Origin of the sequence: Streptomyces sp. NPDC060184, assembly GCF_042728795.1 — a bacterium.
Lineage (GTDB): Bacteria > Actinomycetota > Actinomycetes > Streptomycetales > Streptomycetaceae > Streptomyces.
Map to the genome: position 1 here is coordinate 1 of NZ_JBHWYX010000034.1, position 91,148 is coordinate 91,148.

Annotated in this window: 68 protein-coding genes, 1 pseudogene and 1 riboswitch; of the genes and pseudogenes, 26 read left to right on the top strand and 43 right to left on the bottom strand. The window is 70.7% G+C overall.

Going from position 1 to position 91,148, the window contains the following annotated elements; all coding sequences use genetic code 11:
* Positions 1–73: 73 nt before the first annotated feature.
* The 3 genes from ACFWEE_RS22145 (at position 74) to dhaL (ending at position 2,636) form a co-directional block, all read left to right on the top strand.
* Positions 74–721 (top strand): endonuclease, encoded by a 648-nt coding sequence (locus tag ACFWEE_RS22145; RefSeq protein ID WP_386891429.1) that lies wholly within the window; start codon positions 74–76, stop codon positions 719–721.
* A 173-nt stretch (positions 722–894) separates the two neighbouring features.
* The gene (locus ACFWEE_RS22150) at positions 895–1,893 is read left to right on the top strand and encodes a dihydroxyacetone kinase subunit DhaK (RefSeq protein WP_386891430.1); all 999 of its coding nucleotides are present in this window, start codon (positions 895–897) and stop codon (positions 1,891–1,893) included.
* A 68-nt stretch (positions 1,894–1,961) separates the two neighbouring features.
* Positions 1,962–2,636 carry a dihydroxyacetone kinase subunit DhaL gene (gene dhaL, locus ACFWEE_RS22155; protein ID WP_386891432.1) on the top strand — a complete coding sequence of 225 codons (675 nt, stop codon included), beginning with the start codon at positions 1,962–1,964 and terminating at the stop codon, positions 2,634–2,636.
* Between the two features lie 135 nt (positions 2,637–2,771).
* Here the strand turns inward: dhaL and ACFWEE_RS22160 are convergent, their stop codons facing one another.
* Positions 2,772–3,458, bottom strand: a complete 687-nt coding sequence (locus ACFWEE_RS22160) for an HAD family hydrolase (protein ID WP_386891433.1) — start codon at positions 3,456–3,458, stop codon at positions 2,772–2,774.
* A 571-nt stretch (positions 3,459–4,029) separates the two neighbouring features.
* On the opposite strand from ACFWEE_RS22160, the gene ACFWEE_RS22165 reads away from it, so the two are divergent.
* Complete coding sequence (locus ACFWEE_RS22165) at positions 4,030–4,716, top strand: ScbR family autoregulator-binding transcription factor (RefSeq protein ID WP_386891435.1); 687 nt, start codon at positions 4,030–4,032, stop codon at positions 4,714–4,716.
* A 22-nt stretch (positions 4,717–4,738) separates the two neighbouring features.
* On the opposite strand, the gene ACFWEE_RS22170 is transcribed toward ACFWEE_RS22165, so the two are convergent.
* Positions 4,739–5,365, bottom strand: a complete 627-nt coding sequence (locus tag ACFWEE_RS22170; protein ID WP_386891437.1) for a class I SAM-dependent methyltransferase — start codon at positions 5,363–5,365, stop codon at positions 4,739–4,741.
* Positions 5,366–5,868: 503 nt separating this feature from the next.
* The gene (locus tag ACFWEE_RS22175) at positions 5,869–6,651 is read right to left on the bottom strand and encodes an IclR family transcriptional regulator (RefSeq protein WP_386891439.1); all 783 of its coding nucleotides are present in this window, start codon (positions 6,649–6,651) and stop codon (positions 5,869–5,871) included.
* Between the two features lie 252 nt (positions 6,652–6,903).
* On the opposite strand from ACFWEE_RS22175, the gene ACFWEE_RS22180 reads away from it, so the two are divergent.
* On the top strand, positions 6,904–8,571 hold the full coding sequence (locus ACFWEE_RS22180) for an OPT/YSL family transporter (RefSeq protein WP_386891441.1): 1,668 nt from the start codon (positions 6,904–6,906) through the stop codon (positions 8,569–8,571).
* A gap of 56 nt (positions 8,572–8,627) precedes the next feature.
* Entirely contained in the window at positions 8,628–9,692 is a 1,065-nt protein-coding gene (locus ACFWEE_RS22185; RefSeq protein WP_386891442.1) for a DUF917 family protein, read from the top strand.
* 102 nt (positions 9,693–9,794) lie between these two features.
* On the opposite strand, the gene ACFWEE_RS22190 is transcribed toward ACFWEE_RS22185, so the two are convergent.
* Positions 9,795–12,584 (bottom strand): M4 family metallopeptidase, encoded by a 2,790-nt coding sequence (locus ACFWEE_RS22190; protein WP_386891443.1) that lies wholly within the window; start codon positions 12,582–12,584, stop codon positions 9,795–9,797.
* A 480-nt stretch (positions 12,585–13,064) separates the two neighbouring features.
* On the opposite strand from ACFWEE_RS22190, the gene ACFWEE_RS22195 reads away from it, so the two are divergent.
* Entirely contained in the window at positions 13,065–14,072 is a 1,008-nt protein-coding gene (locus ACFWEE_RS22195; RefSeq protein ID WP_386891445.1) for a LuxR family transcriptional regulator, read from the top strand.
* A 100-nt stretch (positions 14,073–14,172) separates the two neighbouring features.
* On the opposite strand, the gene ACFWEE_RS22200 is transcribed toward ACFWEE_RS22195, so the two are convergent.
* Positions 14,173–15,657: an MFS transporter gene (locus ACFWEE_RS22200; protein ID WP_386891447.1), complete on the bottom strand. Its 1,485-nt coding sequence runs from the start codon at positions 15,655–15,657 to the stop codon at positions 14,173–14,175.
* Positions 15,650–16,096 (bottom strand): MarR family winged helix-turn-helix transcriptional regulator, encoded by a 447-nt coding sequence (locus tag ACFWEE_RS22205; RefSeq protein WP_386891448.1) that lies wholly within the window; start codon positions 16,094–16,096, stop codon positions 15,650–15,652. Before ACFWEE_RS22205 ends, ACFWEE_RS22200 begins: the two co-directional genes overlap by 8 nt.
* Before the next feature lie 276 nt (positions 16,097–16,372).
* On the opposite strand from ACFWEE_RS22205, the gene ACFWEE_RS22210 reads away from it, so the two are divergent.
* Entirely contained in the window at positions 16,373–17,113 is a 741-nt protein-coding gene (locus ACFWEE_RS22210; RefSeq protein ID WP_386891450.1) for an esterase/lipase family protein, read from the top strand.
* Between the two features lie 113 nt (positions 17,114–17,226).
* Here ACFWEE_RS22210 and ACFWEE_RS22215 read toward each other — a convergent pair whose 3' ends face one another.
* From ACFWEE_RS22215 to ACFWEE_RS22235, 5 genes are read right to left on the bottom strand one after another with little or no spacing between them, the layout of a single operon-like run.
* Entirely contained in the window at positions 17,227–17,688 is a 462-nt protein-coding gene (locus ACFWEE_RS22215; protein ID WP_386891452.1) for a hypothetical protein, read from the bottom strand.
* A 19-nt stretch (positions 17,689–17,707) separates the two neighbouring features.
* Positions 17,708–18,775, bottom strand: coding sequence for a hypothetical protein (locus ACFWEE_RS22220; protein WP_386891454.1), 1,068 nt, complete (start codon positions 18,773–18,775; stop codon positions 17,708–17,710).
* 23 nt (positions 18,776–18,798) lie between these two features.
* Positions 18,799–20,766: a hypothetical protein gene (locus ACFWEE_RS22225; protein ID WP_386891456.1), complete on the bottom strand. Its 1,968-nt coding sequence runs from the start codon at positions 20,764–20,766 to the stop codon at positions 18,799–18,801.
* Positions 20,763–21,518: a toll/interleukin-1 receptor domain-containing protein gene (locus ACFWEE_RS22230; RefSeq protein ID WP_386891457.1), complete on the bottom strand. Its 756-nt coding sequence runs from the start codon at positions 21,516–21,518 to the stop codon at positions 20,763–20,765. The genes ACFWEE_RS22225 and ACFWEE_RS22230 overlap by 4 nt, the downstream gene beginning before the upstream one ends.
* Before the next feature lie 17 nt (positions 21,519–21,535).
* A complete protein-coding gene (locus tag ACFWEE_RS22235) occupies positions 21,536–22,828 on the bottom strand; it encodes a helix-turn-helix domain-containing protein (protein ID WP_386891459.1) in 1,293 nt (430 codons plus the stop codon).
* A gap of 475 nt (positions 22,829–23,303) precedes the next feature.
* On the opposite strand from ACFWEE_RS22235, the gene ACFWEE_RS22240 reads away from it, so the two are divergent.
* The 5 genes from ACFWEE_RS22240 to ACFWEE_RS22260 all read left to right on the top strand — a co-directional run bounded on the left by ACFWEE_RS22240 (position 23,304) and on the right by ACFWEE_RS22260 (position 28,627).
* Complete coding sequence (locus tag ACFWEE_RS22240) at positions 23,304–24,899, top strand: alkaline phosphatase D family protein (protein WP_386891461.1); 1,596 nt, start codon at positions 23,304–23,306, stop codon at positions 24,897–24,899.
* 10 nt (positions 24,900–24,909) lie between these two features.
* Entirely contained in the window at positions 24,910–25,842 is a 933-nt protein-coding gene (locus ACFWEE_RS22245) for a discoidin domain-containing protein (RefSeq protein WP_386891462.1), read from the top strand.
* 465 nt (positions 25,843–26,307) lie between these two features.
* A complete protein-coding gene (locus tag ACFWEE_RS22250; protein ID WP_386891463.1) occupies positions 26,308–26,934 on the top strand; it encodes a sporulation delaying protein family toxin in 627 nt (208 codons plus the stop codon).
* Positions 26,935–27,047: 113 nt separating this feature from the next.
* The gene (locus ACFWEE_RS22255) at positions 27,048–27,641 is read left to right on the top strand and encodes an SdpA family antimicrobial peptide system protein (RefSeq protein ID WP_386891465.1); all 594 of its coding nucleotides are present in this window, start codon (positions 27,048–27,050) and stop codon (positions 27,639–27,641) included.
* Positions 27,635–28,627: a sporulation-delaying protein SdpB family protein gene (locus tag ACFWEE_RS22260; protein ID WP_386891466.1), complete on the top strand. Its 993-nt coding sequence runs from the start codon at positions 27,635–27,637 to the stop codon at positions 28,625–28,627. Before ACFWEE_RS22255 ends, ACFWEE_RS22260 begins: the two co-directional genes overlap by 7 nt.
* Positions 28,628–28,687: 60 nt before the next feature.
* Here ACFWEE_RS22260 and ACFWEE_RS22265 read toward each other — a convergent pair whose 3' ends face one another.
* A complete protein-coding gene (locus tag ACFWEE_RS22265; protein WP_386891467.1) occupies positions 28,688–29,923 on the bottom strand; it encodes an MFS transporter in 1,236 nt (411 codons plus the stop codon).
* Between the two features lie 433 nt (positions 29,924–30,356).
* On the opposite strand from ACFWEE_RS22265, the gene ACFWEE_RS22270 reads away from it, so the two are divergent.
* Positions 30,357–31,862 (top strand): aldehyde dehydrogenase family protein, encoded by a 1,506-nt coding sequence (locus ACFWEE_RS22270; protein ID WP_386891468.1) that lies wholly within the window; start codon positions 30,357–30,359, stop codon positions 31,860–31,862.
* 57 nt (positions 31,863–31,919) lie between these two features.
* Here ACFWEE_RS22270 and ACFWEE_RS22275 read toward each other — a convergent pair whose 3' ends face one another.
* Entirely contained in the window at positions 31,920–32,546 is a 627-nt protein-coding gene (locus ACFWEE_RS22275; protein WP_386891469.1) for a TetR/AcrR family transcriptional regulator, read from the bottom strand.
* A gap of 87 nt (positions 32,547–32,633) precedes the next feature.
* Between ACFWEE_RS22275 and ACFWEE_RS22280 the strand changes: the two genes are divergently transcribed.
* Positions 32,634–33,773, top strand: coding sequence for an acyl-CoA dehydrogenase family protein (locus ACFWEE_RS22280; RefSeq protein WP_386891470.1), 1,140 nt, complete (start codon positions 32,634–32,636; stop codon positions 33,771–33,773).
* An 84-nt stretch (positions 33,774–33,857) separates the two neighbouring features.
* Here ACFWEE_RS22280 and ACFWEE_RS22285 read toward each other — a convergent pair whose 3' ends face one another.
* The 6 genes from ACFWEE_RS22285 to ACFWEE_RS22310 form a co-directional block, all read right to left on the bottom strand.
* Positions 33,858–35,690: an AMP-dependent synthetase/ligase gene (locus ACFWEE_RS22285; protein WP_386891472.1), complete on the bottom strand. Its 1,833-nt coding sequence runs from the start codon at positions 35,688–35,690 to the stop codon at positions 33,858–33,860.
* Positions 35,691–35,802: 112 nt separating this feature from the next.
* Positions 35,803–37,977: a 3-hydroxyacyl-CoA dehydrogenase NAD-binding domain-containing protein gene (locus ACFWEE_RS22290; RefSeq protein ID WP_386891474.1), complete on the bottom strand. Its 2,175-nt coding sequence runs from the start codon at positions 37,975–37,977 to the stop codon at positions 35,803–35,805.
* A 45-nt stretch (positions 37,978–38,022) separates the two neighbouring features.
* Entirely contained in the window at positions 38,023–39,237 is a 1,215-nt protein-coding gene (locus ACFWEE_RS22295) for an acetyl-CoA C-acetyltransferase (RefSeq protein WP_386891475.1), read from the bottom strand.
* A gap of 75 nt (positions 39,238–39,312) precedes the next feature.
* Complete coding sequence (locus ACFWEE_RS22300; RefSeq protein WP_386891477.1) at positions 39,313–40,461, bottom strand: acyl-CoA dehydrogenase family protein; 1,149 nt, start codon at positions 40,459–40,461, stop codon at positions 39,313–39,315.
* Positions 40,458–41,483, bottom strand: coding sequence for an LLM class F420-dependent oxidoreductase (locus ACFWEE_RS22305; protein WP_386891479.1), 1,026 nt, complete (start codon positions 41,481–41,483; stop codon positions 40,458–40,460). The genes ACFWEE_RS22300 and ACFWEE_RS22305 overlap by 4 nt, the downstream gene beginning before the upstream one ends.
* Positions 41,483–42,637, bottom strand: a complete 1,155-nt coding sequence (locus tag ACFWEE_RS22310) for a CaiB/BaiF CoA transferase family protein (protein ID WP_386891480.1) — start codon at positions 42,635–42,637, stop codon at positions 41,483–41,485. The genes ACFWEE_RS22305 and ACFWEE_RS22310 overlap by 1 nt, the downstream gene beginning before the upstream one ends.
* Positions 42,638–43,033: 396 nt before the next feature.
* On the opposite strand from ACFWEE_RS22310, the gene ACFWEE_RS22315 reads away from it, so the two are divergent.
* The 4 genes and pseudogenes from ACFWEE_RS22315 (at position 43,034) to ACFWEE_RS22330 (ending at position 46,903) form a co-directional block, all read left to right on the top strand.
* Positions 43,034–43,768: a TetR/AcrR family transcriptional regulator gene (locus ACFWEE_RS22315; RefSeq protein ID WP_386891482.1), complete on the top strand. Its 735-nt coding sequence runs from the start codon at positions 43,034–43,036 to the stop codon at positions 43,766–43,768.
* A gap of 72 nt (positions 43,769–43,840) precedes the next feature.
* Positions 43,841–44,305: pseudogene (locus tag ACFWEE_RS22320) on the top strand (DUF4334 domain-containing protein); the annotation flags it as partial.
* Between the two features lie 173 nt (positions 44,306–44,478).
* Complete coding sequence (locus tag ACFWEE_RS22325) at positions 44,479–45,570, top strand: NAD(P)-dependent alcohol dehydrogenase (RefSeq protein ID WP_386891483.1); 1,092 nt, start codon at positions 44,479–44,481, stop codon at positions 45,568–45,570.
* Between the two features lie 133 nt (positions 45,571–45,703).
* Positions 45,704–46,903 (top strand): TetR/AcrR family transcriptional regulator, encoded by a 1,200-nt coding sequence (locus tag ACFWEE_RS22330; RefSeq protein WP_386891484.1) that lies wholly within the window; start codon positions 45,704–45,706, stop codon positions 46,901–46,903.
* A gap of 129 nt (positions 46,904–47,032) precedes the next feature.
* On the opposite strand, the gene ACFWEE_RS22335 is transcribed toward ACFWEE_RS22330, so the two are convergent.
* Positions 47,033–48,250, bottom strand: coding sequence for an oxygenase MpaB family protein (locus tag ACFWEE_RS22335; RefSeq protein WP_386891486.1), 1,218 nt, complete (start codon positions 48,248–48,250; stop codon positions 47,033–47,035).
* 600 nt (positions 48,251–48,850) lie between these two features.
* Here ACFWEE_RS22335 and ACFWEE_RS22340 point away from each other — a divergent pair.
* Both ACFWEE_RS22340 and ACFWEE_RS22345 read left to right on the top strand, forming a co-directional pair.
* Positions 48,851–49,072 carry a hypothetical protein gene (locus ACFWEE_RS22340; protein WP_386891488.1) on the top strand — a complete coding sequence of 74 codons (222 nt, stop codon included), beginning with the start codon at positions 48,851–48,853 and terminating at the stop codon, positions 49,070–49,072.
* On the top strand, positions 49,065–50,144 hold the full coding sequence (locus ACFWEE_RS22345; protein WP_386891489.1) for a two-component system response regulator: 1,080 nt from the start codon (positions 49,065–49,067) through the stop codon (positions 50,142–50,144). Before ACFWEE_RS22340 ends, ACFWEE_RS22345 begins: the two co-directional genes overlap by 8 nt.
* A 135-nt stretch (positions 50,145–50,279) precedes the next feature.
* Here ACFWEE_RS22345 and mmsB read toward each other — a convergent pair whose 3' ends face one another.
* The 13 genes from mmsB to ACFWEE_RS22410 all read right to left on the bottom strand — a co-directional run bounded on the left by mmsB (position 50,280) and on the right by ACFWEE_RS22410 (position 72,228).
* Positions 50,280–51,524 (bottom strand): multiple monosaccharide ABC transporter permease, encoded by a 1,245-nt coding sequence (gene mmsB / locus ACFWEE_RS22350; protein ID WP_386891490.1) that lies wholly within the window; start codon positions 51,522–51,524, stop codon positions 50,280–50,282.
* Entirely contained in the window at positions 51,521–53,092 is a 1,572-nt protein-coding gene (mmsA, locus tag ACFWEE_RS22355; RefSeq protein WP_386891536.1) for a multiple monosaccharide ABC transporter ATP-binding protein, read from the bottom strand. The genes mmsB and mmsA overlap by 4 nt, the downstream gene beginning before the upstream one ends.
* 68 nt (positions 53,093–53,160) lie before the next feature.
* Positions 53,161–54,270 carry a multiple monosaccharide ABC transporter substrate-binding protein gene (gene chvE, locus ACFWEE_RS22360; protein ID WP_386891492.1) on the bottom strand — a complete coding sequence of 370 codons (1,110 nt, stop codon included), beginning with the start codon at positions 54,268–54,270 and terminating at the stop codon, positions 53,161–53,163.
* Between the two features lie 696 nt (positions 54,271–54,966).
* On the bottom strand, positions 54,967–55,140 hold the full coding sequence (locus tag ACFWEE_RS22365) for a hypothetical protein (protein WP_386891494.1): 174 nt from the start codon (positions 55,138–55,140) through the stop codon (positions 54,967–54,969).
* A 305-nt stretch (positions 55,141–55,445) separates the two neighbouring features.
* The gene (locus tag ACFWEE_RS22370; protein ID WP_386891496.1) at positions 55,446–57,617 is read right to left on the bottom strand and encodes a hypothetical protein; all 2,172 of its coding nucleotides are present in this window, start codon (positions 57,615–57,617) and stop codon (positions 55,446–55,448) included.
* A gap of 169 nt (positions 57,618–57,786) precedes the next feature.
* Positions 57,787–58,359 carry an SUKH-4 family immunity protein gene (locus ACFWEE_RS22375; RefSeq protein WP_386891497.1) on the bottom strand — a complete coding sequence of 191 codons (573 nt, stop codon included), beginning with the start codon at positions 58,357–58,359 and terminating at the stop codon, positions 57,787–57,789.
* 97 nt (positions 58,360–58,456) lie between these two features.
* Entirely contained in the window at positions 58,457–60,184 is a 1,728-nt protein-coding gene (locus ACFWEE_RS22380) for a nucleic acid/nucleotide deaminase domain-containing protein (protein WP_386891498.1), read from the bottom strand.
* A 274-nt stretch (positions 60,185–60,458) separates the two neighbouring features.
* On the bottom strand, positions 60,459–62,192 hold the full coding sequence (locus ACFWEE_RS22385) for a hypothetical protein (protein WP_386891499.1): 1,734 nt from the start codon (positions 62,190–62,192) through the stop codon (positions 60,459–60,461).
* Positions 62,189–63,061 carry a nucleic acid/nucleotide deaminase domain-containing protein gene (locus ACFWEE_RS22390; protein WP_386891501.1) on the bottom strand — a complete coding sequence of 291 codons (873 nt, stop codon included), beginning with the start codon at positions 63,059–63,061 and terminating at the stop codon, positions 62,189–62,191. The genes ACFWEE_RS22385 and ACFWEE_RS22390 overlap by 4 nt, the downstream gene beginning before the upstream one ends.
* 158 nt (positions 63,062–63,219) lie before the next feature.
* Positions 63,220–66,774, bottom strand: coding sequence for a hypothetical protein (locus tag ACFWEE_RS22395; protein ID WP_386891503.1), 3,555 nt, complete (start codon positions 66,772–66,774; stop codon positions 63,220–63,222).
* Positions 66,771–70,994 (bottom strand): hypothetical protein, encoded by a 4,224-nt coding sequence (locus tag ACFWEE_RS22400; protein ID WP_386891505.1) that lies wholly within the window; start codon positions 70,992–70,994, stop codon positions 66,771–66,773. Before ACFWEE_RS22400 ends, ACFWEE_RS22395 begins: the two co-directional genes overlap by 4 nt.
* A 185-nt stretch (positions 70,995–71,179) precedes the next feature.
* The gene (locus ACFWEE_RS22405; protein ID WP_386891507.1) at positions 71,180–71,629 is read right to left on the bottom strand and encodes a hypothetical protein; all 450 of its coding nucleotides are present in this window, start codon (positions 71,627–71,629) and stop codon (positions 71,180–71,182) included.
* 203 nt (positions 71,630–71,832) lie between these two features.
* Complete coding sequence (locus ACFWEE_RS22410; RefSeq protein WP_386891509.1) at positions 71,833–72,228, bottom strand: hypothetical protein; 396 nt, start codon at positions 72,226–72,228, stop codon at positions 71,833–71,835.
* A gap of 336 nt (positions 72,229–72,564) precedes the next feature.
* Here ACFWEE_RS22410 and ACFWEE_RS22415 point away from each other — a divergent pair, with 336 nt between their 5' ends.
* On the top strand, positions 72,565–72,927 hold the full coding sequence (locus ACFWEE_RS22415; RefSeq protein WP_386891510.1) for a hypothetical protein: 363 nt from the start codon (positions 72,565–72,567) through the stop codon (positions 72,925–72,927).
* Positions 72,928–72,934: 7 nt separating this feature from the next.
* Here ACFWEE_RS22415 and ACFWEE_RS22420 read toward each other — a convergent pair whose 3' ends face one another.
* From ACFWEE_RS22420 to ACFWEE_RS22450, 7 genes are all read right to left on the bottom strand, one after another.
* Positions 72,935–74,716, bottom strand: a complete 1,782-nt coding sequence (locus ACFWEE_RS22420) for a hypothetical protein (protein WP_386891512.1) — start codon at positions 74,714–74,716, stop codon at positions 72,935–72,937.
* A gap of 241 nt (positions 74,717–74,957) precedes the next feature.
* Positions 74,958–75,632 (bottom strand): type I-E CRISPR-associated protein Cas6/Cse3/CasE, encoded by a 675-nt coding sequence (cas6e, locus tag ACFWEE_RS22425; protein WP_386891513.1) that lies wholly within the window; start codon positions 75,630–75,632, stop codon positions 74,958–74,960.
* Entirely contained in the window at positions 75,629–76,453 is an 825-nt protein-coding gene (gene cas5e, locus ACFWEE_RS22430; RefSeq protein ID WP_386891514.1) for a type I-E CRISPR-associated protein Cas5/CasD, read from the bottom strand. Before cas5e ends, cas6e begins: the two co-directional genes overlap by 4 nt.
* On the bottom strand, positions 76,450–77,625 hold the full coding sequence (gene cas7e / locus ACFWEE_RS22435; protein WP_386891515.1) for a type I-E CRISPR-associated protein Cas7/Cse4/CasC: 1,176 nt from the start codon (positions 77,623–77,625) through the stop codon (positions 76,450–76,452). The genes cas5e and cas7e overlap by 4 nt, the downstream gene beginning before the upstream one ends.
* A 28-nt stretch (positions 77,626–77,653) precedes the next feature.
* Entirely contained in the window at positions 77,654–78,328 is a 675-nt protein-coding gene (gene casB / locus ACFWEE_RS22440; protein WP_386891517.1) for a type I-E CRISPR-associated protein Cse2/CasB, read from the bottom strand.
* Positions 78,329–78,355: 27 nt separating this feature from the next.
* Entirely contained in the window at positions 78,356–79,951 is a 1,596-nt protein-coding gene (casA, locus tag ACFWEE_RS22445; protein WP_386891518.1) for a type I-E CRISPR-associated protein Cse1/CasA, read from the bottom strand.
* A gap of 76 nt (positions 79,952–80,027) precedes the next feature.
* Positions 80,028–82,757, bottom strand: a complete 2,730-nt coding sequence (locus ACFWEE_RS22450) for a CRISPR-associated endonuclease Cas3'' (RefSeq protein WP_386891519.1) — start codon at positions 82,755–82,757, stop codon at positions 80,028–80,030.
* 764 nt (positions 82,758–83,521) lie between these two features.
* On the opposite strand from ACFWEE_RS22450, the gene ACFWEE_RS22455 reads away from it, so the two are divergent.
* Complete coding sequence (locus ACFWEE_RS22455; protein ID WP_386891520.1) at positions 83,522–84,931, top strand: hypothetical protein; 1,410 nt, start codon at positions 83,522–83,524, stop codon at positions 84,929–84,931.
* Between the two features lie 326 nt (positions 84,932–85,257).
* On the opposite strand, the gene ACFWEE_RS22460 is transcribed toward ACFWEE_RS22455, so the two are convergent.
* Positions 85,258–86,223, bottom strand: a complete 966-nt coding sequence (locus ACFWEE_RS22460; protein WP_386891521.1) for a pirin family protein — start codon at positions 86,221–86,223, stop codon at positions 85,258–85,260.
* A 158-nt stretch (positions 86,224–86,381) separates the two neighbouring features.
* Between ACFWEE_RS22460 and ACFWEE_RS22465 the strand changes: the two genes are divergently transcribed.
* A complete protein-coding gene (locus ACFWEE_RS22465) occupies positions 86,382–86,729 on the top strand; it encodes a tetratricopeptide repeat protein (protein ID WP_386891522.1) in 348 nt (115 codons plus the stop codon).
* Positions 86,730–86,863: 134 nt separating this feature from the next.
* On the opposite strand, the gene ACFWEE_RS22470 is transcribed toward ACFWEE_RS22465, so the two are convergent.
* Together ACFWEE_RS22470 and ACFWEE_RS22475 are read right to left on the bottom strand one after the other, a co-directional pair.
* Entirely contained in the window at positions 86,864–87,637 is a 774-nt protein-coding gene (locus ACFWEE_RS22470; RefSeq protein ID WP_386891523.1) for a CbtA family protein, read from the bottom strand.
* Between the two features lie 22 nt (positions 87,638–87,659).
* Entirely contained in the window at positions 87,660–87,875 is a 216-nt protein-coding gene (locus ACFWEE_RS22475) for a CbtB-domain containing protein (RefSeq protein WP_386891525.1), read from the bottom strand.
* Between the two features lie 3 nt (positions 87,876–87,878).
* A riboswitch (adenosylcobalamin (AdoCbl) riboswitch) is annotated at positions 87,879–88,025 on the bottom strand.
* 757 nt (positions 88,026–88,782) lie between these two features.
* Between ACFWEE_RS22475 and ACFWEE_RS22480 the strand changes: the two genes are divergently transcribed.
* The gene (locus tag ACFWEE_RS22480; protein WP_386891527.1) at positions 88,783–89,736 is read left to right on the top strand and encodes a 5-dehydro-4-deoxyglucarate dehydratase; all 954 of its coding nucleotides are present in this window, start codon (positions 88,783–88,785) and stop codon (positions 89,734–89,736) included.
* Entirely contained in the window at positions 89,736–91,010 is a 1,275-nt protein-coding gene (locus ACFWEE_RS22485; protein ID WP_386891529.1) for a glucarate dehydratase family protein, read from the top strand. Before ACFWEE_RS22480 ends, ACFWEE_RS22485 begins: the two co-directional genes overlap by 1 nt.
* The last annotated feature ends 138 nt before the right edge of the window (positions 91,011–91,148 follow it).

The window sequence follows — 91,148 nt, forward strand, 5'->3', positions numbered from 1 at the left end:
GGCACGGAGTTCCGGCCACCGGAACTCCGTGCCCGCGCGTGCGTGCCCGTACGGAGAGGAGGACCGTGGACCCATGGGCGATCGGAAAACCCTGGGCCTCCTCCTCGACACGTACGGGCGGACGTACACCGACGAGGCCGGCATCCGCCTGCGGGACACCCCTCAGCCGCTGTACCAGCTCCTGGTCCTGAGCCTGCTGCTCAGCGCGCGCATCCGGGCCTCCGTCGCGGTGGCGGCGGCGAAGGCGCTGTTCGCGGACGGCTTGCGCACCCCCCGCCGGATGGCGGACGCCACCTGGCAGCAACGCGTCGACGCGCTGGGCGAGGGCGGCTACCGGCGGTACGACGAGCGGACCGCGACGCAGCTCGGCGAGGGTGCCCTGCTGCTCCTCGACGGGTACGCCGGTGACCTGCGGCGACTGCGCCGGGAGGCGGACGGCGACACGGAGGCGCTGCGCGCCGGACTGCGGCGCCTGCCCGGGATGGGCCCGGCCGGGGCCGACATCTTCGTACGCGAAGTGCAGGCCGTCTGGCCGGAGACCCGTCCGTACGTCGACGCCAAGGCGTTGCGGGGCGCGGAGCGCCTGGGCCTGCCCGCCTCCGCCGACGCTCTGCTGCGCCTCGCCCGCAGCACCTCACCGGCGGAACTCGCCGCGGCGCTGGTACGCGCGGCACTGGACAAGCACGCCGCCGAGTCGATCGGGCTGTCCGCCGGGGCGTGATCCGGCGCACGGCGCACGGGAATGATCGGTCGTGCTGCTGTGCGCCGTCACGTAATGGGCTGAGTTCGTCTCTGCGAGTTGCCACATCGGGCACCTCCCTTCAGCATGAAGTGACCTGTCTGGAGGTCGTCTCACCCGGCCGCGTACGGCCCCGGGACGAAAGGGCGCCACGTATGGCCGCGTACTTCGAGAACAGCACTGACGACCTGGTTCCGAACGCGCTGGCCGGCTTCGCCCGGGCCCATGCGGATCTCGTCGTCCACGACGTGGAGAACGGCTACCTCGCCGCCCGCCACACCGCACCGTCCCGCCGGGTCGGACTGCTCTCCGGCGGGGGGTCGGGACACGAACCGATGCACGCCGGGTTCGTGGGAGCGGGCATGCTGGACGCCGCCTGCCCGGGGCGGGTGTTCGCGTCGCCCCACAACCGGCAGGTCTACCAGGCCTCGCTGGCGGTCGCCCGCGAGGAGGGCGTCCTGCACATCGTGAAGAACTACACCGGCGACCGGATCAACTTCGGCATCGCCGCGGAGCGCCTCGCCCACAAGGACGTCCCCTGCGCACGCGTCCTCGTCGACGACGACCTCGCGTCCGACTCCGAGGACATCGCCGCCGGACGCCGGGGCACGGGCGGCACGGTCCTGGTGGAGAAGATTCTCGGCGGCGCCGCCGACACGGGCCTCGGCCTGGACGAACTGGCCGCGCTCGGGGCGGCGCTGGCCGGCCGCTGCCGGACGCTGTCCGTCGCGTCCACCGCGCACACCGCGCCCACCACCGGCCGCCCGGCGTTCGAGCTGGCCGCCGGAGAGCTGGAGTACGGCGTCGGCATCCACGGCGAGCGCGCCGACCGCACCAGGAAGGAGGGCCCGGTCTCCGCGCTGGTGACGGAGATGACCGACACCCTGCTGGCCGCGCTCCGCCCGGGCCCGGAGGAACCGGTCGTGGCGCTGGTCAACGGTCTGGGCGCGGTCACTCCACTGGAGTTGTACGGCATCTTCGGCGAGCTGGGCCGGGTGCTGGACGAACGGGGCGTCCGCCTCGCCCGCCACCTCGTCGGCGACTACGTCACGGCCCTGGACATGCGGGGGTTCTCCCTCACTCTGCTGGTGGCCGATACCCGGACGCTGGGCTACTACGACGCACCGGTACGGACCGCGGCCCTGAACTGGTGAGCGGTGACCGGGCTGATCGGTGACCGGCGACCTGCGACCGGGGCGCGTGGAACTGTGAGGAGAACGCCATGGCGACAGCTTTCGACAGCACCTTCACGAGCGGCTGGATGGACCGGTTCGCGGCTTCGGCCCATGCCACCGAGACCGAGCTGACCACACTCGACCAGCAGGTCGGCGACGGCGACTTCGGCGTGAACCTCAGCGCCGGGGTGCGCGCCGCGCAGCGCCTGCGGAGCGAGGGCGGCAAGGCCGAGGAGGGCGATCCCTCGGCTCCCCTGGGGAGCACGGCCAACGCCTTCCTGGACGAGATCGGAGGCACCAGCGGTCCGCTGTTCGGACTGCTGTTCCAGGCGCTCGGCGCGGCCGTCGCGGCGGGGGGCCCCGCCCTCACCACGGCCGGTCTCGCCGCGGGAACGGAGAACGGCCTCGCCGCGATACGCCGGGTGGGTGACGCGAAGCCCGGTGACAAGACGCTGGTGGACGCGCTGACGCCGGCCGCCGAAGCGCTGCGGGCCGCCCCGGAAGGCACCCCGCCGGACCGTGCGCTCGCCCTCGCCGCCGAGGCCGCCTGGCAGGGCGTGCGGGACACGGCCGCGCTCCGGGCGCGGATGGGCCGCGCCAGCTACGTCGGCGAACGCGCGTCCGGCATACCCGATCCGGGAGCCGTGGGCGTCGCCCTGCTCTTCGCCTCGGCGGCCGACACCATACGCTCACTGGGGCCCCACCTGCGCATCACCGGGTGAGGAAGGCCTTGAGGCGTAGGTGCCGCCCCGTTCTGCCGGGGCGGCACCCGCGCGGTGGGCCCGGGGCGGACGGGCCCTCCGCCCGCCCGCTCGGCCCGCTCGTCCGTCCGTCCGTCCGTCCGTCCCGGGAGGGTGTCAGTCCTCCCCGGCGATGCGTGTCTGCGCCCAGGTCACCAGGTCCGGATCGGCGAGGTTGGCGACCCAGGAGTCGGCGTGCTCCGCACCCGGCCCGTCGGGGAACGGTCCGGTGCCGAGGACCCGGAGGCCCGCCTTCCGGGCGGAGACGATGCCGGTGACGGAGTCCTCCACGGCGAGAGCCTCCTGCGGGGGGACCCCGCAGAGTCCGGCGGCGACCGTGTAGACGTCCGGATACGGTTTGGGCCGTACGCCGTCGCCCGCGACGACCACATGGTCGAAGTGGTCGAGCAGGCCGGCCCGGTCGAGGCTCGACTCCACCATGTCCAGGGGGCAGTTGCTCGCCACCGCCAGCGGCAGGTGCCGGGCGGCCAGCCGTACGAGCGCGGTCGCACCCGGCATGGTGACCGGGTCGTCGGCGACCAGTGCCGTGAAGTGTCTGAGCAGGCTGTCCGTCATGTCGTCGACGAAGTCGGGTTTTCCGCACTCCTCGGCCATGAGGGCGCCGCACTCGGTGTAGTGGACGCCCTTGGCTCGTTCGGCGAAACCGGCCGGGGGGCGGAGGCCGAACTCGCTGAAGACCCGCTGACGGGCGTCCTGCCAGTGGCTTTCGGTGTCCATGAGGGTTCCGTCGCAATCGAAGACGATGGCCGACGGGGACCAGGAGAAAATGCGATGAGCTGTCATTTCTCTGCCGTTCTCAAAGAGCGCGCCGACCCCGCCCGCTCGGCGGGCGCAGTGACACAAGGCTGCGGGAAAGGCGCACTCGACTGCTGAGATCGCGATGGCGCAACGATCTCGGTGAACACACGCGGAGGCGAATGAATTCGCCTCCCGGGCGCACCACGGCGGACGGATTTCCGCCCTTCCGAGGTGATCCCAAAAACATCGTAGGGACTACGTTAATTTTCGGGCCGCGCGTCACGCAATCACTACTTCGAGTGTTTGACAGCCGACCAGAGACGGTGCGAGCCCCCGGAAGCACACCGCGCCGAGCCATCCGCGGGGCGGCGATTCGAACGCCAACCGCTCTTTGCAGCAGCCGAGTTGAGCGATCCTGAAGCGCGCGGACGGAGTGGGTCGCGGGACCACGTCCACCGCCCCGGCTGCGAACCGGTTTACGAATTCATCAATGCCGCCCACGCGCAGGCACAGTCGAAGAATAATAAAATCTCCGCGCGTCGAATCCTCCGACACCGGGGCCCGGCGCAGCTCTGCACCGTACATAATCAGACAGACGAACGAGAACGGAACACCCGTGCAAGACCGAGCGCAAGCAACCAGGAAAGTGCTCCTGGAATCCGCAGCACACCTCTTTGTCGAACAGGGATACGCGGGAACCAGCATCAACGAGGTCGGTGACCGTTCCGGCCGGACCAGCGGAGCGATCTACTTCCACTACTCCAGCAAGGAGAAGCTGGCGCTCGCGGTCGTCCGCGCGCAGTTCGCCAGCTGGCCACAGCTGCACGCCCGGTACACCGCTCCGGGCATCCCTCCGCTGGAGAAGCTGGTCGCCCTCAGCTTCGATGTCGCCCACACCCTGCGCGAGGACGTCATAGCCCGCGCCGGCGCCCGCCTGTGGAACGAGCGCCGCAGCATCGACGCGGCCGTGCCCGCACCGTTCGCCGGCTGGACCGCCGCAGTGACGCGGCTGCTCGCCGAGGCGCGGGCGAGAGGCGAACTCGCCGGGGGAATCGACCCGTCGGGCACGGCCACCACCCTCGTGTGCTCCTTCTTCGGGCTCTACACCCTGACGGACGAGGTGGCGGGCGAGCGGGAGCTGGGAGCCCGGCTGAACCAGTGGTGGCTGCTGGTCCTGGGCGCGTTGCAGGCCCGGCCCGATCCGGCCGCCCTGCTCGCCCGGGTGCGCTCGCGCCTCGCCGTGAGCGGCGTCCGGATGCCCGCGAGATCGCGCCGACGGGAACCCTCGGAGACCGCCCCGTGACCCGGTCACCCGAACGGCGGCCTCACACGGCGGGGAGGGAGTGCACGCTGACGGCGTATCCGCAGCCCGGGACATAGGCGTCGCCGCTCCACGTGGCAGAACGCCGCCGCAGGACCAGGCCGGCCTCGGCACACCAGTGGTCGAACTCCTCCAGGGTCACCGGCGGTTCCGGCAGTGGCAGGTGCGCCGCGTCCAGCCCCATCCCCGTCACCAGCAGGCCGCCGGGGCGCAGCGCGGCGGCCAACTGCCGGACGACGGCCTGTTCGGTTCCCGGGGCCAGCAGGGGGATGACGTTTCCGGCGGCGAGCACCAGGTCGAAGCCAGGAGTCAGCCCGAGGGTGTCCAGACGGGCCAGGTCGCCGAGGAGCCACTCCTGCGCAGGGGCGTCGCGGCGGGCGACGGCGAGCATCGAGGGATCGACATCCACACCGGTGCAGTGATGGCCCAGCTCGGCGAGCCGGACCGCGATCCGGCCGGTGCCGCAGCCCGCGTCGAGCACGCGGGCCGCGGGCTTCAGCAGCGCGTCACAGAAGGCGGCCTCGCCGTGGACGTCGTGGCCCGATGCGGCGAGTCGTGCGAACCGCCGGGCGTACTCCTCCCCGGCCTGTCCGCCGGTCAGTTCCGCCCAGCGGTCTTGTTGCCCAGTCATGTCCGGGTGTGCCTTCCGGTCAGCCCGTCCAGCGGATCGCGGACGGCGTCATCGTGCATTCTCTCAAGTCCCCGACGAGCGCCGCGGACGTCCGACGCCCGACGAGGGGACGCGTCCCGGATCCGGCCGACCTGACGCCCGGCGCGAACGGGCCCCTCGCGGCGACCGGCGGGGAAACGGTCCCCTCCCTATCGCGTCTGCCGCACACCGACGACGATCAGCTCTACCGCACACAGTCGTGCGCGGCTGACGCTTTCCGGAACTCATGTCCATTATCCGGAACTCCCACAGAAAGGAGGCATCGTGCGTACCTTGACGTTTCTGACCGTCGGTCAGGCGCCTCGCCCGGACCTGTCCGGCGCCGTCGAGGAGCATCTGCCGCCGGCGACGCGCCGTCACCACCGGGCGCTCCGCGGGGCCGGAGTCACCGTGCCGGTCCGCACACCGGGTGCGGTGGCGGGCAAGGCCCCCGGACCGCTGCCGAGCCGAACGGCGCGCCCGCCTCAGCGGGCGGCACCGCTCTCCGCGTAGCGCAGCCAGTACGGGTCGCCGATGCGCTTGCCGACCCGCAGGGCGGCGTCCCGTACGGCCCGGCCGAAGCGCGCCTCGTTCTCGTCGCGCAGTTCGGGGGCGGGCAGCGCGATCCCTATGCCGAAGACCTGGCCCGTGTCGCCGTCGAGGACGGCGGCAGAGATCCCGGCGACGTTGGGCACGTACTCGCCGCGTGAGGACTCCCAGCCGTCGGCGCGCACCCGGGCCAGGCAGGAGACCAGCTCACCCGGGGTGCGGGGGGCCGTGCCCGTGCTCTGTTCGAGACGGGGGTCCACGAGCCGCAGCACCTGCGCGTCGTCGAGGCGCGAGAGCAGAGCGCGCCCCATGGAGCTGGCGTAGGCGGGTGCCCTGGTACCCGCAGGCGTGTACGCCTGGAGGGCGCCGACCGTTCCGATCCGCATGTGGAGTACGAGCGACTCGGCGCCGTCGAGGACGTCGACGTATCCGGTGTATCCGATGTCGGTGACCAGCCTGGCCAGCTCCTCCTCCAGGAGGGAGGCCGTGCTGCGTGAGACACGGAAGTGGTACGAGGCCTCCATGACGAGTTCACCGGGGCGGTAGGCGCGGCTCATCGGATCACGGTCGAGGAAGCCGTACTCGGCCATCATGCTCAGCGTCCGCGACACCGAGCTCTTGGGCAGGTCCAGCGCCCCTGCGACATCCGTCACGGTCAGGTCGCGCTGCAGGCGCGCCATCAGGCGCAGGACGTCGCGCGCGTTGGCGAGTGTGCTCACCGGTTTTTCCCCTCCCCCGAGCTCACCCCGAGTCGTGTCGTCCGATCGTAAGGGGCGCCGGACCTCATGCGTGACCGCCCCTCGTCCACGGCATGAGGACTGCCCGCATGCCGAGACATCCGGCCGCTCCCTTGACGGCCGGGTGCGCCGTATGGATGATCCAGATATCTATATATTAAGACCTGGTTCTAGATTATGGAACCTTTCGGTGGTCGAAACAGTCCGCCGCCCGATCAGGAGCACGGGAGAACCATGAGTACCGACGCCGCTCCCCAGGCCGTCACGGACACCTCGCACACCCCGGGTGATGCGCACAGCGCCGGCGAGGGACGACGCCACCCCCGCGCCCTGGCGCCCGGCAATCTGATCCTCACCGTGGTGCTCAGCGTGTTCGGCGCCGTCGTGGGCGTGCAGCTGCTCGCCACGCTCGGCGTCACCCCCAGCACCTCGCTGATCGGGGCACTGGCCGCGATGACGCTCGCCCGGGTGCCACTCGTGTGGTTCCGGGGTTTCCGCTCGGTGCACGCCCAGAACCTGGCACAGACCAGCATTTCCTCGGCCACCTTCGGCGCCGCGAACAGCCTCTTCCTGCCGATCGGGATCCCGTTCCTCTTCGGGATGGACGACATGATCGTCCCGATGCTGATCGGGGTCTCCGCCGCGATGCTGGTCGACGCCTGGCTGCTCTACCGCATGTACGACACCCCCGCCTTCCCCGCCAAGAACCCCTGGCCGCCCGGGCTCGCTGCCGCCGAGGCCATCAAGGCGGGTGACGAGGGCGGCCGTCGCGCCAAGGTGCTCGGCCTCGGGCTGCTCACCGGCATGGCCGGTGCCGCGTTCGCGCTGCCGATGTCGGCCTTCGGCGTGGCGCTCATCGGCGGGTTCGGCGCCATGGCCGCCTTCGGTGTCGGACTGCTGTTCACCCAGTACGCCGACCCGCTGTTCGGCCTCGACCTCAACGCGATGTACCTGCCGCACGGGATGATGATCGGCGCCGGTCTGGTCGCCCTGGTCCAGGTCTGCCGCACCATCGTCAAGACCCGGCAAAGCGCGGCGGGCGAGTCCCGGACCGCCCGCGCGGCCGACGCTCCGCAGGACACCGCGGACGGCGCGAAGCGTCTGGGCCGCTCGATGCGCCTGGGCTTCGGCGCCTACCTGGTGATCTCCGTCCTGCTGGCGTTCGGCACCGGTGCCGCCACGCACATGAGCCCGGGCATGCTGATCGGCTTCCTCTTCTACGCCACGGTCGCGGCGTTCCTGCACGAACTGCTCGTCGGAATCGCCTCCATGCACTCCGGCTGGTTCCCCGCCTTCGCGATCGCCCTGATCACGCTGCTGCTGGGCATCCTCATCGGCTTCCCGCCCGAGGCGCTCGTCGTTCTGTCCGGCTTCACCGCCGCGACCGGTCCGGCCTTCGCCGACATGGGGTACGACCTCAAGGCGGGCCACCTGCTGCGCGGGGAGAACGCCGACCCGGCCTTCGAGCTGGAGGGCCGCCGCCAGCAGCTGATCGCCGCGATGATCGGCTTCGGCGTCGCCATCGTGGTCGTCGTCGTCTCCTACCGGATGTTCTTCGACAACGGACAGACCGCCCCGATCGACGCCGCGTACGTCGCGGCGATCAAGGCGGGCCCGTCGGTGGAGACCGCCCGGCACCTCGCCCTGTGGGCGATCCCCGGCGCGCTCGTACAGCTCGTCGGCGGTTCCAAGCGCCAGCTCGGCATTCTGCTCGCGACGGGCCTTTTGATCACCACGCCGATGGCCGGCTGGATGGTCGCCGCGGGCATCGCGGTCCGGATCCTCGCCCCGCGCGTACTCGGTCCGAAGGCCAAGGAGGACCTCGACGTCTTCGCCGGCGGAGCCATCGCCGGTGACGCCCTCTACTCGTTCGGCAACGGCCTGTTCAAGGCCACCACGTAACCGGACACCCGCTCGTCCTTTCCTGCGTACCGCACAGAACCACCCTGGGAGACCCCGTGAAGCGACAGCTGACCCACGACGACATCCGCGCGGCGGTGTACGGCGGTGCCGTACTGGGCGGAGGCGGCGGCGGGTTCGTCGAGCGGGGCCTGCGCACCGCCGAACTGGCCCTCCAGGTGGGCACGCCCGAGCTGTGGTCCGCCGACGAGTTCCAGCCCGAGGACCTGACCGCGACCGTCGCCCTCGTCGGCGCCCCCGCCGCCCCCGACCCGCAGGTGCTGCCGACCCACCTGCTGCGCGCGCTGGAGCTTCTCCGCCGCGACCTGCCGGGCGAGCTCGTCGCGATCCACACCAACGAGAACGGCGCCGAAACCACGATCAACGGCTGGTTCCACTCGGCGATGACCGGCCTGCCCGTCATCGACCTGGCCTGCAACGGCCGTGCCCACCCGTCGAGCGTGATGGGCGCGATGGGCATGCACCTGCTGGACGACTACCGCTCCAGCCAGGGCTACGCGGGCGGAAGGCCGTACGCCTATGTCGAGGGCGCGGTCTCCGGACATCTGGAGGCCACCTCGAACGTGGTCCGGCGGGCCTCCGTCGAGGCCGGCGGCTGGGTGGGCGTCGCGCGCAACCCGGTCGCCATCGGCTACGCGGTGAAGAACGGCGCCCCCGGCGCCATCGGCTTCGCCATCGAGCTCGGGCACCGGTTCCTGGCGGACGGCCCGGTCGGCGCCGCACAGCACCTCGGCGGCGAGATCGTCGCGACGGGCCGTGTGCGCGAGTACCGCTGCGAGCAGCGGGAGGGCCTGGACGTCGGGGTCGCCGTCCTCGACGACGCCGACGGCACCACGCTGCACTTCGTCAACGAGTACATGGCGCTCGACCTGGCCGGAGGCCGCCGGGCCTCCTTCCCCGACCTGATCACGACGTTCGACGAGGCGGGGCAGCCGCTCGCCTCCGCCGACGTCGCGGTCGGCGAGCAGGTCAGCGTTCTGGTGGCTCCTGCCGCGAACCTGCTCCTCTCCACGACGATGTACATGCCCGACGTGTACGCACCGGTGGAGTCCTTGCTCGGCGTCGCGTTCGCGCCGAAGGCGCGGGTCCTCGCCGACGCCTGAGCCGAGCAGCCGCACAGGATCTCTCCTGCGCGGCTCCCCCGGCAGGTACACGACGGCCGGCCCCCTCGGGTCCGGCCGTCGTGCGGTCTCAGGTGGTGCGGATCAGCAGGATCCCGCCGGACGGTCCCGCTTCACGAGGTTCGTGTAGCCGGTGGTGCCGTCCAGCCACAGGACCCGCTGCCCCTCGTCGGCGGTCGCGTAGACCTGGTCGCCGCGGTTGCAGGAGACGCGCTGCACGCCGCCCTTGCCGTCGGGTGCCGTCTGGTAGAGCTTCGGCAGCGTGTCGTTCGCCCACGACTTGGCCGGCGGCAGCGAGGTGACGGTGACCGCGTCGTCCGAGGCGGTCAGCGTGTACGCGTACAGGGAATCGTCGCCGTCCTCAGGGGTGACGGTGACGGGGTCGGAGCCGTTGAGGTCCGCGCGGCGGACGGCTGCCCGGCCGGTGTCCGTGGCGTCGTCGTCCTCGATCCAGTAGACGCCGTCGTCGGTGATCGCCGTCTGGCCGATGCTCACCGTGTTGGCGCTGTCGACGACGGGCATCTCCGTCTTGGCACCGGTCGCCGTGTCGAGGACCTCGACGCCGAGCGTGTAGTCGCCGTTCGCACCCGGGGCCAGCCTGGCGTAGGCGATCTTGCCGTTCTTGACGGAGGGCAGACCCGAGACGTTGTAGGGACGGCCGCCGTCGACCAGGGCGGTCGCACCGGTCCTCATGTCGACGTACCGGACGTTGGTGACGCCGTACTGCGGGTTGAACGCGGTGTAGGCGACGTGGTCGCCGTCCACCACGAGCCCGGAGACGTCACTGCCGATGGCGTCGACCACCTTCGCGACGCCGCCCTTGACCGGCCGCGCCATGATCTTGATGCCCGTGCTGCTGTAGTCGGCCCAGACCACCGTCTTGCCGTCGGTGTCCGCGTAGACGTTGTAGTCCCCGTTGTTGGCGCTCATCAGCTGCGGCGCGCCCTGGCCGGAGGTGTTGCCCAGCCACACCGAGTACGGCTCACTGCCGTCCTCGTCGGAGCGGGAGACGACGTACTTGCCGCCGCCCGCGCCGACTCCGGTGTTGTAGACGTTGACCTTGGACAGGATCGTGTCGGTGTCGACGCCGAGCGCCTTCTCCCAGCCCGGCACGATGCCGTGCGCGTCGAAGGACCGCTTGACGATCTTCAGCTGGGCCTTGGTGGCACCCAGTTCCTGTGCGGCGGCGACCACCGCGGCGCGGCCCTCGGTGAAGCCGTCGAGCGGCGTCATGTACGCGGACAGGGCACGGTAGACGATCTTGTCGGCGAGGTCGCCGCCGAGGTCCTGGCGCATGTCCCACAGGGCGCCGGAGAAGATCGTGGAGTTGAGGTGCACGCCGCCGTTGTCACCGCGGTAGGTGACGCCGACGAAGTCCTTCGACGTGGTGGCGCCGTCGTCGAGGTCGCGCAGGGCGCACTCGCGGGGGCCGAGCGTGGTGCAGAGGTTCTCGCCGAGCAGCCCCGCGTCCGGGTCGTCCATGGAGATGTCGTTCGCCTCCAGGTCGATGGCGTTGCCGAAGTAGTCGGCGAGGGCCTCGTTCATGGCGCCGGACTGGCCCGCGTAGACGAGGTTCGCGGTGTTCTCGACGACGCCGTGGGTCATCTCGTGGCCGACGACATCGGTGTCCGCGGAGAAGGTGCGGTAGTCGCCGCCGCCCTGGCCGTACACCATCTTGGTGCCGTCCCAGAAGGCGTTGTTGTACGGCTGGCCGTTCGCCACGACGCCGACCAGGGAGTAGATGTAGCCGTCCTTGCCGTCGAGGCTGTCCCGGCCGAAGTGGTTCTTGTAGTAGTCGTAGACCTTGCCTGCCGCCCAGTGGGCGTCCACCGCACCGGCGTCGGTGAAGTCCTCGCCGAGCTCCGGGGTCGTCGACCGGAACGTCTTGATGCCCGTGGGCCACGTGCCGGAGGCGGAGGCGACCTCACGGCCGCGGGCGTCGTAGGTCGCCAGCATGGGGCCCACGTACGGGGAGTCGGCGGCCCGCTTGCTGTAGTCGATCATCTGGTAGGTACCCGTGATGTCCTTGTACAGGTTCACCTCGGTCTTCTCGCCGTCGTAACGGACGGCGGAGCCCTTGACGACGAGCTCGTCGGCCGCGGCCGTGGACGTCTCGGGTGCCTCGCCGGTCGCCCCCGTGGCGGCGGTGCCGGTACCCGTGGCGTCGAACGTCTTGATGCCGCTGTACTGCAGCAGCGGGAAGCCGGAGCGCGCGTCGACGTACACCTCCTGCTTGACGGGCTGCCCGTCGACCGGGCCGGCGCCGGTGACGGTGACGTGCCGGGTCAGCACGCCGGTGCCCTGCGGGAGGATCGTCAGGCCGTCGGTGGTGCCGCTCAGTTCTGCCTTGACGGACGCCTCCCCCGCCGCGGGGCGCTTCAGCGGCGCCTGGCCCAGCTGCGAGACGACGGCGCCGACGGCACGGTCGATCGCGGTCTGCTCCGAGACCTCGGGGGCGACGGTGCCGAGCTTCAGACCGGTGAAGTACTTGCCGGAGGTGCCGGTGACGGCGCGCTTGCCGCCCTTCTTCTCCATGCGGACGACGTACTCACCGCCCAGGACCGGGACGCCCTGGTACTTCTGCTGGAGACGTACGGTCTCCCGGCCGCCCTCGCTCTGGGTGCTGACGGTCGACAGGTCCTTCGGGGAGGTGTCCGCGATGTGGTAGCGGCTCCGCTTCCCCTTGAGGTGGGTGCGCGCGGCGTCGGCGGCGGTGCCGGTGGCCGGGACCTCCTCGTGCAGGCCGGCGACCAGGGCGGGGGTGTCGGTGTCGGAGCCCGAGCTCACCACGCTCGCTGCGGCCGGGACGTCGGCGGTGGCGGCGGCTGCGGCCGGTATGCCGGTCGCCAGCAGCCCGGCAGCGGCGAGAAGCACCGCCGTGCCCCGGCCGACCCCTGTGCCGCCGGGCGTTCTCGTCGGCTTGACCGCTCTCCTGTGTACTGAGCTCCGCACGGTGTTTCCCTCCAGTGGCACGAGTGTGTGAACCGCTTTCCGGTGCGGCCATGGAAGTACCGGCACGGAGGATGAACAATGCGTTCCCTGTACACACTTGTGTGCGTGCCCACATGTGTGGCCGGAGCTGCCCGACGAACTGACGCACACCCAACCGGCTTTCCGTGAAGCCACGTTGGCGTGTAATGCCCGAGTAACGGCAACGCTCTAGCGTCCGGAGTCCGTCGCCCTTCCCGGGGAGCGACCAGGACGTGTGTCGGCCCGGATCGTCGTGCCGGGCTCTCCTGGCGGGCCGGCCCTACGGTGCCGGTCCACGCGGCGGAGCCGTCGGCCCACGCCCGACGGCACGAGCGGTACGCGGCCCGATCGTACGCGGCCGGACAAGTCAGGAGTTGTCGAGGCATGGAGAAGACACGTGACCTGTGGCGGTCCCTCGGCCTGGGAGACGATGAACTCGCCGTCTACGAGGCGCTGCTGGGAAGCACGCAGCCCGAGGGCCGGGTGGAGCTCGCTCGGACCCTCGACCTGACGTTGCGTCGACTCGACATGTCTCTGGCCCAGTTGAAGCTCCACGGTTTCCTCCGCTCCAGTCCTGCCGGCGGCTCGCTGCCCACAGCGGTCAACCCCGCCACCGCCATCCGCAACCAGATTCATCTGCGCCGTGCACAACTCCTCGACGCCTCCTCGGAACTGGAGGTGCTCACCGCTTCGGTCGACCGCCTGGCCGCCGAGGTGCTGGGCCGGGCGGCGCCGTCCCGGGGACCGGGCATCGAGACGGTGCGCGGTCAAGCGGCCATATCCGAAAGGGTGACCGCCCTTCTCGCGTCCGCACGGGCCGAGGTCAGCCTGCTCGACCGGCCGCCCTACGCCACGAGCGCACCGGACGGCGTGCCGGCCCCGCTGGCGGTCGCCGATCTCGTCCGACGAGGCGTACGGGTGCGTGCGGTGGTGGACCGCGGGGGCCTGGAATTTCCCGGACGCGCTCGCGGGCTGGGCCAACTGGCGGAGCAGGGGGTGGAGATACGTGTGGCGACGGATCTGCCGACGAAGCTCATCACCGTGGACCGCCAGGTCACCCTGCTCCCCCCGAACGACGTCGCCGACCCCGCCCAGGCGGCCGTGGTGGCCAGTGACTCGCTGCTGAGCAATGCTCTGGTGCCGCTGTTCGAGGAGATCTGGGAGCGCGCGCTGCCGATCGGTGTCGGCAAAACGGACGTGGTCACCGACGAGGACGCGGAGCTGCTGACCATGCTGGCCGCCGGGCTGAAGGACGAGGCCATCGCCAGACGCCTGGACCTGCATGTGCACACGATCCGTCGCAGGATCAGCCGGCTGATGGCGGGTCTGAGCGCGGAGACCCGTTTCCAGGCGGGCATCCAAGCGGCGCGCAGGGGCCGTCTGAGCTCGTGATCCGCGCAGGGGCCGCGGTGGCCCCCGTGAAGACCTCCGCAGCAGGCCCCCGGCGAGCGGAAGGGAGCGTCCGCTCGCCGGGGGCCGCGGCGCGCCGGGGCTACTTCCCGGCCCGGGTGGCGTCCGTGACTGCCGCCGCGGCACGTCCGAGGGTGCGGTCGAAGACGGTCAGCAGGAGATAGAGGACTCCGGCGGCGAGCATCACCCAGGCGAGCTGGTGCATGCCGCCGGTGTCGGCGTGGTCACCGAAGGACGCGGCGGTCGCGGAGGAGGCGACCATCGAGCCGATGTAGGCGAAGGTGCGCAGCAGGCCGGCCGAGGAGGCGGTGCGCTCGGGATCGGCCTGGAAGTAGACGGAGTTCTGCAGGGCCAGGTTGTTCAGCCCCTGCGGGACGCCGAAGATCAGGGCGACCAGGAGCAGCAGCCACAACGGGCTGGTTCCGGAGAGGGTGAGGATCACCAGGCAGGCGACGATCTGCCCGGCCGCGCCGACGAGCAGTTTGCCGCGCACGCTCTTGCGTCGCCCGGTGACCACGGAGACGCCGATCGCCATCAGGAACATGGGGATCTGCACCAGCCCGGCGTGGAAGGGCGACAGCCCGTAGCCCTCCTCGGTCCACTGGCTGAAGCCGTAGAGGAAGGCGTACGCGACGACGTACGCGACGAGCGCGCGCCCGTAGGTGGTCAGCAGCGGCGTGTTGCCGCCGAGGACCCGCAGGTCGATGAAGGGGGTGGCGGTACGCAGCTCGCGCACGGCGAAGGCGGCTCCGGCGGCGGCGACGATCAGCAGCAGGTACCAGTTGCGCAGGTGCAGGTTCATCAGGAAGAGCAGCAGCGAGGTGAGCGTCGCGGCGAACAGTCCCATGCCGGGCAGGTCGATCCGGGCGGCGATGCTCCCCCGCTGCGGGGGCTCGCCGGTGGCGGCCGGATCGTCCGGGGAGGCGGCCGTCCTGTCCGTGACGGTCGCCCTGTCCGTGACGGCCGCCTTGGGCAGGCGCCAGAGCCCCAGGAGTACGGCGGCGACGGCCAGCGGGATGTTCAGCGCGAAGGTCGCGCGCCAGCCGCCCACACCGATGAGCAGTCCGCCGAGCAGCGGTCCGACGACCGCGACGGTCTGGTTGGCGACGGCGAGGGCGGTCAGTACCCCGCCGGGGTTGTCCTGCCCGGTGCGCTTGCCCTCGCTGCGCAGCAGCGCCATGGCGGCGGGGTATCCGGCGCAGGTGCCGAACCCGAGCAGGACCCGGGAGGCGATCAGTACCCCGAGGTTAGGCGCCAGGGTGCCGACGACGCCGGCGACGCCGACGAGGCTCGTGCTGACGAGGAAGAGCCTGCGCGGCCCGAAGATGTCGATGAGCCGGCCCACGACGGGCTGCCCGAGTGCGGTGGCCAGGTAGAGGGCGGAAACGAGCCACGCCGTCTGCGAGGCCGGGGCGCCCAGGGCCTTGGCGATGGGAACGAGCGCGACGGAGATGATCGTCGAGTTGATCGGGTTCAGGACGGAGCCGAGCATCATCGGCGGCAGCAGCCGCCGGTCGAACACCGGCTTGTCCGTCCCGGCTATGGATTCCGTCTTCGCGTCAGTCATGGGTCAACCGCTCCAGTACGGCCAGGGCGGCGATCACGGCCTGCCGTTCCTCTTCCGTGCACCTGTCCTGCAACCGTTCGGCCAGCCACTCCGTACGGACCTGCCGGCCTTCCTCGACCCGGCGCCTGCCCTCGGGGGTCAGCGCGATCAGCAGGCGCCGGCCGTCCGCCGGATCGGGGCGCCGCACCACGAGTCCGCGTGCGGCGAGCGCCGCGACCATGGCCGTCATCGACTGGTGGCGCACCCCTTCCGCGGCGGCGAGCCAGGTCGCGGTGACGCCTTCCTCCCCGGCCAGCCGGGCCAGGACCGACGACTGTCCGAGGGTGAGGTCCTCGACGGCGGAGGCGTTCAGGATGCGACGCCGCAGCCGGCTGATGACCGCGCGGATCTCGTGCGAAGCCTGGAGCGCCGACGATGACGGGTACGGGTTCTCGCTCATGTTTCCACGGTAGCTTCTACAGTTTGGACTGTACAGTTTTGCCTGTACGATCCGCCACGGCATCACCCACCGCTACCGCTGGGACACGGCGAGGCGCACACCGACGGCGCGTCCCACCGACGCGGACGGCACTTTGTCGACACACCCCGGCCACCCGCCCGCCGGCCCACCGGCCCCCGCGAACGCTGGCGATTTCACCGATGGCGGTCGGCTCCCGCTCCGAGACTCTGGTCGGGCCAGACACCGAGCCACCCGCATTCTTGTCAGGAGCATTTCATGCCTCGTTCGCCGCGCCGTCTTCTCGGCGTCCTCGCGGCAGCCGCCGCCGCGATCACCCTGTTCTCCTCGGCGTCGACCGCCGGTGCGGCCGACGCCGCTACCGCCCCGGCCGCCTCCGCGAGCCGGTCGGCCTCCGCCCAGGCGCTGTCGACCAGCACCCCGGTGGTCTTCGTCCACGGGTACACCGGCAGCGCTTCCAACTGGGTGACCGCCAAGAGCGTCTTCCAGCTCAACGGCTGGTCGAGCTCGAACCTGTTCGCCTACGAGTACAACTCGTACGGCAACAACATCACCAACGCGCAGGGCCTGGCCACCTTCGTCGACAACGTGAAGGCGCAGACCGGCGCGAGCAAGGTCGCCATCGTCAACCACTCGATGGGCGGCCTGGTCAGCCAGTACTACCTGAAGGTGCTGGGCGGCAACACCAGCGTCAGCCACCTCGCCTCGATCGCGGGCGCGAACCACGGGACCACGTACGCGGGCGCCTGCCTGATCTACACGACCTGCCAGCAGATGTACCCGGGTTCCTCGTTCATCTCGCAGATCACCTCGGGCGACGAGACCCCCGGCACCACCAAGTACGCCACCTGGTACTCGGCGTGCGACGGCGTCATCCTCCCGTACACCAGCACCAAGCTGGACGGCGCGACCAACAACAACGTGGCCTGCCAGACCCACATCGGGTACCTGACGGACACGGTCGTGCTCGGCCAGATCGCCAGGTTCGTCGCCTCCTGACGAGCGGCGGGCCGCCCGCTCCACGTCGATCGCGCTCGGCTCCCCGGCATCTTGTCGCCGGGGAGCCGAGCGCGATCGGTCCGGCTCAGCCCCTCAGACGACTCCCGCCCGTCTCACCGCGGGGACGCAGAATCGGAGGGTCCGACGGCAGGAGCCTGGCCCCAAGTGTGGAGGGTGAGTCCCGACACACGGCCGGCCTGGATCACCGGCCCGTGCTGGACTCCACCACTGATGTCGTTGTGCACGACATCAGGGCGGGGAGCGGAGACGTCGAGCTGCCGCAGCAAGGCCAGTACGGCGCGCAGGTCTTCGCGGGTCACGGAACCGGTCCGCAGGAGGTGGTGCAGGTGTTCGTGCCACTCTGCGGTGGCCTCCCGCCTCGTCCGCGCGCTGGTATCCGCGTCGGCAGCGAGCACCCTGTCACGGGTACCGTCCAGGTCGGCGCCCACGGCGGGTGCCGTGGGCGAGAGAAGCCCCACAAAGAGTTCACGCACCCGTGCCCACGAGTCGGTGACCATGAGCGAGACCAGCGTGGTCGCCCCGGACGCCGCGAGAGTGGCGAGTTCGGTGTCCATCGAATTTCCTTACGTTCGGTCAGAACCGGTCCAGATCTGTCTCTCCGCCGGTCTGTCCTGGCGGAGCCGTGCGGTTCGGGGCGAACGTAGTAGGTGGGGCAAAGCGGCGGAGGAGGTCGTCTGCCGCTTCGTGCTGCTCCTGGGTTCGAATGATCTTCGCCAGTTGCTCGGCCAGCATGCTCCGCCGAACGTCTCCCGGCGGGAAGTCCATGGCGTCCAGGGCCTCTGCGAAGTGTTCCGCGACGGTGGGCGCTTCTTCTCGGAGGTCATGCTCACCGAGCACATCACGCTCTTCGCGCTGCTCCGGAATGAGGTCACGCAGCAGTTCGGGGACAGCGGTGTCGTTGGCAGCGGAGGTGAGTTGTGCGAGAAGACCGAGATCTGCGACCGTCTTCTCCACGTGGTCGTCGTTCTTGGCGAGCCACCACACCACGGCGCTGCCGGTGTCCTTGAGCACGTCCTCACCCAGATACTTGCGCTTGCTCTGCTCGTACGTGCGCTGGTGCTCCCAAACCGCCCTGTCTTTGCGGACACCGGCGAGGCTGTCCAGACGCTCCTGATCGTGCTGGTGGAGGGTGAGCGTCACGTTCTCGGCCATCGCTCGGAGGTGGCCGCTGCCGTCCGGGAGCATGTGGCCGAGACAGCCGTTCAGTTCATGCTGGACGAAGGAAGCGCGTGTGGGCTCCCGTTGTTCGGTGACGGCGCGAGCGCGGGAGAGTACGGCTTCGACCGCGAGGCCGCCGGGGTTGAGCACGGGGTGGCGGTCGGAAGTGTCGAGGAGGTGCCATCGGACGGTCGCGGAGATCAGAAAGTCGTAGTCGGCCCAGAGGCTCGGCAGGGAAACATGTCTGACTTGCTGTTCCTGGCGTTCGATGGGGGCTGCCGTGAGCTGTTCCTCGAAGTGGACCGGCGTGTGGCCCCTGCGTCGCCGGGCTGCTCCGAAGACTACTGCCGGGCTCAGGACGACCGACGTCGCGAGAACCGGCCAAGCCCAAGCGGGCCATTGCTGCGTGACTCCGAAGATGGTCACGAACAGCCCGGAAAGAATGGTGACAAAGATGGTGGTGGTCTTGCATCCGGTCGTCACTGCGTGTGCTCCCTGACTGTTTCTTACGGTGACGGTGAGGTGAGTGGGCCGATGCCCTGGGCAACGCTGATCTTCTGGAGGAGCCGGTCGGAGGTCTCTGCGGCACGCGAGGGCCCGGCAGGACAGGTGCGCTCGGCATCGCGTGCACTCGCGTACAGCGAGGCGAAGGTGGCGCCGCTTCCGTCGCACCTGCCGGCCGCCGCCACCAGAAGGTCGAGCAGGATGTCGCCTCGGCGCTCGCAATGGGTCGCGTGATGGATCCAGTCCGCCACGAACGGCTGCCAGGTCTCGCGGGGGAGTTCGTTCAGCACGGCGTTCCAGCACGTGGTCAGGGAGTCCTGAATTCCGGGCTCGTCCACCAGCGCGCGGGTGTGGCCGTCCGGATCGATCAGCGGTTCCGGGTCGCAGACGCGCAGGAATATGCCAAGCTCGGCCGGTGTGTGCCCCTGACGTGCGAGTCGGTCGAGCAGTCTCCTCCGCAGCCGGTGGCTGGTCGCCACAAGGTCGCACAGTGCTTCGCGGGCAGGGCTGGTTCCCTGCTCACGGCGTGCCAGGTAGTACAGCCGCAGCATGGCCTGATCGGGGTGACTGACCGCGATGACATCGGCACAGACCCGAATGAGGACTCTGGTGAACTCCTCGTCGGGCTGCTTCTGGACACACCACTGATAGACCTTCTCGCGAAAGGCCCGTCCGTGTCCGGGAGCCACCAGTCCGCAGGTGAGCGCCTGGACGGCGGCCTCCTGTCTGGCCCGGCTGGCGCCCTTGGAGCTCCAGCTCTCCGCGAGGGACGCGAGTCCGGCCCGGTGGCCGGTCCGCAGGTACTCCCACGCCAGTCGCGCCACCAGCCTGTCGCGGAGCTCCTTCGAGAGGCGGGGGTCACCTGCGTCCACCGTGAGCGCGGTCCAGGTATCCACATACTGCCGCAGGTCGGGCAAATGGTCCCAGACATGGGCGCGGACCGCGGTGTCGTAGTTGAGTTCGGTGAACCGGACGTGGCCTTCCGGGCCGGCCACGGCGGAGACCTCCGCCAAGCGCTCGGCAAGGTCCTTGTGCTGGAGAGGCGGAAGGTTGTCGAGAGGGGAACCCGCGGTACTCAGCAACAGCCGGGTCGCGCGGTGGATGACGTCGGCGTGAGCGCCGTGCAGCATCGAAACGCTGATCAAGAGCGCCCTCTGAGGGCCTTCTCGCAATCGGGCGAAGAGTGCGATGACGTCCTTGCGCCGGTCCGATTGCGCTTTCCGGGCCGTGGCGCACCATTGCGTGTATTCGTCGTCGGGGTGGGCGGTCTCACGGGCTCGTCGCACCAAGTCGGCGAAGTCGGCGATCTCCCTCATCGTCCCCTGTTCCAGGAGACCGGTGAGGGTGGGATCGGAACGCCTGTACTGCTCGTAAGGCACACGGTGCGTGCGCAGGTGTCGACGCAGGACCCTGCTGCCTGGTGGGCGACCGATCTCCACCCGGTAATGCTGGAGATCGGCGTCCAGAGCGCCTCCGTGCAGCATCACGACGACGAGGTGCGCATTCTGTTCGTGCACGGCTTTGCGGAGAGCCGGAAGATCGGCCTGAGCCGCCGCCCATCGGACGGTATCGGCTGCGGACAGGTCCAGCAGAAGCCGGTCACCGGCTCCGACCAGATCCGGGTCCCGCAGGCAGAGTTCGTCGTCTTCGCCGGGCAGAAGTTCGTGCAGGACTCCGGCGTCCTGATGATATTCCCGCAGAAGCACACGGGCCACGGAGGTCCGGCCGCTCCCCGGGGCGCCGTCCAGAATGACGGTACCGGTGTCGGCGAGCCGGGAGCGGGCCTTCCCCATGCCGCCCGGCGCAACCAGGACCCGCCTCAGCCAGGCGAGCTGGTCGTCGGCGATGCGCCGAAACGACGGCCCGTCGGCCTCCCGGGGGTCGGGAGCCGCGTGGAAATGGATGTCACCGCTGCCGGAGTGCATCGGGCCCTGCGCGTTGTCGACCCGGGTACTGCTGTGAACACTCACCGGTTGTCGTCCTCGCGCCTGCCCGATTCACCGAACCGGTGCTGGACGCCACCGTGGTTGCTGCCCTCGAAGTACGTCATTCCGTCACCGGAGAAGTGTCTGCCGCCCGATACATGGGAGGAGTTCTGGTAGATGTCGCCGCCGCCCGTGTGAACCGGGCCGAGAGCGCCCTTGATGACGGTGCCGCCGACGTCACCCGTGAAGTCGCGGCTCTGGACGGCTGTGCCGCTCACGTCTCCGACGGAGTTGGCCACGGAGTTCGGTGCAACCGGCGAGACCGCGTCCCGGTCCAGGTCGCGCAGTCCCGGGACCATGTCGACGACGACGTCACCGAGGCGCTTCAGACCTGTTTCGGTATCGTGCGTCCCGAAGGGAATGGACTGGAGATCGGCGAGCTGTGCCAGATCGTCCGGCAGATCAGCTCTGTTCAGCCGATCCGTCTTCCGGCCGTCCAGTACGGGAACGATGGGGATTTCGCGCGAGAACGCCTCCAGGATCTCCCTGCGCACCCAGTCCTCCGGGTCACGCAGCCGGGCCTGGAAGTTCGTCCAGTCCGGTCCGATCACAGCCAGCACCACGGCGCTGCCGCGCAGACCGGCCAGAAGGGCGTTGGGGTACGCCTGCCCGGGTAAGACGGACTTCGAGGCTCGGAAGATTCGATCCCTGCCGAATCGACGCGAGAGTTCCTGGTCGATCAGTGCGGCAGTCCTCTCGCCGTCCCCGGTGCGGTAGTTGATGAATACGTCGGTCATGAGGGGTTCCTCTTCTCTCAGGAGATTCGAATGCGTGACAACGTGCCCAGCCGCGGACCCAGCCGGCGCACGAGCGGATGATCCGGATAGCGGGCCAGGACACGAGTGAGACGCCGCAGATCGATCGTCACAGTCGCCGATCGCACCGCCTCCACCGCGTCGAGCAGCGGTTCCGTCAGCGCACAGGCCCGGTCGATCTGCCCGTCCGCCGCGCAGGCGAGCGCACGGCGCACGCCGTACCGCACCCTCGTCCGTAGCGCCTCGTCGGACACCTGAGCGAGCTGACGGTCCAACTCCTCGACAGCCTCGCCCGGCCGCCCGAGGTCGACCAGGCACCAGCCGGTGATCATGCCCACCGAGTCCGGCAGGTGCATGCTGCCGATGACGAGCGTGCCGGGGCTGTCTTCCTGGCGCGCAAAGAACCCACGCGCACGGTCCAGAGCGCGCAGACACGCGTCCCGATCACCCGCGAGCGCGTGTCCCTGCGCCTCACGCTGTGCGGCCAGACCACGGATCCGAGGGGGCAGCGCACCGTTCTGCGCCTTCTGGGCCAGGGCTACCGTCTGTTCCGCGTCGTCCTGGTAGAGCGTGACCAGAGCCCTGCGAACCAGTGCGTAGCCACCCAGATCCCGGTCGCCACTGGCCTCGGCGAGATCGACCGCACGCTGCGTCCACCACAGTGCCGCTCTGTCGTCGCCCGACTCCTGCACCAGCCAGCCGACGTATTCCGCATACCGCGAGCCCAGCGCCAGCAGTTCCTGACGTGTGTCCTTGTCGGTGTGCGCGGAAAGCGCCCGCAGAGTGTGCGTCTGCGCAATCAGACCGGGCAGAAGAAAGCCTGGCTCGACGGTCTGCCCCATCCGCCGGTACTGGGTGAACAGAGAACGGGAGGCTTCCAGCATCCCTGCCCCCGCGGTGGGACCGACGGGGCTCTCTCCCCCCATCCGCACGCTCAGCAGCGAGGCAGCGCCGGCGCTCACGATCTGCCGCCGTCCGACAGGCTGAAACCAGCTCGGGCCATCCGGTGACAGTTGCATCATCCATTCCTCCTCTTCACTCGCAGCCGGCACCGGACCGCCCGGCTGTTGTCCGGTACTTGTCGCCCCGCAGGCAATCAACGCCCCATCGGCCCGGAGCGCGGCATCACACAGACGAACGAGATCGCGACTGGGCACCTTGATTCCCCGCTCGACCTTGCTCAGCTGCGCTTTGCTGTAGTGCACAGCTGCGGACAGTGCCGTGAGACTGAGTCCAGCGTCCAAGCGACGCCTCCTCAGTTCCTCACCGAACGCGGTGGACACCAGGGTCATGAGAAACCTCCCTAGCCGTCCATCCAGGCGAAGGCCCGCACGAAACTCTGCGCCAGCACCTGCTGGATGGACAAGGCGATCGATACTGTTTCCCGTTTCCTACTCCTTCGACGAGGTCCGCTAAGGCCCGATCCCGCAAAAAGGATCAGGGCCAACGGGATCCGAACATGCACCGAATGACACCGGGCGGCCCTCTTTCGGACTCGCTGCCCGAAAGACGACTACAAAGCATCTGGTTCCGGACGGGGCGCACGGATGCGTTCGCTGCGCGAAGGGTGCGCGTTCATGAGCCCGAAATCGACACGCGTTCATATAGTTCACAAGGGCCAACGACCCGTTACCGCCACTTTCCGGCCACCCTCGTGACACCACCCGTCAGACTGTCGGGTCCCTGACAATAAGGAGTCGGCTCATCGCCCGTCGACGGACTCCCCGCGGACGCCCCGTGTTCACGGCGCTCCGTTGTGGTGAAGAGGTGACTTCCAGACTCGCTCCACCTCCGGCGCTCACGGCAGCCACACGCCGACGGTTCGTCACCGTCACCGCCGCCGCTGCCGCCCTCGCCCTGTCCGGTGCCCTCCCCAGCGCGGGTGAGGCCGCCGCCGCGCCCGCCGCCCGGCTCAAGGACGATCCCTTCAAACTGGGTGTCGCCTCCGGCGATCCCCTGCCCGACGGGGTCGTCCTGTGGACCCGGCTGGCTCCCGATCCCCTCGCCCCGTTCAGCGGAATGGACCGGCAGACCCACCCGGTGCAGTGGGAGGTCGCGGCCGACGAGCGGTTCCGCAGGATCGTACGGCGCGGAACCGCCCTGCTGACCCCCGAGTTCAACCACACCGCCCATGTCGACGTCCGCGGCCTGGAGCCGTGGCGCGAGTACTTCTACCGGTTCCGCTGCGGCGGGTTCATCAGTCCGGTGGGGCGCACGAAGACCGCGCCCGCCGCCCATCAGCTCGTGCCGCGCCTCTCCCTGGCCTTCGCCTCCTGCCAGGCGATCTGGGAGGGCTGGTTCACCGCCCACCGCGATCTCGCGGCCCGCCGCCACGACGTGGTGCTGTTCCTCGGGGACTACATCTACGAGTTCGGCATCGACCGGGGCGTCCGCCCGGGCGACGGCGACGAGCACAACACCCGCCAGGCGGTGACCCTGGACGACTACCGGCAGCGGTACGCCTATTACAAGCTCGATCCCGACCTCCAGGCCGCCCATCACTCCGCCCCGTGGATCGTGGTCTTCGACGACCACGAGGTCGTCAACAACTGGGCGAACCTCGCCGCCGACGGCTCCACGCCGGACGACCTGCTGATCCGCCGGGCCAACGGGTTCCGGGCGTACTGGGAGAACATGCCGCTGCGCGCGCCGCAGTTCCCGCAGGGCCCGGACATGCAGTTGTACCGGCGGCTCGGGTACGGGCGCCTCGCCGAGTTCTCGATGCTCGACACCCGTCAGTACCGCGACGACCAGGCGAACGGGGACGGGACCAAGGCCCCGAACGCGGCGACCGCCGACCCGGCCCGTTCCCTTCTCGGCTTCCCGCAGGAGCGCTGGCTGCTCGACGGGCTCAGCGGCTCACGGGCGCGCTGGAACGTCCTCGGCCACCAGACCGCCATCACCCTGCTCGACACGGCGTACGGACCGGACGTCGCCGTCCCGATGGACACCTGGGACGGGTACAGCGCCTCCCGCGACCGGCTGCTCGGCGGCATCGCGGACCGGGGTGTGCGCAACGTCGTCAGCCTCGCCGGCGACCTGCACCGCAGCGTCGCGAGCGATCTGGCGCTCGACTTCCACGACCCGGATTCCCGTGTGGTGGCGACCGAGTTCGTGGGCACGTCGATCGCCTCCGGCCTCGACGGTCAGGACCTCGATGCCACGGGAGCGGCGCTCCTCTCCGAGAACCCGCACATGAAGTTCGGCAACTTCCAGCGTGGTTACGTCAGTTGTGAGATCACCCCGGACCTCTGGCTGGCCGACCACCGCGTGTGCGACCGGGTCACCGTGCCGGACGGCACGGTGAGCAGCCGGACCGTCCTCGCCGTCGAGAACGGCGTCCCCGCCGTCCAGCAGGCCTGAGGAGCACGCCATGAAGACAGCCGTGAAGAGCGTCCGTACGGTCACCGCCATCGCTTTCGTCGCCATCACCGCGTCCACCCTCGCCACCGGCGGCTCGGCCCACCAGGCCAACGCCGCCGCGCCTCCGCGGGCGGGGGCGCCGACCGCCGAGCGGTCCTCAGCCACGTCGTCCGCCGGGCCCGTGGTGCTCTCGGCCTCACCGGAGAGCCTCACCGGGTCCGAACTCCCCTGCATGCCAACGAAGTTCAACGTCTCCATGACCAACACCGGTACGACGGCGCTGTTCGCCGACGCGACGCTGACCGCCGAGGCGCCGATCACCCTCTCGGACCAGGTGTTCTCGACCTACTTGCCGGCCGCCGACCCCGACCGGCCGGTGACCCGTTCGGTGGGCGTACGGGTGCCGCCGGGGACGGCGCCCGGCACCTACGACCTGACCGCGGTCTCGGGCAAGCAGCGCGTCGTGGTCCCCCTCACGGTCCAGGCCCCGCCCACGCCGGGTCCGGGCGTCGACCTGGCCTACGGCAGGGCGGTGACCGCCTCCTCGACCCATGGGAACTTCACCACCTGCGCCGCCGTGGACGGGGACAGCGACTACCTGCACTGGGGCTCCGGGTACGGCTGGAACGACGCCGACAAGGGCGTCTTCCCCGACTGGCTCGCGGTCGAGTGGCCCCAACCGGTCGAGCTGGGCCGGATCGAGACCGTCACCTACGGCACCCCGGCGCGCCCGGCGGCCCTTCAGGGCATCAAGGACTTCGACGTCCAGGTGCGGTCCGGGGGCGAGTGGCTGACCGTCGGGTCCTACCGGGGCAACACCCTCGACCGGATCGTCACCACTTTCGAACCGGTCTCCACGGACGCGGTCCGGGTGTTCGTCCACGCCTCCAACAGCGCCGACTACTCGCGGATCCTCGAAGTGGAGGCGTACGCGCCGGAGTAGGGGCTGCACCGCGTGCACCTTCGCATCGGTCCGCAGCGGGCGGGAAAGCACCGGACCGGTGCCGACTCTCCGCCGGCGACGGCCGCCGCAGTGATCACCGTCAGGTGTCCGGCGGAATTCCGTACCGGATGCGAGCCGGTGCGCGGGGGCCTGTCGGAGCGGTTCCGGCCGTGGGAGACGGTCCAGGGCCGGATGCACCAGGCGTCCGTACGGGATGCCGGTCCGCACCGGCGCCCGGCCAGGACGGTGAGGGATGCCGCCCTGCCCGAGCCGCCCGACGCACGCCCCGTCGGCCACCCCCGCCCGCGTCCACGGAGCCCAAGCGCAATGTGGCTGGATCATGTCGCTTCCGACTGAGAACGGTCTTGTAGCAGGGCGCGTTGGCCACCAGGATTGCGCCAACTCGCACAGGGCCTGCACGACTTCCTCCGAAGGGAACGATCTGTGAAGCATTACGGGCGAATAGTGAGCATCGCCGCGGCTGTCGTCGTCACCGGAGCCGCCGCCTTCACCACCATCGGCAGCGCCAGCGCAGCCTCGGCGCAGCCGGACGCCAAGGCGACGAGTGCCAGTTCAACGGCGCCGAAGAAGGCGAAGCTCTCGGCCACGGAGGACGGCCACCAGCTCTTCGCGGGCATCTTCTTCGCCCAGGGGCCCGTGGCAGCGAAGCTCGCGGCCGACAGCCGCCTCAACGGGTTCGAGCCGGGCACGAACGACAGTCCCGAGGCAGTCCGTGCCGTGGCCGAACTGGCCAAGAAGATCGAGCGGCAGTCCCCCGGCATCTTCGCCGACTTTTCGGCCAAGACCCGCAGCGGCGACCCCAGGCTCGTGGACGCGGCGATGACCTCCGTCTCCCAGGCGCTGGCCGCCGCCTCCGACTCGGACCTGTCGGCCGCGAGCGACTCGGCGGACTGCGTGACCTTCGTCGTGGCCGTGGCCGTGGCGGCAGTGGTCATCGGTGTCGCGACCGGAGCCTTCGTCGTCAATGCCGCCGCCTACATCAACGTGGTGGTGGAGGACACCGAACCCGTGGAGAACCTGACGAGGGACGAGCTCGTGGCGGTGCTGACCACCGATCTGCGCGCCGCCTGACCGGGCGCACCTCCGCCGGCCCGTTCCGGCTCCGGGTTCCGCCGCTCCTCGGGGCGGGCCCGGAACCGGTGCGCACGTCCCGGACCCCGGGGCCCCATGGAAAGACGAACAGTATGTGGTGGCAGAACTCTCCGCTCAGGGCGGACGACCGCATCACCGTGACCGCCCGGCAGACGGTCGAGATACCCAGGGCCTGGATCACCGGGACCGCGGTCCTGTGTGCCGTCGTCGGCCTGTACGTGGCACAGACGCAGGTACCGAAGAATGTCGTGCACCTGCCCGGGCAGAAGGCCGTCAAGCCCGTCGCGGTCGCCGTCGCACCGCAGGGCTGGGCCTTCTTCACGAAGTCGGCGCGCGGCTCCGAATTCGAGCCCTTCCGCTGGGACGGCTCGACCTGGGCGAGTGCCTCTCTCGGCCGTCACTCCGAGCACGGATTCAACCGGGTCTCGCGCTCGCAGGGCATCGAGACCGCGCTGCTCCTCCACGAAGCGGGCAGGACCACCCCCACACCCTGCGCACTGGCGACCGTCCAGGAGTGCCTGAAGAAGGCCCGAGGAGCCACCACGGTCGTCAACAGGACTCCGGACCCCACCCTCTGCGGGCGGATCGCCGTGGTCGAGCAGAAACCCACCCCCTGGGCGTGGCGCGACCTTCTGCCCACCGCGCACACCCCCGAGAACGCCGTCCTGCTGGAGGTCTCGTGCTGACGCGGGTCCCCGTGCCCTGGACCAACGTGTACGGTCTCGCTCGCACCCTCCTCGCACTCGGCACGCTCGGCACACTGGCCTTCAGCAGCACGTCGACGCTGTTCCGCCCCGTGGCGACGCAGGGCTACTACCCCATCTGCAAGGCCACCATGAGAGCAGGCGTCTTCTGCCTGGCTCCCGGGAACGGCCTCACCGCGGCTCGTTGGCTGTGTGTGGCCGTGCTTCTCGTCGTGGCCTCCGGGTGGCGCCCCCGGTGGACCGCGCTCCCGCACGCCTGGGTGTCCTTCAGCGTCTTCACCGAGATCGCCATCCCTGACGGCGGTGACCAGATCACCGCGGTCCTCTCGGCGCTGCTCGCCCTCACCGCGCTCGGCGATCCCCGCCGCTGGCACTGGCAGCGGCTCCCGGAGGGGGCCGCCGCGCCGCGTCGCCGCGCCGTCCTCCTGGGGGCGACGGGCCTCGTGCTCGCGCGCGTCCAGATGTCGTTCCTCTACTTCCAGTCCTGCGTCGCCAAACTGCCTCACGCGGAATGGGCCGACGGCACCGCGATGTGGTACTGGGGGCACAGCCTCATGTTCGGCGCGCCCGGCCCGCTCCGGCCCCTGGTCGACCCGGTACTCGCGTCCACCGCGGGCGTCGCACTGCTGACCTGGATCCCACTGGCGATAGAGATCAGCCTCGCCGCAAGCCTGTTGCTCGCTCAGCGTTGGCGCTGGCGCGTGTTCGCCGCAGGTGTGCTCTTCCACCTCTCCATCGCCGTGATGATGGGTCTGTGGAGCTTCGCCCTGGCCATGATCGGCGGACTGGTGATCCTCTGCTTCCCGCTCGGCTCCCACCTCGACGTCACCCCTCCGCGGGCCGTCCGCAGAATGCTCCGCAGGAACACCGACGCCCATCCGGATCTCCCGGCCCCGGCGGCCGACGGCCGGGAGAGGCGCCCCTCTCCGGCGGGATCGGCCCCCACGCTCCACAGGACGTCTTCCTGATGAGCCGTCGCCGAGCGGAGGGGCACCCGGCCGAGGCGGCCCGCGAGCGGGTTGCGGCCGTCAGTCTCCTCCCGCCCGGCCACGGGTGTCCCGGCCGTCACGCAGGACCGCGAGGAGGGTCCACGCCGCGAGCAGGGCGACGGCCACGCCGAAGGCGATGCCCGCGGTGCGCAGCCCGAACAGGTCGGCGGCGAGGCCCACTCCGACGACCGGCAGTGCGAGGGCCACGTACAGCACGGTGAAGTAGACGGAGGCCAGGTCGCCCCTGCGGTCGGTGGGGGCGACCGCGTTGATGTCGGCGAGGCCCGCGCGGAAGCTCATGCCCTGGCCCGCACCGGCGGTGAGTCCGCCGGTGACCAGGAGGCCGAACGACGCGGTGGCGAAGCCCGCGGTGAGCAGGAGCATGCCGAGGACGAGACCGGCACATCCCACGGGGAGGGCGCGCGGACCGAACGCCGGTACCAGGGCCACCTGCCCGACCGCCGAGGCGCAGAAGATCGCGCAGATCACCACTCCGGCCACGGTCAGGCCGGGTACGTCGAGCAGTTCCCGCAGGAACGAGGGGACCACGGCGGTGAACAGGCCGAGCACCGCGAACCCGGCGAAGCCCGCGATGGACGCCCGCAGGAAGACGCCGCGCATGTGTGGGGGGACCTGAGGCCGGGCCAGTCGCAGACGCGGGCGGCGTGCGGTGACGGTGACGGGTTCGGGCATGAACCACACGGCGGCGAACGCGAGGACGAGAAGCCCGAGGTCGAGGGCGAAGGGCAGTCGCAGCGGGGCGGGGGCGTACTCCGCCAGCAGGCTGCCGATCAGCGGCCCGCTTCCGAGGCCGCCCATCTGGGTGACCGTGGCCACCAGCGTCGCCCGTCCGGGGCTCCGGGCACCCGCCAGGTCGACGATCGCGGCAGTCGCCGTTCCCGTGAAGAGACCGGCGGACAGCCCGGACAGCAGACGGGCCGGGAAGAGCAGGGCCAGTTCCGAGGCGGCGAGGAAGATCACCGAACTGGCCATCGAGAGTGCCAGCCCCGGCAGGAGCGTCCGGCGCCGTCCGATCTCGTCCGAGACGTGGCCGCAGCAGAGCAGCGCCACCACCACGCCGACCGCGTAGGTCGCGAAGATGACGGTGATCATCAGCGTGGAGAAGCCGAACTCCTCCTGGTAGAGGACGTACAGCGGGGTGGGCAGCGTCGTGCCCGCCATCGTCACGGCGAAGGCCGCCGCCACCAGCCAGATGCCGAGCGATTCCGGGGCGGTGCGGCGCGGCTTCGGACCCGGCCCGGGAGGAGGGGACATAGCCTCCATGATGGATGAATCGCCCTGAATGCCCCGGTACGACATCCGACCGCCCGCACTCGCCCGGCCACGCGGACGGCTCGGCACGGTTCACCGGTGAGGGCGCTTCGGACGCTCGATCGATCCGTCATCCGCCTTTCGGTGCAGCCTGGTTGACCGTCCTGGCGTTTCCCGCCGACGCCTCTTTGCCCCGCCGCGTCCGGAGTATTGACGCGCGATGAAACAACTCAATAGTTTGAGTATCTTCGACTCATGGGGAGCCGCCCGGAGCTTCCGGACCGCCGACCGGAAGCGGTTCGACCGCACGCCTCCGACCGCCGACCGCCGACCGCCGACCGCGCACACGACACGCCGGGACGCTCTCCGTTTCGGAACGGCCGTCCACCCCGGCACTCCCCGCGCACGTCCCCGTACTCCCCCTGAGGAGACCCCGATGACCCACAGCTCCCCGGCCGCCGCACCGCGCGCTGCGACCTTCACGACGTACTCCCCCGCGACCGGCGAGCCGCTCGCCGAACACCCGGCGGCCGGGCCGGAAGAGGTCTCCCGCGCGACCGCCCGTGCCCGGACCGCGCAGGCGGGGTGGGCCGCGCTGCCGGCCTCCCGGCGCCGCGACCATCTGCTGCGCTGGAAGAAGGCGCTCGCCACCGACCTGGAGACCATGGCGCGCACCATCGCCGAGGAGACCGGCAAACCGGCGGGCGACGCGGCACTGGAGGTCGTCCTCACGCTGGAGCACCTGGGCTGGGCCGCCCGCAACGCGGAACGCGTGCTGCGCCGGCGGAAGGTGGGCACCGGGCTGTTCACCCTCCACCAGCGGGCCTCGCTGGTGCACCGGCCGCTCGGCGTGGTGGGGGTGATCGGCCCCTGGAACTACCCGCTGTACACCCCGATGGGCTCCATCGGTTACGCCCTGGCCGCGGGGAACGCCGTGGTGTTCAAGCCGTCCGAACTGACCCCCGCCACCGGCGTCCTGCTGGCCGGGCTCTTCGACACGGCCGTGCCCGCGCACGCCGGTCTGCTCACCACCGTCACCGGCGCGGCGGCCACCGGGGACGCGCTGGCCAGGTCGGGGGTCGACAAGCTCGCGTTCACCGGTTCGCCGGGGACGGCCCGCAAGGTGATGGCGGTGTGCGCCGAGACGCTGACGCCGTTCCTCGCCGAGTGCGGCGGGAAGGACGCCGTCATCGTCACCGCCGACGCCGACCTGTCCGCCGCCGCCGACGCCGTCGTGTGGGGCGCGCTGAGCAACTCGGGGCAGACCTGCGCGGGCGTGGAGCGGGTCTACGCGGTGCGGGAGATCCACGAGGAGCTGTGCCGACGGGTGGTCGAGAAGGCCGGGGCGCTGCGTACGGGCGCCGCGGCGGACGCCGCCTACGGCCCGATGACGCTGCCCGGCCAGGTCGCGATCGTCGAACGGCACGTGACCGGTGCCGTCTCGGCGGGTGCGCGGCCCCTGCTGGGCGGACCCGAGTCGGTCCGCGCCCCGTACGTCGCACCGGTCGTGCTGACCGGCGTCCCGGAGGACGCGGCGGCAATGACGGAGGAGACCTTCGGACCGGTCGTGGCGATCAACCCGGTGGCCGACGTGGACGAGGCGGTGGAGCGGGCCAACGCCTCGCGTTACGCCCTGGGGGCCGCGGTGTTCTGCCGGGGCGGGCGCGAGGGCGCGGCGATCGCGGCCCGGCTGCGCGCGGGGGCGGTGTCGGTGAACTCGGTGCTGGGCTTCGCCGCGGTTCCGGCGCTGCCGTTCGGCGGTTCGCAGGATTCCGGCTTCGGGCGGATCCACGGCGAGGAGGGGCTGCGCGGCTTCACCTCCGTGCAGTCGACGACGGTGCAGCGGTTCACTCCGCCGATCGCCCTGACCTCCTTCGACGTTCCGGCCGCCACCAGGGAGCGCGCGGTGCGCCTCGCCCGGGCGCTGCACCGGCGCCGCTGACCGGCGGGGCGCGGCCGGGCGGGTACGGCGTACGGGGTACGCCGGTCCGCTCGGCGGTCAGGCGTCCAGCAGTGGGGCCAGGTAGCGGCGCGCGAAGGCCCGCGCCTGGTCCTCGTCGTCCATCTCGATACAGCTGGCGGGGTTGAGCAGGAAGGACACGGCGACCCGCACCATGAGTTCGGCGACCGGCTGCGGGTCCTCGTCGGGGCGCCCCTCCGCCTGCTGGGCGCGGCGCAGATGGGCCGTCAGGTAGGTGACGGTGGCGGAGAGCGTGAAGGCGCCCTGCACGGTCAAGTAGGGCAGTACGAGCTCGGGTTCGAGGCGGAGCAGCCCGCCGAAGAGCGGATGGGCGCGGGTGTGGCGCAGGGCGACGACGAAGCCCTCGACGACCCGCTCCTCCATGGTCGGCAGCGCCGCGACCGCCGAGTCCAGCCGCTGGAAGAACCGGCCGAGTTCGCGCAGCAGGGTGGCCTCGACCAGTTTGTCCTTGGTCTGGAATCGCCGGAAGACGGTGACGCGGGAGACTCCGGCCCGCTTGGCGACATCGTCGACGGAGGAGCGGCGCAGGCCAAGGAGGGTGAACTGCTCCAGCGCGCCGTCGAGGATCCGCCGCGCGGTGGGGTCCTCGGGCTCCGGCTGCGCGGTGACCCGGGCGAGTTCCGGGTCGTTCGTGTCGGTTCTCATGGCGTTCACGATACCGGCGAACCCCTCCCGTGGAGACGATGAGACGGCTATCGTCTCTGAGTAACATCACGAACTCCGGAGGACCTGATGGGCAGTCGCCTCACCGAAGAACAGGCCGATTTCGTCGCGGCCATCCGTGATTTCGCCAAACGGGAGTGCGGAACCCGCGAGCAGCGCTCCGCACTGACCTCCGGCGGCCACGAAGCCCACAACCCCGAGCTGTACGGCAGGCTCGCCGACCTGGGCTGGCTCGGGGTGTGCCTGCCCGAGGAGTACGGCGGTTCCGGCGGCGGACTGGCCGACGCCTGCCTCGTCCTGGAGGAGACCTCGTACGGCATGGTCCCGGCCGGGGGCTTCGTCACCACCGTCATCGCCGCCAAGGCGTACGAGAAGTTCGGCACCGAGCGGCAGCGCCGGGAGGTGCTCTCCGGCGTGGTGCGCGGTGACGTGCTCTCGATCGCCATGTCGGAGCCGGGGGCCGGGTCGGACGTCGGCGCGCTGCGCTGCCGGGCCCGGCGGCAGACGGACGGCACCTGGGTGATCGACGGCCAGAAGACCTGGATCTCCAACGCGCACTGCGCCAAGCACATCCTGCTGGTGGCCCGTACCGGCGAGGACAAGCACGGCGGCCTGACCATGTTCCATCTGCCCGCCGGCACCGCGGGCGTGGAGGTGCGGCGCATCGACACCATGGGCGGCCGGGAGGTCAACGACGTCTTCCTCACCGGTGTGCGGCTGCCCGCCGACGCGGTCGTGGGCCAGGTGGACGGCGGCTGGCGGCAGTTGATGGCCGGGCTCAACCACGAGCGGCTGTTCCTGGCCGCGAACATGCTGGGACTGGCGCGCCGCGCCTTCGACGACACGGTCGCGTACGTCCGCGAACGCGAGCAGTTCGGCCGGCCGGTCGGATCCTTCCAGGCGCTGCGGCACCGGATCGCCGACCTCGCCACCGAGATCGAGTGCGCCCGGCTGCTGGTGCGCGAAACGGCCCTGGACTGCGACGCGCAGCCGGAGAAGCTGTTCCCGCGCGAGGCGTCGATGGCCAAGCTGAAGGCGACCGAACTCGCCAAGCGGGCCGCGCTGGAGGGCATGCAGATGATGGGCGGCTACGGCTACACCACGGAGTTCGACATGGAGCGCCATCTGCGGGCCGCGGTGGTCTCCACGGTCTACGGCGGGACCAGCGAGATCCAGCGGGACGTCATCGGCAAGACCTACGGCCTCTGACCGGGCCGGTACGCGAGAGGGCCGGCCCCACCACCCGGGTGGGACCGGCCCCTCTCACGTGCGCCGAGCGCGGGGGTGAAGGGCTCAGACCTCGTAGAGCCCGGAGAGCGAGTCGGCGTACTTGTCCCGGATGACCCGGCGCCGCATCTTCAGGGACGGGGTCAGCTCCCCGGTGCCCGGGCCCCACTCCTCGGCCAGCAGCTCGTACCGCTTGACCTGTTCGCTGCGGTTGAGCCGGGAGTTGGCGGCGTCCACCGCCCGGTCCACCTCCGCCCGGACGGCGGGGTGCGCGGCCAGAGCGGTCAGACCACCCGCCGTCCCGACGCCGTGGGCCGCCGCCCAGGCGGGGGCGGCCTCCGCGTCGAGTACCAGCAGGGCGACGAGGTAGGAGCGGTTGTCGCCGTGCACCATCGCCTGGCCGATCAAGGGGTGTTCCTTGAGCGCGTTCTCCACCAGCGCGGGCGAGACGTTCTTTCCGGTGGAGGTGACGATCATTTCCTTCTTCCGGTCGGTGAGCCAGAGGTAGCCGTCCTCGTCCGTCCGGCCGATGTCGCCGGTGGCCAGCCAGCCGTCGGGGTCCAGGGCGGACCGCACCGATCCGTCCGGCTGGAGGTAGCCGGAGAAGACGGAGGCGCCCCGCACCAGGATCTCGCCGTCCTCGGCGAGGCGGATCTCCACGGACTCCACCGGGCGCCCCACCGAGCCGAGCCGGAAACCGGCCCGGGGGCTGTTGCTGGTGGCCACGCCGGTGGTCTCGGTCAGCCCCCAGGCGTCCATGATGACGATGCCGAAACCGGCCCAGAACCTCACCACGTCGACCGGCATCGGCGCCGAGGCGCTGGCCGCCCAGGTCACCCGGTCCAGACCGCCGGCGGCCAGCATCGGCAGCAGTACGTCCCGGCGGACGCGACCGTACCGCTCCTCGAGCTCGGCGGGCGGCGTCTCGCCCCGCTCGCGGTACCCGACGTGCGCCCGAGCGACCTCGAACGCCGCCTCGATCACGGCCAGTTGCTCGGGCGGCATCAGCGAGAGGAGGCCCCGCACGGTGGCGGAGAGCTTCTCCCAGATCCTCGGCACGCCGAAGAACTGCGCGGGGCGCACCTCACGCACCACGGCGGCGACGCCCGACGGATCGGCGCAGAGGTAGACGTGCGAGGCCCGGTGGCAGGGCAGGTAGATGCCCAGCATCCGTTCGGCGATGTGCGCGAAGGGCAGGTAGCAGATGTGCTCCACGTGCGGAGGAAGCTCCACCACCGCGTCCAACGCCAGCGCGTTGGACATGATGTGACGATGCGTCAGCACCACGCCCTTGGGTTCGCCGCTGGTGCCGGAGGTGTACACGACGGTCAGCGGATCGTCGGGCCGCGCGGTGTCCAGCCCTTCGGCGAACCGCTCCGGCACGGGTTCGCGGAGCAGGGCCGCGTACGGGAAGTGGCTGCCCTCCGCGCCCTCCTCGGCCACCACCAAGCGCTCCAGCGGGGTGTCCTGGTCGGTCAGCAACGTTTCCCACAGCACCACTTGGGCCGCGCCCTCCACCACGGCGAGGCGGGCCCGGCAGTTGCGGGCGATGTGGGTGATCTGCTCGGGGGCCGCGGTGCCGTAGACGCTGACCGGGACCGCGCCGAGGCGGACCAGCGCCAGATCGGACAGCCAGTGTTCGGGCCGGTTGGCCATCATCAGCAGGACGCGGTCGCCCCGGCGGACGCCGAGCGCCCCGTAGCCGGCGGCGAGGCTCCGGGTGTGCTCCTCGATCTTTGCCCAGCCGAACGTCGTCCAGGCGCCGTCCTTCCCCGTCGGCTGCCAGGAGACGCCCGGCAGGTCGGGGTACTCGCGCGCGTTGCGGGCCAGCAGTTGCGGCAGGGTCCGGTCGGCCGGTGCGTCGGGCAGGTCGCCGGTGGTGCGGGGTGCTGATGTCATCGGGGCCTCCGCGGGTCGGAAGGAAAGGGGAGGGAGAGTCCGGGGTGGGCGGGGCGCGGGAATCGTCGCCGGACGTTCCGGGCGGGGCGCGCCCCACCCCGCCCGGAACGGTTCAGGAGTCGGTGAAGGTCTCGCCCCGTTCGGCCTTGCGCAGCAGCAGTCCGGGCGGGGCGAAGCGCTCGCCGTGCTGCTCGGCCAGCTCGCGTGCCCGGGCCACGAAGCCGGGCAGGCCGCCCTGGTAGCCGTTGATGTACTGGAGCACACCCCCGGTCCACGCCGGGAAGCCGATGCCGAGCAGGGAGCCGATGTTGGCGTCCGCGACCGAGACCAGCACACCCTCCTCCAGACAGCGCACCGCGTCCAGCGCCTCGACGAAGAGCATCCGCTCCTTCAACCCGGTCAGGTCGGCGGGCTGTTTCGCGGGATCGGTGAAGTGCTCGCGCAACCCCGGCCAGAGCCCGGTGCGCCTGCCGTCCGCGTAGTCGTAGAAGCCCGCGCCGCCGGACCGGCCGGGGCGGCCGAACTCGTCGATCATGCGGTCCACCACCGAGTCCGCCGGATGCGGCTGCCGGCTGCCGCCCGACGCCTCGATCGCCAGGCGGGTCTCCTCGCGGATCCTGCGCGGGAGGGTGAGGGTGAGTTCGTCCATCAGGTTGAGGACCTTCGCGGGATAGCCGGCCTGGGCGGCGGCCTGCTCGACGGAGGCCGGGTCGATGCCCTCGCCGACCATCGCGACGCCCTCGTCGATGAAGTGGCCGATGACCCGGGAGGTGAAGAAGCCGCGCGAGTCGTTGACCACGATCGGGGTCTTCCCGATCCGGCGCACCAGGTCGAAGGCGCGCGCCAGGGCCTCGTCCCCCGTCTTCCCGCCCTTGATGATCTCGACCAGGGGCATCCTGTCGACCGGCGAGAAGAAGTGCAGGCCGATGAAGTCGTGGGATCGCTCCACCCCCTCGGCGAGGGCGGTGATGGGCAGGGTGGAGGTGTTGGAGCAGAGCAGCGCGTCGGGGGCGACGACGTCCTGGATCTCCTGGAACACCTGGTGCTTGAGGGAGGTGTCCTCGAAGACGGCTTCGATCACCACGTCGCAGCCGGCCAGGTCCTGGACGTCGGCGGTCGGGGTGATGCGGGCCAGCAGGGCTTCCGCCTTCCGCGGCGTGGAGGTGGAGCGCGCGACGGCCTTGGCGCAGAGCTTCTCGGAGTAGCTCTTCCCCTGCGCCGCCGCTTGCGCCGAGACGTCCTTGAGGACGACGTCGATGCCCGCCGCGGCGCAGGAGTAGGCGATGCCCGCGCCCATCATGCCCGCGCCGAGCACCGCCACCCTGGTCACCTCGCGCGGCTCGACGTTCTTGGGGCGGCCGGCGCCGTGGTTGACCGCCCGCAGGTCGAAGTAGAAGGCCTGGATCATGTTCTTGGTGATCTGACCGGTGACCAGTTCGGTCAGGTACCGGGCTTCCACCACGAAGGAGGTGTCCACGTCCACCTGGGAGCTCTCCACGGCCGCGGCGAGGATGTTGCGCGGGGCCGGGCAGGGGGCGCCGTTCGTCCTGCTCTTCAGAGCTGCGGTGAACGCGGGGAGTTGGGCGGCGAAGGCCGGGTCCGCGGGGGTGCCGCCGGGGATGCGGTATCCGGGGGCGTCCCAGGGCTGCGCGGAGGTGGGGTGGTTGTCGATGAACGCCCGTGCCCTGCTGAGGAGTTCGCTGGTGTCGGCGGCGATCTCGTCGACCAGTCCGGCCTCCAGGGCGCGTGCCGGTCCGTACCGGGTGCCCTCCAGGAGGACCTTCCGCAGGGCGTCGGCCACTCCGAACATGCGGACCGTGCGGGTCACTCCGCCGCCGCCCGGCAGCAGGCCCAGGGTGACTTCGGGAAGCCCGACGCGGGCGGCGGGCACGTCCAGCACGACGCGGTGGTGACAGGCGAGGGCGATCTCGTAACCTCCGCCCAGGGCAGCCCCGTTGATCGCGGCGACGACCGGCTTGCCCAGGGTCTCCAGGATCCGCAGCGAGCGCTTGACGCGCATTCCCGCCTCGAAGGAGGCGCCGGCGGTCTCCGGGGTGACGGACATCAGGTCACGCAGGTCGCCGCCGGCGAAGAAGCTCTTCTTCGCGGAAGTGACGATGACGCCGCGCAGGGTGTCGCGGGCGGCCGAGAGCCGCGCCGCGACGGCGTCCAACGAGTCGATGAACGCGGCGTTCATGGTGTTGGCGGACTGATCGGGATCGTCCAGGACGAGGGTGACGACGTGGTCGTCGGACTCTTCCCAGCGGATGGTCGTGCTCTCGGTCATGGGTGTCTTCTCCGTAGGCGGGAGCGGGCGAGGGAGACGGCCGGGTCAGAGGCGTTCGACGACGGTGGCGATGCCCATGCCGCCGCCGACGCAGAGGGTGGCCAGCCCGTACCGGAGGTCGCGGCGCTCCAGTTCGTCCACGAGGGTGCCGAGGATCATGGCGCCGGTGGCGCCCAGGGGGTGCCCCAGGGCGATGGCGCCGCCGTTGACGTTGACCTTGTCCAGGCTCAGCCCCATGTCCTTGACGTAGCGCAGGACGACGGCGGCGAAGGCTTCGTTGATCTCGACCAGGTCGATGTCCTCGATGGTCAGTCCGGCCTTGGCGAGCGCCTTGCGGGAGGCGGGGGCGGGCCCGGTCAGCATGATGGTGGGATCGGCCCCGGACACCGCCGCGGAGACGATCCGGGCGCGCGGGGTCAGACCGTGGCGCTCTCCCGCCGCCTTGCCTCCGACGGCGACCAGGGCTGCGCCGTCGACGATGCCGGATGAGTTTCCGGCGTGGTGGACGTGGTCGATCCGCTCCACCCGGTGGTACTTCTGCAGAGCCACCGCGTCGAAGCCGCCGAGTTCGCCGACGGTGGCGAAGGAGGGCTTGAGGGCGGCGAGCGAACCGGCGGTGGTGCCCGGCCGCATGTGCTCGTCCCGGTCGAGGACCGGCAGCCCGTTGCGGTCGCGCACGGGGATGACCGAGCGGTCGAACCGCCCGTCCTTCCACGCGGCGGCGGCCCGCTCCTGGGAGAGCGCCGCGTAGGAGTCCACGTCGTGCCGGGTGAAGCCCTCCAGGGTGGCGATCAGGTCGGCGCCGATGCCCTGCGGGACGAAGCCGGTGTCGTGGCTGGTACGCGGGTCCAGCGCCCAGGCTCCGCCGTCGCTGCCCATCAAGACGCGCGACATGGACTCCACGCCGCCCGCCAGCACCAGGTCCTCCCATCCCGAACGGACTTTCGCCGCAGCCATGTTGACGGCTTCGAGGCCCGACGCACAGAAGCGGTTCTCCTGCACGCCGGCCACCGTTTCCGGCAGCCCGGCGAGGAGGGCCGCGGTACGGGCGATGTCGGCGCCCTGGTCGCCGACCGGGCTGACCACGCCGAGCACGATGTCGTCGATCGCCGCCGGGTCGAGCCCCGGGAAGCGGCGCAGGATCTCGTGGATCAGGCCGACGACCAGATCGATCGGCTTGGTGCCGTGCAGGGCCCCGTCGGCCTTGCCGCGACCGCGCGGGGTGCGGATCGCGTCGTACACGTACGCTTCGGTGCTCACCTTGGTGCCTTCCCTGTCGGGTCTGGAGGGGTTCTCTCTCTGAGCACGGGCGGACCGGAGGGAGACGGCCGGTGCTCAGCCGAGCAGCGAGCGGCCGATGATCTCCTTCATGATCTCGGTGGTGCCGCCGTAGATGGTCTGGACGCGGCTGTCGAGGAACGCCCGGGCCACCGGGAACTCGCTCATGTAGCCGTATCCGCCGTGGAGTTGGAGGCAGCGGTCGACGATCCGCTTCTGCAGTTCGGTGGCCCACCACTTGGCCATCGAGGCGTGCACCGCGTCGAGCCTGCCCTGGCTGTGGTCCAGGACGCAGCGGTCCAGGAAGGTGCGGGTGACCGCCGCCTCGGTGGCCATCTCGGCGATCTCGAAGCGGACGTGCTGGAGCTTCGCCAGCGGCCTGCCGAACGCCTCGCGCTCCTTGACGTACCGCGTGGTCACGTCCAGGACCTGCTCGGCCCCGGCGGCGGCGCCGATCGCGATGGCCAGCCGCTCCTGGGCGAGGTTGGCCATGAGGTGGGCGAAGGCCCGGTTCTCCTCGCCCAGCAGGTTCTCCTTGGGGACACGCACGTCGTGGAAAAACAACTCGGCGGTGTCCTGGGCCTTCTGGCCGATCTTGTCGAGGTTGCGGCCTCGTTCGAAGCCGGGCGCCCCGCGCTCCACGACGAGCAGGCTCTGTCCGCCGCTTCCGCCGTCCGGGGTGGTGCGGGCGACGACGATCACGAGGTCGGCGAGGATGCCGTTGGAGATGAAGGTCTTCGCGCCGTTGAGCAGGTAGTGGTCGCCCTGGTCGGTGGCGGTGGTACGGATGCCCTGGAGGTCGGAACCGGCGCCGGGTTCCGTCATGGCGATGGCGGTGACGAGGTCGCCGGAGACGAACCCGGGCAGCCAGCGGCGCTTCTGCTCCTCGTCGGCGAGCCGGGTCAGGTACGGCCCGACGATGTCGTTGTGCAGGCTCAGCGCCGGTCCGGACGCCCCCGCGCGGGCCAGCTCTTCGATGAGGACGGCGCTGTAGCGGAAGTCGTCGCTCCCGCCGCCGCCGTACTCCTCGGCGACGGCCATGCCGAGCAGCCCCTGGCGGCCCGCCGAGCGCCATACCTCGCGGTCCACGACACCGGCCTTCTCCCAGCGTTCGTGGTGCGGGGCCGACTCCTTGGCGAGGAAGGTCCGCACCGTCGCGCGGAACACCTCGTGGTCGGGTCCGTACAGGTCGCGTGCGAGTGTCACAGCCAGCTCCTCACGTGCTCGATCAGCCGGGCGGGATCGGGGCCGACGGGGGTGACGTTGAGCATGGTCACGCCCGCCTCGCGGAAGGCCTCGACCCGGTCGCGCACGTGCCCCTCCGGGCCGGCCAGGCAGAGCTGCTCCAGCAGCCGCGCCGGTACGGCCGCCTCCGCCTCCTTCTTGCGTCCGGCGAGGTAGTGCCGCTGGATGGCGTCCGCGGCGGACCCGTAGCCGTAGGAGCAGACCAGGTCGTGGTAGAAGTTGCGGCCGGGCGCGCCCATGCCGCCGACGTAGAGCGCGACGGTGGGGCGCATCAGGTCGCGGGCCGCCTCCGCGTCGTCGCCGATGGCCAGCGGGCCGCCCGCCACCACCGAGAGCGGGCCGAGCGCGGGGTCGCGCGCGGCGGCGCCTTCGGCCAGCGACCGGCCCCAGACCTCGGCGGCGCGCTCGGGGACGTAGAGGAACGGCAGCCAGCCGTCGGCGATCTCGGCGGCCAGCTTGACGTTGGCGGGTCCGAGCGCCGCGAGGTAGACGGGGATGGTGTCGCGCACCGGGTGGTTCAGCAGCTTCAGCGGCTTGCCGAGGGTGCCGCCCTTTTCGGGTGACAGGGGCAGCTCGGTGATGCCGCGGTGTTCGATCACCTCGCGCCGCCAGATCCGCCGGGACAGCTCGATCACCTCGCGGGTGCGGCCCAGCGGGCGGTCGTAGCGGCGGCCGTGCCAGCCCTCGACCACCTGGGGCCCGGAGGCGCCGACGCCGAGGAGCGCGCGGCCCCCGCTGACGGCGTCGAGTCCGGCCGCGGTCTGGGCGATCAGTGCGGGAGTGCGCGAGTAGATGTTGAGGATGGCCGAGCCGATCCGCATCCGCTCGGTCTTCGCGGCGAGGTATCCCATGATCGTCGGGGAGTCGAAGCCGTACGCCTCGGCCACCCAGACGGCGTCGAGGCCCGCGGACTCCAGGGCGGCGGCGCCGTCGGCGGCGGCGCGCGGATCGGCGGCGTACGCCAGGGGCGAGGAGAGTTCCATCAGCGTTGGCCCTTCAGCAGTTCGGGTACGCCCCAGTCGCGGGCCACGTCCGGGGTGTGCGCGCCGGGGACGGCGGGCGGGAGCCGGAGGCTGCCGGGGGTGTCGGAGAAGCGGGGGGCGGGAGCGGGCTGGGTGGTGCCGTACGCCTCGGTGTAGGTGCCCCGTCCGGCGAGATGCGGATGGCGGGCCGCCTCGCGCAGCGAGAGGACCGGTGCGACGCAGGCGTCGGTGCCTTCGAAGACGGCGGTCCACTCCTCGCGGCCGGCGGTCTTGAACCGGGCGGTGAACTCGGCGCGCAGGGCCGGCCAGTTGTGCGGGTCGGCGCGGTCCGGGAGGGCCGCGGCGTCCAGACCCAGCAGAGCGACGTACACCGCGTAGAACTGCGGTTCCAGGGCGCCGACCGCCATCCAGCCGCCGTCGGCGGTCTCGTACACGCCGTAGAAGGGGCAGCTGCCGTCGAGCAGGTTGCGGCCCCGGGCGTCCTGCCAGGTGCCTTCGGCGAGCATCCCCCAGAACAGCGTGGTGAGGTGGGCGGCGCCGTCCACGATGGCGGCGTCCACCACCTGGCCGCGCCCGGTGGCGCGGGCGGTGAGCAGCGCGGCGAGGACGCCGGTGACCAGATAGAGCGAGCCGCCCGCGTAGTCGCCGAGCAGGTTGGCGGGGAGGACCGGCGGTCCGTCCGGTGGGCCGATCATGGAGAGGGCTCCGGCGGTGGCGATGTAGCCGATGTCGTGTCCGGCCCTCGGGGCGAGGGGCCCCTGCTGGCCCCAGCCGGTCATCCGGCCGTACACCAGCGCGGGGTTGGCGGCCATGCACGCCTCGGGGCCGACGCCGAGCCGCTCCGCGACACCGGGCCGGTACCCCTCCACGAGGATTTCGGCGCGTTCCGCCAACGCCCTTACGGTTTCCGGACCTTCGGGCGACTTGAGGTCGATCAGGACGGAGCGCTTGTTGCGGTTGGTCACGTCGTGGGCGGGGTCGCCGCCGAGCGGTGAGGGGCCTGGACGGTCCACGCGCACCACGTCGGCGCCGAGGTCGGCGAGGAGCATCGCGGCGAACGGACCGGGACCGATCCCCGCCAGTTCGACCACGCGCACGCCGTCCAGCGGGCCGGTCGCGGTACGGCCGGGCGGGGCTGAGGGGTGAGGGCTCATGGGTTCCTTTCTCGGTGGGCACGGCGCTCTCGCCGCCATCCGGCCAAGACCTTACTGAGCGTTCGCTAAAACGTAGGAGGGCGACGCCGGTCGGTCAACTCCCCGTGCGGTACGAGTTTTTACGGATCCCCACCGGGGAAGTGAGGGCAGGCGGGACATCGTTGGCCGGGTTCTCCTGATCGATCGCTCAGCACCGGAGCGGGGTCGTTTCGGAGCCACGGCCGTACGATGGCGCCGATCGCGGTGCCCGCCCCCGCGCCCTTCGTCCGGATCACGCTGGAGCGGGGAGCGGGAGCGAGGTCCGGTGTTGTACGTCGCGACCGGCGACGACACCGCGAGGCGCGGCACCCGCACGCGAGCCCAGCACGATCCGGACGAGAGGCCCCAGGAGAGCCGTTGAACACCGAGCCGAGCCAGGACATCACGCCACCGGTGGAGCACTGGCGCTCCTACGGGCCGCTCGAACTTCCCCCGATCCTTCGACACGCCATGGAAGCCTTCAACGAGCACGGCTACCACGGGACTTCGGTCCGGGACATCGCCGGACGGGTCGGCGTCACCGTGCCCGCGCTCTACTACCACTACGCCAACAAGCAGGCCCTGCTGGCCACGCTGCTGGAGGCGTCCATCAAGGACGTCCTGGACCGTTGCCGGGCCGCCGCCGGGGAGGCCGGGGACGATCCGCTGGCGCGCATCTGCGGCATGGTGGAGTCGATCGTGCTCTACATGGCCCACCGCCAGCGGCTGGCCTTCCTTGACACCGAGATACGCAGCCTGGAGCCGGAGAACAGGGCGCGTTACGTGGCCCTGCGCGACTACCTGGAGCACATGCTGCTGGACACGGTCGAGACGGGCCGGGCGAAGGGCGTGTTCACCACGCCGTTCCCGGCCGACGCGGTGCGTTCGGTGCTCGTCATGTGCCAGGGGGTCGCCAACTGGTTCCGCGAGGACGGCCCGCTCACCGCGGAGGAGGTCGCCGAGCGCCACGTACTGCTCTGCCTCGGCACCCTCGGCCACCCCGCCGCCGTCACCGAGGACCCCGCGCTCCCGTTCCTCCGGCGCACCCCTGCCCGGCTTCCCTCCCCCGCGCGGACCGCCGCCGGGGGCTCCGCTCCGCGCACGCCCCGCTGACCCGGCGAACCGCCTGTCCCACGCCCCGCACGCTTCACCTCCATGGTCCGGTACCGACGAGAGGACACCCGCATGAACGCGTACCAGGCCCGCGCCCGCTTCCAGGAGCTCCGGGAGCGGGGCGGCCGGATCGACCCGCTCGAACTCGACTCCGTCTGGGCGGCGTTGGACACCGTCCGCCCCGAGGAGATCCTCGGCGGCTGGAAGGGCGGCGAGTTTCGCACCGGCCACCCGCTGGACGGCATGCTGGCCAAGGCCGACTGGTACGGCAAGTCGTTCGTCTCGGTGCACGACGCGAAGCCGCTGGTCTGCCGGAACGCGGCGGGCGAGCTGTACTCCCACCTCGAACTCGGCCAGGGTGAGGCCAGTCTGTGGACCGTCGAGTTCCGAGGGGAGGCGACGGCCACCATGGTCTACGACGGACGGCCGGTCTTCGACCACTTCAAGCGGGTGGACGACACCACCCTGATGGGGATCATGAACGCCAAGGGCGTCCCGGCCGAGGGCCCGTTCTACTACTTCTTCCTGGAGCGCGCCCCCGAGGTCCGGCTCACCGCACAGGCCCCGCACACCGCCGAGGTCCCGCCGGACGCCGGGCCACGGCGTACGGCGGAGGCCCCGCCCGGAACCGAGGCCCCGCACACCGCCGTGGTCCCGCCCGGCACCGTGGACCCGCTCGACGCCCGCTCCCCGCGTACCGCCGAGGGATCGTGAGGCGCGTCCGGGCCGCGGTCGTGGCGGCTCCGGGCGCGCCGTTCACCGTCCGGGACGCCGAACTCGGCGACCCCGGGCCGCGCGAGGCGCTGGTGCGGATGGTCGCCGTGGGCGTGTGCCACACCGACCTGGGGATGCGGGACACCTGGCCCCGGCAGCTCACCCCGATGGTCTTCGGCCACGAGGGCACCGGGCTGGTCGAGGCGGTCGGCGCGGAGGTGACGGGCGTCGCGCCGGGGGACCGCGTCTGCCTCACCTTCGCCAGTTGCGGGGCCTGCGGGGAGTGCGCGGCGGACCACCCGGCGTACTGCCACGCCGCGCGGACCCTGAACTTCTCCGGCGGACGCGCCGACGGCACGACACCACTCTCCCTGAACGGCGCGCCGCTCCGGGCGGGCTTCTTCGGCCAGTCCAGCTTCGCGACGTACGCCGTCGTCCACGAACGCGGCATGGTCAGGGTTCCCCCCGGCCTGCCGGCCGAGGTCGCCGCACCGCTGGGGTGCGGCGGCCAGACGGGCGCGGGCACCGTGCTCAACCGGCTGCGCCCCGGACCGGGCTCCTCACTGGTCGTCCTCGGCGCGGGCGGGGTCGGCCTGAGCGCGTTGATGGCGGCGGTGGCCGTGGGCTGCGGTCCGGTGGTGGCCGTCGACCCGGTCGCGTCCCGGCGCGCCCTGGCGGTGGAGCTCGGCGCGACGGCGGCCCTGCCGCCCGGGGGCGGCCTGGTGGCGGTGTTGCGCGAACTCACCGGCGGCGGGGCGCAGTACGTCGTGGAGACCACCGGGCGTCCGGAGATGGCCCGCCGGGCCGTCGGCGCGCTGCGCCCGCGTGGTGAACTCGCCCTCCTCGGCCTCGGCGGCGAGGTGGCCTTCGACGTGATGGAGCTGCTCGCCAAGGGCGTGCGCGTCCACGGGGTGATCGAGGGCGACTCCGACCCCGGCCGGTTCGTCCCCGAGCTGATCGGCCTCCACCGGCGCGGCCTCTTCCCGATCGACCGGCTGGTCACCACGTTCCCGTTCGAGGAGATCGACGCGGCGGTTACCGCCATGCGGGACGGCAGCGTGGTCAAGCCGGTCCTCACCTTCGCCTGACCGTCGAAACCGGCCCTCTCCGCCGTCCGCCGCGTGGCCCCGCGGGCCGTCGCGGGAGGTGATCCGGACGTCACCTCCCGCGGTCCTCGCCGAGGGGATCCGGCCCGCTGAGGGCGTGTGATTGACTGCTCGCATGGCCTCCGCCTCCCCGTCCGCCCGTTCGGCCGCGACCACCGATCCGACCGGGTCCACCCGGCCCCGCAACCGCAGGCAACTCATCGTCGGGGCGGCCGGGCGGGTCTTCAGCGAACGCGGCTACCACGCGGCGTCCATGGAGGAGGTCGCGGCCGGCGTGGGCATCACCGCCGCCGCCCTGTACCGGCATTTCCCGAACAAGTACGCGCTGTTCGCGGAGTGTGCCGACGTCATGGTGGACGGGCTGGTCACCGCACTCGACGCGGTGCCGCCGGGGGCGGCGCTGACGGATGTGCTCGCCGCCGCCACCCGGATCACCGTCGCCCACCGCGCGTCGGGCGGCGTGTACCGGTGGGAGGCCCGCTACCTCAGCCGCGAGGACCGGCGGCGTCTCGGGGCGAAGTTCGACCGCCTCGCCGAGCGGGTGGACGAGGCGGTGCAGCGCGAGCACCCGCGGCCGGACGAACGGCTACGGGCCATGGCCGCCCTCGGCGCGATCGGGTCCATCACGATGCACCACACGTCCATCGCCCAACGCCGTTGCGAGGAGCTGCTGTTGACTTCCGCGCTGCGGGTCGCGGCGAGCGATCCGGCGGCCGGGCCGCAGGGTGCCCACCGCACGGTGGAATTGCCCGCCCAGCCGGTGCCGCGCACCCGCCGCGCGCAGATCCTCGCCGCCGCCATTCCGCTGTTCGCCCGGGACGGGTTCGTCAGCGTCACGAACGGGCAGATCGCGGAGGCGGTGGGGCTGACCCCGTCCGCGCTCTACCGCCACTACCCCGGCAAGATCGACATCCTGGCGGCGGCCTGCCTCCAGGCGGCGGGGCTGCTGGCCCAGGGCGTGGAACGGAGTCTGGGCGAGGTGGCCGGCCCGCGCGACGCCATCGTGGCGCTGGCGGCGACGTACGTGGCCTACAGCTTCGAGCACACCGAGCTCAACAGCGTCGCGGAGGCCGAAGTCGTCGGGTTGCCGACGGCCCTTCGGCGGCCTCTGGTCCTCGCTCAGCGGGAGCACATCGCCGTCTGGGAGCAGCAGTTGCGGCTGGTCCGGCCGGAGCTGGACCCGCGCCAGGCGCGCGTGCTGGTGCACGCCGGATTCGGCGTGGCGGTGGAGGCCGGACGGACGTTCCGCTGGCAGGACGCCCCTGACCACCGCGAGGCCGTGACCGCCCTGGTCGTGAGTGCGCTGGGCGTGTGAACCCTGCGGGCGTGTGAATCCTGCGGGCGTGTGAATCCTGCGGGCCCGTGCGCGCACCGGACCTGTGCGCCACTGCCGGGGCCGACACAGGCCGTGTGGCGGCCCCGGCAGCGCGGGTTCCGGCGGGGCTCAGGCCGGCCTGTTCCCGGTGGGGATCGTGATGGGCGTGGTGTTGCCGGAGGTGCCCTTGTTGAGGAAGAGCATGGCCAGGGCGCGTACGAACTGGTCGAACACGTAGAAGGTGCCGGGCATGACGGGCGACAGCCCCTCACGGAACAGGATGAACGCCGGCCACGCGGTGCGGACCAGGGCCGCCGACACGTAGTCGCGCTTCAGTCCCAGCCAGTCGCCGACCTCGTCGCTGAGGACGTAGCGCACGAACTCGTTCAGGAAGCCGCGCGTGACGCCGAGGTCGATCTGCGCGGTCAGACCGAGCAGCTCCTCGGCGAGGGCGATGCCTTCGGTCGACGGGGTGAGGATCGGCGTGAGCACCTGGGCCGACTGCGCGTCGGCTGCCGCCCAGGTCTGCGGAATGTACTCGTCGGGCACCCCGAGCAGGTGGACGGCGACCTGCCACGAGTGGAGGAACGCCTCCTGGTCCGCCGCCGGGAACGGGACCTTCCACTCCAGCAGCTTCCGGTGCACGTAGGTGCCGAGGCTGTGGAAGGTCACCAGGATGTCGGCGGCGCTGATCGGCACGGTCTCGTCGGAGACGGCCCGCCAGTGCGGCGACTGCGGCAGCAGGTGGCGTACGGCGGCGTGCACCACGCGCGTCTTGTTGGCGGTGACGACGAACTGTCCCGTCGGCTCGAAGGCCCCCAGCTGGGAGAGGTCGTAGCCGAAGGTGAACGTCTTGGCCGCGCGGTCCTGCATGTTGGCGCCGCCGGCGGACCAGTAGACACTCTTCGCCTCGCGCGGGATCACCGTGCTCATGATCCCGCCGCCCAGTCCGTACAGCATGAAGAGGTACGTGTCCCTGCGCCGGTTGAAGTCTGCGGCGCGGGCCAGCTTGACGGGGTCGGCCCAGCTGGGCAGCCGGTTGACCTGCTGGAGGTACGAGGTGAACTCGGCCGGCACGCCGGTGGGCAGCGCGTCGCCGTTGTTCACCCAGGACGCCCACGCGGTGTTGATCGCCGGCACATGGCCGTTGTCGACCATGGAGGCCATCAGCGGATCCGCCAGGTCGTCCCAGATCCACGCCGGACCGGTTCCCGCCGCGGTTCCGGCAGCCGCTGCGGTTCCGGTCGCCGAGCCCGTCGCCGCCCACGCCTGCGCGGGGTTGGCCACGCCCACGAGGCCGAGTGCCACGCCGAGCGAGAGCATTTTTCGCCTGCTGAGATTCTCCATTGACTTACCTGCTTCCCTGATGGGTCAGATGGCTTCGAGTCGCCTTCGCAGACTTGCAAGTCGAGGGGACCACACGCGGTGGACCGCGTCACACAGATGTGATTTTCGATTAACATAGCGAGGTGCGTTGCCGTCGGCAATGGTGGGGACGGAGGGGTTCTGCGCCAATGTCGTTCCGTGGTGCGGCGGTTGACCTCCGGAGCGGATCGGGCGGCACTCCCTCCCCGGCGTCGACGGGGCGTCGCGGGCGGCGAGGGGCCTCCGGGGGGGCTGAGCGTGGACCTCGGCTCGGTGGCGCTCCTCCTCGCACCGTCCGTCCCGGCCGCGAGCACGTAAGAGGCCCCGAGGCGCCACCCAGCACGTGGACGCCAACGTTGCACGGCTCACAACTGGCAACACGGCCGAGGACTTCCGCCCTGAGCTGTGGAAACCTCTCGCCTCTCCGGGATCGACCAGCTGTGCAACAGCCCTTCCCGTTGCCCTTCACCTTGATCGGGGAACGCAACAGTTCGGCGACACTCCATTCTGTTCGTCAGCCGCCCGACACACGTTGGAGTGGGATGGACACCCGCCCCGACGGGGCAAACCATGGAGGTTCGTGTGAATCGCTCACTGTTGCCGCTCAGAACGGCACTGATTCTTCTGCTGGCCGCGCTCAGCGGTCTGGCGGCCGGGACGCTCTCCTGGCTGGCGGGAGAAGGCTCCCCCCGCAGCGTGCTGGCCGGGCTGGGCGTCGCCGGGCTCGCCATCCCCTTCTTCGACCGGCTGATCGCGTCCGCCGAAGCCACCGACGCCCGTACGGAGGACCACCACCATGGGTGAGCTGCGGCCCCTCGGCCAGGACCTGACACGGGAGTCACGGGCGCTCGCCGAAGCCCTGAGAGAGCTCTTCCAGGGACTGGAGGTCTCGGTACGCAGATACGCGGCGAGGCGCCAGCGCGATCCGGGTACGTTCTCGCGTTACCTCAACGGAACCCGCTTACCCCCCTGGGTGGTGATCATGGATCTGTTCACCGACCTCGCCGAGCACCGTGGAACCACCGCCACCGCGGCGACCATCGACCTGCTGCGCGACCTCCACGGGTCGGCGGTCGCCGCCGGGCCCCCCAAGCACGCGGCGGAGATCATCGAGCAGCAACTGGCCGACGCGGACCGCGATTCCCGACGCTCCAGCGTGCGCGGCGACGTGATCGAGGACGCGCTTCTGGACCGCGTGACACGCATCGCCGACCTGGAAGTGCGGCTGAACCACATGGAAGCGACTCTCGTCGCCGAGCGCGAGCGTGCGGGCCGGTTGCTCTCCGCCCACTCCCACGCTTCGCAGCTGCTGGAGGAACGGGACGCCCTGCGGCAGGAGGTGGCACGGCTCGAATCCCAGCTCCAGGCCGCACAGGAGCAGCGGGCCGCGGCGGATGCCCGTTGCGACCTGCTGGAGCGCCAGTTGGAGGCCGTCGAGCGCCCGGCCGCTCTGGCCCAGGCCCTGCCGGAGCCTCTGCCGAAGGTGCTGGTGGTGGACGACCAGCCCGACAACCTGATGGCCATGACGGCGGTGCTGGAGACGCTGGACCAGGAGCTCGTCACGGTCACCTCGGGTCGGGAGGCACTCAAGGCGCTGCTGCACCACGACGACTTCGCCGTCATCATCATGGACGTCCAGATGCCCGAGATGGACGGCTACGAGACCGCCGCCCACATCAAGCGCCGGCCGCGGAACAGGGACGTGCCGATCATCTTCCTCACCGCGATGGGCATCGACCCCGAGCACACCGCACGTGGGTACGCGGCCGGCGCGGTCGACTACATCAGCAAGCCCTTCGATCCGTGGGCCCTGCGCGCCAAGGTCGCCGTCTTCACCGAGATCCACCTCGAACGGAGGGTCGGTCACCCCGGCTGACGCATACGGGTACCGGGCCCCGCGGGTCCGGTACCCGGCGCATCACGGCCGGGAAGGACCGACGCGTCGAAGAGGGACGACACGGCTGTGCCCGCCGGTGGAGGAACCGGCGGGCACAGCCGTGTCGCGGCGGGATCAGGCACCCGCCCGCCGCTTGTTCCACACGTCGAAGCCGACCGCGGCCAGCAGCACGAGGCCCTTGATGACCTGCTGCCAGTCGGTCCCCACCCCGACCAGGTTCATGCCGTTGTTGAGCACGCCGAGGACCAGGCCGCCGATGATGGCTCCCAGTACGGTGCCCACGCCACCGCTCATCGACGCGCCGCCGATGAACGCGGCGGCGATGGCCTCCAGTTCGAAGTTGACGCCCGCCTTCGGCGAGGCCGCGTTGAAGCGCGCCGCGAAGACGAGTCCGGCGAGCGCCGCGAGCATTCCCATGTTGAGGAAGACAGCGAAGGTCACCTTCCTGTCCCGGACCCCGGACAGCTTCGCGGCGGGCAGGTTCCCGCCGATCGCGTACACATGGCGTCCGATCACGGCGTTGCGCATCACGTATCCGAAGCCGACCAGCAGCACGGCGAGGATCAGCAGCACCACGGGCGCGCCCTTGTAGCTGGCGAGCAGCAGGGTCGTGACGAGGACGGCGGCGACCAGCGCCGTCGTCTTCAGCGCGAACAGGCCCGTGGGAAGCGTGTCCAGGGTGAACTCGCGCTGGCGCCGGCGGTCGCGCACCTCCTGGAGGACCACGTACGCGGCCAGTCCCAGCCCCAGCAGCAGGGTGATGTTGTGGTAGTTGGTCTCCGGGCCCACCTCGGGCAGGAACCCGTTGGCGACCTTCTGCAGCCCGTCGGGGAACGGGCCGAGCGTCTGCCCCTTGAGGAAGATCTCCGTGAGGCCGCGGAACAGCAGCATGCCCGCGAGGGTCACGATGAACGAGGGGATGCCGACGTACGCGATGAAGAAGCCCTGGAGCGCACCGGCGGCGGCTCCCAGCAGCAGGGTGAGCAGCACCGCTACGGGCCAGGAGACGTGGTGCTCGACCATGAGCACGGCCCCGATGCCGCCCACCAGGGCCATCAGGGAGCCCACCGACAGGTCGATGTGCCCGGCGATGATGACGATCATCATGCCGATGGCCAGGATGAGGATGTAGCTGTTCTGCAGCACGAGGTTGGAGACGTTGCGCGGCAGCAGGAGGTCGCCGCCCGTCCAGATCTCGAACAGGAGCACGATCAGGCCGAGGGCGAAGAGCATCCCGTACTGGCGCATGTTGCGTCGTACGCCGTCCAGGAGGACCCGGCCCATCGATCCCGTGGGGGAAGCGTCGCCGCCGCCCGGTGGTGCCTGCGTGGTCGTGTTCGTGCTGACGTCGGTGCTCATGCCTGGTGTCCTTCGCTGGGGGTGGCACCTGCGGTGACTGCCGGTGGTGCGGGGGTGTCCCGGGTCATGTGCCGCATCAGCACTTCCTGGGTGGCGTCCGCGCGGGACACCTCGCCGGTGAGCCGCCCGGCGGCCATGGTGTAGATGCGGTCGCACATGCCGAGCAGTTCGGGCAGCTCGGAGGAGATGAAGAGGATCGCCTTGCCCTCGGCGGCGAGCCGGTTGATCACGCTGTAGATCTCGAACTTGGCTCCGACGTCGACCCCTCGGGTGGGTTCGTCGAGGATCAGTACGTCCGGCCCGGCGAGGATCCACTTGCTGAGGACGACCTTCTGCTGGTTGCCGCCGGAGAGCCGACCGACCGGTTCGAGGACGTTCGGGGCCTTGATGTTCATGGTCCGCCGGTAGCGTTCGGCGACCTTGCGCTCCTCGTGGGCGTCCACGACACCGCGCCGCGCGAGGGAGCCGAGGGAGGCGAGCGAGATGTTGCGGCTGACGGTGTCCCCGAGGTCGAGGCCGTAGTGCTTGCGGTCTTCGGTGACGTACGCGACGCCGGCCGCGACCGCCTCGGGGACCGTCCGCGTCCGTACCTCGCGGCCGTCCCGGAGGACGGAGCCGTGCTCGTAGTGTCCGTAGGAGCGGCCGAACACGCTCATCGCGAGTTCGGTCCGGCCCGCACCCATGAGCCCGGCGATGCCGACGATCTCCCCGCGGCGGACCGCGACGGAGACCCCGTCGACCACCTTGCGGCTGCGGTCGAGCGGGTGGCGCACGGTCCAGTCGCGGATCTCCAGGGCCGGTTCGGTGTCGGCCGCACCGTCGTAGGGTGTGCGGTCGGGGAAACGGCTGTCGAGGTCCCGTCCCACCATGCCGCGGATGATGCGTTCCTCGGTGGTGGCCGGGTCCTTGACGTCCAGGGTCTCGATGGAGCGCCCGTCGCGCAGGATGGTGACGGAGTCGGCGATCCTGGCGATCTCGTTCAGCTTGTGCGAGATGATGATCGAGGTGATGCCCTGCCCCTTCAACTCCCCCATCAGACGCAGCAGTTTCGCGCTGTCCTCGTCGTTGAGCGCGGCGGTGGGCTCGTCGAGGATGAGCAGTCGTACGTCCTTCGCCAGGGCCTTCGCGATCTCCACGAGCTGCTGCTTGCCCACCCCGATGTCGGCGACCCGGGTCTCGGGGTGTTCGTCGAGCCCGACCCGCTTGAGCAGGGCGGAAGCCCGGCGCAACGCCTCACGCCAGTCGATGATGCCCCGCCGGGACGGCTCGTTGCCGAGGAAGATGTTCTCGGCGATCGACAGGTAGGGAACCAGCGCGAGTTCCTGGTGGATGATGACGATGCCGCGCCGCTCGCTGGCCCGGATGTCCTTGAAGCGGCACGGTTCGCCGTCGAAGACGATCTCGCCCTCGTAGGTGCCGTGCGGGTGGACGCCCGACAGCACCTTCATGAGCGTCGACTTGCCGGCTCCGTTCTCGCCGCACAGGGCGTGCACCTCGCCGTGCGCCACGGAGAGGGTCACCTCCGACAGTGCCCTGACCCCGGGGAAGGTCTTGACGATCGACCGCATCTCCAGGACGGGGCCGGCCGGGGGCGGAGTCGGGGCGGGTGTCTCGGAGGAGTGGGCAGCGGCGGGGGTCACCCCAGCTCCTTGGCGTCGATGTAGCCGGAGTCGACCAGGACCTTCTGGTAGTTCGACTTGTCGACGCTGATCGGGTCGAGCAGGTAGGCGGGGACCACCTTCTTGCCGTTGTCGTACGTGGAGTCGTCGTTGGTCTCGGGCTTCTTCCCGTCGAGAACGGCGGAGACCATGTCCGCGGCGACCTTGGCGAGGGCCCGGGTGTCCTTGTAGACGGTCTGGGTCTGCTCGCCCGCGATGATCGACTTCACGGAGGCGACCTCCGCGTCCTGGCCCGTGACGATCGGCAGCGGCTTGGCGGCGCTTCCGTAGTCGTCGGACTTCAGGGCGGACAGGATGCCGATGGAGATGCCGTCGTACGGGGAGAGCACGGCGTCCACCCGGGCGGAGGAGTAAGCGGAGGTCAGCAGGTCGTCCATGCGCTTCTGCGCAGTTCCTCCGTCCCAGCGCAGCGTGGTGACCTGGTTGAGCTGGGTCTGCTTGGAACGCACGACCAGCTGCTTCTTGTCGAAGTAGGGCTTGAGCACCTTCATGGCGCCGTTGAAGAAGTACTTGGTGTTGTTGTCGTCGTTGGACCCGGCGAACAGCTCGATGTTGAACGGGCCCTTCTTCGCGCCGTCCTTCAGGCCCAGCTTGTCCACGATGTACGTGGCCTGGAGCTCGCCGACCTTCTCGTTGTCGAAGGAGGCGTAGTAGTCGACGTGGTCGGAGCCCAGAATGAGCCGGTCGTAGGAGATCACCGGAATGTCGGCGTCGGCCGCCTGCTGCAGGACGTTGGAGAGCGCCTCGCCGTTGATGGCGGCCACGACGAGGGCGTCGACGCCCTGGGTGATCATGTTCTCGATCTGGGCGACCTGCTGGTCGGGGTCGTCCTCGCCGTACTGCAGCGTCGTGGCGAAGCCGGCCTTCTTCAGGCTCGTGGTCATGTTCTTGCCATCGGCGATCCACCTCTCGGAGGACTTGGTGGGCATGGCGATGCCGATGGTCAGGTCCTTCTTGTCCTTCGACTCCTCGCTGCCCCCCTCGCTGCTCTGCCCGCAGGCGGACAGGAGCAGAGCACAACCGGTGGTCACGGCCAGCAGGGCGTATGCGGATCGGAGTTTCGTCATGGGCGTTACCTGGCAATCCCGTCGTCGAGGCGGCTCGGTCCGGAACGGCCTCGGCGACAGCAAGCGTGCTCGCGCCGCTGGACGGCGTCGTCCCGGCTTGGCGGCCGAGGCTCAGCAGTCCCGGCAGAGCTCGATTGTTAGCGCTCACAACGGGGTCGTACAAGAGGCGTTGGGGTTTTTCTCGCGTCGATACACAGCCGTTAGCAGGGAGGGGGAGGCAAACCGGCGCATCCCGCAGAAAGCGCACGTCCGCCGACGACGCCCGACGCCGCACGGGAACGGCGGCCCACCTCGGTGGACCGCCTCAGGACGCGTGCGAACATGCGAAGTACACTCGGAAGAAAGGGACATGACCGACTGCCCCCCGAACACCGGCCCTTTCGACGCGACTTCGCATGCGCGGTGGGGTACTCAAGGCTGTCACGGACCAACCGATTGACCGGAGAACCGTGTTCGCGGTCGTAGGTGTTCCCGGGCGTGGTCCTTGGCGGTCGTTGTGGTCTGCGGTCGTTGTGGTTCACGGTCGCGGTCCACGGTCATCCGCGAGAGCGGGTACGCGACGCGTCGACACGTCTTGGCCGTTCGGCCGCTCCGTAGGGGGCGGGTCTGCGCCGCGGGGCTCCGCACGCCCTCGCGGGGCCGGTCCGAGCCGGTTCCTCGTGTCCGGGCCCTGCCCGCGCGACCGCGCGGACGCGGTCAGTCCGTACGCTCGCCCTCGGCCTGCGACGGTTCGGTCCTGGCCGCCATCGGATGGACCGCGTCACCGGAACGGGCCGCCTCCCTGGACTCGTCGCGCTCCCCCTCCGCCTGGGACGGGGTGTCTTCGTAGAGACCGTGCTGATCGCTCAGTCCCTTTTCTGTGTTTCCCACGGCCCTTCCTCCTTGGCTCGGCTCCCCTCCATCGTCCCCCAGCATCGGGGAGCGCGCACGGAGGAGGCCGGGCCGGCACGCGGCTGCCGGGCGGGCAGGGCGGCCCTACCCGCGGGAACAGGGCCAGGAAACGGCTCGGGCGGCGCCCACGCGGTGACCGCGGGCGCCGCCCGGAGCGACATCCAAGGGGTGTCCGGCGGATCAAGGTCGGACACCATCCGGGGCGAGGAAAGCGAAGGAACTCGTTTCAGGAAAGGAAGGAGAAGGAAGCCCCTTCATGGCCTCGCCACGGGCAACGCTAGCACTCAGCCCGGGATCAGGTCGCGCAGATTTCCGGGCGTGATGACCTGGGAATCCGGGTGCAGCCCTTCGGGGCGTTCGAGGCCGATGTACGTCACGGGTCCGTCCGGGACCGGCCCGCCGTCCCACAGGTCCACGGCCGTGGTTCCACCGGACATCAGGTCGATCAGGTAGGCCACCGTGAGCTGCTCGCGCGCCACGAGGGCGCGTACCGCCTTCGACACCGATACCTGGTTCTCCTCGACCCGGTTGGCCGCCGAGATGCCCCTCAGGTACAGGTGCAGCCACTTCGCGCGCCATCGGCCGTCGTCCTCCCGACGGAACACCAGCGGCAGCGCCACCCGGCCCGCACCGCGCAGTTCCGACTTCATCCGCACGGTACGCGGCTCGAACGGCCGGCCCTTCTGCTCTCCGTCGCGCAGCATGAACCCGAAGAACGACTCCTCGGCCTCGTCGAAGCCCTCACCCGCGAAGATGTTGACCTGCGGAACGATGAACGCACTGCGCACCAGGTCCAGGGACAGGTTGATGAACTCCGAGGCCCCCTCGGGCGCCGTGGTGACATCGCCCGAATGTTCGCCCCCGACTGCCTTGAGGGACGTGTAGGAGAGCCAGGAGTCGGTGGAGTAGTCGGAGTGGAGAAGCAGCGCGGAGAGGTCGTAGTCGGTCCGCTTCCCGGCCTCCTTCCAGTACACGAAGAAGCGCAGTTGGTCGCCGTCGACCGCCGAGACCGAGCCTCGCGGCAGTACGCCCAGCCCGGACGCGGTCGCCCTGCCGCTGAGCGGGAGCGCCACGTCCAGGATCTCGGGGTCGATCAGCAGCCGGTCCGGGGCAGGGAGCCGCCGGCGCGTCTCGGCATCGAGGGCGGTGATCAGACGGTCGCGCTCGGCAGCAGGTACAGGTGGCCGGTAGTCGGGGGTCACCCAGGCACGTCCCCGCCGGTTGACGAAGATGCGGGGTTCGCCGGTCTCCCGCGCCCGGTTGTGGAGGTGTTCGCGCACCGAGAGCACGACCCGGCCGGAGACGCCGGGAGCGACCTCCACCGCGGCGGCCACCACCGCGTCGCGTTCGTCCTGGTCCGCGGCGATGCGCAGCAGGAGGTCCAGGGCGCGGAACAGCTTGCCGGGAGCGGACTTCAGCAGTCGCACCGCGCCGCGGACGTCGGACTCGTCCAGCAGTTCCTCGACACGGCTCTCGAAGGACCGCGCCTCCCGCTCGCCCCGCGCGACGGCGAACACCTCGGCGGCATGCGGCCACCGCGGGTACTCGTGCGGGTGGAGTCGCTCGCCGAGCCGCTTGAAGGGTTCGCGATGCGTGTGCACGTCGGCGAGTTTCGCGGGACTCGCCGCGACCACGGCGTCGAGGCCCGCGAGCAGCGCGCGGCGGACGGGCCGCGACAGCGCCCGGAACCGGGTCGGTTCCTGGAGCGTCACGTCGCCGCCCGACAGGGCGCAGGCCAGCCGCAGCACATCGGTGACGGTGTCGAGGAGAAGGTCCGCGCCGATGCCGAGGCGTGCCTCGTTGACGACCGCCCGGTTCTCCCGTACCGGTATCGACTCCGGCTGGGGGCCCGGCGCGCACCGCTCGGCGAGGGCCTTGAGATCGCGCAGGTCGTCCTCGCCCAGCGGAGTCGTACTGCCGGCCAAGGCCAGGTACAGGTCGGTGACTTCGTCGTCCAGGTCCCGCCCGAGGTGCAGGACGGTCACCCGGTCGCCCGCGGAGGCGATCAACTCGTCCTGCGCCGCGAGCATCTCCTCGTACGTGTGCTGGTACCGGCCGTACGCGGGAAGGCTGAGCAGGTCCAGTGTTCCCCGGGCGAGCTGCCTCAGCACGTTCTGGCGCGCTGCGGGGTCGCCGAGCGCCTCTGCCACGCACCGCGTCCAGAACTCCTCCGTGTCGGGCACGTTCGCCGGGAAGTCGATGAAGTACGCGTTGTGCCGGACGTGGTCGCCCACCATCCGGCTCACGGTGTGCAGCGTCCGCTTGGCCGTGTGCACGACTGCCGCCTCGGAGAGCCCCGACAGCCGCTCGAACAGCTCCGCCGAGAGCTTGAAGCCCACGGATGTCAGAGCCGCGTCGAACTGTCGCGCGGCAGCGGCTCCTTTGCCTGCGGAGCCCTGGGGAGCGGGGAGACGACGGGTGTGCCGGACGACCAGCGGTTCAAGACTCTGTGCCATCCGGGGATGATCGCAGAGGTGTACGAGCCGTCGCACAGGAGTTTTCGCGCACTCGCCCGAGCCGGGGCGCACGCGATCGGCGAATTGGCCCGGGCGTCCCGAGGGGGACCGGGCATGCGGGTGACGGCTGGAACCGGTCACGGGTCATGAGGGTTCCGCCGCGGCCCGTTCAGGACCACATGCCCGCTTCCATGTCGTCCATGACCGCGGGCCAGACGCTGCCACCGGCGAAGGGCAGTGGATCGCGTTCGGACACCGTCGCGCGGATGTGTGCCAGGGACTGCGCGAGCCGCTCGAAATCGCTCTCCTCGTCGTCCTCGTCGTCGCTCCATTCGAATTCCTTCAGGAGCCGGTGCAGGGCGAAGGCGAGGTAGGAGAGGGAGGACATGTCCGCGTGCAGTTCCTGCACCGGGCCGCCGTTCTCGGAGAATCCGTGGACCTTTCCGGTCTCCGGGTCGAAAGCCAGGTGGGTCTGCGGAATCCAGCCGAAGACCGTCCACGCCCCGCAGCCGGGCGGGGCCTCGTACGCGGCAAGGTCGATCCGTTCGTCCACGAGCGGAAACCGGCCCGACTCCTTGCGCTTCTGCGCCTGGAACACTCCCGTCGGGATCCCGACCGAGGTCAGCAGCCGGCCTGCCGGAGAACTCCCGGCCGCGGGCCCCAGGGAACCGGACGGCGCCACGAAGACGGCTCCCTCTCCCAGGGACGCGACCAGCTCTTCTCGGGAAAGCGCGAACAGCATCGAATCCTCGTTACTCTCTCGTCGTTCTCCGGCCGCCCTGCCGAAGGCCTCAGCACACGGGGCACGAAATCCCGGGCCCGCAGATCGAGCCGGGGCGTCAGGGAATGAACTTGTTCTCGTTCTGGGCGAGGTCGATCATAGTGCCGGTCACTCCACCGTCCACCCCGTGCGCCTCCCACTGCTGGTGCAGCCACTTGACGTACGCCCGGTGCTCCCGGTCCTGTCTGTACTTGCTCAGTTCCTCGTCGCTGTCGGTGCGTTTCTCGTCCTGGTCGTACTTCGCGCTGTGGGTGACGTCCATGTTCTCGTCGAAATGCTGCGCCAGCCACTGATCGCAGTACATGTTCGTTTCCTGGCAGGGCTCGCGCTCCGTGTACAACGAGCCGACGTGCGCCTGTTCCTGCGAATGGAGAACCGGATAACCGAGTATGCGCTCGGAATGCACGGGATCGCTGGTGCCGACCAGGATGAACCGCCGGTCCTCCTGGTCGTCGAAGAGGAGTGAGGCGTAGTTCGCACCGCCGCGTCTGTAGATCTCAGGGCGCTCGTGGGCGTTGTAATAGCGGGCGATCTGGGTGGCGCGGGCGAGTTCGCTGGAGCCGGGCGGAATCTTCTCGGAGGTGACGCGCGGAGCGTCCTGACCGCCGTCCTTCACCCCGTACCCCTTCCCGTCGGTGGAGTGCCAGGGGTGCCACGCCTGGCCGCCGTTGAGCACCGAGTGGACGCCGGAGGTGTCGTCCGGGCTCAGCGGGTGCGCGGTCCCGTCCGGCAGGAGCCGTCGTACGGTGCCGTCGGAGTCCAGCAGGTACATCGGCGTGTCACCGGAGCCGCCCTTCTTGCCGTCGATCTTGTCCAGGATGTCCTTGACGTCGTGGTCCGTGCCCTTGAGCGTCTTCGACGTGGCCTTGACGCTGTCGGGGACCGTCTCGGTGACGTGCTTGGCGATCTTCCCGAGGGCGTTCTCCGACCCCTTGAGCGCACCGTGCAGAACGCCGTCGAAGACCTGGGTGAACGGATCGCGGCCCTTGCTCCGCCCGAACGCGCTCCGCGCCCTGGACAGGTGCACGGCCGAGCTCTGCTTCAATTCGCTTCCGTGCGCGGAGACCTTGTCCGCGCCGTCCACGAACTCGACGTGGTCGATGTACGTCACCGAGGCGTAGCCCGTACTGCCGCCGCCGGCCGACGCCAGTTGCAGGCCGTCGTGACCGGCTTTGCCGGCCCCTGTCGTCGTACTGTCGGCCGGGGGTACGGAGAAGGCTCCTTCGGCGAGGTCGAGGACCATGTCCGCGACCATCGCCTCCAGTTTGGCGTTGATCGGCTCGGTCACCTTCGCGAGGACCTCGTCGACGATCCGGTCCACCGCCTCGTCGATGAGCCTCTTCACCAGCTGCCGCATGGCTGCTACCTCGCCGGCGCCGATCAGCGCCGACAGGCCGCCGGTGAATACGGCGAGTCCGGCGGACACGCCCACCGAGGCGGCCATCACGCCCAGTTCGACCTCGGCTTTGGTCTTCAGCGCGAAGATGATGTCCGCGAGGATGTCGCAGGCGTCCGCGAGCAGCCGCGCCAGTTCGGGGAGTTTGTCCAGATGGCTGGTCCGCACCTTCTTCCAGTGCTGCTCCATCGCGTCGACGGCCCAGCCCTGGGAGGAGAGCAGGATGCGGGAGACGGCCCGGTGGGCGTCACCGCTGTGACCCTCGAACTTGTCGGCGAAGTCCCGCATGGCCGTGGCCATTTCGCGGTAGTCGTCCTCGTCGACGTTCGGGAACTTGATTCCGACGAAGTCCAGTACCTCGTCGAGCCAGCCCGGGATCGTGTAGCCCATGGCACCCCCACCCCCCTCGGTCCGCACCTGGACGTGCCCGACGTGATCGACGTGTTCGCCGTGCGTTGAAGCGCGTTGAAGCGGTCGGCGTGTCCGGTGTGGTCGACGCGTTGGACGCGTTGGACGCCCGAAGAGAACCTAGCGACCGGCACCGGGCCCGGCGCAAGGGTGCGGAAGGAGCCATGACAAGAATGCGACATCGAGGAGGCCGCGGAGGCGGTACGGGAGGGCCGTCCGCCCGGAGCTCAGGGCGGACCGCCCTGCGGGGCAGTGCTCACCGCGCCGCTTCGGGAGGACCGTCGGACGGGGCGAGACACATCAAGCTCTCGTCCGTGCCGATGACCAACTCCCCGGCAGAGGTGAGCGCGAGGGCGTTCACCCGGAGGCCGGGACGGAAGGCGCGCGGGGCGGCGCCCTCGGACAGGGCCTGGTGCACCACCAGTCCGTCCGCCCAGGCGGCGGCCAGGAGCGGCCCTGCCTCCGTGGTGGTCGCCGCCAGCGCGGTCACCGGGTGCGGGCGCGCGAGCACGGGCGTCTCCAGCGTCGCACCCCGTAGGGCCCACACCCGGACCGCGCCGTCGACTCCTCCGCTGTACACCAACGGAATTGACGATACGTCAGTTTCGACAGGAGCGGCGCCGGTGGCCGCGAGAGCCGTCACCGCTCCCCGGTGGAGAACGGCGGTGACGGCTTCCGGTCCGTCGCTGTCGCGGCCGTGGCCGTGGCCGGTGAACGCGCGCACCGCTCCCGTCCCGTCGCCCACCGCGAGCACCCCGCCGCAGGCGGCCAGTGCTGTCGCGGCAATGCCCGCCACGTGCGTCCGCGCCGCCTCGACGAGCCGGTCCTCGGCCGACGGGCCGGTGCGCAGGAGGGCGGACAACCCCGCGGTCCCGGCGTTCGGCGTCGTGCTCCGCGTGAAGAGCGAGCCGTGGGCGTCCAGGCCCGTCACCGCTCCGTCCCCGGCCACCACCAACGCCCCCGAAAGCGGGCGCGACGCGGCGAGCCTGCCCACCGGCGACGCGTCCTCACAGTCCAGCACGCGGATTGTTCCCTGATGGTCCGTCATCACCAGGCGTCCGTCGAGCGCCCCGCGGCCCACGGCGAGGGCGCGGGCAGGTCCGGGCCACGGCGGCCGGGCGTCACCCGGAACGCTCCGCCACCGCACGCGCCACCGTGCGCCCACGGCGCACCGGGCGAGCGCCGCCGACAGCCGGGGGTCGGCGTCGTTCCCCAGGGCGGCCAGCAGGACGTTCGCCCGCTCCGGCGCGGCCTGTTCCCGGGTGAGCGAGACACCGGCCCGCAGCCAGGCCGCCCGCAGTCCTCCGTGGGGGTCCGCGGAGGCCTCGTAGCGGGCGGACACCTGCCACGGATCCGCCGTACAGACCGCGGAAGGATCGTTCAGGTCGACAGGGCCGGCAGGCGCGGGTTCCGGCGCGCGCCCGGACGGCTCCGCCGGGACGCGGCGGGGGCGGGCCGCCCACGAGGCGTACCGGGCCGGGTCGGTCCACCGCGCCTCGTCCAGGTCCATCACCGCGCATCCGGTCCCCGCGAGGGTCTGCCTTCCCGGTGTTCCGCTCCGCACCTCGACGATCAGCCGCACATGGTCCGACTCCAGGAGGGCCAGGGCCAGTTCGGCAATGCCTTCGGGCCCTTCGCCGGCGTGCAGGTCGGGCAGCACGACGACGGTGCGCCGGCCGTCACCGGTCAGTGCGTCGACCAGCGCACCGGGGGTCCGGGCCGTCACCGACAACTGGTGCGCGATCGTCCAGGCCGCCGTCGTCGCCGTGCGGCCGGTGAGCGGGACGAAGGCGTGCACGCGTCGCTCCGGTGGTGTCCCGGGCCTCTTCCCGTGGGCGACGAGCCACGCCAGCAGCGCGGACTTCCCGCTCCCCTCGCCGCCGGTGACGAGGCAGAGCCGGGGCGCCTCCGCGTCCGCGAGCCAGGCCAGCAGCGCCGCCGCGGCCGGTTCCCTCCCCGCCGCCGGCCGCGCCCACCTCTGTTCGCTCACGCCCGTCCCGCCTCTCGCGCGGAGTGGAGGATCAGTTCCTTGAGCCCTTCCTCGCGCGAGACCGCGGTGTCCCCGTAGTCGAAGCTGTGCGTGAACTCGGCGTGCGGAAAGGTCGCCTGGAGCCACGCGGAGCAGTAGTGCCCCGGCATCATGCACGGCTCCAGTTCGCAGTAGACCCGGCGTACCCGGTCCGGAGTGACGCCCTGCGCCGACAGCCGTGCCCAGAGCAGTTCCTCGGGATGCGCCCTGCCCGGGGCGGTCCGCTCGGTGGCGATCTCCTTGCCGCCGTTCCGCTCGACGTACTCGAACGCGGCGGAGAACGGAAAGTTGAGCGTGTGCCGCACGTCTTCCAGGACGCGGGGCCACCAGCTCTCGCGGTCCTCGAACGCCTCGGGGTCGAGCCCCCGTATCTCCGCGTCCAGCTCCCGGTACTCCGCCGCCGCGGCTGCCAGGCCCGAGGACGAGACGATCACCGGCAGCCGCCTGTCGAACACCGCCAGCGCGGCGGTGAACGCGCGCGCGTCGGAAGCGACGAAGAGATCCGGCTCCGGGCGGGCGAGGAAGACCGCCTGCACCACGCCGTCGGGCCGTACGCACATCTGCGCCAGCCGGTCGCCGCCGATCCGGACCCAGTCGGCCCGCGGGTCCTCCAGGACGAGGCCGCGGTGACCGGCGAACATCCGCAGGGTGAGGCCGTCGGTCTCACCGGCCGCCGTGAAGTACGGACTCACGTGCAGCGGCACGCCGACCGCCGCCAGCACGTCGCGGGTGGCGTCGGGCAGGGTGGCGTACTGCCGGGGCACGACGATCCGCCGCATTCCCTCGGGGCCGAAGTGGGCAACGGACGGATCCGGGGTTCGCTCGGACATCGGGCTCCCTCGTCACGGCGGTTGGCTGCTGCCTTCACTCTAGGGCGTGGGTCGAAAGTGGCGCCGTCCGCCCGGAGGGCGGGTCCGGCGGGCTCTTCCAGGTCCGCCGCATCTCCTCCACGTCCGCCGCAGCTCTTCCGGGGCCGGGCGGGCCGTCCTCACACCAACGGCAGCGGCACGACGGCCGTGTACACCGTACGGTCCGCCAGTTCGCTCGTGGTGCCGACGGCCGCGCTGAAGGAGGGAGTGATGTCCTCGACCTCCCGGACGAGGACCCTCAGGCGGCCGGGCCCGGCCGGAGCCGTGAGGAGCGGCAGGGGTTCGCCGGTGTGGCCGGACACCGTCGCACCGGCGACACGTGCCCACACGGGGAAGCCCGGCGGTGTTCCGGTGAGCGAGGTGAGGTCGACGGGTGCGCCCGGCAGGTCCGGCGCGTCGCACCGTTCGACCGACGCGAAGACGCGGTTGGGGCGGTTGCCCCGGCGGCTCGGTCCGGTGAGGGCGATCCGCAGGCCGTCGGGTTCCTCCCGGACCTCCAGGTCACGGTCCGGGAGGAGCGGCACCATGTCCGTCCGGACGACACGGGACAGGCTCAGGCCGTCCAGGCTCTCGGGCTGGTAGCGGGCCAGCGCCAGGTGCGCGAAGGGGCAGTACGACGAGGAGGCAGCCCCCGGCATCGCGATGTCGGCGTACCAGCGGCCCTCGTCGTGGAACACCGGGTAGGGAAGAACCCGGACGCGGTGGCCGGTCTCCACGAGCGGCACGTCGACCGGGGCGACGGCACCGGCGAACAGGGACGGGTCGGCCAGCGCCTTCGGGGAGGGCGTCGGATGGATGGGGTCGCGGTTGATCCAGGACACCAGCGGGCGGTCCTCGGCGGGGACGGAGTCCTCGTCGCCGGGCAGCACGATCACCGCGAGGCGTTCCCCTTCCCCCGTGGTGTACCAGGGGCGGCCGAGTTCGACGCGCAGGCGGCCGGCCGAGCGCCTCCGTACGACGCCCCCTCCGGGACCGGGTTCCTCCGACCAGAGAAAGGCGGGGACGGCGGACACGATCACGGGGGGCGGGGGCAGTGCGCTGCTCTTGACCGACACCGGGCCGAGGACGGTGCTCGCGCGGAACCGCTCCTCGTCGTCGGTCGGCGCGAAGCAGTCGCGGAAGCGGCTGATCGCGGTGACCGAGCAGCGGACGTTCCGGTGCTTGGTGTCGCCGAACTCCGGGCGGATCTCGGCCAGCGCGCGTGCTCCGCGGGACACCGCGAGCGGGGTCAGGGGGACCGACGTGGGGACCGGGGCGGCGGTGTCACCCCATTCGTCCCAGTGCGCGCGGATGTCCAGTTGCGCGGTGCTCGGCGTGTGCACGCCGAAGATCCCGTCGTGGGGTTCGAGGACGGCATGGGTGCTGCCGGGGAGCCTCGACGAGGTCAGGGACCCTGACGGGGCGTTGAGCGGGCGGCGGACTGCGTGGACGAGTTCGAGCCGGCGGGGCGGGGTCAGCATGGGGTGCCGGCCCTTGAGGGCGGCCCTGCCCGCGTCGAGGTCGTCGGTGTCGTCGTTGTCCTCCACGCCGTCCGCGTCCGCGTCGCCGTCCGCGTCCGCGTCGCCGTCGGTCTCCGGGTCGCCGTCGGTGTCCGCGGTGACCAGCCGCTTGATCTCGAACCAGTCGAGTTTGTCCTGCAGGACCGTCGAGGTCAGTTCCACCAGCACGCGCTGCCCGGGCGGCACGGAGATCCGTACCGTCGAGGACTCCTCGTCCGGCCCTCCCCCCGGGGTCGTCCAGTTCAGGCCCGCCGGGTCTTCGCGGTCGTCGGCGGGGACGAGCTCGATGTGCTTGGGCGGGTGGTCGGGCCAGGTACCGGCCCAGGGACGGGCGTCGGTGAGGCGGCGGGGCGGACCGGCGGGCTCCGGCATGACCGTGGCGGCGGCTCCGAGGGCGGCCGGGTCGGGGAGCCCGGTGCCCGGTACGGGGGTGATGGCGCGGGCGGCCCGGTCGCGGCCCTCCTGCGCCGGGCCGCTGAGGACCCCGTGCTGCTCGGCGAGCTGGAAGGTCGTCACGGGTGGCGAGCAGGTGCGGTGGTCGTTCGCGGGGTACGCGGGATCGCCCTCGAACTCGTCGGGGCGGAAGTGCCCGTCGGGGGTGGGCGACGTACGGACGACGAGCCGTTCCAGGGTGCCGCCGGGTCCGAGCAGTTCGTGGTCGACGCGGAACGTGCCCGGCTGTCGCGGGTCCTCGACGAGCAGGCCGTCGGGGACCAGCACGTCCGGGGGCGGGACCGGCTCCCACCGGGTGTAGGGGATCTCGTCGGTCGGGCGCGAGGCCGCGAGGCGGTCGTCCGGCTGGATCCCGCCGCCCGCGATGTCGGCGACGCGTGCGCGCAGCTGGTAGGCGCGGCCGAACCGGAGTTCGGGCAGACTCCGCTCGGCGACCTCGACGTGCGCGGCGAACCGGTAGGGGATGCGTTCGGCGGCGAGCGCGGACGGGGTGGACGTCGGCTGGGCACCGTCCAGGGTGGGGCGGGGGACGGCCAGGCTCCAGCCGGTCCAGCCGGCCACGATCTGATCCGTGTGCAGGCCGTCCTCCTTCTTGACCATCATGTCCGGCTTGAGGTGGCCCTCTTCCCGTACCTCGGTCTCCGGGCCCACCGGGCGGTCGTCGATCGTGTACCGGGCGGTGCGGTCCTGCAGGGAGAACCAGGTGTTGCTGTCCTGCGGCCGGACGTCGAGCCGGTATCCGAGGACGAGGTCCTCCGCGCCGAGGACCCGGTCGGCGAGCGACCCGCCCCGCGCGCCGGAACGTCCGCGTTCGCTGCGGTCCGCCAACTGCTGCTCGCGGTCGGTGCGTGCCAGCAGCAGTCCGGCGGACTTCAGCGTGGGCAGCACCAGCGGTTCGTCCGCCGTGTCCCCGTCGTCGGCGGTCACCGTGCCGGCGGTGTCCCGGAGTCTGTCCACCCCTCCGTCGACGTCGACGGTGACGACCTTCCAGGTGTCGGAGTCCGAGAGGTCGACGAATCCGGACCGGATGTCGCCGCCGGAGGCCGGCAGGAAGTGGGTGCCGTCGAACTCGTACGCGGTCCAGGGCGACTCGACGGCGACCGGTGAATCCGGCCAGCTCACCCGGATCCGGGGGTACGGCGGATCGGTGCCCCTGGGCAGCGCGTCGGCCGGCACGTCCAGCCGGACGACCAGTCCCAGCGCCCGCAGGACGTAGGGGTGGTCCCGCAGGAAGGAGACGGCCCGGTGGAAGTCGACCACCGGGAAGTCCGGCTGCCCGACCGGCTGCTCGCCGACGGCGGTGTCCGGTGGGCGGCGCCAGTCCCGCAACTCGTCCCGGACCACCCCCGCGTCCCCCGGGCTGTTCGCCGCCGCCGCGTAGGTGGCGACCAGGGCGTCGTGGTCCCGCAGGGTCGGGCTGACCTCCGGTCTCGGGTACCCCTCGGGCGGCTGCCAGGGAGTGACCTCGATGCCGTGGCCGAAGAAGCCGTGCCAGGTGTCGCTGCGGGCGTCACGGTGCGCCGTGGCCGGGACCGCGCGCTCGGCCTGTCCGGGCTCGCGTATCTCGACGAGCGGGTTCGCCGCGTTGACGGTCGTGGGCCAGTCCTCCATCGGCGTACCGGCCAGTTGCCGCGTCAGCCGGGGAACGACGAGTACGCGCAGCGGTGCGCCGCCCGCCCCGACCCGGCCCCCGGGTACGGCGATCCAGCCGAGTGTGCTCATGACGTCGGTCCTTCCCCGAAGGCGGAGCGGTAGCCGCGCCACTCCTCCGTGGCCGGTCCCACGGGCTGGGCCGGGTCGGCGGGCGCGGGCCGCGGGCGCGGTCCCACCGGTCCGAGCGTGCGCTGCCGCCGGCCTTCTCCGCCGGCCAGCACCCAGTCGCCGGTGTCGAGTTCGACGGACTCGCTGAACAGCGTCAGGTCGATCTCCAGCACCAGCGTGGCTCTGCCGACCAGCTCGTTCGTCGCGCTCCGGTAGGTGAGGGTGATCCTCACTTCGATGGAGACGGTGACCAGTCCGAAGACGCTGACGTGCCCGCCCAGCCGGAGGTAGCCGCTGAGGTCGAGCTGGTCCCCGCTCTTCAGGAGGTGGACTCCGCCCATGGCGTGGACCTCGCCGGTGGCGACCAGGAAGTTCACCGCGACCGAGGCGCCGAATTCGAGCGCGGCCTCCAGCCGTCGCAGACCGGTCCGGTCGAGGACCACTTCGACGTATCCGCCACCGCCGAACATCAGCACGGACAGGTTGAACGGAGCCGCCCGGCTGGCGAAGGCGAGGGAGATCGCGACCGGCCGGTCGTCGAAGGGCACGTCGATCCCGGCGTGGAACACCAGCCCGGTCAACTGGAAGGCTCCCGCGGTCACGTCGGGGACCGGCAGGCTGTAGGAGGCCGAGACCCCGCCGGACGAGGCTTCGATGTGCGGACCGGAGCCCCCGAGGTCGACGCCCTCCTGCAACTCCTTCAGCAGGTTCAGCAGCCCGGAGAACTCCGCCCCGACGCCCTCGACCCCCAGGGTGGGCGGCTGCCCGCCGCTCTGCAGGAAGGTGATGCTGCCGAAGCTCACCTCCAGGAGCTTGCCGCTCCGGTCGGGAAGGGCCAGCGACACGTTCCGCACCGTGCAGCTGATGGTCTGTCCCTCCGGCGCCATCAGGACGTCGAGGTCCAGCACCGAGTCGTCGCCGGTGACGAACGACCCTTCGTCGGTGCCGAGTTCCACGCCGTGCCATTGCAGGGTGATCCGCGGAGGGCCGCCCGCCGTCGCGTCGCTCAGGATCGTCGGCGGTTCCTCGAGCCCGGTCGCGTCGATGAGGTCGGACAGGTGGTACCCGAGGAGCGTCGCTCCGTCGCCGAGGATCTTCTTGGGGTCCAGGTGGCCACCGGCCCGGTCGAGCAGACCAGCCACGTTGACCGGTCCGTTCAGCCGGGAGATGCCGTCCGCGACGATGTCGGGCGCCACGATGCCGCCGCTGCGCGCGGTGTTCCGGGCGAAGTCGGTGACGAGCGCCTCCGCCCCCTCGGGTACTTCGAACGGGACCTCCACATCGGGCACCGAGTCGAGCAGGGCGGAGCTGAGGGCCAGCCGCATCGCAGGCCGGTCCGCGCCGACCAGCGCCCGCACCGCCGGAAGCGCGGTGTCGAACGCCCAGCGGTCCACGCCCGGCCGACGCCGCCCGCCCGGCCGCCGCCGCCCGCCCGGACCGCGCCGCTCGTCCGGACCGGGCGCCGTCCCGAGCCGCGGGCGGAACCCGCCGTCGTGCGGGGTACCCACGACATGCAGGCGCTCCACCTCGCAGACGTCCTGCTCCACGGGCGCGTTCGACCGGACGAGGTCGATCCGGGCGCCGTGCGCCGCCACGGCCCCGTCGCCCACCTCCCGGTACGCCTCCGCCAGCCTGCGCGCGATCCCGCTGTCGGTGAGGGAGTTGAAGGGCGGGGTGAACAGTCCCTGGGGGCGGTCGATGTCCGACACGAAGACCAGGGGCATGGCCAGGTGGACGTCACCGGCCCGGCCCGCCGCACGGACCGGGAAGTCGACGGGTACACCGCCGACACGCGGCACGATGTAGACGGGGAGCGGAACGACCCCACCGTGCGGCAGGGCGTCGATCTGCGCGTCGATGTGCGCGATCTGCTCCTGGAGGTCCAGGTAGGAACGCGCCGCCGAGGAGCGGGTGACGGGGGGCTCCGGGTCCTCGGGGCCGAACGACGCGTCGTCGAGAGGTTCGTCGGCGTCGGAGGTGACACCGGCCGCGAGGTCCTCGACCGGAGGTTCGCCTCCGCCCGGTCCCATGTCACCGTACAACGTCTCGTAGAGGTCTGCGGCGCGGGCCGACCACTGGCCACGGGTCTCCAGGAGGCCGGTCAGTTCGGGTACGGGGAAGTCCTGGGTCCCCCACGGCTCGCTGTCGAGCCCCTCGTACACCGTGCGCTCGATCTCCACCTCGTGGAAGGGGAACGCCGCCCGGAGTGCGGTGTCGGCCGGTTCGCTCCGGACGGGTTCGGTGACCTTCAGAATCGTCGACTTCCGCAGGTGCGCCACGGCCCCGTCGCGGGTTCCCTCGAAGACGCGCTCCGTCAGCTCGACGAACTCGGCCCGGTGACCGAAGGGATACAGCACCCCTTTGGCCGCCGTACGGACGTACCGGTCGCGGCCGAGCGCGGCCAGGTGCTCCCACTCGAACGTGTCCCAGGATCCGGCGGCGGTCAGCGAGCCGCCCAGTGAGCTCAGGGTGAGCCGGTCGATCCGCGCGGTCGGCTCCTCCAGCATGATCCGGGCGCGTGAGCCCCCGCGCAGCGCCACGGGGAACGGGTCGTCGGAGGTCATGTCGACCGGGTGCAGGCGCAGGCCGGCCGGTGCGCCCGCGGCCGTGTCCTGCGCCGCGACGGTCGTCTGCCAGAGGCCGACGGTGCTCGCCTCGGACCTGACGGCGCCGGCCGGATGCGTGGCGCGGGCGTCCAGCCCCTCCGGCGGGTGCGGGGAGAGCACCAGCCCGTAGGGGATCTCGATCGCCGTCTTCTCGTCCGTGACCCCGTTCGCCGGCACCAGACGGCCACGGCGTACGGCGTCCAGGACCCCTTCGGCCGTCAGCCGGACCGGAGGATCGTCCGCCCCGAATCCCACCACGAGCCTGCTGGCCCCCGCCAGGGCTGCCTGCCAGGTGGGGAACCCGCCCGTCAGGGACGGGTCCACCGCGGGCACGGCAGGCCCTCGGCCCGCGACGACCTCCTCGACCACGTGCTGCGGAGGGAAGAGGATCGTCAGTTCCGCCGCCGGACCCGGCACCAGTTCGGCCGGTCCGCCCGCAGGGGTCCGGAGGTCGAAACCGCTCCAGCGCACTCCGAGGAGGACCAGGTCGTCCGGTCTGATCAGCAGCATGTCGGGATCGGCCGGCAGGGGGTTCATGAACTGCGGCTCCGGCGCAGGCTCGGTGGGGAACAGCTCCGCCGACTCCCCGGTCAGCGGCACCGGCTCCCCCATGCCGCCCTGCGGGTCGAGGGCGAAGTCCTGTCGGCTGAAGCCGCCGCCGGTGGCACGCACCAGTACCTCGGCGTGCTCCCCGGTCGACCAAGCGGTGGGCGGGAACGGGGAGGTCACGATCCCGGACGGGCCGCGCCAGGCGGCGGGCCGTCCCGGAACCGCGGGTTCCAGGACCCAGCGCACGGTCCCGTCGTTCTTCGTCCCGGCCACCAGCAGGAGAAGTTCGGGGCCGAACGTGACGAGGTGCACGTCCCGGGCGGCGATCCGCCGGGAAGCGGTGAGCTCCATGCCCAGCCGTTCCTCGGCGTCGAACCAGCGGACGCCGTCCCAGCCCCAGTGCAGTGGCACCCCGTCCGTCCGCACCGCGAAGAGGTCGAGCCGTCGAGGCTCGTACGAGGCCACGGTGGGCCTGCCCGAGAGCGACTGACCGCCTCGCGCCTCGGTGTTCCAGCGGTTCTCCGCCCACCACCAGTGCCGCAACGCGCCGTCGCTGTCGACGGCGAACACGTCGAGCGCGCCCGGCGCACGGCTGATGGCGGCCGGCCGGGAGGCCGCCACGTCCGGGGTCAGCCTCCGCGGTGCGCTCCAGCCACGGACACCGAGCGTCCATTGCCTGACGCATCCCTCGACCCCGAGGGCGAAGAGCTGGAGCCCTCCGGCGTGGACGATCTCCGGATCGGTCACACAGAAACCGGGCAAGGTCTCCTCGGTGGGCGGTCCCAGCAGCTGGGCATGGTCAGCGTCCGGCCAGGACCAGTCGACGATCCTGACCCCCGACCGCCCGAGCAGGTGCAGACGTCCGTCCCCGCCCACGGTCACCACCGGATCGGAGTCGAAGTGGCCTCCGAGCGGCTCGGGGCCGGACATGACGACGCCCTCGAAGACCTCGTAGTGCTCCACCGTCCCGTCGTCCCCGCGGACGAAAGCGGCGAACTCACCGAGATCCCAGGGATGCACGGCCACCCGGTGATGGAAAGCCGAACGATCGAAGTCGGTCACGACGCTGACATCTCCCAACGGAGAGCGGGAGGCGGGTCCAGGCGGGTCGAGAGCGAGCGGCGCAGGCCACCGGCTCACGCCGACGACAGGCGGCGGTACTCACGACAGCTGACCTGACGAGCCATCAACTTGCTTGAGGAGCGTGGAACTCACCCCGTGGGCCGGGCCCGCTTCCCCGGCGAGCGACTCCTTCGGGTCAGGGCAGAGGCCAGACGACGATTCCTGGGCGACACGTGGGTCCGCCGCACGCGACGGAAGAGCCGCGGGCCGCCCCCGTTCACGGTGAGGGACCTCGTGAACGGCGCGTCCTCGGCAACGCTGAAGGTGCACATGTTCGACCCGCTGGTCGACACGTCGCCCGACAGCGTGGTGGTGGCGGTGACGGTCACCGAACCCGGCGAGGGATAGGCGGCGACCAGGTAGAGCGTCTGCGTGGCGGTCGTGTCGCTCTGCGGCGCCATCGACTCACGACGGACCTCGGACGCGGTGTTCCCTTCCGAATCGGCCAGTTCACAGACGACTTCCACGATGATCGGGTCGTCCGTGTCGTTGACGATCTCGTACCAATGGGAGCTGCTCAGCGACACGTTGGTGTCCACCGTCGCCGCTCCCGGGCACGTTGGGCCTGCGGCTGCTCCGCCGTACGGCATGATCTCTCCTCGGCTCGTACGTATCTCCGGACCGGCTCTCCGGACGCCCCGTTCTCCTGAACTGCTCTCCGGATTCGCCCTCGGCACCGCCTCCGCCCGCACCAACCCGCCGGCTCGGACCACGCTCGCTCTCCCGACTCGGACCCGCCGACTCAGACCGCGGCCACGACGGGAACGCAGAGGAACGTCGTGTGCCCCACTCCGAGGTCGTTGGCCAGCGTCACGGTGAGCCGGTAGTCCCCGACCGGAAACGGCCCCACCTGGGGCTCCATCAGCGGGCCCGCTTCGCCCGAGAGCAGATCCGGTTCGGCGAAGTCCGCCGGATCTCCGTCAACGTCACTGTCGAATACAGCCTCGTGTTCGACGTCGTCGGAACCGGGGCAGCCTTCCGGAATCCTCTCGACGAGCAGACGGTCGACGAAGGACGGAAGGTCTTGGGCACTGACGTTGAAAGCCACCCACTCGACCCGGAACGACTCATCATCGTGGATGATCGAAATGCTCGGGGTGATGGGATTCTCACCATTGGCGAAAACGACGCCGACCATGGCTGCTCCCGTGAAGCGGCAATGTACTCGGAGGTTTGCGACCGGTCCCATTTTATCTTCGTTCGGCGGTTCGCGTCATGTGGAGGCAGGGGCCCGAGATCCCTCCCCGACCGTCACTCCGATGACGCGCCGAGCCGCCGAGAGCTGCCTCCGTCCCGTACGAGTTCCGCCTGCTGACATCTCCGCGGCCGACACCGCCCCGGGCACGCGCGCAATCACGACCACCGGTTTCCGGACACCTCGGCGAGCGAGCACCGCGTGCGGGGAAGCGCCGGCGCGTGACGGAGTCGGGGAAGAGGGTGGCAGGTGATGCAGCCGCGTCAATAGAGTGACGGGATGGGACTCTTCAAGCGGAACAAGGCGACGTCCGGCCTGCTCCTCGTGTCCGACAGGGGCATCCAGCAGGTGAAAACCGCGTCGTACGGGATGGATCTCGTGCAGGAGGTCGCTCGTCTTCTCGGTTCGGAGCACATACGCTCCACCAAGCTCGGCGAGGAGCTCACCCTCTGGTACGCCGAGGACGGCCCGGGGCGGGCACGTTCCGGCCCGCCCAACCCCGTGGCCAGCCGGCTCGCGGCCGAGCACGGCGCGGCGCCCGTCACCGGTCCCGCGGTCGTCGCCGGTCCGCTGCTGTACGGCAGCCCGTACCCTCTGGGCGCCGAGGAGATCACGCAGGTCTCGGGGCGCCTGCACACATAGCCGCGGTTCAGCCGGCCAGGGCCGCCACGATGCGGGGCAGGAGTACGGCGTTGGCGCTGCCGAGGGACACCCTCACCGCCTGCTGCCTGCCCCGCTCATGAATCCACACCAGGCCGTCCGCGACTTTGACGTCGGTGAGCGAACCCCAATCGGCCTCCATGACCCCGCGCAGGGTGAGCCCGCCGCGGTGCACGCGCATCTCACCTATGGTGAACGACCCGCCGCACCGGATCAGGTCGAGACGCTGCGCGAGCAGCCGGGGCTCGAGGACGCGCTGTGCGAACTCGACCAGGGCCAGCCACGCTTCGGGGGCTTCCGCCCGCTTTCCGCCCCTGCTCCAGGTCAGATCCTCCAGGCTCTTCGGTGAGTTCCCGTACGTGCCCACGCCGAACGTGTACGTGTTGGTGTACATGGAGGGGAACAGGAAGCCCTGGTGTTTGGTCCGCGAGACGGGATACCGGACCCACTCGATCTTCTCCCAGGTCAGCGAATCACCGCCGTACGTGATCCGCTGCTGGTCGGCGACCACGTGTGTCGTCCAGCCGACCAGATCGTCCACGAAGGGGCGCTCGGGGGCCTCCTGGCGCGGGGGTGCGGATCGCGGCGGCGCCGTGTGCGGGAATGCCGTGCGGCTGCCGTTCGCCCCGGCGTAGGCCCGCAGCCACGCGGGTACCCCGGCCCGCGGGTAGGCGGCGAGGTCGTTGCGGTAGTGCCCGGGGGCGAGCAACTGCCCTTCGGGGAGCCGCTCGTCGCCGTAGTCGTACTGGGTGGAGACCTGGGCTTGGCCGCCGGGCCCCTTGGTGACGGCGACCGTCAGACGCAGCCACGGTCCGGCCGGCATCTCGGCCGCGAGGTGGCGCTGGCGGCGTAAGAGCAGGGCTACTTGCTCCGGCACGCGTGCCTCTACGGGCCGTTCGTGGTGCCAGAAGCACAGATCGGCCGTCTCTGCGGAGACGGCGCAGGAGAATGCCGCCACCATGCGGTCCCACCGCGGTGGTCCGCACAGCGCCAGCCGGCGGACGATCTCGTCGGTCAGCGCGGTCACACGGGCCGCCGTCACGTCCTCGGGAGGGGTGCCGACGACGGTGAAGTCGGTGATCGCGCCCGGCTGCCCGGACCGGCCATCGAGGCGCTCGAACTCCGCCTTGAGGTCGTTCGTGAACGCCTCCTCGGCGGACGCACGCCGTACGAAGGCCTCCTCCGCGGTGAACAGGGCGTCGGCCTGTCCGGGCGGGATCGCGGAGGTGACCTCCTTGATGCGACCCGTGTCGCCGACCAGGAACACCGAACGGCCGACGGGCATGTCGAGGAAGGCCATGGGATCGCTGTCGTCGACGTCGACGGGCCCGTACACGCTCCAGCCCGCGGCGAACCGATCGGCGACCAGGCCCTGGGTCGGGTAGTCCAGGCCGCCGGCGGCGATGTGTTCCTGGACCAGGGCGATGGCGCGCCGTTCGTCGATGCGTCCGCCGGCACCGGGCTGCGGAGCCCTGCCCAGCGGATGGTTCGGGTCCGCCCCGTCCGGGCCCGGGTAGTGGTGGGTGAGCTCGAACCACAGGCGCATCTCGTCGGTGGTCACCGCGTCGGTTCCGGGGCTCACAGCGTCCCACGTGCCTCCGGGGTCGCGGGCATAGAGCCCGACGGACTCCCCCTGGGAGACGGTCACGTAGTCGCAGGCATGGAGATCCCCGTACGCGGCGACCACGGTGAGCGATGGCGCGGCGGGGCGCTCCTCGCGGGCGATCACCCTGCCGTCCACGCGCGTCGCGGACAGAACATGGCGGGGCATGAGCACCACTCCCTTGCAGACACGGGGCACGACCGTAGCCCAAGGCGACCATCCTGGTGAAGAAGGGGGTCCGTTGCGGAGCCGCCGCCTCAAGCGATGAAAACGCCGCCACAACACCGTTCACATGATCTGCCCCACCCCACCAGGCCCTCCGTGGAAGACGCATTCGCCGCCGTATGCGGACTCGCACCGTACGCTTCGCAGGTCCTGGTACTGGTTCCCGAGCTCGATTTCCCCCCGTTCACGACCGCTGCCGTATGGGCGCAACCGTCAGCAGCCCGCATCCGTACGCCTTGCCCCGCCCGATACCGGTGGCGAGCTTTTCCCGAAGCAGGCCGGCGTCGAGGACTCTGGCCGTCCCGTCGAATTGAGTACGGGAGTGCTGGACTCGCTGCCTTGCTGCGGGATCCTTGGCACCTCGGGAGCCGCGTACCGTGGTGAGCGGGTGAGCATCGATGTGCAGCGGTTCCAAACCGGCCGCGGTGGACTGGCGTTCCCACCACTCAATGGCGGCATTGCCGCTCAGGGCCACAACCGGCGGAAGCTTGTACGTCTCCCGCGAGGCCGCCCCGGGTTTGCGCACGGGACTGGCCACACAGCGGTAGTTGACGATAGTCCCCTTGTCCAGCGTCGCCAACAGGCCGTCGAGGGAGCGTGGTTCGACGTTGCCGTAGGCGTCCGGGAGGCGGGAGGGGTCGGGCACCACGTGGCTCTGCAGAAGGATCTGCGGTCCACGTGGGGTCTCCTCGGCACGGAACAGGACTCCGAACGCGGCCCGGGCCGGGCCTTCGACCCCGTCGGGGAACATCTGCAGCACGCGTTGGTGCAATCGGATGCCTTGATCGCTGCCGCCGAGGTCCCGGCGGGCCTCGCGAGAATGGGGCGAGGGCACGATGCGGGTCAGCCACAAAGTCACCGGGTGTTCCTCTCCGGCTCGGTGAAGTGGGTGTCGATGTAGCTTTGGAGATTCTGAAGGTAACCGGTCCCGAAGCCTCGGTAGGTGGCATCCGGCAGGGTTACGGCACGCCGGTACAGCGGGCGGGGCCGGTGCTGGCGCTCCAGCGGTGCGAACGACACTGGTTCGTCGGTGACTTCGCCGCTGTGGTGGTTGCCATCACCGCTGTCCGCGGCGCCTGAGTCCACGGGGAGCTCACCGAGCGGTCTGTCGCCGTAGAACTCGATCGGCTGCGGCCCTCCGCGCGGTCTCTTTGCGGCCAGAGGTATCCGTACCAGGTGGCGCAGGGGATCTTCCACGGTTCCCAGCAGGATCGGGCCCTCCGGCGGGCAGGACCGGCGGCCGAGAAAGAGAGGCCAGCGCGGGTCGCGCAGAGCGGCAGCGCATGAGTGCAGCAGCGCTTCGTCGTCGGACGTGAGCGCGAGGGTGAAAACGGCGTCGGCCAGGTACTGGCGCCTCGATACCAGAGTGCTCTTGCCCTCGGTCCGGTGTTTTCCGTCGACGGTGACCACCGTCGCGTCGGCGGGCAGCCCGCCGCCGACGGTGTGGAAGTCGGACAGGACGACGCCGGGTCGGTCGACGCGCACCGTCATCGACAGCGTCGCGAGATCGTCCAAGGGTGCCTGACGCGCTCGCCCGAGGCCTGCGGCCAACATGCCCACGACACCGGACCGGGTGGGAAACCGGGCGGTGTCCCGACGCAGGTACTTGCTGTGCGTGCCCCAGGACTGAAGTGGGCCTGCCAGGCGCAACAGCAGCCCGCGGGAGGATCCTTCGGTCACTGCGGGACCTCGGCGAGAGCGACTTCAACGGCGGCGGTGACGAGGGCTTCGAAGGACGAGTAGCGCTTGCCGAGGTGCTCCAGCTTTTCGAATCGGAGGGCAGCATGTGCCGCGTGCAGAACGCGGTCGGGGCCGAGGAGCGTGTTCGCGGCCTTGGAGTAGGCGTCGATGCCTTCCACTGAGCGCCCGACGTATCCACCGTGTTCGGCAGACCGTACGGGTTCCTCGAAGGCTGCGGCGAACGACAGCGGCCGGTCGGAGCGGACCGCCACGTGCACCAGGTGCGGGGGCGTGTGCGGGGCGGTGGAGTTCTTCTTCGCCCGCGGCAGCGACTCGATGAAGGAGAGAAGGAACTGGCCGGCGAGCTTGCGGGCGGTCTCGAGGGCGATGTGGCTGTCGTCGCTCAGGTTCTTGATGAGTTCCTTGAGATCGACGGTGGCGAACCGGTAGAAGGTGCCGGTACTGAACTCGGCGGTGCCCATGTGGCCGCTGCCGGTCTCATCGTCCCTCGCCTCGGTGACATCGTCGACGGCAGCGAAGTAGTCGAGTTCGATCTCGGTGGTGTGCGTGGTGAATACGTGGGCGACCTGGACGGCGCCGTCCACACCGGCGTCGTCGACCTCGGCGAGCATACGGCCGAAGAGGTTGATGACGCCGTTCCTCTTGAGGAGGACTTTGTCGACCTTCCCCTTCAGAGCGCTCTCGGGTTTGCTCCTTCCCTTGCCGGTGAAGTCGGTCGTCAGCGCGTCCTTGTGGGCTTCAGCGATGTCCGCCAGTTCCTCGACCGCGTCTTCGGGGAGGTAGACGAGCGCGTTGGTCAGGACCTTGTTCGTGATGGGCTGCTTGTCCTTCCCCTTGGCCACCTCCCACTTGATGCTGCTCCCGGCCGCGACGTGCGCACCGGCACGGCCGGCCAGCGCCTCGTCCCACCCGCGCCCGCAGAGCACCTCGGCGACCCGTTCGCCGATGCGGCGTGTGCGCAGCGCGTTGTCGCCGAGTGCTTCCTGGAAGTGCTCGCGGATGGCCCGCTTCCAGGACTGGCTGGAGACGCGGGTGCGCAGGGCGTCGCCGTACAGCATGGTTTTCACCGAGTTGGTGTCGTCCCGGTTGAGGTTCGCGTAAGGAACGGGTTGGACGACGTGGATGTCGATGAAGCGGGGTTGGGGGTTCATCAGGGATCTCCTGTGGGTGAGAGGGTCGTCAGTCCTGGTCGACGCGGGCGGTGATCCGGTAGAAGTCCTGCAGCCAGCGGCGGCTGATGCGCCCGGACTGGTAGGGCCAGGCGATGAGGTCTGACAGCAACTGCCCCCAGTCGATGGTCGCGCTGGTGGTGCGTACCTGATTCACGGCGGCCGGCAGGTGGAGGTGGATGCCGCGGACGCTCTGCCGCGTCAGGAGGTTGACTCGGCTCTCCGCGGCGCTCATCCGCATGGAGGTGCCCTGGGCGACGACGGCGCAGCCCAGACTGGCGCCGAAGGAGGGGCCGTACGGGGTGGGCGGGGGCGGGGCGGCCACCTCGCCCGGCTCTCCGTCCGCCTCCGGAATCTGCTTCTCCACCACCTCTGGTCCGTCCGCGGTGGCTTCGTCGTCCACGTGGTCGGACGCGAAGGCGTGTCGGGGCTGGGCCGCGATCAGCGAGGCCACCGTGTAGTGGGCCTGCGCTGCTTTCTCGTCGCACCCTTCCGGCAGTCGCGGCGTCAGCAGCCGGTGCATGGCGCGTGTGCGCGGGTGGTTCATGTCGCGGCGGAGGCCCGCGCGCAGTGCCGCACGGGCACCGGGGTCTGTGCGGCACAGGTATTCGATGTGTTCGGTGAATGCCGCGTACGCGGCGCGATTCGTTTGGCGCTTGCTCGCTTCAGGAGCTGGTGAGGTCATGCCTGTCCTTGGGTCGGCCGGCGACGGTCACGGTTTCTTCGCCGCTCTGTTCGTCGGTTGCGCCATGGCCTTGTGCGGGTCCTTCAGCGCGGCCAGGATGATCGCCTTCGCCCTGGTCACGGCTTTCACGCCCCGTGGCGTGCGGGTCACCGAGCTGGTTACCGCCTCGTACGCGTCGATCGCGTGCCGCGCGAAAGCCCGGCATGCGGCGTCGAAGTCGAAGCCGGGGTCCGAGGCGCCGTCAGAGCGCGTGAGCCGCCTGAACCGTGACCAGAACTCGTCCTCGGCCGACGGCCAGTACCGTGCCGCGACCGCGTCCAGCCAGGCCCCCGGATCGTTCTTCCTGTCGTCCGTGTACTGCAGCCAGGCTTCCTTCGTGGCCTGCTGCAGCCGGTGGCCGAAGAGCTCGCCGAGTTCGCGGAGCAGGCGTACGGGCCGCTCGGTACTCACCACGTCCTCCTCGACTCGGGAAAGAAGCACCGGGGTCACGGAGTCGACGTACTGGTGGTTGGCCGCCTGGCTGTCGTCCTGTTCGAAGCCGAGCGCACGGACGCGCAGGTGCTCGCTCACGTCGAAGGCATGGTCCATGACCTTCGGCCGGACAGGGCGTGAGTCGTTCAGCTGCTTGAGCAGAAGGGCGTCGATGTCCCGCCACAGGGAACGGGAGGAGCGCGCGAGCCGGGGAGTGGTCCTTCCGTCCTTGTCGATGTCCCAGATCAGATAGTCGTCCTCCGGCCGGATCCGCTCGGCGTCGTGAGCCCATGTGATGTAGGCGTCGGCCGTGTGCTCGCCGTCCGGCGCGGGAACGAGGTGGAGAGCGTGCTGCGAACAGGCGGTGAGCCGTGAGCACGGCCCTTGCGGCTCGGGCATGGGCTTGAGCGGGTCCGGGAGGTCGTCGCGCTCCCACGGGCACAGGTCGGTGTGCCGACTGACGTCGCCATCCGGCGGGGTCAGGCCGGCCAGCAGCGTCAGGAAGAGGTTGTCGCACTCCGGGTGGTACGACAGCGCCGCCCGCAGCGGTGAAGCCTTTGCATAGTGGTGACTCACGGATCCGACCGCACGCCTCGACAGGCCACCGGGGGCTCCCCAGAAATGCCAGTTCAGCAGCGACAGCGCAGCCTGCGACAGATTGGGCGGCACGGGCCTTTCCTGGCTCCAGTGCCCGAACCAGGAGTGGTTGTTGCCCGCTGCCCGGCTCATGACCAGTTTGTGGACCCCGGCGGTGTTGTTCCTGTCGCACTGGTCGGGGAGGCGGGGGTCCTGGAGCCAGGGGCGATCGCGATCGAACAGATCGAAGCGGTGGCTCCACTGGTCGAAGTAGCCTTCGACACCGGCCCTGCGACCGCCTGCGAGTTCTGTGCTCCCCTCAGGAAATCCCTGCTCAAGGATTTTTTCCCGCCGGTCGCCCCAGCTTCCGGGCCCGGCCTCGTCCAGACCGGTGATGCGGGCGGTGAGCGCGTACAACACACGCAGCAGCGCCGAATGAGCCGGAGCTTCCGGGATCAGCAGGGTTCGAATCTCCCGGGCGTGCAGAAAGAGACTCCTGAGGCCCAATATCGGAGGTCCTGATTTTCCCTCCACCCATGCGACTGGAATCCATGGCCGGTCGATCAGATTGGACACAGGCGTATTCCCGCCCCTCCCCCGTGGTCTGACGTCCACCGAATGCTAGAGGGCCGTGCGGGGACGGCGTGGGCGGTTACGGCAATTGATCGATCTCCAGGCCGAGCTCACTCAGGCGGAACCGGCATTTCGCACTGGTGTGCACCCATGCACCCTCTTCCTCTTCCTCTTCCAGGTTCAGTCGGAGGACATTCGTCAGGGCGGCCGTGCCGCGCCATTGGCCGTTGGCATCACCCTTCACGGCTTCGACGAGTCGTTTCGGCACCGGGATCAGGTAGGGGACGAGCTGACCGGGCTTCGGTCTCCTCTTGGAATCGAGTTCGAGCTTCCGTTCGAGGACGCCTTCCTCCAATAGACGCACCGTCTGCCCCTGCTGATGAAGGGGGTACAGGCACACCACATGCGCCATCTCCTCACCGAGCACGGAGGAGAGCAAGTCTGGAGTCGTTCCGGGGTGGTCTCGGCTCAAGAGGCCGAGGTCACCGTCGAGTTCCCGCGGACCCGGTACGGCCAGCCAACCCGCAGTACCGTCGGCCCGGCGTTCCTGGACCGTGCGGCGGTTGTCGAGCTGCTGGAGTTCCCGCGCCCGAGGATCCGCCAGCCTCTGGACAAGATCTTCGCTGTACACGGCGTCCAGGAGCACGGGCAGGCCTTCGGGCAGAGATACCGTCCTGCCGGCCCCCAGGAGCATGTCCGTGCGCCGCACCAGAGCGGGGTCGTCCAGAGGGGACTCGTTGTCCGCTCGGAGCACCACGAGCCGCGGCCGGCCACCCGTGCTCTGCGCTGCGCGGGCCAAGAGGCGCCCGAGGGGTGCGGGCCCGGACAGGACGAGGTCGAAATGGAGGCCTCGGACATGTTCCAGCATCGGCGTCGTCACCAGTACTGAGGGACCGGTGGCCCCACCATCGGCAGAGAAGGCACTCCGGCAAGCTGCGAGACGCCGCCACCGATCCTTATTGGGCATCTGTTCATGGACCAGCGCTACGTCAAGCCCGGGCTGATCCTGCGTGAGCTGACGGAACGTGCGGATGGCTTCCTCGGGCGTCGACCGGTACACCACGGCTCTTCCCTCGCCGACCGCGACCATCGCCTCGACGAGCGCCCGGATCTCGCCGTCACTCGCACCGTCAACGACCCTGATGTCGAGCGTGGCGGCACGAACGACCTCGGCGGGCTGCCGGGGCAGGTGCCTGTCTCCGGACAGAGCGTCCACGAACGACCACCCTGGCGTCCGGCGAGGCTGCACCACCGGTTCCTTCCCTCCTCCCGCGCCCCGACGGTATGCCGCCAGCATCGCGTCCACCGACCTGTCCGCAGCTGTCGCGGCCAGGACAACCGGGATCCGCAGCGCAGCGGCCCACTCAAGGAAGCGAAGCATCAGCTTCTGCCCCCAGACGCCGCGGGCATGGGCTTCGTCCACGACGACGACCTTCCCGGAAAGCGCAAAGAGTCTCATCACGTTGAACTTCACCGGCATGACGGCCTGCAGAAGCTCGTCCACCGTCCCCGCGCCGAGGGGAGCCAGAAGCGCCCGGTGATGGGAGTTGAGCCAGCTGTTCGCTGCCAGGGCCCACGCCTCACCCGGCTCCGCGCTGACTCCGTCAGCCGCGCCGGCCCGCGCCCACTGCTCAGCTGCTTCCGCCGGCTTCATGCGCGAGGAGCTGTGGAGCAGAAGCGACCGCCGAGGGCCGGTCATGGCTTGTTCGGCGAAGGCATGCACCTGCGTCATCTGACTGTCGGCCGCCGATCCGGTCGGCAGTACATAGAAGAGGCCTCGGGCCTCAGCCGCACTCCCAAGAACGCCCGCCGCACGTAGAGCAGCCTTCGTACGGTCCTCTGACGGCGGCATCGTCACGACCACCATGCCCGGCCCGTACTCGGTCACCAGGTCGGGCAACTGGCCCGCGACGCTTGCCTCAAGGCCGGTCTCGCTCCCGCCCTGCACCGGTTGCGGCGGCCGAGTGAAGCCCGTCCCGAGCAGGTCCGCCTGGTGCACCAGACGGGAAGCCGCTGTGCGGGCGATCTTCCAGTAGGAGTCGAGCTCTTCGGGAGTCCCAGCCCATCGCTCTGGCCTGAGCCGGGACAGGATCTCTCCTTCGATGCTGGCCAGCCAGTCCGACAAGGTCACCAACCCCGTCAGGACGACAGCCGCTCCCGGTGTCATCCGTCCTTGCGGAACCGGATCCGCCCCGACCACTCTGCGCACCTCGTCGAAGTGGATCCGCCGCTGTTCCTCCCACCCACCCGCGCCCAGGCCCGGGTGGCGCGCGACAGGAGACCTCAAGTCCTTGTGACGGACCACCGGGTGGTAGTGGCCGCCGTGCCCGCCGAGCAGCTGGGCCAGCGCATGACTGAGCTGGGACTGTGGACGTCGCCCCGACGACGCGTAGCCGGCGTCCCTCAAGGCTCCCGCCAGCCACCAGTGCGCCGCCGCTTCGTGCGACTGCCTGTCCTGCGCGGCGCAGACATCGAATCCGTACCCCGGCTCACCGGTCAGCTCCTGGGCCAGCAGCTCCCCGTGCGCGGCTCTCGGCCCACCCGAGTGCAGTTGGAACGGCACGCTGATCTTCGCGATGTCATGCAGTCCCGCCCAGAATGCCGCGAGTGCGCGCGCCTGCGCGTCAGTGACCTGCAGCGCCTCTGTCACCATGCTCCGTTGGTGCCCGGTCAGCAGCTCGTCCCACACGACTTCCGCAACGGCTGCCGTGTCCAGCAGATGACAGATCAGGGGATGTGTGTTGGCCGTGCCGAGAGCGTTCTTACCCAGCCCGGCAGCCTTGCCCCAGAGGCGGCAATCCAGGGACATGACGCTCCTCTGTCACGGGGTTCGGTCCATGCGAGTCGCGGAAGAACGCGGCAGACAGCGGCTGGCCGGAGCTGCCCGTCGCCTTGCCGTGCCCCGTCGAAGCGGGAAGACCGGAATTCGTCCCCATCGACTACACCAACGCGCTCCTCCGCGTAGAGTAGCCAATGCTGTACGCCTCCCTGGGAGGTGCGCGGAATCCAAGCCGACTTTCCAGCCAATGGCGCGTCGAGACGAACGCACGACCCTCTCGAGGGATGTGGCGCAACCTCGGCTCTGTCTGCGCCTGGAGATGCAGTGTTTCGGTTCTCGCACAAGTTCGTCATGCGTCGCGAGGTCCTCCTTGAGGTATCACGCATGGTGGTCGGCGCGGTAATCCGTGTCCTGATCAACGAACTCGTCAGCTGGCTCATGTGAGTCGACGGTGACGGGCCCCAGGGGTCCGTCACCCTTTTCATTCCGGCGCCACACCCGCGATTGTCGCCACACCCTTCACTTCACCGAATCCCCGCCCTTCCATCCGGTCCTGACGGGCTTGGACCATCTCATCGGCCGACGAAGTGCACCGAGCGCGGGCGCCGCATGCGCGCCATCACCCGCGCGCGGAACGACCCACCGGCGCAAGTCGGCCAGGGAACTAGCGACAGCCCCCGTGACGGACGGACCTCTTCGGAGCGAACGTGGACATCCGGTGGAGACACCGTGACAGGATGTCGACGTCTCACCGGACGGCTGCATTGTGTCAATTCAAGGGCAACAGAGGGAAGATGAAGATATTTCGGCGGCGCGGAGCCTCGCAGGACCAGGATCGTACCGAGCAGGCGATCCAGGAGTACCGGACCGCGTACGAACGGGGGCTCGCCGCCGAGCAGGGCCAGGAGCCGGCGCGGGCGCTGGCCGAGTTCGCGCGGGCGCAACACGCCCTGGACCGTTTGGACGCCGCCTCCCCCGGCCTGACCGAGGTTCCCCAGGCCCGAGCCGGACTGCTCTACGCCATGGGACGGGCCAGGACTGATGCCGGAGACGTGACCGGTGCAGTCGCAGCCCTGGACCAGGCCGAGGAGCTGTACCAGCGGATGGAGTCGGAGCAGCTCGCCACCCGGAAGGAGGGTGAACAGCGGGGTGGCCGGCAGGAGACGGGTCCCGTTCCCGCGGTCTTGCTGACGGCCGATGTCCGGCTACGAAGGGCCCGAGCCCATGCCGAGTGGGACCGTCCCTTCAGCGCCCTCAGCGATCTGGACATGTCGATCGGTGGGTACATGCGGGCGGGAGCCTTCTCGCCCCTCTCGGACCGTTCCGGGGACGCGGCCCGGATCCTGGCCGTCGGGGCGAGGATCCAACTGCGGGTGGGCGACCATGAGCTGGCTCTGGAATGCGGCCAGGAGTCCCTCGCCCGATACCAGGAGATGGGCGGTGTCGGGCCGGAGGCGATCCCGTACGCGATCGGTTTCGCCGCCCCGGTCGTCTCCATGCTGGAGGCGAAGCGTGGGCAGTGGGACGCGGCGCTGGCCGTGGACGGCTTGATTCTGGAGGCCGCAGAACTCGGCGGGGTCGGGAGTTCAGGAGCTCATGCCCGGATCGGTGTCCACCTGAGAGAGGCCGGGCGGGACGCGGAGGCGGCCGGACATCTGGCCATGGCCGCGCGCGGGTCGCGTGATCGGATCGCGGAGATGGAGCGGGAGTTCGGGTCGGTGCTTGCGCCGAGTCTGCGGGAGGTACTGCTGGAAGCGGAGCGGACGGAGCCCACGAGGCTCGCGGTGGGCGTGCGGTCCGGCGCCCCGGATCCGCTGGAGATCCGGACGCTGCGACTCTCCCTCTGCGGCGGGGACGGAGCCAGGTACTCGGCTACCGGCCGGATGAACGTGGTCGACGCTGTGCCACGTCAGGTCACTCTGCTCGCCCGAATCGGCCGGCAGCTGATCGCGTCCGAACGCCTTCCCTCGGCATTGCGCGTGCTCTGGGAGGCGCTGCTGCTCTGCGATGCCGCCAGCCGCTGGGCCGCCTTGAACACCGGCGCCTCCACCGCGGCCGTGCCGCTGCGCGAGGCAGAGGAGAGCGCCTTGGCCGGAGCGGCCGTTCTCGTCGGCATGCTGAAACGATCCGGGGATCCGATGAGCGACGCGCTCACCGCCGACCTGAGGAACGCCAGGGAACGCCTGGGCCTGTCGGCGCACTGAGCATTTTCAGGGTTGCCGTTCCAGGGTGAGGACGGCTGCGGCGATTGCGGTCGTGCGGTTGGGGCAGCGGGCCTTTCAGGCTTGTCCGACCGGTCCAGACAGCGGACGGGGACCACGGGCATCCGACTACCGGCCAGGAACGGCGGCACCAGGTCGGCATCGATCCGATCGGCCCATGACACACGTGCCCGCACACAGGACTCGACACGCGTCGTCCCGAGTCCGGCGGCCCCCTCAGTCCGAGCCCGAAGCAGGTGCGGTTCGCGTGTCTCGGCACGACGGCCGCCAGCGGGAGCCTGGTCAGTCCAGCCACTGATTTACGCAGGTCAGCGCACCCGGCCACGCGGCTTCAGCGGTGTGGTGGGCAGTTGTGGGGCAGGCAGGCGGGCACCGTGGTAGCCGTGCACTTCGCCGAACCGCGAACTCTTCTCCCAGTCGTCTCGCGCCTGGACGATCTCCTCCTCCGTCCGCCCGATGAAGTTCCACCACATGACGATCTCCTCCGCGAACGGCTCGCCCCCGAGGAGCATGAGTCCGGCGTCGGAGTCCGCGCGCAGGGGCAGTTCGCCACGGCCGCAGCCGAGGTAGAGCATCGATCCGGGGAGTACGGGCACGCCGTCGACGTGGGCCTCGCCCGACATCGACAGGACCGCGTACTCGAAGTCCGGGTCGAGCGGCAGGCGGGTCTCGGTGCCCGTCGCGAGGGCGAGGTCGATGCCGACGATCGGGGTGTAGGTGGTGCCCGGCGAGGCCGCGCCGTCGAGTTCGCCAAGGATCACCGTGGCGGTGAGGCCGGGGGCCGTCACCGTGGGGAGGCCGGCGTGGTGCTGGAAGTCGGGTTCGACGTGACGGTGGGCCTCCGGTAGGGCCACCCACAGCTGGGCGCCGTGCAGAAACCGGGCGTGGCTCTTCGGGCTCTCCTCGGAGTGGCTGATGGCCCGGCCCGACGTCATCAGCCCCAGCTCCCTGGGGTGTACGGTACGCAGGCTGCCGAGGCTGTCACGGTGGAGCACCTCGCCCTCGTGCAGCCAGCTCACGGTCTGCAGCCCCATGTGCGGGTGGGGCGGCACCTGCATGCCGGGCTCGTCCGCGATGTCGTCGGGGCCGTAATGGTCGACGAAGGCCCAGGCGCCGATCATGCGGCGGCCGAGGTTCGGCAGCAGCCTGCGCACTTCGGTGGACTCGCCGAGCCGTACGTGGCGCGGGGTGAGGAGTTCACGTACCGGTTCGGCGACGACGAAGCCCCGTCCGCCGCAGACGGACAGCGTGGCCTGGCGATCGAGGTTGCTCATGGTGGTCAACCTATTGCGCTCCGGCCCGGCCCGAGGGGCAGTGGCGCGATCGCCACCTCGCCGATTTAGTGGAATATTCAACCATCGCGGTATGTTGTCGCGAGCACACGGGCGGAAGGCCGGATCGGCCGCCCCGCCGGCGGCAGAGGAGGAAACCCATGGACGAGACCTACTACGAGTTCGGCACGGCCGCCGACCGCTGGAACCGCGCGCAGTTCTTCTTCGACGCGAAGGAATACCTCACCGCGGCGCGCATTCTCCGCGGGCTGGTGGACGAGGTCCCCGAGCAGGTCGCCCCGCGCCTGCTGCTCGCCCGCGCCTACTACCACTCGGCGCGGCTCGGGAAGGCCGAGGCGGAGCTGCGGATCGTCCTGGAGCGCGACCCGGTCGAGGACTACGCGCGCCTGCTGCTGGGACGCACGCTGGAGCGCCAGGGCCGGCACGAGGAGGCCGCGCCGCACCTGCGGGTGGCCGCCGCTCTGAACGGCGACTTCGCCACCGACTGACGTCCCCGCGTCCCGTGGCGCCGGAGGCAGCCGCTTCAGGGAAGGGCGTACGACGCAGAGGTGTGCGGCCGGAGAGCTCTCCGGCCGCACACACACGCGGGTGCTCCGACCTCGTGGGTCGGCCGCGGGGTGGGTCAGCCCACCGCCCCGGCGGTCCGGGGCGCACCTTCCCGGGAGGCCGCGCCGCGCTCGCGCGAGGGCAGCAGCAGGCGCTCGGTGAAGGCGCCGAAGATCAGCCCGAAGCTCACCCAGAGGGTGGCCTGGACCGCGAGGGTGGAGAGCCGGAATTCCCAGAGCAGGGTCGCCGGGAAGTCCGCCCCCACTTCGTCGAACGACGGCAGGAACACGTAAGCGAGCGCGATCAGCAGGACGTATCCGGCGGAGGCGGCGACGGTCGCGTTCCAGTTGCCGAGGCGCGGTGCGAGTCTCCTCCCGGCGATGACGGCGGCGACGGCGAGCAGGATGCTGAGCGCCACCATGAGGAAGAACAGCCCCGTACGTTGCCCGATGGTGTCGGGGTTGCCGACGGCCGGCGGGTTGGCCGGGTACTTCAGGAACGGTACGAGGTACACGGTCAGCAGCGCCGCACCCGCGACCAGGGCCGCGGTGGCCCGGGGGCCGAAGTTCCCGATGCGGCCGAGGGCGTAGCAGAAGACGAGTGCCGCGATGCCGCCTACGGCGACGCCGAAGACGAGGACACCGGTGGCGAGGCCGCCGGTGGCCTGCATCGTCCGGCTGACCAACTCCTCGCCGCCGTGGTGGTCGTGGCTGTGGGCCTCTTCCAGGGCGATGGACGCGTCCACCCGGGATTCGCCGAGGAAGTAGGCGACGAGCAGCGCCGCGACGCCCGCGAGCAGGCCCGCGAGCATGCCGCGGACCAGGAGCGCTCGAACAGATATGGAATTCATGAGAGTTCGGGTCCCCTGGGGTCTAGTGGCAGGGGAAGCCGAGGAGGTGACGGCCGTCGTGGACCCACTCGTGAACGGCCTCGCCGGAGATGACCGAGGTGGCGCCCTGCTCGGCGCCGACGAAGTACAGCAGGACGAGCATGAGGATGCCGAAGAAGACCGCCCACGGGGCGATCGCCTTCAGCGATATGGGGGTGACGGCGGGTACGCCGGTCGAGGGTGCGGCAGTGTGTGCCATGGCAGAACCTCCTGAGGGAACACGCGTCCCGATCGTGGTGCCTGAGACGACGGTGCTGGGTCTGACTTCCCGCAGGTACGGGTTCACAGTGGCGCGACCGTGCCGGATTCTCACCGGACTTCCGTTGCGCCGTCGTCATGCTGGTCAGACCATAGCGCCTGCGTTCGGGCGCCGCCATGGCGCATCCCGCCGCCTCTTACTCAACGCCAGTACGCGCAGGGGCCGTTGAGGAAGAGGGAGACTTCCGCGACGGCCCCTCGGGTGACATACGTCTCACTGACGCTGAACCCCGCGCGGGGCAAGTCGAATTCGCCGACACCGGTGCCGGCACCGGCACCCCTCGGATCCGTACACCCCCACAGCCCGGCCACCCGGGGCCCGGCGCACCCGGCCTCGGCCGTGCGCGACCGGACGCACGGGATCCCAGGCCCGCCCAGCCCTCACCCCGACGCGCCCAATCGCGCATGGTCACGCACAGTTGTGCACCTGGCGGAACAAAGGCAGCACATCCGCACGCGCGACCGACGTCCGGTTTCCCTCACTCCCGCCCCCACCATGGCTGGAAATCACCCACAGGGTTCGCGTCCGAGCGGTGGCCCGCACGGCGAACCCCAGGGGCCTCCGTCCGATCCTTGCGGGTGAAGCCCGATGGAGGGTCCGCACCATCACCGCAGTTCAGATGGCATCTGTGCGCACACCCTCTCCCATCGTGGCGAGCGGACCCCACCCCCTCGCCCCCAGCCAGAAGCCTCACCCCGGACCGTCGGGCGCAGTTCGCTTCACGTCCGCATGTCTGAAACCGGCCCACGCACAACCCTTGACCTCGGCGCGCGGCGGCGCCTACTTTCCGTGCAGCGATTCGTCATATTGACCAATGTTCATATACATGAACTCGGAAAGGTGCTTCATGCTAGAGGGCGTTCTGTTCTTTCCCGTGACTCCGTTCGCTCCGGACGATTCGGTGGATACCGCGAAGCTGGCGGAACACGTGCGAAGCGGGGTCCGCGCCGGAGCGGGCGGCGTGTTCGTCGCCTGCGGCACCGGGGAGTTCCACGCGCTCGGTGTGGAGGAGTTCGCCTCGGCGGTGCGGACGGCCGTAGAGGCAACGGGCGGTCAGGTTCCGGTCTTCGCCGGTACGGGCGGTTCGCTGCCTCTTGCCCGGCAGTACGCGCGGGCCGCGGAGGAGGCCGGTGCCGACGGGCTGCTGCTGATGCCTCCGTACCTGGTGGCAGGAGAGCCGGCCGGGCTGGTCGCCTATGTGCGCCAGGTGGTCGCGGCCGGCTCGCTGCCGGTGATCGTCTACCAGCGGGGCACCGCCCGCTTCGATGTCCCCTCGGCCCTCGAAGTGGCCCGGATGCCCCAGGTCGTGGGCCTCAAGGACGGCACCGGTGATCTCTCCCTGCTGTCCCGGATCGTGACCGCCGTCCGCGCGGACGCCGAGTGCGGCGGTGCGGGATTCCAGTTCTTCAACGGGATGCCCACCGCGGAGGGCACCGTGCTCGCCTACCGCGGCATCGGGGTCGAGCTGTACTCGTCCGCGGTGTTCTGCTTCGCCCCCGAGGTCGCCCTCGCCTTCCACCGGGCCGTCACCTCCGGGGACGACGCCACCGTCCAGCAGCTCCTGGGCGGCTTCTTCCATCCTCTGATCGCACTGCGCGAGAAGGTCCCCGGCTACGCGGTCGCCCTGGTCAAGGCGGCGGTCCGGCAAGGAGGCCTGGACGTCGGCGGCGTACGCCCCCCGCTGACCGATCCCACGCCCGAGCACCTCGCGGAGCTGGAACGGATCGTCGCGCGGGGCCGCGCCCTGGCGACCGCCGGTGCCGGCGTCGGCGTCGGTGCGGGCGCCGGGGAGGTGCTGTGATGGGCGACAGCCTGCGGATCACCCGCATCGAGATCACCCCCGTGGCGTTCAAGGACCCGGCCCTCCTCAACGCGGTCGGCGTCCACGAGCCGTACGCGCTCCGCGCCGTCGTCGAGGTCCACACCGACCAGGGCGTGTCCGGGCTGGGCGAGACCTACGCCGACGAGGGGCACCTGCGCCGGCTGCGTGCGGCGGCCGACGCGATCACCGGCATGGACGTGCACGCCACCGGTCCGATGCGCCGGCGGATCGCCGAGGTGATCGGCAGCGACTCCGGCAGCGACGGCCACGGCCTGACGGGCATGATCACCACCAGCAGCACGGTGGACCGGGTCTTCTCCCCCTTCGAGGTGGCCTGCCTGGACATCCGGGGCCGGGCCGTCGGCCGCCCGGTGAGCGATCTGCTCGGCGGTGCGGTACGCGACCAAGTGCCTTTCAGCGCCTATCTGTTCTACAAGTGGGACGCGCACCCGGGGCACGAGCCCGACGGCTGGGGCCCTGCCCTGGACCCCGAGGGGATCGTGGCGCAGGCCAGGCGCATGGTGGACGAGTACGGCTTCACCGCCATCAAGCTCAAGGGCGGAGTCATGCCGCCGGAGCAGGAGGTCGAGGCGGTCCTGGCGCTGCGTGAGGCCTTCCCCGCCACCCCGCTGCGCCTGGACCCCAACGCGGCCTGGACCGTTGAGACTTCACTGAAGGTGGCGCGCGATCTGGAAGGCGTGCTGGAGTACCTGGAGGACCCCACCCCCGGGCAGGAGGGCATGGCCCGGGTCGCCCGCGAGGCCTCGATGCCGCTGGCCACCAACATGTGCGTGGTCGCCTTCGACGAACTGCACTCCTCGGTGCGCCAGGACGCGGTGCAGGTGGTGCTCTCCGACCACCACTACTGGGGCGGTCTGGAACGTTCCAAGCTGCTGGCCGGGATCTGCGACACCTTCGGCATGGGCCTGTCCATGCACTCCAACTCCCATCTCGGCATCAGCCTGGCCGCGATGACCCACCTGGCGTCCGCCACGGAGAACCTCTCCTACGCCTGCGACACCCACTGGCCGTGGAAGGACCCGGCGGAAGACGTGATCGTCCCCGGGGCCCTCGGTTTCCGCGCAGGTTCCGTCGCCGTGCCCCGTACCCCGGGCCTGGGGGTGGAGCTGGACCGGGACGCGCTGGCCAGGCTGCACGAGCAGTACCTGCGCTGCGGTCTGCGCAACCGGGACGACACCGGCTACATGCGCCGGCTGGACCCGTCGTACGAGAACAAGTCGCCGCGCTGGTGACCCTGGGCGTGGGGGGGCCCCCCCCCCCGGGGCCCCCCCCCCCGGGGGGCGACACCCACCCACACCACCACCCACCCCCCCCCCAAAACCCCAACCCCACACGAGCCCCACCAGGGGAGGGGGGCGCCCCCCGGCGGC

What these genes read in the sequence shown, in the direction of transcription:
- ACFWEE_RS22280 (WP_386891470.1), top strand. Translation starts at nt 32,634, where the DNA reads ATGGGCAGTCGCCTCACCGAAGAACAGGCCGATTTCGTCGCGGCCATC.
- ACFWEE_RS22335 (WP_386891486.1), bottom strand. Translation starts at nt 48,250, where the DNA reads ATGGAGAATCTCAGCAGGCGAAAAATGCTCTCGCTCGGCGTGGCACTC.
- ACFWEE_RS22265 (WP_386891467.1), bottom strand. Translation starts at nt 29,923, where the DNA reads ATGTCCCCTCCTCCCGGGCCGGGTCCGAAGCCGCGCCGCACCGCCCCG.
- casB (WP_386891517.1), bottom strand. Translation starts at nt 78,328, where the DNA reads ATGACCTCACCAGCTCCTGAAGCGAGCAAGCGCCAAACGAATCGCGCC.
- ACFWEE_RS22235 (WP_386891459.1), bottom strand. Translation starts at nt 22,828, where the DNA reads ATGACCCTGGTGTCCACCGCGTTCGGTGAGGAACTGAGGAGGCGTCGC.
- mmsB (WP_386891490.1), bottom strand. Translation starts at nt 51,524, where the DNA reads ATGAGCACCGACGTCAGCACGAACACGACCACGCAGGCACCACCGGGC.
- ACFWEE_RS22215 (WP_386891452.1), bottom strand. Translation starts at nt 17,688, where the DNA reads ATGGACACCGAACTCGCCACTCTCGCGGCGTCCGGGGCGACCACGCTG.
- cas7e (WP_386891515.1), bottom strand. Translation starts at nt 77,625, where the DNA reads ATGAACCCCCAACCCCGCTTCATCGACATCCACGTCGTCCAACCCGTT.
- ACFWEE_RS22195 (WP_386891445.1), top strand. Translation starts at nt 13,065, where the DNA reads ATGGAGAAGACACGTGACCTGTGGCGGTCCCTCGGCCTGGGAGACGAT.
- ACFWEE_RS22170 (WP_386891437.1), bottom strand. Translation starts at nt 5,365, where the DNA reads ATGACTGGGCAACAAGACCGCTGGGCGGAACTGACCGGCGGACAGGCC.
- ACFWEE_RS22245 (WP_386891462.1), top strand. Translation starts at nt 24,910, where the DNA reads ATGAAGACAGCCGTGAAGAGCGTCCGTACGGTCACCGCCATCGCTTTC.
- ACFWEE_RS22255 (WP_386891465.1), top strand. Translation starts at nt 27,048, where the DNA reads ATGTGGTGGCAGAACTCTCCGCTCAGGGCGGACGACCGCATCACCGTG.
- ACFWEE_RS22395 (WP_386891503.1), bottom strand. Translation starts at nt 66,774, where the DNA reads ATGAGCACACTCGGCTGGATCGCCGTACCCGGGGGCCGGGTCGGGGCG.
- ACFWEE_RS22210 (WP_386891450.1), top strand. Translation starts at nt 16,373, where the DNA reads ATGCCTCGTTCGCCGCGCCGTCTTCTCGGCGTCCTCGCGGCAGCCGCC.
- ACFWEE_RS22270 (WP_386891468.1), top strand. Translation starts at nt 30,357, where the DNA reads ATGACCCACAGCTCCCCGGCCGCCGCACCGCGCGCTGCGACCTTCACG.
- ACFWEE_RS22485 (WP_386891529.1), top strand. Translation starts at nt 89,736, where the DNA reads ATGGGCGACAGCCTGCGGATCACCCGCATCGAGATCACCCCCGTGGCG.
- ACFWEE_RS22450 (WP_386891519.1), bottom strand. Translation starts at nt 82,757, where the DNA reads ATGTCCCTGGATTGCCGCCTCTGGGGCAAGGCTGCCGGGCTGGGTAAG.
- ACFWEE_RS22305 (WP_386891479.1), bottom strand. Translation starts at nt 41,483, where the DNA reads ATGGAACTCTCCTCGCCCCTGGCGTACGCCGCCGATCCGCGCGCCGCC.
- ACFWEE_RS22375 (WP_386891497.1), bottom strand. Translation starts at nt 58,359, where the DNA reads ATGCTGTTCGCGCTTTCCCGAGAAGAGCTGGTCGCGTCCCTGGGAGAG.
- ACFWEE_RS22180 (WP_386891441.1), top strand. Translation starts at nt 6,904, where the DNA reads ATGAGTACCGACGCCGCTCCCCAGGCCGTCACGGACACCTCGCACACC.
- ACFWEE_RS22420 (WP_386891512.1), bottom strand. Translation starts at nt 74,716, where the DNA reads ATGCCCCGCCATGTTCTGTCCGCGACGCGCGTGGACGGCAGGGTGATC.
- chvE (WP_386891492.1), bottom strand. Translation starts at nt 54,270, where the DNA reads ATGACGAAACTCCGATCCGCATACGCCCTGCTGGCCGTGACCACCGGT.
- mmsA (WP_386891536.1), bottom strand. Translation starts at nt 53,092, where the DNA reads ATGCGGTCGATCGTCAAGACCTTCCCCGGGGTCAGGGCACTGTCGGAG.
- ACFWEE_RS22290 (WP_386891474.1), bottom strand. Translation starts at nt 37,977, where the DNA reads ATGACCGAGAGCACGACCATCCGCTGGGAAGAGTCCGACGACCACGTC.
- ACFWEE_RS22415 (WP_386891510.1), top strand. Translation starts at nt 72,565, where the DNA reads ATGGGACTCTTCAAGCGGAACAAGGCGACGTCCGGCCTGCTCCTCGTG.
- ACFWEE_RS22470 (WP_386891523.1), bottom strand. Translation starts at nt 87,637, where the DNA reads ATGAATTCCATATCTGTTCGAGCGCTCCTGGTCCGCGGCATGCTCGCG.
- ACFWEE_RS22345 (WP_386891489.1), top strand. Translation starts at nt 49,065, where the DNA reads ATGGGTGAGCTGCGGCCCCTCGGCCAGGACCTGACACGGGAGTCACGG.
- ACFWEE_RS22455 (WP_386891520.1), top strand. Translation starts at nt 83,522, where the DNA reads ATGAAGATATTTCGGCGGCGCGGAGCCTCGCAGGACCAGGATCGTACC.
- ACFWEE_RS22380 (WP_386891498.1), bottom strand. Translation starts at nt 60,184, where the DNA reads ATGGGCTACACGATCCCGGGCTGGCTCGACGAGGTACTGGACTTCGTC.
- ACFWEE_RS22465 (WP_386891522.1), top strand. Translation starts at nt 86,382, where the DNA reads ATGGACGAGACCTACTACGAGTTCGGCACGGCCGCCGACCGCTGGAAC.
- ACFWEE_RS22145 (WP_386891429.1), top strand. Translation starts at nt 74, where the DNA reads ATGGGCGATCGGAAAACCCTGGGCCTCCTCCTCGACACGTACGGGCGG.
- ACFWEE_RS22460 (WP_386891521.1), bottom strand. Translation starts at nt 86,223, where the DNA reads ATGAGCAACCTCGATCGCCAGGCCACGCTGTCCGTCTGCGGCGGACGG.
- ACFWEE_RS22160 (WP_386891433.1), bottom strand. Translation starts at nt 3,458, where the DNA reads ATGACAGCTCATCGCATTTTCTCCTGGTCCCCGTCGGCCATCGTCTTC.
- dhaL (WP_386891432.1), top strand. Translation starts at nt 1,962, where the DNA reads ATGGCGACAGCTTTCGACAGCACCTTCACGAGCGGCTGGATGGACCGG.
- ACFWEE_RS22480 (WP_386891527.1), top strand. Translation starts at nt 88,783, where the DNA reads ATGCTAGAGGGCGTTCTGTTCTTTCCCGTGACTCCGTTCGCTCCGGAC.
- ACFWEE_RS22275 (WP_386891469.1), bottom strand. Translation starts at nt 32,546, where the DNA reads ATGAGAACCGACACGAACGACCCGGAACTCGCCCGGGTCACCGCGCAG.
- ACFWEE_RS22150 (WP_386891430.1), top strand. Translation starts at nt 895, where the DNA reads ATGGCCGCGTACTTCGAGAACAGCACTGACGACCTGGTTCCGAACGCG.
- ACFWEE_RS22310 (WP_386891480.1), bottom strand. Translation starts at nt 42,637, where the DNA reads ATGAGCCCTCACCCCTCAGCCCCGCCCGGCCGTACCGCGACCGGCCCG.
- ACFWEE_RS22285 (WP_386891472.1), bottom strand. Translation starts at nt 35,690, where the DNA reads ATGACATCAGCACCCCGCACCACCGGCGACCTGCCCGACGCACCGGCC.
- ACFWEE_RS22205 (WP_386891448.1), bottom strand. Translation starts at nt 16,096, where the DNA reads ATGAGCGAGAACCCGTACCCGTCATCGTCGGCGCTCCAGGCTTCGCAC.
- ACFWEE_RS22200 (WP_386891447.1), bottom strand. Translation starts at nt 15,657, where the DNA reads ATGACTGACGCGAAGACGGAATCCATAGCCGGGACGGACAAGCCGGTG.
- ACFWEE_RS22230 (WP_386891457.1), bottom strand. Translation starts at nt 21,518, where the DNA reads ATGACCGACGTATTCATCAACTACCGCACCGGGGACGGCGAGAGGACT.
- ACFWEE_RS22370 (WP_386891496.1), bottom strand. Translation starts at nt 57,617, where the DNA reads ATGGCACAGAGTCTTGAACCGCTGGTCGTCCGGCACACCCGTCGTCTC.
- ACFWEE_RS22330 (WP_386891484.1), top strand. Translation starts at nt 45,704, where the DNA reads ATGGCCTCCGCCTCCCCGTCCGCCCGTTCGGCCGCGACCACCGATCCG.
- ACFWEE_RS22410 (WP_386891509.1), bottom strand. Translation starts at nt 72,228, where the DNA reads ATGGTCGGCGTCGTTTTCGCCAATGGTGAGAATCCCATCACCCCGAGC.
- ACFWEE_RS22390 (WP_386891501.1), bottom strand. Translation starts at nt 63,061, where the DNA reads ATGTCCGAGCGAACCCCGGATCCGTCCGTTGCCCACTTCGGCCCCGAG.
- ACFWEE_RS22475 (WP_386891525.1), bottom strand. Translation starts at nt 87,875, where the DNA reads ATGGCACACACTGCCGCACCCTCGACCGGCGTACCCGCCGTCACCCCC.